Genomic DNA, 111,986 nt, shown 5'->3' on the forward strand with positions numbered 1-111,986 from the left:
AAAGATCCCCGGCCTCAGCTCTTACGGGCTGCGGAGCGACGGATAGCTTCGTTGATTTCGGCAATCGACCGTTCGATCGCGTCTTCATCCAGATCGTCAGCCTCGCCATCCGACGGCATGCCGGCCTGGATCGTCGAGGCGAACACGCCTTCGCTGATCGCATCGGTCGACACGCCGCGCTCGTTGCCGGCCACGTCGGGCGTTTCCCATTCGAGCGCGATCAGCGTCACGTTGTCGCTGTGGGTGCCGCCGTTGCGGAGCGCCGCTTCAGCCAACTCGGGCGCCGCATCCGACACCGGCCGGTTGGACAAAGTCCGCACGATCTGCTCGTCATCCAGCACACCCCAGACGCCATCCGAGCACAGCATGATGCGGTCGCCCTGCTGCAGGGTCAGCGGAGCCGAGACATCCAGCGTGGGCGTGGACGGCGATCCGAGGCAGGTCAGCAGCAGGTTGCGATTGACGGGCTCGTTGCCCCCGTCGAGCCGCGGCCGCTCGGCATGCGAATGGTCGCGGGTACGCATCAGCAGCTGCCCGCCGCGCACCACGTACAGACGCGAATCGCCGCAGTGAACCCAAGTCGCCGTCGTGCCTTGCAGCACGGCCGCCACGAGCGTGGTGCGGGGCGTGTCGAGCATCGCCTTGTTGCCCGCATAGCGCATGATCTGCTGATGCGCCGACAACGCCGACGACGTGAGGAAGGCGCGTACGTCCTTCACCACCGGGCGGGCTTCGCGCTGATAGAGCGCGGCAATGGTCTGCAGCGCCATCTGCGCCGCGACCTCACCCTCCGGATGGCCGCCCATGCCGTCGGCCAGCACGAAGAGGCCGGACTCCCGCGTGTAGCAGTAGCCCATGCGGTCTTCGTTCTTGACGCGGCCGCCCTTGCGGCTGACTTGGAATACGGAAAATTTCATGAGTGCCCGCACGGCAGCACGAAGGCCGCACAAACCCATTCAGGGGGAAGCGAACACACGAGATATGGAGCGTGGAGATTCATGCCGGTCTGGTTGTGGGAGCGGCCGCCTTGGGCAACCCCTTCTTGTCGGGCGAGCGCATGTTGTCGATCGACAGGCGCACCTTCTCGCTGACGCTGAGCTTGGTATAGCGACGCTCGCCTTCGCGGCTCAATTCCTTCTGCAGCGCGAACACAGACTGCGGACGCGACAGCGGATCGAGCGACATGCACCACTCGACTACCTCGATCAGGTTGTCCGAATAGATGCCGCGCAGGCGCGACAGCGAGAGGCTCAGCCGGTCCTTCTCGATGCGCTGCGGCGCGTCGTTGGGCGGATAGCCCTGCATGCAGGCATAGATGCAGGCGCCGATGGCATAGATGTCGGTCCAAGGCCCCATCGACGAATCGCGACGGTACATCTCGGGTGCCGCAAAGCCGGGCGTGTACATCGGCCGGATGAAGTTGCCCTCCTTGGACAGCACCTCGCGCGCCGCGCCGAAGTCGATCATCACGGCGCGGTCGTCGTCGGTCACGAAGATGTTGGCCGGCTTGATATCCAGGTGCAGCATCTTGTGCTGGTGCACGATGCGCAGGCCGCGCAGGATCTCGTCGAACAGGGAGCGGATGGTCGACTCCCTGAATACTTTCTGCTTCTTCAGGTCGCGCGCGGTGACGATGAAATCCTGGAGCGTGGCGCCTTCCAGATTGTTCATCACCATGTAGACGGTCTCGTTCTCGCGGAAGAAATTGAGCACGCTCACCACCGATGCGTGCGAGATCTGCGCCAGCGAGCGCCCCTCTTCGAAGAAGCTCTTGAGGCCCAGCCGATACAGCGAAAGCTTCTCCGGCGCGACCTGCGGCGCCAGTTCGCCGACGCCGCGCGTGGCCAATGAAGACGGCAGGTATTCTTTGATGGCGACCTGCTGGCCGGAGGGGTCGACCGCCAGATAGACGACGCCGAATCCACCCGCGGAAATCCGGCGGATCACGCGGTATCCGCCGATCACCGTGTCGGGCAGCAGGGGCGAAGGTTTGACCTTTGACATAATCCGGGAGTTTCACCCGAAGGCGAGTGTGCGGCAAGCGAACGCACTGCCGATGCCTCGGTGCGAACAAACAAATTCACAGTGAGGCGCAATGCCAGTTTACAGCATGACCGGCTACGCGAGTGGCCAGAACACCCCCGGTGGAGGCCACGCTGACGCGGACTCGCGACCTGCGGCCGCAGGCCGACTTGGCGTCGAGATCCGCTCGGTCAACAGCCGATTCCTGGACCTGACTTTCAAGTTGCCGGAAGAGCTTCGGCAGCACGAACCCGCCCTGCGCGAACTGCTCACCCGCAGCCTCAAGCGCGGCAAGGTCGAGTTGCGGGCCAACTTCGAGAACAGTGCCGCATCGGGCGTGGTGGAGCCTTCCACCAAGCTGCTGCAGCGGCTCAACGGCGTACAGGACAGCATCAAGGCGTGGCTCCCAAGCGCACGCGAACTGAGCGTGGCCGACGTGCTGCGGCTGGCCGGCGGCGACGGCAGCCAGCGCGGCGACTGGGGCCCGGACCTGCTGGATGTCAGCGGCAGGGCACTCGCCGCCATGATGGAAGCCCGCGCCCGCGAAGGCGCCCGCCTCGCCACCATGCTCAGCGAGCACCTCGGCGAGTTGCGCAAGCTGGCCACGCAGGCCGGCCCGCTGGTGCCTCAACTGGTCGAGCAGCAACGCAACCGCTTCCTGGAACGCTGGCAGGATGCCATGGGCCTGGTCGGCGGCACCCTGCCCGAAGCGGCGCAAGACCGCGCACTGACCGAAGCAACAGCCTTCGCCATCCGCATCGACGTGGCCGAGGAGCTCACCCGCCTCAGCTCCCACCTGGACGAAATCGAGCGACTGATCGCCAAGGGCGGCGAGATCGGCAAGCGCCTCGACTTCCTCATTCAGGAACTGCACCGCGAAGCCAACACGCTGGGCTCCAAGTCCGCCGCACTCGAACTCACGCGCATCGGCGTCGACATGAAGGTGCTGATCGAGCAGATGCGCGAGCAAGTGCAGAACATCGAATAAGAAGACCCTGCCCGATGGATTACCCCGGAAATATCTTTGTGGTGGCTGCGCCCAGCGGCGCCGGCAAGTCCAGCCTCGTGAAAGCGCTGATGGAGCTGGATTCGGCCGTGCAACCCTCGGTGTCGCACACCACCCGTCCCCCGCGCGGGCAGGAAAAGCATGGCCGCGAATACTTCTTCACCTCCGATGGCGAATTCGACGCGATGGTCGCCGGCGACGGGTTTGTCGAATGGGCGCACGTGCACGGATGCCGCTATGGCACGTCGAAAAGGGCCATCGAGGAGCGCGTGGCGCAAGGCGCGGACGTGGTGCTCGAAATCGACTTCCAGGGCGCGATCCAGATCCGCAAGACCTTCGCCAACGCCGTGCTCATCTTCATCCTGCCGCCGAGTTGGGAAGAACTGCGCTCGCGGCTCGAGCGTCGCGGCGAAGACCGCGCCGACGTCATCGAACTGCGCCTGCGCAATGCGGCCACCGAGATGGCCCGGGCGGGGGAATTCGATTTCGTTATAATCAACGAGTTATTCGAGCGTGCGCTTTTCGACCTGAAAGCCATTGTTCACGCCCAGCGGCTGCGTTATTCCGCCCAGCGCCGCGCGCGGGCCGACACCTTCGCCGCTCTGAACATCCCCTGACACCGTCTACCGAAAGTTCATCATGGCCCGCATCACCGTCGAAGACTGCCTGCTTCAGATCCCGAACCGCTTCCAGCTCGTGCTGGCCGCAACGTACCGCGCCCGCATGCTGAGCCAGGGCCATGCGCCCAAGATCGAAAGCAAGAACAAGCCCGGCGTGACCGCGCTGCGCGAGATCGCCGAAGGCAAGATCGGCCTCGAAATGCTCAAGAAGGTGCCGGGCTGATCATTCGCCCCAGCTTTCCCATAGAGGCACCGCTTGCGGTGCCTTTTTTGTGGGCAATCACCTGCCCTCGAATGGCACGCTAAAGTCGGGGGCTATGAGCGCAGTCGCCAAATCCGAGCCCAACGCCCCGCGGGGTGCTGCTCGGCCCAGCCCTGCCGCCCTCAACGCCGCTGCGGCCAGCTTTGCGGCCCTGACCGCCCGGCTCGACTATCTCAGCGCCGAAGACACCGAACTGGTCCGCCGCGCCTACCGCTTTGCCGACGAGGCCCATCTCGGCCAACTGCGCAACAGCGGCGAGCCCTACATCACCCATCCGATCGCGGTCGCGGCCCAATGCGCCGAGTGGAAGCTGGATGCGCAAGCCCTCATGGCGGCGCTGCTGCATGACGCCATCGAGGACTGCGGCGTCACCAAGCCCGAACTGATCGAGCGCTTCGGTGCACCCGTCGCCGAACTGGTCGATGGCCTCACCAAGCTGGACAAGCTGCAGTTCAACACCCGCGAGGAGAACCAGGCCGAGTCCTTCCGCAAGATGCTGCTGGCGATGGCACGCGATGTGCGGGTGATCCTCGTCAAGCTGGCCGACCGCACCCACAACATGCGCACGCTCGACGACGCGCCGCGCGAGAAGTGGCCGCGCATTGCGGGCGAGACGCTGGAGATCTATGCGCCCATCGCGCATCGACTGGGCCTGAACCAGACCTATCGCGAACTTCAGGAACTTTCCTTCCGGCACCTGAAGCCGTGGCGCTATGCCATCCTGTCGAAGGCCGTGGCCAAGGCCCGCAGCCGCCGGCGCGATCTGATCCAGAAGGTCCAGCGCGAGCTTGAAACAGCCTTCGCAGCCGCCGGTATCAGCGTGCGCATCGCGGGCCGCGAGAAGACGCTCTACTCGATCTACCGCAAGATGGACGAGAAGCACCTGAGCTTTGCGCAGGTCACCGACATCTACGGCTTTCGCCTGATCGTGCCGAACGTCATCGCCTGCTACACGGGGCTGGGCATCCTGCACCAGATGTACAAGCCCCTGCCGGGCAAGTTCAAGGACCACATCGCGATTGCGAAGCTCAACGGCTACCAGTCGCTGCACACCACGCTGGTCGGTCCGTCGGGCGTCAACGTCGAGTTTCAGTTGCGCACGGAGGCCATGCATGTGGTCGCCGAATCGGGCGTGGCGGCGCATTGGCTCTACAAGGCGACCGACAACGCGTCGCCCTCGCGCGAGCGGCTCGGTGCGAAGTGGCTGCAGTCCTTGCTCGACATCCAGGACGAGACGCGCGATGCCGCGGAATTCTGGGACCACGTCAAGGTCGACCTGTTCCCGGATGCGGTGTACGTCTTCACGCCCAAGAGCCAGATCCTCGCCTTGCCGCGCGGCGCCACTGTCATCGACTTCGCCTATGCCATCCACAGCAACATCGGCGACCACACCTCGGCGGCGCGCATCAATGGCGACCAGGTGCCGCTGCGCACCGAGCTCAAGAACGGCGACGTGGTGGAAGTCATCACCGCGCCCGTCTCGACGCCCAATCCGGCCTGGCTGGGATTTGTTCGCACCGGCCGCGCACGATCGAAGATCCGCCACTACCTCAAGACCCTGGCCCATGCCGAATCGGAAGGCCTCGGCGAGAAGCTGCTGGCGCAGGCGCTGCGCGCCGAGGGCCGCAACAAAGTGCCGCCGGACGATGGCGAATACCAGGTCATCTGGGAAAAGCTGCTGCGCTTCACGGCCAACCGCTCGCGTTCCGAGCTGATGACCGACATCGGCCTGGGCCGACGCATTGCGAGCATCGTCGCCAAGCGCCTCATGTTCCTGCTGTCCGAGCGCGGCGAGAAGCCCGATGCCCTGCTGCTCACGCGCGAGCGCTTCACCGCGCACGAGACCGTCTCGCAAGGCGGTGTCACGCTCGACGGCAGCGAGAACTCGTCGGTTCGCTTCGCGCTGTGTTGCCGGCCCATTCCAGGCGATCACATCGTCGGCTACCTGGGCCACGGCGAAGGGCTCGTCGTGCATACCGACGAATGCGGCGTCGGCCAGCGCCTGCGGCACCGCGACAGCGAACGCTTCTTCGCAGTCGAGTGGGCCGAGGAACCGGTCCGCGCCTTCGAGACCGGCGTGGTCGTGACGGTGCGCAACGACAAGGGCGTGCTGGCCCGCGTGGCAGCCACGCTGGCCGAGGCCGAGGCCGACATCACGCATGTCGAGATGGCCGATGAGACGCCGCAGGATTCGACCGACCTGCGCTTCGTGATCGCGGTGCGCGACCGCGCGCATCTCGACCTGGTGCTGCGCGCCGTGAAGCGGACGCCGTCGGTGCTGGTCGCGAACCGCGTGGTGCCCGCGCCCTATTCGGCCGACCCGAGCGCACCGGGCGCCGGGTAGCGCACCGACAGCACTTCGATCTCCTGCGCGCCACGCGGCGTGACGAGCTTCACCACATCGCCCTCGCGCGCCTTCAGCAGCGCCCGGGCAATCGGCGAAATCCAGCTCACCTGCGCTTGCTGGCTCTGGGCTTCATCGATGCCGAGGATGGTGACGCTGCGCTCCTCGCCCGCGGGATCGGCGTATTCCACTGTCGCTCCGAAGAAGACCTGGTCGCTGCCGTGATGCACGGACGGGTCCGTCACCTCGGCCACTTCGAGCCGCTTGGTCAGGAAGCGGATGCGGCGATCGATTTCACGCAGCCGCTTCTTGCCATAGAGGTAGTCGCCGTTCTCGGACCGATCGCCGTTCTTTGCCGCCCAATGCACCGCCTCGACCACCTTCGGCCGCTCCTCGTCCATGAGGCTGAGCAACTCGTCACGCAGCCGTGCATAGCCTTGCGGCGTGATGTAGTTCTTGCCGCCTGGCGGCAGCGGCGGCAACCCGCCGTCCGCGCCATCGTCGTCGTCGGCGTCCGACTCTTTGGTGAATGCTTTGCTCATGGCGCCATGCTAAGTAAAAGCCTTGCCCCTTTGGCCATGGTGAACACCAGCCCCAAGGGCTGAGTTGCCGCGCAAAAAGAAAAAGCCCTCAACTTTCGTTGAGGGCTTTTGAAGAGTGGTGCGGCTGGCAGGAATTGAACCCACGACCCCTTGGTTCGTAGCCAAGTACTCTATCCAACTGAGCTACAGCCGCACAGCTTGCGATTATAGCATGTACTTTTCATGACATTCCCAACAGGGCGAAATGATTTCGTAAATGCCTTCCTGCGCAGTCCCGCAAGACCGGACTGGTAGGCCGTGTTGGACTTGAACCAACGACCAAAGGATTATGAGTCCTCTGCTCTAACCAACTGAGCTAACGGCCCGCGCGGCCGGGATTCTAGTCGGCGCCCCGTGGCCTTCTGGATTACTTGCGTCCGCTTAACGCATTGCTCACCAGTCGCGACGTGATGTCGACGATCTGGATCATGCGTTCATAGGGCATGCGCGTCGGCCCGATCACGCCGAGCGTGCCGACGACCTGCCCATCGACTTCATAGTTGGCGCTGACCACGGAGAGCTCCTCGACGGGCACGAGCTGGCTCTCGCCGCCGATGAAAATGCGCACGCCTTCGGCCCTGCTCGACGAATCCAGCAGCCGCATGAGTTGCGCCTTCTGCTCGAACAGGTCGAACGCGCGGCGCAACTGGCCCATGTCGCTGGAGAAGTCGCTGACCGACAGCAGGTTGCGCTCGCCCGACACCACGACTTCATCCTGCGCCTCGGTCAGCACCTCGCTGCTCACGACCACGGCTGCCTGCATCAGCGATGCGATCTCGCCGCGCAGCTTTTCCACTTCCGATTGAAGCCGATCGCGGACCTGCTCGATCGACAAGCCGGCAAAGTGGGTGTTGATGTAGTTGGACGCCTCGATCAGTTGCGATGGGGTGTAGTCCGTCTCCGGAAAGATCACGCGGTTCTGCACGTCGCCATCGGGCGACACGATGATCACCAGCAGGCGACGGTCCGACAGCCGCATGAACTCCAGGTGCCGGAACACCGACGGCCGCCGTGGCGCCATCACGACGCCCACGAAATGCGAAAGGTTCGACAGCAGCTGCGCCGCATTGGCGATCACCTTCTGCGGCTGGTCCGGCGAAAGTGGCGGTGTCGTGAAAGGTTCACGCCGGCTGGTCAACATGGTGTCGACGAAGAGCCGATAGCCGCGCGCCGTGGGAATCCGTCCGGCGGACGTATGCGGACTGGCGATCAGGCCCAACTCTTCGAGGTCGGACATCACGTTGCGAATGGTCGCTGGCGAAAGCTCCAGCCCCGGCGTTCGCGACAAGGTGCGAGAGCCCACGGGTTGGCCGTCCGCGATATAGCGTTCAACCAGAGTCTTCAGCAGTAGCCTGGCGCGGTCGTCCAACATCTGGCAATTTTAATGTTGTAATTTGGTCATGACCCCTCGCTTCCGGCACGTCGCCCTTATTGGCAAATACCAGGCGTCCGGCGTCCGCGCGCAGGCCGATGCACCCGACAGCGTGACCTGCGAGATCGCCACCTTTCTGGAGAGCCAAGGCTGCGAAGTCGTGGTGGAGCAGTCGGCCGACGAATCGGCCGGTTCTGGCCGCTATCGTGCCCTCACGCTGGACCAGATCGGCGAGCAATGCGACCTGGGCCTCGTGGTGGGCGGCGACGGCACCATGCTGGGCGTCGGACGCCAGCTGGCCCGCCATGGCTTGCCGCTGATCGGCATCAACCGCGGCCGGCTCGGCTTCATCACCGACATTCCGCTCGACAACTACCAGGCCACGCTGATCCCGATGCTGGCCGGCGAATTCGAGGAAGACCATCGCAGCATGATGCATGCGCAGGTGTTCCGCGACGGGCAGGTCGTCTTCACCGCCTACGCGATGAACGACGTGGTGGTGAATCGCGGCGCGACCTCCGGCATGGTTGAACTGAGCGTGTCGGTGGGCCGGCACTTCGTGGCCAACCAGCGCGCGGACGGCCTGATCATCGCGACGGCCACCGGCTCGACGGCCTATGCGCTCTCCGCCGGCGGGCCGCTTCTCCATCCGGCGATACCGGGCTGGGTGCTCGTCCCGATCGCGCCCCACACCTTGTCGAACCGGCCGATCCTGCTGCCCGACGCGGACGAGGTCACCATCGAGCTCGTGGCCGGCCGCGACGCGAGCGCCAATTTCGACATGCAGTCGCTGGCATCACTGCAGCATGGCGACCGCATCGTGGTGCGTCGCTCCGACTACCGCGTGCGCTTCCTTCATCCCAAGGGCTGGAGCTACTTCGACACGCTGCGCAAGAAACTGCATTGGAACGAAGGCGGATCGTGAGCCACCTCACTTCCCCGGGAGACCCGACTTGGCATTAAGACGCATCGCCCTGCGCGATTTCGTGATCGTGCGTGAACTCGAACTCGACCTATCGAGCGGGTTCACCGTGTTGACCGGCGAGACCGGCGCAGGCAAATCCATCCTCATCGACGCATTGCAACTGGCGCTGGGCAACAGGGCCGATGCCGGGTCGGTGCGCGAGGGCGCGGAGCGGCTGGACGTGTCGGCGGAGTTCGATGCCGATGCTGCGCTGGCCGGCTGGCTCGACGAGGGCGGCTTCGAATCCGGCGATTCGCTGTTGCTGCGCCGCACCGTCGACCTCCAGGGCCGCAGCCGTGGCTGGATCAACGGCAGCCCCGCCACGGCGACTCAGTTGCGCGAGCTTGGCGACCACCTGCTCGATATCCACGGCCAGCATGCATGGCAGAGCCTGACGCGGCCCGACGCGGTGCGCGGCCTGCTCGATGCCTATGCCGGCGTGCGCACCGAGGCGCTGGATGCGGGCTGGCACGCATGGCGGCAGTCGCTGTCGGCGCTAGAAACCGCGCGGTCCGCACAGGATTCGCTGCAACGCGACCGCGAGCGGCTGCAATGGCAGATCGGCGAAGTCATGAAGCTCGCCCCCGGCGCGGACGAGTGGAACGAACTGTCGGCCAACCATGCGCGCGCGTCGAATGCGCAGACGCTCATCGAGGCGGCCGAAGGCGCACGCGAGGCGCTGGAAGGCGACGATGGCGGCGCACTCAGCGCCCTCACCCGCGCCGCGACGCTGCTGCAGGGCTGCGAGCACATCGAGCCCGAGTTCAAGGCGCTTGGCGAAGTGCTCGCATCGAGCGTGGCGCAGGCCGCCGACGCCGTGCACACGCTGCATGGCTACCTGCGGCACGCGGACACCGATCCGCAGACCCTGGCCGAACTCGACGAGCGCATGGGCCTCTGGATGTCGCTCGCGAGGCGCTACAAGCGCGGCCCGGCCGACCTGCCCGGTTTGCTCGCCGGCTGGCAGGATGAACTCAAGACCCTCGACGCGGCCAGCGACCTCGAAGCACTGGAGCGCGTGGAGCAAGCAGCACAGCAGGCCTTCATGAAGGAAGCCGGCGCGGTCGGCAAGGTGCGCAAGCAGGCTGCGCCCAGGCTCGCGAAGGCCGTCACGCTGGCGATGCAAGGCCTCGGCATGCAGGGCGGCAGCTTCGAGGTGAAGCTGCAAGCGCTGACGCAACCCGGTCGGGCGGGTCTCGAGGACATCAGCTTCCTCGTCAGCGGCCATCCCGGCAGCACGCCACGGCCGATCGGCAAGGTCGCATCGGGCGGCGAGCTGTCCCGCATCGCACTCGCGATCGCTGTGACCACGAGCGAACTCGGCGCCGCGCAGACCTTGATCTTCGACGAAGTGGACGCGGGTGTCGGCGGTGCGGTCGCTGAAACGGTGGGCCGCCTGATGAAGCAACTGGGCCGGGATCGCCAGGTGCTTGCAGTGACCCACCTGCCGCAGGTTGCCGCATGCGCCGACCATCACCTGGTCGTGGCCAAGCGCCAGATCGCCGGTCGCACCGAAAGCGGCGTCACGCCACTCGAAGGCGCGGCGCGGGTGAAGGAAGTGGCCCGCATGCTGGGCGGCGAGAAACTGTCGCAGACCTCGCTCGCGCATGCGCGCGAGATGCTGGGCAAGACGTCGACGGAAGCGAGAGCATGAGCCTCGAACTGGTGCTCATCACCGGCATGTCGGGCTCCGGCAAGTCGGTCGCGCTGCATGCGCTGGAAGACGCGGGCTATTACTGCGTCGACAACCTGCCACCCGAACTGTTGATGCCCTTCATCGCGTTGCAGCACGAGCAGCAGGCTGAACGCGTGGCCATTGCAATGGACGTGCGAAGCGGCGTCTCACTGCCCTTGGTGCCGCAGCAGCTTGAAACGCTGCGCCGCGATGGGGTGTCACTGCGCTCGCTGTTCCTCGACTCCACCACCGACGCACTCGTGCGCCGCTACTCAGAGACGCGCCGGCGCCATCCACTCTCGCGCCAGGAAAGCCGCAATGACGTGCCGGAGACCCAGCGCGTGCTGATCCAGGCCATCGAACTCGAGCGAGAACTGCTGGCCGAGTTGCGAGACGGCGCCGATGTGATCGACACCAGCATCATCCGCCCCGCGCAACTGCAGAGCTACGTGAAGCTGCTGATCTCGGCGCCGCAAAGCGCGTTGACGCTGGTGTTCGAATCCTTCGCCTTCAAACGCGGCGTGCCGCTCGACGCCGACTACGTGTTCGACGTGCGCATGCTGCCGAACCCGCACTACGTCCCCGCGCTGCGGCCCTTGACCGGCCGGGACGAGCCGGTCATCGACTGGCTTCGCCAGCACGACGACGTGGCGCGCATGTATGACGACATCGAACAGTTCCTCAGCCGCTGGCTCGATGCGCTCGCGCGCGACCATCGCAGCTACGTGACGGTGGCGATCGGCTGCACCGGCGGACAGCATCGCTCGGTGTTCCTGGTGGAGCAACTGGCCCGCGGCTTTGGCGCGCGCTGGGCCGCGCTCAAGCGACATCGGGAGCTGGACGGGACTTGAGTCCCCGGACGCGGTTCCCGATCCGCGTTCAGTGCTCGCCCGAGCCCAGCAGTTTGCGTACCGGCGCAGGCAGGCCCAGGCCTTCCCAGTCGGGCGGAGCGAACCATTGCCCGCCGCCCGGCATCGCGGCCCTTGCGTCGCCTTCGACCCGCACGGGATGCAGGTGCAAGTCCTTGTGAGTCAGCACGTGCACGAACGAGGCGCCGTCGCGCGCAGTGGCCCGCAGGCCCACAGGCAACGCCTCCAGCAAAGCCGCATGGCTGTCGAAGACCGGCAGGCAGTACAGGCCCGCCCACACTCCCCGCGCCGGCCGTTTCTCGAGCCAGCTTCGTCCCGTTTCGTCGTTCGCCTGCAGCAGCCAGAGCGACTGCGAAGTGCGCTTGACTTTTCGCGTCTTGACCGGATAAGCCTCGGGTGTGCCTTGCCGGCGTGCGACGCATAGCTCGTTCACCGGACACAGGAGACAGTTGGGTTTGCGCGACAAGCAGACCGTCGCGCCCAGGTCCATCAGCCCTTGCGTGTAGCTCTCGATCGCTCCGCGCTCGCTTGCTGGCGGCAGGAGTTCGGTCGCCTCGTTCCACAACGCACGCTCACTGGCGCCCACGGAAAGATCGGCGTCGAAACCCAGCACCCGCGTCAGCACGCGCTTGACGTTTCCGTCCAGGATCGCAACGCGCTCGCCAAAGCAGAAAGCAGCGATGGCCGCCGCCGTCGAACGGCCGATGCCGGGCAGCGATTCCAGGTCCTCCGATTGCCGTGGGAACGTGCCGCCAAAGCGCGTCATGACCTCCTGTGCGCAGCGATGCATGTTGCGCGCGCGGCTGTAGTAGCCCAGGCCGCTCCAGAGCCCGAAGACCTCGTCTTCTCCCGCCGCGGCCAATTCGCCAACGGTCGGAAAGCGCGCAAGGAAGCGGTCGAAGTAGCCGAGCACCGTCGACACCTGCGTCTGCTGCAGCATCACCTCCGACAGCCACACACGGTATGGGTCGCGTGTGTTCTGCCAAGGCAGTTTGCTGCGCCCGTGGGCGCGCTGCCAGCGCACCACGCTGGCGGCAAACACGGGGGCGATCAGACTGGATTGCGACGCGGCCGCCGTGGCCGCGCCGGGCTCACGCGGCACGAAGCTCGTTGTTTTGCGCTGCGGAGGTGCTGGGTGGCTCGTTGCTGGTCAGCAGGGACGTCAACTCACGCAGCCGACGGTGCAATTCCACCAGCCCCGCCTCTTGCGCGCTCAACTCCACAAGGCGTTCTTCGAGATTCCCAGCGGCTTGCTGGATGCGGTCGACGGCCTCGATGCGCTTGCCGAAATTGCGACGGCGCTCCTTCAACTGGGCATCGAGCTGGGCCCCCGCGCCCTTGCTCCAGCGCTCGACTTCGCTCATGGCCGCTTCGTTCACCACGCGCAGCCGACTGGACAGCGCACGCACCAGCTTGTCGCAGAACTCGGGTTGCGCCAGCTTGAGGATGTTGCCGACGCCGAGGTACTGCGTGTGGCTCTGTTCGATCTGGCTCATCTGCTCCTCGAACTCCTTGAGGTTCGGCTCGGCAGGCGCCAGCAGCGTGAAGCCGTGCTCCGCATTGAGCTGGCGGAAGGTGGCATGCAGCATCTGCTGGATCTCGGCGCTGGTGGCCTGCACTTCCCGCAGGTTGTTGCGCAGCGCGTCGAAGGTTTCGGCGTAGATCTTGCGCACGTTGAACTTGATGCCGGGCTTCTTGAGCGCTGCGGCCAGCTTGCCCATGTCGGACTTGAGCGCCGTGCTGCCGAGCACCGCATACACCTCGCGCAGCAGCTTGCCCTGGACCGAGCGCAGCGCCAGGATGCGCGCGTTGCTGCCTTCGAATTCGCTTTGTTCCTGCTCGATGCGGGTGCGCATGTGCCGGATGACGGACACGTTCTTGCCGCGCAGTCCTTGCAACTCCAGCGCCTGTTCGGACAGGTCGCGCTGGCGCACGTTGAGGATGCGGGCGGCTTCGGTGCGCAGCGCGGCAATACCGTTGTCCACCGCACCGCGCAACATCATTTCGCGCTTGCCGAGAAGGCCCTCGCCCAGCACCGATTCGAGTGCCGGTAGCCGGCTGGCCTGGAGCAACGGTCCATCTCGGCGGATCTTGGCCTGCAAGCCCTTCTGCGCGGAAACCGGCAGCACCTGGCGCAACGGGACGCCCAGCAACTCGGCCGCGCCCTTGCGCTGGCGGTCGATCTGGGCATCGATCTGGGCCGGCGTGCTCAGGATGTCCCACATGGTGTCGATCTTGTTGAGCACGACGATGCGCGCCTCGCCCGGGTCGCCTTCGGTGATCAGGTGCTCGCGCCAGATCGAGAGGTCGGATCGCGTCACGCCGGTATCGGCGCCCAGGATGAAGACGACGGCATGCGCCTGCGGGATCAGGCTCACCGTCAATTCGGGCTCGGCGCCGATGGCGTTGAGGCCAGGCGTATCGAGGATGACCAGGCCCTGCTCCAGCAGCGGATGCGGCATGTTCAACACCGCATGCCGCCAGCGCGGGATTTCGACGCGGCCCTCTGCATCGGGTACCGGGTTGTCCTCGGTGTTGTCGTCGCTCCAGAAGCCCAGCGCGCGCGCTTCGTCAAGCGACACCCAGTTGACCTCGGCCACCTTGTGCATCGTTTCCGCGAGCTGATCGGCGTCGTTGACGTCGATGGGCAACTCTGTCCAGCGCGAGGTCTCGTCGCGCCAATGGGTCAGCGAATGCGGCTCCAGCCGCGTCTCGATGGGCAGCAGGCGCAAGCTCGGGGGCACGCCCGTGTCATAGCCGAGCTCGGTCGGGCACATGGTCGTACGGCCCGCGCTGGCCGGCATGATGCGGCGGCCGTAGCCCGCGAAGAAGATCGCGTTGATCAGCTCCGACTTGCCACGCGAGAACTCGGCCACGAAAGCCACCATGACCTTGCTGGTGCGCATCTGGGACTCCAGGTCGCGCAGGCGCTCGGCCACGGATTGGTCGAGCAGCTCGTTTTCATTGAGCCAACCGGACAACCACTTGAGCCGGTGCGCGAAATTGCGTCGCCAGGTTCCGTGCTGGTCGAATTGCTGATTGAAAGAGCGGCTCAAGATTAATATGTAAGTGTTGGTTTACAAATACTATCACCGGCATCCTGCCAGATCGGCGCGCGTTGCGCGCGTCCGTTGGGCATTTGCTAGCACTTTTGACAACTTGGACAGAAAAACGTCGAGCGTTGGCCTTGCTTGATCTGCCGAATCGTCGCCGAACAAACCCTGCACGGTTCGCCGGCCCGCCCATAAACCGTGGCCTCCAACTGGAAATAGCCGCTCTGTCCGTCCGTGTTGGTGAAGTCGCGCAGCGTGCTGCCTCCCCGCTCCACGGCACGCGCCAGCACGTCCCGCACCGCCGCATGCAGGCGCAGCGCACGCGGGCGACTGATGCGCGAGGCGGAGAGCGTCGGCCGGATGCCGGCCAGGAACAGGGCTTCGGATGCATAGATGTTGCCCACGCCCACCACGAGTTCGCCCGCCAGCAGCACCTGCTTGATCGGCGCCTGGCGCTTCTTCAGTCCTGCAAGAAATGCGCCGAAGTCGAAGCCGTCGCCCAACGGCTCCACGCCGAGTCTGCCCAGCAACTTGATCGCCAACGGCGCGGCCTCGTCGTGCGCGTAGACCACCGCACCGAAACGACGCGGATCATTGAGACGCAGCGAACCCTTGTCGGTGACCATGTCGAAATGGTCATGCGGGCCGGGCGGCGGCAACGGCGCATCACTGAACCGCAGGCTTCCCGACATGCCCAGGTGGAGCAGCAGCAATCCTTCGTCCAAGTCGATCAGGAGGTATTTGCCACGCCTGCGCACCGCCCGCACCCTGCGGCCCACCAGCGCCGACGGCTCGACAGCCAGCGACCAGCGCAGCGGCTTGCCCATGCGCACGGCTTCGATGCGAGCGCCCGCGATGCGATCGGCAAAGCCAAGGCGTGTGACTTCTACTTCAGGGAGTTCGGGCATGGTCGACAATTCACGTCAGATTCCGCTGGAACCTCAAGCCCCTTGCGGCGGTCACACAAAAGCCTTGGATTATTATGGTTGCAATGACCCCTCCGCCCCGCCGACTCCGCCTTGCGGCGGCCGCTTCCGCCGTCTTGCTCGCCCTTGCGGCGCACGCCCAGCAGACCGATTCCCCACCTGATTCGCCACGGAATCCTGCCGCGCCGATGAGCCCTGCGCCCATCGTCGAGCCGCCGGGCGCGCCCCCTGCGGCGATCCAACCTCCGCAGGATGAAGACGCGCCGGACGCACGGCCGTCAGCGCTTACCGGTGAACTGTTCTTCGACGTGCTCGTCGGCGAGTTGAGCGCCCGCACAGGCTCGCCGGCTGACGGATCGGCGCTCATGCTCGAAGCGGCGCGCCGCACACGCGATCCGAGGTTGTACCAACGCGCCGTCGAACTGGCCTTGCAAACACGCTCCGGCGACGCCGCTTTGGTAGCAGTCCGCGCCTGGAAACAGGCCCAGCCGGAATCGCGCGACGCGCGCCGACTCGAACTGCAGATACTCATCGCAATGAACCGACTGTCCGCCACGGTCGAGCCGCTGCGCGCCGAACTCGCCGCCACCCCGGAGGTCGAGCATCCTTTCCTGTTGACCTTGATCACGCGGACCTACGCGCGCGCCACCGACAAGAAGGTCGCGGCGCAGGTGGTGGAGAGCGCACTGGTCGACGAAGTCAAGAAGCCAACGACCGCCGGCCTGGCCTGGGCCACGATCGGCCGCATGCGCCTGCTGGCCGGGGACGCTCCCGGCGCGATGGACGCTGCGTTGAAAGGCCAGGCGGCCGATCCCAAATCCGATGGCCCGGCGATGCTGGCGCTCGATCTCATCGACCCCGGGCAGCCCCTGGCCGAGCCCATCGTCACGCGCTACCTCGCAACGCCGGATGCGCAGCCCGAGATCCGCATGGCCTATGCGCGCGTGCTGGTCGAGGGCCGCCGCTTCGACGAGGCGAGCGCGCAGCTCACCAAGCTGACGACCGAGCGCCCCGAACTCCCCGAGCCCTGGGTCCTGCTCGGCTCGCTGCAAGCCCAGGCCCGGCAAGACACCGCAGCGGAAGCGTCGCTCAAGCGCTACGTCGACCTCGCCAATGGCCAGGCCGACGCCGAGGACCGCAAGCGCGGCCTGACGCAGGCCTACCTGTTGCTGGCGCAATTGTCCGAGCGCCGCAAGAACTACGCAGCTGCCGAAAGCTGGCTCGCCAGGATCGACAGCAGCGAAGACTTGGTCGGCGCGCAGGCGCGCCGGGCGTCCTTGCTGGCACGCCAGGGCAAGATGCAACAGGCCCGCGAACTGGTGCGCTCGCTACCCGAGACCTCGCCCGACGACAAGAAGCAGAAGTTCCTGGCCGAGGTCCAACTATTGCGCGATGCCAAGCAATACCAGCAGGCCTACGACATGCTCGCCAAGGCCAGCGCAGCCGCGCCGGATGACGGCGACCTGATCTATGACCAGGCCATGCTCGCTGAAAAGCTGAATCGCATGGACGACATGGAACGGCTCCTGCGCCGCCTGATCGAACTCAAGCCCGACAACCAGAATGCCTACAACGCGCTCGGCTATTCCTTCGCCGATCGCAAGGTGCGCCTGCCGGAGGCCCGTGAGTTGATAAGGAAAGCTGTCCAACTGGCGCCGGACGACCCATTCATCGCCGACAGCCTCGGCTGGGTGGAATACCGGATGGGCAACATGGATGAAGCCTCGCGCATCCTCGAGGCCGCGTACAAGAAGCGCCCGGATGCCGAAATCGGCGCCCACCTGGGTGAAGTGCTGTGGGCCATCGGCAATCGCGATCGCGCCGTGGCGATCTGGCGGGAATCCTCCCTGGCCGATGCCGACAACGAGACCTTGCAGGAAACCCTCAAGCGCCTGCGCGTCAAGTTGTGAGACGCCGCGCGGTATTGCTGGCAGGCGCAGCGGCCGCGCTCTTGATGGCGGGGTGCACCACGCCGCAGGTCCGGAACGCCGGACCCAGCGGCGCCTGGAACGGCCGGCTGGCGCTGCGTGTCGAGGGGGACGAGAAGCAGAGTTTCTCGGCCTTGTTCGACCTGCGGGGTTCGCCGAGCGCCGGCGAACTCGCGTTGACCACGCCCATCGGCAACACCTTGGCGGTATTGCAGTGGTCGCCAGGCGAAGCCCTGCTGAAAAACGGCAACCAGACGCGGCGCTATGACTCCGTGGATGCCTTGATCGAAGCCGCCACCGGCGCGGCGATCCCGGTTGACGCGCTGTTCGGCTGGCTGGCCGGCCGGGACGAACCGGTTTCAGGCTGGAAGGCCGACCTGTCTCAATATGGCAATGGCCGCCTTCAGGCGATGCGCTTTTCACCACAGCCCGCCGCCGACCTGCGCATCGTGTTCGAGCGCCAATGAAGGCCCTGTACGACCTCCCGGCGCCGGCCAAGCTCAATCTTTTCCTGCACATCACCGGGCAGCGGGACGACGGCTACCACCTGCTGCAATCGGTCTTCATGCTGATCGACTGGTGCGACACGCTCCATATCGAGCGGCGCGACGATGGCCGACTGTCGCGCGAAGACCTCACGACGCCGCTGCCGGCGGACGACCTGGTCCTGCGCGCGGCCCGCGCGCTGCAGGCCTTTGCGACGCCAGGCCAGGGCGCGCACATCGCCATTGCCAAGCAGGTGCCGGCGCAGGCCGGAATGGGCGGAGGCTCCTCGGACGCAGCCACCTGCCTGCTGGCGTTGAATCGCCTGTGGGGGCTGAACCTGCCACTCGCCCGGCTCGAACAGATCGGTCTTGCACTGGGCGCGGATGTGCCCTTCTTCTTGCGCGGACGCAACGCCTGGGTCGAAGGCATCGGCGAGAAAATCACGCCGATCGAACTGGCGCCGGGGCGCTTCTGCGTGGTCAAGCCATCTGACGGAATCGATACGCGTCGTATTTTTTCAGCACCGGACCTTGAGCGCCAAACTCATAGTGCTATAATCGCAGGCTTCGCTGCAAAGCATGGGTCAAATGAGATCGACAAGTTCGAATTTGGCCGCAACGACTTGCAGCCGGTTGCCCAGAGGCTTTGCCCCGCGGTCACCCAGGCCATCGAATGGCTCGGGTCGCAGGGTTTGAAAGGCAGGATGACCGGCTCAGGAAGTGCCGTGTTCGCAGCGATGCCGCAGGAAGCGGACCTGGCAGTAGCCCCCGAGGGCTGGTCGGTACGACAATGCGGCAACATGGCTGTTCATCCCCTGGCCGGGTGGGCAACCAGCGACATTTCATAGGTAGGCGGCCTGTCTCCACAAGAGACGAGCCTTCGACCCGTGTAGGGGAGTCGCCAAGCTGGTTAAGGCACTGGATTTTGATTCCAGCATGCGAAGGTTCGAATCCTTCTTCCCCTGCCAAACAACAACTCCCTGCAGCCGGCGGGCTGCGGGGACTTCAAGTCTCCACGTAGCCCTCTCCGGAGGGCTTTTTTCGAATTGCCGGAACGTTCTCATGCAGGCTCACCATCCTGATTTCATGGTTTTCACCGGCAATGCCAATCCGGGCCTTGCAGCAGAAATCGCGCACAACCTCGGCACGACCGTCGGCGCTGCCCGTGTGGGCCGCTTCTCCGATGGCGAAGTCACGGTAGAGATCAACCAGAACGTCCGGGCACGCGATGTGTTCGTGGTGCAGTCGACCTGCGCTCCGACCAACGAGAACCTGATGGAACTGCTGATCATGGTCGATGCGCTCAAGCGCGCCTCGGCCGAGCGGATCAGCGCCGTCATCCCGTACTTCGGCTATGCCCGCCAGGACCGCCGCCCGCGCTCGAGCCGGGTGCCGATCTCGGCCAAGGTGGTGGCCAACCTGCTGGAAACCGTCGGCGTGGCCCGCGTGCTGACCATGGACTTGCATGCCGACCAGATCCAGGGCTTCTTCGACATCCCGGTCGACAACATCTATGCGTCGCCGGTTCTGCTGGGCGACCTGCGGCTGAAGAACTACGAGGACCTCATCGTGGTCTCGCCGGACGTCGGCGGCGTGGTTCGTGCCCGTGCGCTGGCCAAGCAACTGAATTGCGACCTCGCCATCATCGACAAGCGCCGTCCGCGCGCCAACGTGAGCGAGGTCATGCACGTGATCGGCGAGATCGACGGCCGCAACTGCGTGATCATGGACGACATGATCGACACGGCCGGCACGCTGGTGAAGGCAGCTGAAGTGCTCAAGGAGCGCGGCGCCAAGAAGGTCTACGCGTATTGCACGCACCCGATTTTCTCGGGCCCCGCCATCGAGCGGATCACGCAGGGCTCTGCGCTGGACGAAGTGGTCGTGACCAACACGATCCCACTGAGCGATGGCGCGTTGACCAGCGGAAAAATTCGCCAACTGTCCGTGGCACCGCTGATCGCAGAGACGATCCAGCGCATTGCCAAGGGCGAGTCGGTCATGAGTTTGTTCTCGGACCAGGACAACCTGTTCTGAGCAAAAAGCGGGCTCCCTTCGGGGGAGCCCTTTTCAACCGGAGTCGCACTGGTCGCGGTCGGCTCTCACAGGAGTTAACTATGAAATTCGTCGCTTTTGAGCGCGCAAAGCAGGGCACGGGTGCGAGCCGCCGTCTCCGCATCTCGGGCAAGACGCCTGGCATCGTCTACGGTGGTGGCACCGAGCCCCAACTGATCGAGGTCGACCACAACGCACTGTGGCACGCCCTGAAGAAGGAAGCGTTCCACGCCTCCATCCTCGAAATGGAACTGGGCGGCGCCACCAGCAAGGTCCTGCTGCGCGACGTGCAATACCACCCGTTCCGCCAGCTGGTCCAGCACATCGACTTCCAGCGCGTCGATGCCAAGACCCGCATGACCATGAAGGTGCCGCTCCACTTCAAGGGTGAAGAAGAGTCCGACGCCGTCAAGCTCGAGCACAACCTGGTCAACCACGTGATGACCGAACTCGAAGTGAACTGCCTGCCCGCAGAACTGCCTGAGTTCATCGAAGTCGACCTGTCGGGCCTGAAGAACAACGGCACCGTCACGCTGAAGGACATCAAGCTGCCGCGCGGCGTGAAGTGGGTCAGCCACGGCAAGGTGAACGCAGTGCTGGCTTCGGCCACCGCACCGGCTGCCGAGGAAGAAGAAGTCAAGGCCGAAGGCGCCGAGGCCGCTGCAGCCGCACCGGCTGGCAAGGGTGGCAAGCCCGCCGCCAAGACCCCGGCTGCGAAGACGCCGGCTGCCAAGACTGCCAAGAAGTAATCCACTTCCTGCTGTCTGCAGATCGACGGCCCGCCCAGTGCGGGCCGTTTCCATTTTGGCGACCGGATAATCGAAACCATGATCAAGTTGTTCGTCGGCCTGGGCAATCCGGGCCCGGAATACGAGGCCACGCGGCACAACGCGGGCTTCTGGTGGGTGGATGCGCTGGCGCGGGACTGGAAGCTGTCGCTGGTCCCGGAGCGCAGCTACCACGGGCTGGTGGCTCGGGCCAACGTCAACGGACAGAGTGTCTGGCTGCTGGAGCCGCAGACCTTCATGAACCTGTCAGGCAAGTCCGTCGGTGCGCTGGCGCGTTTCTTCAAGATCCAGCCGGACGAGATCCTCGTGGTGCACGACGAGCTTGACGTGACACCCGGACAGGCCAAGCTCAAGTTCGGCGGCAGCCATGCGGGTCACAACGGACTGCGCGACATCCACGCGCAACTGGGCACGGGTGACTATTGGCGGCTGCGGCTGGGCATCGGGCATCCGGGCGTCAAGAGCGAGGTCATCCACTGGGTGCTGAAAAAGCCGCTGAAGGAGCAGCGCGAGGCGATAGAGGACGCCATCGCGCGCACGCTGCACGCGGTGCCCGCGCTCGTGGCGGGCGAGATGGAGAAGGCCACGATGCAGATCCACACCAGCAAGCCGCCTCGGCCCAAGCCGCCGCGGCGCGAGCCCGAAGAGGGTGGGGGAAACGCTGGCGGTGCATCGCCGGCCCCGGGTTAGCATCGGCCCCACAAGACAACGGACAGGGAGACACGACAAGATGGCACAGCCACTACTTCGATCCATCGCGATCGTTTCGCTTGCGCTCAGCGCGCATCTCGCGGGCATCGCCGCCACGTCGCCGCACGGCGTCTGGCGTTGCGGCTCGACCTACACCGACCAGCCGTGCAAGGAAGGCAAGTCGTTGAATGTGGACGACAGCCGCAGCGAGGCCGACCGGCGCGCCGCCGACAACGCCACGCGCCGCAACCAGGTCGAAGCCGACCAGATGGAGCGCACCCGCCTTCGCCGCGACAAGGACGCGATCGACCGTGACCGCAAGGCGGCTGCGGAGGCCCGTCGATTTGCGTTGGCAGAACGGCGTGCCGCTTCGGCCGAACGCGTGCACCAGGCACGCATCCGCAAGCTCGAGCGCGAGCCGCGGAAATCGACGATGAAATTCAAGGGGCCGGAGACTCGGACGCTGTAGCGGCCGTCTTCGCAGCGGCGAGTCGCTGGAACTTCTCGAACAAGGTCTCTCGCGTCTCGACATGCGAGGGATTCACGGGGATGCAGGCCACCGGACAGACCTGCACGCATTGCGGCTCGTCGAAATGGCCCACGCATTCGGTGCACTTATGCGGATCGATCTCGTAGATCTCGACGCCCATGTAGATGGCGTCGTTCGGGCACTCGGGTTCGCACACGTCGCAGTTGATGCATTCGTCGGTGATCATCAGGGCCATGTTGCGATTATCCGTCGCGGGTCAAAGCCCCTGGAACGATCATTGCATCCTCGGGTTATGCTGCGCCCCGCCCCATGAGCCTGTTTCTTTTCAAGCGCATCCTGACCCTGATCGCGACATTGATCGGGGCTTCGATCATCGTCTTCGGAGTTCTGGAAATCCTGCCGGGCAACGCCGCCCAGTTGCTCATGGGCGCCGACGCCGCCCCGGAAGCCGTGGCCGCGCTGGCGCACAAGCTGGGCATCGACCAACCCGCATGGCTGCGCTACTGGCACTGGATCGCCGGCATGCTGCGCGGCGACCTGGGCGACAGCTATGCCTACAGCACGCCGGTCGTCGAGCTGATCCTGGAGCGGCTCGCCCTCACCGTGCCGCTCGCGTTGATGGCGATGGCTTTCACCACCGTCCTGGCCCTGCTGGTGGGCGTGACGGCGGCCGCGCGGCACAACAAGCTGGGCGACGTGGGGCTCATGGGGCTCACTCAGGTGGGCATTGCCATTCCGAATTTCTGGTTCGCGATCCTGCTGATCCTGGTGTTCGCGAAGACGCTGCAATGGTTCTCGGCGGGTGGCTTCGACGGGTGGGATGACGGCATCCTGACCGGCCTCAAGGCGCTGCTCCTGCCCGCGCTCTCGCTGGGCGTGGTGCAGGCCGCGATCCTCGCGCGCATCACGCGCTCGGCCGTGCTCGAGGTGATGCGCGAGGACTTCGTGCGCACGGCGCGAGCCAAGGGCATCTCGCAGCGCGCTGTGCTGTGGCGGCACGTGCTGCGCAACGCGATGATTCCGGTCGTGACGGTGATGGGCCTCCAGTTCTCGGAGTTGCTCGCGGGCACCATCGTGATCGAGAGCGTGTTCTACCTGCCCGGCCTGGGTCGCCTGATATTCCAGGCCATCAGCAACCGCGACCTGATCGTGGTGCGCAACTGCGTGATGCTGCTCGCGGCCATGGTGGTGATCGTGAACTTCGTGGTCGACGTGTTGTATGCGGTGATCGACCCGCGCATCAAGGCTTCGGACATATGAGCGCGGTGCAGGGCCGCCCCACGCAAGTTCGCGCTCCCTCAGGGGGCAGCGAGGACACGACGTGCCGAGCGTGGGGGCTCCGATGAACACGGTCGTCGTACCGAGCGCGGCGGCACTCACCGTGCCGGGCTTCTGGCGCCGCGCATTCCACCATCGCAGCTTTGCCATCGGCGCGGTGCTGAGCCTGCTGCTGCTGCTCGCCGCGGGCATCTCGTTCGTGTGGACGCCGTGGTCACCCTACGAGATGGACATCGCGAGCAAGCTGCAGCCGCCCTCCGCTGCGCACTGGCTGGGCACCGATGCCTACGGGCGCGACGTGGCCTCGCTGCTGCTGGTGGGCGCGCGCGCGTCGATCCTGGTGGGCGTGATCGCGGTCGGCATCGGCCTGGTCGTCGGGACGGCGCTCGGCCTGCTCGCTGCGGCCCGGCGCGGCTGGCTGGAGGAAGCCATCATGCGGCTGACCGACTTCTCCCTGGCCTTCCCGGCGATCCTGTCGGCCATCATGCTGACCGCCGTGTTCGGCGCCGGCATCGTGAACGCGATCATCGCGATCGGGATCTACAACATCCCGACCTTCGCGCGCATCACGCGGGCCTCGGCCAATGCGATCTGGTCGCGCGAGTACGTCGCCGCGGCGCGCGCCTGCGGCAAGGGCACCTTCGCGATCACCATGCAGCACGTGCTGCCCAACATCTCGGCGGTGCTGATCGTGCAGATCACCATCCGCTTTGCCATCGCGATCCTGGCCGAAGCCGCCCTCTCCTACCTCGGCCTGGGCACGCAGCCGCCGCAACCTTCGTGGGGCCGCATGCTGACCGAGGCGCAGACGCTGATGTACCAGGCGCCCTTGCTCGCAGTCTGGCCCGGCATGGCGATCGTGCTGGCGGTGCTAGGCCTGAACCTGCTGGGCGACGGCCTGCGCGATCTGCTCGACCCGCGGTTGGCGAGGGCACGCTGATGAATGCGGACTTGACCGTACGCGAAGGGCGCGAAGAAGCGCAAAGGACGCGAAAGATGCAAAAGGCGAACCTCATCCTTTCTGTCTTCCTTCTGCGACTTCTGCGAAACCTTTGCGACTTCTGCGTTCGGCCGTCCGCTCCCGTTTCCGCCCCCTGACATGCCCCTGCTAGAAGTCGACAACCTCCACATCGGCCTGCAGACACAGCGCGGCCCGGCCGAGGCCGTGCGCGGCATCGGCTTCACGCTGGAACGCGGCGAGACGATGGGCATCGTGGGCGAGTCGGGTTGCGGCAAGTCGATCACGGTGCAGTCCCTGATGGGCCTGCTGCCGTCGAGCGCCAAGGTCACCGGCAGCATCCGCTTCGAAGGGCAGGAACTGGTGGGCCTGGGCGAGCGCGCGATGTGCGGCATCCGGGGCGACCGCATCGGCATGATCTTCCAGGAGCCGATGACGGCGCTGAACCCGGTGCACACGATCGTGCGCCAGGTCGGCGAACCGCTGCGCCTGCATCGCGGGCTGTCGGCCGCCGATGCGCGCAAGGAGGTGCTGGCGTTGCTGGACCGCGTGGGCATTCCCGATGCGGCGTCGCGGCTCGATGCCTATCCGCACCAGTTCTCGGGCGGGCAGCGGCAACGCATCGGCATCGCGATGGCGCTGGCGTGCGGGCCGGACCTGCTGATCGCCGATGAACCGACGACTGCCCTGGACGTGACCATCCAGAAGCAGATCCTCGACCTCATCAAGAGCCTGGTGGCGGAACGCGGCATGGCCATGATCCTGATCTCGCACGACCTCGGCGTGATCGCGCAAAGCGTGTCGAAGATGCTCGTCATGTACGGCGGCAGCATCGTCGAAAGCGGCCCGACCGCGACCGTGTTCGCCGAGCGCGCGCATCCCTACACGCAAGGCCTGTTCGCGGCGCGACCGGCGTTGGGCGCAGCGCGGGGCGCTCGGCTGGCGACCATCCCGGGCAGCGTGCCCGAACTGGTCGATCTGCCGGCCGGATGTCCCTTCGCGGGACGTTGCAGCTTCACGGTGGAGGCCTGCCACACGACGCGACCGCCGGCGATGCGGATGCGGCACGACCATGAGGCGCGCTGTATCCGCCTGGACGAGGTCATCGCGGCCACGGCGGTGCAGGCATGACGACCACGCCGCTGCTGGAGGTCACCGACCTGGTGCGCCACTACGATCTCCCGCGCGAAAAACTGTTCGGCCCGCCACCCACCGTCAAGGCGCTCAACGGCGTGAGCTTCAGCGTGCAGCCGGGACGCAGCATGGGCATCGTCGGGGAATCGGGCTCGGGCAAGTCGACCATCGCGCGGCTGGTGATGGCGCTGGACCGGCCCACGTCCGGCAGCGTCCGGCTGGAAGGGCGCGACCTGCATGCGCTGCCGCGCCAGGAACTGCGCGCAGCGCGGCGCGATGTGCAGATGGTGTTCCAGGACCCGTATGGCTCGCTCGACCCGCGCCAGACCGTGGCGCGCATCGTGGCCGAACCGCTCGAAGCGCTGGCCGAGACCACCCGCGCGGAACAGCGCCAGCGCGCCAGCGAGTCGCTCGCCGCCGTCGGGCTGCGCACGAGCGACCTCGACAAGTACCCGCACGAATTTTCCGGCGGCCAGCGCCAGCGCATCGCCATCGCCCGCGCGCTGATCACGCGTCCCAAGCTCATCGTGGCCGACGAGCCGGTGAGCGCGCTCGACGTGTCGGTGCAGGCCCAGGTGCTGAACCTCATGCAGGATCTGCAGCAGCAGTTCGGCATCAGCTACCTGCTCATCAGCCATGACCTCGCGGTGGTCAACCACCTGTGCGACGAGGTCTGCGTGCTGCACCGCGGCCTGGTGGTGGAGCGCGGTGCGCCGCAGCAACTGTTCGCCCATGCCCAGCATCCGTACACCCAGGCGCTGCTCGCCGCGGTGCCGCGGGCCGAGCCGCCGGTCGTGAGTTGATGTAACGTATTCTTTCCTGCAATCTCTCTTCTTCTCCTGGAGTTGTCGACCATGCTCAACCGCCGCACCGTTCTCACGTCCACCGCCATGGCCGCGCTGGCCACCACAGTGCCGCAGATCGCGCTGGCGCAGGGGCGGAAGGACGCCATCGTGATCGGCATCACGCTGGAACCGCCGGGCCTGGACCCGACGGCGAACGCGGCGTCGGCCATTGCCGAGGTGGTGCTCTACAACGTCTTCGAGACCCTGACCAAGGTGAATGCCGACGGCAAGGTCACGCCGTTGCTGGCCGAGAGCTGGGAGGTTTCGCCCGACCTCAAGACCTACACCTTCAAGCTGCGCCGTGGCGTCAAGTTCCAGAACGGCGAGCCCTTCAACGCACAGGCCGTGAAGTTTTCCTTCGACCGCGCGGGCGGGGAGAAGAGCACCAACAAGGACAAGCGCACCTTCGCGGCCCTGAGCACGCAGGTGGTCGATGAAAACACCGTGGTGCTGATCAACAAGGAGATCGACCCGGACCTGCCCTTCCTGCTGGGCCAGGCGACGGCCGTCATCGTCGAGCCCAAGAGCGTCGACACCAACGCGACCAAGCCCGTGGGCACCGGTCCCTACAAGCTCGACAGCTGGGCCAAGGGTTCCTCGCTCGTGATGAGCAAGTGGGACGGCTATCGCAACCCCGGCGAGGCCAAGCTGAAGAAGGTCACCTTCCGCTTCATCTCCGACACCGCCGCGCAGGCCGCGGCGCTGCTGGCGGGCGACGTGGATGTGTTCAAGCCCATCGGCACCCGCGCCGTGGCGCAGTTCAAGAGCAACCCGCAGTTCCAGGTGATCCAGGGCGGCTCGCGCGCCAAGACCATTCTGGCCATCAACAGCAAGAAGAAGCCGCTCGACGACGTGCGCGTGCGTCGCGCCATCCTGGCCGCGATCGACCGCAAGGCGGTGGTCGAGGGCGCTGCCGACGGCTTCGGCACGCCGATCGGCAGCCACTACGTGCCCGGTGCGGAAGGGTATGTCGACACGACCGGCATCAACCCCTTCGACATCGAGAAGGCCAAGAAGCTGCTGGCCGAGGCCGGCGTCAAGACGCCGCTAGAACTCACGATGACGCTGCCGCCGCCGGCCTATGCGCGCCAGGGTGGCGAGGTGATCGCGGCCCAGCTGGCCAAGATCGGCATCAACGTGAAGATCCAGAACGTCGAATGGGCGCAGTGGCTCAGCAACACCTATGGCGGGCCGCACGACTACGACCTCACCATCGTGTCGCATGTGGAGCCCTTCGACCTCGGCAACTATGCCAAGCCCGACTACTACTGGGGCTACGACTCGAAGGCCTTCACCACGCTCTACGACAAGATCAAGCAGACCGGCAATGCCGCCGACCGCGCCAGGCTGCTCGGCGACGCGCAGAAGCTGCTGGCCACCGACGCGGCCAACGGCTTCCTGTACCAGCCGCTGTTCCCGAGCGTGGCCAAGAAGGGCGTGAAGGGCCTGTGGAAGGAAAGCCCGATCTTCGTCAACGATGTGGCGGCCATGAGCTGGTGAATCGGCTCGCGCTCCAGGCTCCACGCCCTTCGGCTACTCCCGCGCCCCCTCGTCGGGGGCAACTCCCGCGGACCGGCAAGGCCGGTCTCGCAGTGCTCCACCCCATTGCCTCGATCGCTGCTGAATGAACAACGCATTGCATTCCGCTTCGGCGGTCGAACTGTTGAGTGCCTACCGCGAGGGCAAGCTGTCGCCCGTCGAGGTGACGCAGGACGTGCTGGCACACGTCGCGCGGTGGGAGCACCGGCTGCAGGCCACGTACCTGCTGCGCCCCGAGGCTGCGCTTGAGCAGGCACGCGCCTCGGAGGCACGCTGGCGCAGCGGCGCGCCGCTCGGTCCGCTAGACGGCGTGCCGGTCACCATCAAGGAAAACATCGCGACGCGTGGCGACCCGCTGCCCGCAGGCACCGCCGCCGTGGACCTGAAGCCGGCCGCGCTCGATGCGCCTCCGGCCGCTCGCCTGCGCGAAAGCGGCGCGGTGTTCTTCAGCAAGACCACCATGCCGGACTACGGCATGTTGTCCTCGGGCTTGTCGAGCTTCCATACGCTGGCGCGCAATCCGTGGGACCTGAGCCGCACGCCGGGCGGCTCCAGCGCGGGCGCGGGCGCTGCGGCCGCCGCCGGCTACGGACCGCTGCACGTCGGCACCGACATCGGCGGATCGTTGCGGCTGCCGGCCGGCTGGTGCGGCATCTTCACGCTCAAGCCCAGCCTGGGTCGCATCCCGATCGACCCTCCCTACATGGGCCGGGCGGCCGGACCGATGACGCGCACCGTGTCCGACAGCGCGCTGATGATGCAGGTGCTGTCCCGGCCGGACGCGCGCGACAGCATGAACCTGCCGCCGAACGACATCGATTGGGCGAGCCACGAAGTCGGCGCAGATCACCTGAAGGGCCTGCGCATCGGCTTGCTGCTCGACGCGGGCTGCGGGCTACCGGTCGATCCCGAAATCCACGCGGCAGTGGAGCATGCTGCCCGGCTGTTCGAAGCGGCCGGCGCCATCGTCGAGCCGATGCAGCCCTTCATGACGCAGGCGATGCTCGACGGCATGGACCACCTGTGGCGCATGCGCTCGCACGTCGACATGCAGTCGCTGCGGCCGGACCAGCGCGCGAAGGTGCTGCCCTACATTCGCGCCTGGGCCGGGAGCGCCGACGGCTTCAGCGGAGAGCATGTGTTCCGCGCCTTCAGCCAGTTCCACGCGACGCGGGTGGCCGCGGTCGCGGCCTGTTCGAAGTTCGACTACGTGATCTCGCCCGTGGCGCCGAACATGCCTGCCCCGGCCGAAGACCCCTCGCCGACGAACGACCCGTTGCGTCCGCTGGAACATATCGGCTTCACCGTGCCCTTCAACATGTCGGAGCAGCCGGCTGCCTCGATCAACTGCGGCTACAGCGCGGCCGGTCTGCCGATCGGCCTGCAGATCGCCGGGCAGCGCTTCGACGACCTGGGCGTGCTGCGCGTCGCGCGCGCTTTCGAGCAGATTCGCGAAGCGCAGCGCCCCTGGCCGGAGCCGCCCGGTGCCTGAACACGGGTCCGGGCTGCGCATCGCGCAGGCCACGGATGAGGAGGTCCACTCGGGCTACGTCGGGCGCCAGTTGCGCGAGTTCAACTACGGCTTCGTCGGTGAGTACCCCGAGACGCAGCCGGTTCGACTGAACGCCAGGGATGCCGATGGCCAGGTCATGGGCGGCGTCCGGGCCTATGTGTTCCTGTACTGGCTGCACATCGACGTGTTGTGGGTGGAAGAAAGTGCGCGCGGCCAGGGCCTCGGCTCGCAACTGCTCTCGCAGGCGGAAGCGCGGGCGGTGGAACTGGGTGCGCGCAATGCCAAGCTGGAGACCTTCGAATGGCAGGCACGCGGCTTCTACCTGAAGCACGGGTACGAGGAGTTCGCGCGCATCGACAGGTACGCGGGAGACTTCTACCTGGCCTTCATGAAGAAGCGCCTGGGTTGACTGTCCGCGGCGGGCGCCGCGCGTCTGCCGTGGCGCGAGCCCGCCGTTGTGCTCCTCGATCGACGGCATCGGCCATCTCTCGACTTGTGCGCGATTCCGCAAGGAGGCCTTGTCGCCCCCGGCACGCCGGCGGAAGATCCAGCGGCTAAGATTCGCCCTCCACCATGCCCGCAGCCCACTCCCGCCTCACGCGCCCGCCGCGCCACCTCGCGTGGTTGCTCTGGCTCGTGCTGTTGCTGCCGGTGGCGCAGGTGGCGGCAACCTCGCACCTGCTGTCGCACGCCGGCGAAGCGCTGGCTGCGGCGGCGGATCAGAAGGCCGCGACCCACGTGCTGCAGTGCGACCTCTGCGCCACGGCCGGCGCCATTGCCGGCGGCGTTTTGGCAGCCAGCCCGCCCTCCCTTGCGCTGCCCCCGGCAGCGCCCGTCGAAACGCCGCGACCGGCCTTCGACAACCTGCGCGAGAACCTCCTCGCCCTGGCCTACCAAGGCCGCGCTCCTCCCGACGCCTGACCGCTGACTGTTTCCAGTTGCGCCCGACCCGCCTGAACCGCGGTCGGGTGCGGTTCGACGTATTTGCCGGGAGCCTTTTTCTCATGCCCAAGTTCTTGCCGGCGAGCCTCGCGCTCGCCCTGTCCATTCCGATCGGCGCGATGGCCGACACCACCTCCGATGTGCGCGCACTGCAAAAGGAAATGAAGGCGATGCGCGCCGACTACGAAGCCCGACTGAAGGCGCTGGAGCAGCGCGTCAAGTCGGCCGAAGCCGCCGCGGCTGCGCCGGGCACGGCGACTGCGAAGACGCCTGCGTCACCCACGGCCACAGCCGGAACCGCGGCTGCGGGTACCGCTACGGCCCCCGCGGACACATGGTCACCCCCCACCACGGTGGCCCAACCCTCGCCCCAGGCCACCCCAGCCGCGCCGGCCACTTCCGCGGCCCCTGCCGCGGTTGCCTCGGCGGGCGGCGGCGGCGGCGCCAACGCCTTCAATCCCGCACTCTCGCTGATCCTGTCAGGCGGCTACACCCACACAACGCGCGACCCTGCGGACTACCGGATCACGGGCTTTCCATTGCCGCCCGGCGCGGAGATCGGCCCCGGCACGCGCAACTTCAGCCTCGGCGAGACCGAGCTCGGCTTCTCCGCCAGCGTCGATCCGTGGTTCCGCGGCGCCGCGAACATTTCGGTCGCCGCCGACAACTCGGTGTCGATCGAGGAGGCCTTCGTCGAGACCACGGCGCTGGGCAAGGGCTTCACGCTCAAGGGTGGCCGCTTCTTCTCGGGCGTGGGCTACCTGAACCCGCAGCATTCCCACACCTGGGACTTCGTCGACGCACCGCTGGCCTACCAAGCCATGCTCGGCACGCAGTACGGCGACGACGGCGTGCAGTTGAAATGGCTCGCGCCCATCGACCAGTACCTGGAGCTCGGGGCCGAACTGGGCCGCGGCCGCACCTTCCCCGGCAGCGACAAGGACGGCAACGGCGCCGGCATGTACGCGCTCTACGCCCACACCGGCGGCGATATCGGCGCGAGCAACTCCTGGCGCGCCGGCATCTCGATGCTCAACGCAAAGGCGAGCGACCAGACCTTGACGGGCGTGGACGCCGCCGGCCTGCCTTTTGCCAGCCAGTTCACCGGCAACTCGCGCGTGTGGGTGCTGGATGGCGTCTGGAAGTGGGCGCCGAACGGCAACGCGACACGCACCAACTTCAAGCTGCAGGGCGAATACCTGCGCAGCCAGCGCGATGGCAGCATGGTCGTGGCAGCCGACGGCTCCGCGTTGCCGAGCCCCTACGGCGTGACGCAGTCCGGCTGGTACCTGCAAGGTGTCTACCAGTTCATGCCCGCCTGGCGCATCGGCCTGCGCACGGAACAGCTGGACCCGGGCACGCCATCGTTCGGCCTCGATACCGGGCTGGCGGGCACCGGCTACCGGGCGAAGAAGAATTCCATCATGCTGGACTACAACCCGAGCGAGTTCTCCCGCATCCGCCTGCAGTTCGCGCAGGACCGCGCGCGCGAGGGCAAGCCCGACAACCAGATCTCGCTGCAATACCAGATGAGCCTGGGCGCGCACGGTGCGCACAGCTACTGACCGACCACCGGAGAACCCCATGAAACTGAATCACTCGATCGTCCTGGCGACGCTGGCCGCGCCGCTGCTCCTGCTCGCGGCGCCCGCCGGCGCGGCATTGCGCGTGTTTGCCTGCGAGCCCGAATGGGGCGCGCTGGCGCAGGAACTCGGCGGCAGCAACGTCGATGTGTCGGTGGCGACCAATGCGTTGCAGGACCCGCACCAGATCCAGGCCAAGCCGAGCCTGATCGCACGCGCACGCGGCGCCGACCTGGTCGTTTGCACCGGCGCGGAACTGGAGATCGGCTGGCTGCCGATCCTGCTGCAACAGTCCGGCAACCCCAAGATCCAGGCGGGGCAACCCGGCAACTTTGCCGCCGCCGATTTCGTGCGCAAGCTCGAAGTCCCGACCACGGTCGACCGCTCGCAAGGCGATGTGCATGCTGCCGGCAACCCGCACATCCAGACCGACCCGCGCAACATCGCGGCCGTGGCGACGGCGCTCGGTGCGCGGCTCCAGCAGGTGGACCCGGCGCATGCCGCCGACTATGCCAAGGCGACCATCGACTTCTCGCAGCGCTGGCAGAAGTCGATGGCGGGCTGGTCGGCGAAGGCCGCGCCGCTCAAGGGCGCGCCGGTGGTGTCGCAGCACAACGCCTTCGTCTACCTCTATGACTGGCTCGGCCTGAAGGAAGTCGCGGTGCTGGAGCCGAAGCCCGGCGTGGAGCCGACCGCATCGCACTTGCAGGAAGTGCAAGCCGCGATCAAGGGCCAGCCGGTGCGCATGGTGGTCTATGCCGCCTACCAGGATTCGCGACCTTCCGACTGGCTCAGCAAGAACGCGGGCATTCCGGCCGTGAAGCTGCCATTCACGGTGGGCGGCACGGACGGCGCCAAGGACCTGTTCGGACTCTTCGACGACACGGTGGCGCGGCTCACCGACGCCGGAGCAAAGCCTTGAACTGGAGCGCGCTCGACTGGGGCATCCTCGGGCCCGCGCTGGTCGCGGGGCTGCTCGTGTTGGCGACGCATGTCCCGCTCGGCACGCAGGTGCTGGACCGCGGCATCGTCTTCATCGACCTGGCCATTGCGCAGATCGCCGGCCTCGGCGTGATCGCGGCCGATGCGCTGGGGCTGCCCGAAGGCGGCATGGCGGTGCAGGCCGCAGCCGTGAGCGCCGCCCTGCTCGGCGCGTGGCTGCTGACCTGGACCGAACGGCGCGCGCCCCAGCAGCAGGAGGCCTTGATCGGTGTCATGTTCATCCTCGCGGCCTGCGCCGGCATCCTGATGCTGGCGAGCAATCCGCATGGCGGCGAGCATCTGAAGGACTTGCTCGTGGGACAGATCCTGTGGGTCAACACCACGCAGCTGATATGGCTCGGCGGCGTGTCGGCGGTGCTGCTGGCGGCGCTGCGCATGGGCTGGGTCGCGCGGCTCGGGCGCTTCGGCTTCTATGGGGTGTTCGCGCTGGCGGTGACGGCTTCGGTGCAACTGGTGGGGGTGTACCTCGTGTTCTCCAGCCTGATCATCCCGGCACTGGGTACGCTGGGCCATTCGGGGGCGAAGCGCTTGAGGCTGGCCTACGGCATCGGCGCGGTGGGCTACGGGTTGGGGCTGGCGCTGTCGGCGCTGCTCGACCTGCCGTCCGGCGCGGTGATTGTCTGGACGCTGGCCGCTTGCGCGCTGGTGGGGTCATTTGTGTTCAGCCCCGGCGACACACCCCTCCGCGCTTGAGCCGCGGGCTTGCGGCCGGGCGCAGCGGCACAATGGATCGATGCACACCGACAGCCTCGGCAATCCCCTCAGCGTGAGCGACGCCGCCAGCGTGCGCGCGGTCGACGATTTCGTCATGGGCTTCATCTCGTGCGAGGCGCGGGCGGTGAATGTGTTGTCGGTGGCGCGGGACACCAGCCCGATCGTGCAGGCGTATTGCGCCGCGCTGCACATGTTCGCGGAGTCGCGCGACGCCGTGGCCAATGCGCGGCCTTTCATCGCACGCGCGCAGTCCGGCGTCGGGCGGGCCACGCCGCGCGAGCGGCGCTTCATCGCGGCGGTGGCGGCGTGGGTGTCCGGCGACATCGCCCAGGCGATCCGGCTGCACGAGGAGCAGGCGCGCGAGTTTCCGCGCGACCTGGCCTCGCTCAAGCTGGGCCAGTACCACTGCTTCAACGTCGGCGACTGCCCGGGCATGCTGCGCATCGCACTGGCCACGCGGGCGGCATCGGCCGATGTGCCCTACGTGCATGGCATGACGGCCTTCGGCTACGAGCAATGCCACCTGATGCGCGAAGCCGAATCCAGCGCGCGCCGCGCCATCGCCCTGTGCCGCAAGGAACCCTGGGCCCATCACGCGCTGGGCCATGTGATGCTGACCGAGGGCCGCCTTGCCGAAGGGCTCGGCTTCATGCGCGAAGTCAGCGATACCTGGACCGGCCTGAACTCCTTCATGGTCACGCACAACTGGTGGCATGTCGCGCTCTTCCTCATCGACCTGGGCCGCGATGCCGAGGCGCTGGCCCTGTACGACGAACAGGTCTGGGGCGTGGTCAAGGCCTATTCGCAGGACCAGATCGGCGCGGCGTCCCTGCTGGCACGCTTCGAGCTGGCCGGCATCGACGTCGGCGATCGCTGGCAGGACCTGGCCGATCACCTGGCACAGCGCACCGAAGATCACGTCCTGCCCTTCCTCGACCTGCAATACCTCTACGGCCTCGCCCGGGCGGGAAGGCCCGACGCCGACACCTTGCTGCACAACATCGCGGCCTATGCACCGCGTGCGCCCGCCTCGACGCGCGCCGCCTGGGAGCGCGTATGCGTGCCCGCCGCGTACGGGCTGCGCGCCCATGCGCGTGGCGACCATGCGGCCGCCATCGAAGGCCTGGGCCTCGCCCTGCCCCGGCTGATCGAGATCGGCGGCAGCCATGCCCAGCGCGACCTGTTCGAGCAGGTCTATCTCGATGCGCTCGTGCGCAGCGGCACCGCAGCCGCTCTCGCCGGCGCGCAGGGGGTGCTGCAACGGCAATTGAACGGGCAGCCGGAATCGCTGCGCTTGCGCCAGCAGGCAGACCGGGTCTATCTAGCCTTGGGATTGCCCGACGTCGGCGCAGGCTGACGGCGCATGAAGCGTTCCGCCGAGGCGCCGCCCTCGGGAACGCACCCAGTCTGGCGGTCTACTATCAGGAGACAGCCATGAGCCCCAGCGAATCGTCACGCACCAAGCCCGGCGACAACGAAGAGCCGGAAATCACCCAGGAAGAATCGGTGCCCTCCGACGGCAAGGACGTGGAAGGCGAAGCGATGATCCGGCAGGTGCGCAACAAGAAGCTGGAGAAGCCGGAAGACCCGACCGCCGACGAGGCGGGCTGACCCCCATCGGCCAGCGCCTCACCCGTCAATTAGCGGCCAGAAGGTGTGAAGATTTCGTAGCGAGGGCGCCGAGGTCGGGTTGAGGAGCGGAACCGGCGTCAAGTACGGTGACAACGAAGTTGCGGCAGAGGCTGACAACTGCGCGAAGCGCTTGTCATGCCGGAGCCAACACCGCAGACCCGAGATCGGTGGCCGCAGTAGAGAGCTTCACACCTTCTTCAGCTGAAGATCACCTGGCCGTCGGTGTATTCCTTCATGCCGTCTTCGGTGAACTCGGAGCCCACGCCCGACAGCTTGACGCCACCGAATGGCGCGTTGGGCTGGATGGCGCCGTGCTTGTTGATCCACACCGAGCCGGTTTCCATGCGCAGGGCGATGCGCTTGGCATGGTCGATGTCGCTCGACCACACCGAACCGCCCAGGCCGTTGTGACTGTCATTGGCGGCGCGGACGGCTTCGTTGACGTCGGAATAGCGAATGACTGGCAGCGCGGGGCCGAACTGCTCGGTATCGACCAAAGAATCGCCGTTCTTGAGCCCGGCAATGATCGTCGCCGGGAAGAACAGCCCGTCGCCCGGCTCGCCGCCGATCAGCACCTCGCCCTTCTTCTTCGCATCGGCCACCAGGCGCGAGACGATGTCGAACTGCGGGCGGTTCTGCACCGGGCCCAGCATGCTCGTCTCGTCCATGCCGTCGCCCATCTTCACGTTGCGCGCGTAGGCCACCAGATGCTCGCAGACATCGTCATGGATGCTGTCGTGCACGTACAGGCGCTTCATGGCGGCACAGGTCTGGCCGTTGTTGATGAAGCCGCCCCAGAACAGGCCTTCTGCAATGGCCTTGGGGTCGGCGTCGGGCAGCACGATGCCGGCATCGTTGCCACCCAGCTCCAGGGTGAGGCGCTTGAGCGTTTCCGCGGCGGACGCCATGACGCGCTTGCCGGTGCCGGTGGAGCCGGTGAAGACGATCTTGCGGATGACCGGGTGCGCCGACATCTGGGCGCCCAGGTTGGAGGTCTTGTCGTCGCAGCTCACGCTGTTGATCACGCCGGGCGGCAGCACCTCGTTGAGCAACTCGATCATGCGCAGGGTGGCCAGCGGCGTGAAGGGCGATGGCTTGATGACCACCGTGTTGCCGGTGCGCAGCGCGGGCAACACATGCCACACGGCGATCAGCACCGGATAGTTCCACGGCGTGATGGAACCGACCACGCCCAGGGGCTTGCGATGCAGTTCGATGCGGCCTTGCTCGTTGTCCTGCAGGACGCGCATCGGCAGCGACAGCCCCGCCGTGTAGCCGGACCACGCGCCGGCGCCGCCGACCTCGAAGCGCGAGCCCATGCCGTTCAGCGGCTTGCCCTGTTCCTGCGTGAGCAGCACGGCCAGTTCCTCGGCATGCGCGTTGATCTTGTTCGTGACCGCGACGCAGGCCTCGGCCAGCTCGGCGTCGGACTTCTGCGACCAGCTCTGGAAGGCGGCATGCCCGGCGGCGACGGCCGCTTCCAGGTCGGCGCTGGAGCCGTTGGGCGCGGTGCCGATCACTTGCCCGGTCGATGGATTGCGGACCTCGAAGGTGCCGGCGCCGGCGACGGCGCGGCCGCCGATGGTCATGGTGGCTTGATGCATTGTCTTGTCCCTATATTCAGGTTTTGTTGATGAAGTGCTCAGGTCGGGTGAACTGCTGTTCAACCCAGCAGCGGACTGCGCCGCGAGGTGTAGCCGCTCGCTTGATCATAGGCATGCCCGACCTGCAGCACGGCCAGGTCCGCTTGCGCGCGTCCCATGACTTGCAGGCCCATGGGCAATCCGTTCGAACCGAAGCCGGCGGGTACGTTGAGGACCGGCAGGCCGGCGAGCGTGCCGCCCACCACCACTTCCATCCAGCGGTGGTAGGTGTCCATGGGCTTGCCGTTGATGCTCTTGGGCCAGTCGAGCTTGGCGTCGAAAGGGAACATCTGCGCCGACGGCAGCACGAGGTAGTCGTAGGTCTTGAACAGGTTGTTCAGCGCCTGGTACCAGCTCGACCGATCGACCCCCGCCTTGAACACGTCCGCGCCAGAAAGCTTCAGGCCGTTCTCGACTTCCCAGATGGCCTCGGGCTTCATCATGGCGCGCAGCTTGGGGTCGGCATACAGGCCGCCGGCCACGCCCGCGATGACGAAGCCGCGCATCGCAAGCCAGGTGCTCCAGAGCTTTTCCATCGGGAAGTCGGGTTGCACCGCCTCGACCTTGCAGCCGATGGCCTCGAAGTTCTTGAGGGCCTGGGTGCAGGTGTCCATGACGCCGGCTTCCATCGGCAGGTAGCCGTTGAAGTCGCCGAGCCAGCCGACGCGCACGCCCTTGAAGTCCTTCTGCAACGGCTTGGCGAACATCGCCGGGTCCTGGTCGATGGACTGCGGCGTGCGCGCATCGTAGCCCGCCTGCACCGACAGCAGCATGGCCAGGTCGGCCACGTTGCGCCCCATGGGCCCTTCGTAGCCGAGTTGCTGCAGGAAGACCTCGCTGGTCGGACCGAAGGGCACGCGGCCCAGGGAAGGCCGGAAGCCGTAGACGTTGTTCCATGCCGCCGGGTTGCGCAGCGAACCCATCATGTCGCTGCCGTCGGCCACGGGCAGCATGTTCAGCGCCAGCGACACGGCCGCGCCGCCACTGCTGCCGCCCGCGCTCTTGCTGGTGTCGTACGCATTGAGCGTGGTGCCGAACACCGTGTTGTAGGTGTGCGAACCCAGGCCGAACTCCGGCGTGTTGGTCTTGCCGACCAGCACCGCGCCAGCCTTGCGGACTCGCTCGACGATGATCGAGTCGGTCTTGGGCACGTTGTTCTTCAGGATCGGCGAGCCTTGCGTCGTGACGATGCCGGCCGTGTTCGTCAGGTCCTTCGGCGCCTGCGGAAAGCCATGCATCCAGCGCACGCGCTGGCCGGCCTTGGTGGCGCTGGCCAGTTGCGCGTCACGCTCGGTGGCCTGCGCCAGCAAGCCATCGCGCGCCTGCAGCGAGACGATCGCATTGACCTTCGGATTGAAGCGGTCGATCTGCGCGAGGTAGGCCGTCATGACCTCCACGCACGAGACGCTGCGCGACTGGATCGCCTGCGAGAGCTGGATCGCCGTCCAGCCCGTGATCTCGCCGGCGCCCTTGGCGGCGGCGTGCGCGGATTGCGCCATCACGCCCAGGGGCGCAGCCAGTGCTGCCGCACCCAGCTTGAGAAAGTCGCGGCGCTGGGTTCCACGTGATGAATCGCTGCCGCTCGTTGCTTGCGTTTGATCGTCTTGCATCCTGGGGTCCTGGTGGGTTTACTTGGCCTTGGCTGCAGGCGCGTTCAGCCCCAGCGTCGGCGTTTCGTCGAAGAAGTTCCACGGCTTGAGCAGCACGTTGACCCACTCCGTCGGCATGATCGGCCACTCCTCGGCACGCGCCACGTGGGTGGTGCCGGTGGTGAGCCACACCACGTCGTCGGCGTTCTCGATGGACTGGTCGTCGGCGACGAATTCGCCGAGACCGGTGTCCTTGTTGGAGCGGTTGGGGTACTTGCCCTCGGGGAACAGCTCGTCGGGGTTGTAGCGGGTGACCCAGAGCTGGCGGTCCATGAAGCTCAGGCGATGGTTGATCCATTCGTCCTTGGCGAAGTTGGCGCCCTTGGCGATCGGGTGCGTGCCGCCCGCATAGGGAATCAGCTGGTAGGACACGGGGTTGCCGACCTTGTTGTTGCGCGAAGGATTGCTCAGCAGCCGGATGGTGGCCGCGTCGAACTTCTGCGCGGCCTTCTGCTCGGTCGCCACCGTGCGCGTCACCGTCTCCATGGCGCTGGTGCGCGGTCCGCCGCGGGTGTTGGGCACGACCACCGGGTCGACTTCGGTCAGCGAGTTCTTCTCGCCGTCGACGTCGAGGTCGAGGCGGAAGTTGTAGATGTGCTGGTGCGTGGTGCCGACGATGTTGTGGTCGAGCAAGGTGCCGTAGCGCGTGTCCTCGGCCGCCGTCGGATCCTGCATGGTGCGCGACTTCACGCCCTTGACCGCCTCGATGCCGGTGGCGCCGGCATTGATGCCGATGGTGCCGTTCTCGGCAAAGACCCAGTCGAAGATGTAGTCGTAGTTGCCGACCGTGCTGATCCAGCGCACCACCAGTTCGCGCCGCTCGGTGGACACGGTGTACTTGCCCATCTCGTTGTGCTTGAACTCGGGGCCGGCATAGCGCTCGAACACGGCCATCGCGTTCGGGATCTTGTAGGCCTTGCCGGTGAAGTCGGCCAGCGTGGCGTCGAGCAGCACGGCGTTCATCGGCGCATCCTTGCCGGCCACGATCGGCGAGGTCAGCGTGCCCATGCCGTACTCGCCCGAGTCGAGGTAGGCCTTGAAGTACCAGCCGGTGTCGGGGTCGCCGTAGGGCACGATCATCCCGCCGAGCGAGCCTTCATACATGATCTTGCGCTTCGTGCCCTTGTCGTTGTAGGTGACGGTCGAGAGCATCAGGCCCACGCGCGAGTCGAGCCGCATGTGGAAGTCCCAGTTGCGCCAGTGCAGCGTGTTGCCGGTGATCGTGTAGTTCTTGCCCTCGGGCTCGGTGATCTCCAGCGGCTTGGGCGGGACCGTCAACGCGCGGTCGCGGCCGTCATAGGGCGTGGCCTTCATCGGCACGGGGATGACGCCCGAGTCCTCGATCTTGATGATCTTCTTCTGCTCCAGGTCGACCACGGCCACCAGGTTCTCGATGGGATGCGCCCAGGTGTTGCCGTCGCCGACGTCGGCATAGCTGACCACCTTCAAGAGCCGGTCTTCCTGCTTCAGGCCATCCTTGCCGTCGAAGTAACCCACCGTGAGCGGCGTGGCGTAGACCTTCTTCACGTCGTTGATGCCGCGCTTGTCCAGCGCCTGCGCGTATTCGGGGCTGGCCTCGATGACCTTCTGCACCGTCTCGAAGTCGTCCAGCAGCACCATGCCGTGCGCGCCTTCGATGGGCTTCCAGTTCGTCAGGCTGCGCGCGGCCAGGTCCACCGTGCCTTCGATGACCTTCTTGCCGTCCAGGATCACGAAGTTGGCCTGCCGCGGCGCCTGCACCGGCTGCCCGCCGAGGGCATAGGACCACACCTGGTCCTTGGGCGGCGTCTTCAGGCTGATCTCGGTGAAGCGGTAGCCCGGCTGGTACTTGCCCGAGGCCTTGAGCACGTCCACCGTGGCCGTGATCTCGGCCTCCGTCAGCGGGTTGAGCGGGCTGGCCTTGCGCTCGATGACGAAGGTCTTGTCCAGGTTCGACTGGAACACCTGGTTGATGAAATCGCGCGACACGTACGGCGCGCCCTTGCGCATCACCACCGGCACGTCGAGTTGCAGGGGCTGCCCGTTGACCAGCGCCTCCCTGGAGCCGGGCTTGACGCGCACCAGCGTGCCGTTGCGGTTGATGGTGTAGACGTTGGAGAAGCGGTCGAAGCGCACGCTGGCGCCGAAGTCTTCCAGCGTCTTCGTCATCGGCACCATGTGGGCTGCGCCGCCGTGGGCCATCGCGGGCATCGACCCCATCGTGGCCGCGCCGATGGCGCAGGCGCCAAGGACCAGGGCGATGGCCCGGCCGATCGGCCGCAGCCGCGGGCCGGTTGTGCGCAGTGCGAGTGAAGTGGATACGTCTTGCATGGTGGATTCCTGGTCGTCAGTCGGTCGGAGGTGACAGCGCGACGAAGGTTAGGGCCGCGGGGGGCCACGGCGTTATCCACTTTTGGCAAGGCCTCGGGGAGGGATAACCCGCACGCTCGGCCGCGGGCATGGGCTCTTGAGTCGATGTGGCTTTGCCATCTCGAGGTGATTCCCCGCGGGGGCGGGCGTGGCCCGGCCCTGGGGGCTCGATCGCCCCTTCTCAGTGCCGCCGCATCGGCTCCGGCGGCATGGACGCGAATCGCATGCGCGTGACCGAGGGAAGTTCGCCGAACAGCTCGCGGTATTCCGCCGCAAAGCGCGACGGGTGCCAGAAGCCCCAGCGCGCCGCCACGTCACCGACCGTGTCGCCGTGCCGCGCCTGGAGTTCGCTGCGCACGCGGTTGAGCCGCATGACGCGCAGGTAGGTCACCGGGCTCAGCTGAACCACGTTCTCGAACGCGTACTGCAATGCGCGGCGTGACGCGCCGGTGGCCACGCACAGGTCCGGCACCGAGATGGGCTCGTCCGCATGGCTGCGCATGTACTCCCGCGCGGTCGCCACGATCTGCCGGCGCGCGGCGGCGCCCGGAAGCAGGCCCGACTCGATGCAGTCCGGTGCGATGCTCTCGAGCACCGCGTCGGTGAGCGATTCCGCCAGCCGGTTGCGCAGCGCCCCATCGGCAAGGGTCGCGGGCCGGTCACGCACCAGCGACATGGCGCTGTCGACCAGCAGGGCCAGCGCGTCCCGGTGCATCGTCGACCGGCTGATGAGCGACGGGCCGGGCAGGTTCAGCGGCAACTCCCGGCCGTGCAGGATGGCCGCGCGCCTGGCGAGCTCCGCCGTGTCGACGCAGACCCCGACCAGCGCCATGCCGGCGCCGGCAACCAGATCGAACTCGCGATCCGAGCTGAGGGCAAATACGCGGCCCTCGCCAATCTCATGCCCGCAGTACCAGCCCGCCACTTGGGTGGCCAACGTCAGCGCCACGGAGATGGTGTTCGCGCGCGGACGCCCGCCCTGCAGCACGGCCTGGTTGGATTGTTCGCGGAAGATCTGCACCGGTCCGATATGGAACTCTTCCAGGCAGCCCTCGTAGCGCCCAGCCGAGAGCTGTTCATAGTGCTGATCCCACGCGCTCAGGCTGGCGGCATGCTCCCCGGCGTCGCGCGTCAGGGTCCTGGCGTAGCGGATTGCGGCGGCCTTGGCCGGTGCATCGGGAGGCAATTGCTGCGCGGGCATTGTTCTGGAGGGCCTGTTCACACTGCTAACAGAGATCGCGGGTGAACAAGCCTTGTGGCCTGCTCACTGCATGGCGAATGCTAGGTCACCGAAAGTACTCACACAACCCGCTCTTGTGCATCACTTTCGCCGGCATGGCAATCAGTGCGGATGGAATCCGGATTGACCCTGAACTCCTGGCCTCGCGCGAATTTCCTTGACTGAAATCAAGATTCTTGAAGTTGGCGCCGCCGGGCAACTCAAACGAAAACATTCATCCTTAGGATCACGCCCGGTCACCGCAAATCTGGATGATCGTTCATTAAACCAATATCAAGGAGTACAAGAATGACTGTGATGTTCACCCGTATCGGCACCCCGCACGCTGGCCACCAGCAGGACGCAATGGTCTACGCCAAGAAGCGCTGCGAAGCCGTCAACCAGGTCTATGCCCTGCATGCCCAGGTCTACGCGCGCTTTGGCGGTCCTGCCGGCCAGGTGGTGATGCTGGAAACCTTCGAGAACATGGCTGCCCTGGAAAAGCTGAAAATGGCCACGATGGACCCCGCCAACAACGCCAAGATTCCCGTCGCTCCGGAAGGCGTGTTCCAGTCGGTGGAAGAGCACATCTGGATCAAGCTGTAATCCGGCTCGTTTTTCCGGGAAGAAGAACAAACCCTTCCTAAAGGGTGTTTCCAATCGGCAGTTCGATGATTCGACTGCCGATTATTTTTTGTCCGCCGCGTGCTGGCTCAACCTGTGCACATCCAGGATGGTCACGCTGTTGCCTTGCAGTTCGATCAGCCCCAGCTTGCAGAACTCCCGGAAGTAGCGCGACAGGGTTTCCGGCGTCAGGTTCAACTGTGCGGCCATCAGGTGCTTGTGCAGAGAGAGTTGAACGCGGCTCACGCCTGTGCCATTGGGCGGCACCAGCCGCAACAGGTAGCTGGCCAGCCTCGCACCCGGCGGGTGCATGAAGAACTCGTCGATATCGGAGGCCGCCTGATGCAGTCGACCTGCCAGGCTGCAAAGCAGGCGCAAGGTCAGCTGCGGGTCGGCGTGCAGCAACGCCAGCACGGTGGCCTTGGGCACATAGACCAGCGCGGAATCCTCGAGCGCGATGGCCGTCGTGTTGTGCGCGAGGTCGCGCAGCAGCGTGGCGTCGCCAAAGCCGCCGCCGGCCTCGACCACCCGCAGCGGCTTTTCAACGCCCTGGCCGGTGAACAGCGACTGGCGGACACGGCCGTAGGCAATGATGTAGCTGCCGCAACAGGGGTCTCCCTTGCGGAAGATGACTTCTCGTTTCTGCACGCGCAGCACGCGCGCCTCATGGGCCAGCTTGGCGAGCACGTCTTCGTCCAGCCCCTGGAAGAAGGGCATGTTCTGGATCAGGCGCGCGATTTGCGCAATCTGCATTTTGGGAATTGAAGTGGGGGCGTTTGCGAATCGCATCGGCATCGGACCGTCCGCCGCTGCCGCGTGCAACATGAATCGTTGCGCGGCCCTGGACGCCGAGTGGCAACGCGCGCATCAACGGGCGGGTCAGGCCGGGAATGCGGCGCGAACCTTCAAGCTGCGACGGGGAATGCGCGACTGCCGTTTCCCCGGCTTCAACCGACATGCGGACGGGTCCGCGGCAATGGTTACCCAGTTCATTCTTGTGCCTCCTTGTTTGTTCGCCGCCTCGAAGGCGGTCTCTTGCGACGCCGTGCCCTGGCCACCGGCCGCCTCGCGTCCACACAGCGACGAGAACGGGATGATCGGCCGCGCCATTCTCCAATCTTCGCACGCACGGTTCCTGCAACTTGCGCTGCGCCCGCAGGCCGCCGAGGCCGGACACGGGCGCGCGGGCGCCGTTGCAGCAATCAGGCGCGCGGACGGTTGTCGATCACGCGGCGCGCCTTGCCGGTCTGGGTGCGCTCGATCGAATCCGGCGCCTGCACCGTCACGCGGGTGCTGATGCCGACCATCGTCTTGATGCGCTGCTGCAGCCAGCGGGCGGTCTCGGCCACTTCGCCGGACGGCATGTCGGCCGCGCCCGGCTGCAGTTCCGCCAGCACCTCGACCTCGTCGAGCAGGCCCTGGCGCGTGACGATCATCTGGTAGAGCGACGACAGCTTGCCGTGCTTGAGCACCAGCTCCTCGATCTGCGTCGGGAACACGTTGACGCCGCGGATGATGAGCATGTCGTCCGAACGGCCGACGATCTTGCCGATGCGCCGGAAGGCGCGCGACGTCGGCGGCATCAGCCGTGTGAGGTCGCGCGTGCGGTAGCGGATCACCGGGAAGGCCTCCTTGGTCAGCGAGGTGAAGACCAGTTCGCCCTCCTCGCCATCGGGCAGCACTTCGCCAGTCTCGGGATCGATCACCTCCGGGTAGAAATGGTCCTCCCAGATCACCGGCCCGTCCTTCGACTCGACGCACTCGCTGGCCACGCCCGGCCCCATGACTTCGGAGAGCCCGTAGATGTCCACCGCGTCGATGCCGGCCTGAACCTCGATGTCGCGGCGCATGCCTTCGGTCCATGGCTCGGCGCCGAAGATGCCGATCTTCAGGGAGCTCTCGCGCGGGTCGATGCCCTGGCGCGCGAACTCCTCCAGGATCACCTGCATGTACGACGGCGTGACCATGATGAGGCGCGGCTTGAAGTCCTGGATCAGTTGCACCTGCTTCTCGGTCTGTCCGCCGCTCATGGGGATCACCGTGCAGCCCAGTCGCTCGGCGCCGTAGTGCGCACCCAGCCCGCCCGTGAACAGGCCGTAGCCATAGGCGATGTGCATCGCGTCGCCGGCACGTCCGCCCGCGGCGCGAATGGATCGCGCCACCAGGTCGGCCCAATTGCTGATGTCATTCATCGTGTAGCCCACCACCGTCGGCTTGCCCGTGGTGCCCGACGACGCATGGATGCGCGAGACCTGGCTTTGCGGCACCGCGAACAACCCGAAGGGATAGTTGTCGCGCAGGTCCTTCTTGGTCGTGAAGGGAAACTTGCCCAGGTCTGCCAGCGTCTTCAGGTCGTCGGGGTGGACGCCCTTGGCATCGAAGGCCTGGCGGTAGTGCGGCACGTTGTCGTAGACGTTCTGCAGCGTGGCCTTGAGGCGCTTCAATTGCAGGGCGGCGATCTCGTCGCGGCTGGCGCGCTCGATCGGGTCGAGCAGATCGGTGGGAGTGGTGTGCACGGTCATGGTTCTTGTATCTCGTCGAATGGGTGGGGTCGCTTGTCTGGCGCGGATGCGTTGCCGGGCCCACGCGCGCACGCGGACGGGCCCCGGCAACAGGCTTCAGTTGTGGGCGTGTTCCTGGTCGAAGTCGATGACCAGCTTGTCGGTGACCGGATAGCTCTGGCAGCACAGGACGAAGCCGCGCGCCACCTCGTAGTCCTCGAGTGCGAAGTTGATGTCCATGTCGACTTCGCCCTGCACCACCTTCGCGCGGCAGGTGGAGCACACGCCGCCCTTGCACGAGTACGGCATCTCCAGCCCGGCCTTGATGCCGGCGTCGACCAGGTTGTCGGTGTTCTTGCGCATGAAGAAGCTGCGCCGCGTGCCGTCGACCACGACCTCCACTTCGCACTGGTCGCTGCCTTCGACCGGGGCACGCGTCATGCGCAGCTTGCCGTCCTTCGGGGCGCTGCCGAACAGCTCGACCTTGATGCGCGACTTGTCGACACCATGGTCCTGCAGGGCCTGCGAGGTGGCCAGCATCATGTCTTCCGGGCCGCATATGAAGGCAGCGTCGATGCCGGCCGGGTCGATCCAGTGCGTGAGCAGCTGGCTGCACTTCTCATGGTCGATGCGGCCGTTGAACAGCGGAATGTCCTGCGACTCGCGGCTCATGATCCAGACCAGGTTGAAACGGCCGAGGTAGCTGTCCTTCAGGTCCTCGAGTTCTTCCTTGAACATCACGCCGCTCGACGAGCGGTTGCCGTAGACGAGCGTCACGCTGGTCTCCGGTTCGGCCAGCAAGGTGGTCTTGATGATGGAGAGCACCGGCGTGATGCCGCTGCCGGATGCGAAGGCCACGACATGCCGCTGAGCATCGGGCTGCAGCGCCATGTGGAAGTGGCCCTGCGGCGGCATGACTTCAATGGCGCTGCCCGGCCGCAGGTTCTCCGCCGCCCAGTTGGAGAACGCACCGCCCGACACGCGCTTGATGGCCACCCGCAGGCGCCGGTCCTGCACGGCCGAGCAGATCGAATACGAGCGGCGCAGCTCTTCACCGTCGAGCCGCGTGCGCAGCGTGAGGTACTGGCCCTGCACGTACGAGAAAGTGTCGTCCAGGTGCTCCGGCACGGCGAAGGTCACGGCCACTGCGTCGCGGGTCGCCTGCTCGACGTGGCTGACCTGGAGGGAATGGAATTGAGGGGTCATCAGTGCGCCTTGAAATAGTCGAAGGGTTCCAGGCAGTCGTTGCACTGGTAGAGCGCCTTGCAGGCGGTCGAGCCGAATTGCGACAACAGGCGCGTCTTGCGCGAGTTGCATTGCGGGCACGGCACGACGACGCGCCGGGCCAGCAACGCGCTGATGTCGATGGCCTGCGTGCCATCGGCCGCAGCGGCGTGCGCCACCGGCGGCGCGATGCCATAGGCGTGCAGTGCGTCGCGGCCCTTGGCGCTCATCCAGTCCGTGGTCCATGCGGGTGCGAGCTGCGTACGCACCTGCACGCGCTCCACGCCGCGCGCCTGCACGGCATCGCGGATCGACTGGGCGATGACCTCGGTGGCCGGGCAGCCCGAGTAGGTCGGCGTCACGGTGACGACCAGCGAACCATCCTTCCATTCGACATCGCGTATCAGCCCAAGATCGACCACCGAGACCACAGGCACTTCCGGGTCCATCACCTCGCCGAGCCAGGCCAGCACCGAGTCGCGCGAGACCTGTTCCTGCGGCGCCGCCATCACGGCGCTCACCACTGGGCTCCCGGATAGGTGCGCTGCACGAACTGCAGATCGGTCAGCAGATGACCCAGATGCTCCGTGTGCACGCCACGCTTGCCGCCGCGCTGATGGCCGATGTAGCCGGGCATCGCAAGAGTCGCACGGCTCAGCACGGCCTCGACACTCGCGCGCCAAGGTGCGGCGAGCGAAGGCGCCGCCGGCGCCACGCCCGCTGCGGCGCAGGCCTCGTCCACCGCATCGGACTCGAACCATTCGTTGGCATACGGCCAGAGCAGTTCCACCGCCGCCTGCATGCGGGCATGGCTTTCCGGCGTGCCGCGACCCAGCGCGATCATCAAGCCGGCGCTGCGTTCGAAGTGATAGCGCACCTCCTTCACCGACTTCTGCGCGATCTCCGCGATGCGCGCGTCGCTCGACCCGGCCAGTCCGGCCAGCGCATGCATGTGCCAGGCATCGAACAGGAACTGCCGCGCCACCGTGTTGCCATAGTGGCCGTTGGGTTGCTCCACCAGCAGCAGGTTGCGGAATTCATTGCCGTCGCGGAAATAGGCGAGCGCGTCCTCGTCGCGGCCCAGCCCCTCTTCCTCGCCCGCCAGCGTCAGCCACATGCGCGCCTGCCCCAGCAGGTCGAGCGCCACGTTGGTCAGCGCGAGGTCTTCCTCCAACGCCGGCCCATGGCCGCACCAGGCCGCCAGTTGCTGCGACAGCACGAGGCAGTTGTCGCCCATGCGCAGCAGGTATTCGAGTTTGGTGTTCATGCGCCGGCCGTCAGATGTGTTCCACACCGTCGGGCATGGGGAAGAAGGTCGGATGCCGGTACACCTTGCTTTGCGCCGCATCGAACAGCGCTTCCTTGTCGCCGGGGCTGCTGGCCAGCACGTCGGCCGCATGCACGACCCAGATGCTCACGCCTTCGTTGCGCCGCGTGTAGACGTCGCGGGCATGCTGAACGGCGCTGGCGCCATCGACCGCATGCAGGCTGCCCACATGCTTGTGCGCGAGGCCGTGCTGGCTGCGAATGAAGATTTCCCAGAGGGGCCATTCGCGTCGGGTTTTCTGTTCGGAGCTCATGTCATGCCACCTTCAGTTCATCGGGTTGTTCCTGCTGGTCCGCGTAGGCCTGCATCGCCTCGCGGAACCATGCGCCTTCGTTCCATGCCTTGTTGCGAGCGGCCAGGCGCTCCTGGTTGCACGGACCCTTGCCGCGCACCACGTTGAAGAAGTCTTCCCAGTCGATCGGGCCGTAGTCGTAGTGGCCGCGTTCCTCGTTCCACTTCAGGTCGGCATCGGGAATGGTCAGGCCGAGGAACTCGGCCTGCGGCACGGTCTGGTCGATGAACTTCTGGCGCAGCGCGTCGTTGGTCTGCGACTTGATCTTCCAGGCCATCGACTGCGCGCTGTTCACGGACTGGTCGTCCGCCGGGCCGTGCATCGCGATGGAAGGCCACCACCAGCGGTTCAGCGCATCCTGTGCCATCGCCTTCTGCGCCGCCGTGCCGCGGCACAGCGTGTGCATGATCTCGAAGCCCTGGCGCTGGTGGAAGGACTCCTCCTTGCACACCCGCACCATCGCGCGGGCATACGGTCCGTAGGAGCAGCGGCAGATCGGCACCTGGTTGACGATGGCCGAGCCATCGACCAGCCAGCCAATGGCGCCGATGTCGGCCCAGGTCAGCGTGGGGTAGTTGAAGATGCTCGAGTACTTGGCCTTGCCCGACAGCAGGTCGAGGTAGGTCTGGTCGCGTGTCACGCCCAGCGTCTCGACCGCGCTGTAGAGGTAGAGGCCGTGACCAGCTTCGTCCTGCACCTTGGCCATGAGGATGGCCTTGCGCTGGAGCGTCGGGGCCCGCGAGATCCAGTTGGCCTCGGGCAGCATGCCGACGTATTCGGAATGCGCGTGCTGCGATATCTGGCGGATGAGCGTCTTGCGGTAGCCCTCGGGCATCCAGTCCTTGGGCTCGACCTTGATGCTGGCGTCGATCCGCTCCTGAAATGCGCGCTCCTGCGGCGACATTTCCTCCAGCGTCCTGACTGCCTGTGCACCCGTCTCGACGAGTTGTGCGTACATGCCTGTCTCCATTCATCGTGTCGTTGATATGCCCACCCCCGAATGCGCCTGCGGCGCCTCCCCCCTCAAGGGGGCGCACCCGGCGGCCCGGCAAAGCCGGTTCCGCGGGTGCCCACGAACGGGCTTCGCGGTGCTCGCCGGTTTCATGCGTCGCGGGTGCGCGCAGCGAAATGGCCAACTGAAATGAATGGTAGTGATACAAATGGACTCATACAATCGAAGGCTGTGTATCACTTCAGGAGCACGCCATGCCTCCCGCAAAGCTCGAAGCACAGATTTCCCCCCGCGTCGCGAAGCTGCGCCGAGGGCTGGTCATGCGCTCCAACTCCGTGTTGATCACCATCTACGGCGATGCGATCGCGCCCCGTCGGCAATCGGTCTGGCTGGGCAACCTGATCGCGCTGTCCGAGCCTTTCGGCATCTCGTCGCGGCTGGTGCGAACCAGTGCATTCCGGCTCACCGCGGACGACTGGTTCACCGCCACGCGCATCGGGCGCCGCAGCTACTACGGCCTGTCGGACATCGGCCTGCAGCGCGTGCGGCATGCCGATCGGCGCATCTACGAATTCAACCTGCCGACATGGGACGGCCGCTGGACGCTGGTGCTGCTGGAAACTGGCATGCGCGCCAGCATGCGCCAGCACCTGAAGCGCGAACTGCTGTGGGAGAGCTTTGGCCAGCTCTCGCCCGGCATCTTTGCGCACCCGCATGTGGACCATCAATCACTGCAGGAAATACTGCGCGCCGCCAAGGCGGAAGACCGGGTCGCCGTACTCAGTGCGCAAAGCCTCGACGACTACGGCCGCAAGCCGCTGCAAGCCCTCATGCACGACACCTTCAAGCTTTCGAAGGTCGACCAGGCATGGCAACAGTTCATTGCCCGTTTCGAGCCGGCCGTGGCGTTGCTGGACGCATTGACCCAGGCTGAAGCCTTCTTCCTGCGCACCCTGCTGATCCACGAATACCGCCGCGTGTTGCTGCGCGACCCCAACCTGCCGGCCGCCCTGCTACCGGCCGATTGGCCCGGCCTGCGCGCACGCGAGCTGTGCGAGTTGCTCTACCGCGGCTTGCTGGCGGGCAGCGAGCAGTTCCTGTGCGCCCACCTGGAAACCACCGACGGCCCCCTCATCAAGACGCCGAAAGAAATCAGCCGGCGTCTGTCGCGGGCTTGACCATGGGCGTGGGCGCGAGATGGCGCCGCTGGTCGTAGGTCGGCTGCGGCGGCAGGTCCTTCAGGTGCGCCGCATCGGCCCACTCGAGGATCTCGATGCGCGTCGGTTGCGAGGCATCGGCCAGCCGGATGCGGTTGACCCCGGCGTTCGGAATCTCGCTCTGCCGGGGCCCGCTCAGGCTCATGCCCTTGGCCGTGCGCCACACCATGTCGAGCACGCCGCCATGCGTCACGACCAGCACGTTCTGACTGCCGTAGGTCGTCGCGATACGGCCCAGCGCCTCCATGATGCGCGCATGGAAGGCAAGGGCCGATTCGCCCTCGGGCATCGCATTCTCCTCGCGGAATTCGAGCCACTGCTCCCAGGCACGCGGATGCAGCGCGCGGATCTCGTCGGCGCGCAGCCCCTCGGCCACGCCGAAGTGCTGCTCGCGCAAGCCGACAGTGGTCACGATCGGCAGCTTGAGCTGCTGCGCCGCCGGCGTCGCCGTCTGCTGCGCGCGCATCAGGTCGCTGCTGATCACCTTCTGGATCGGCTCCCCGGCCAGCCGCAGCCCGAGCCGGCGGGCCTGCTCATGGCCCATGTCGTTGAGTGGCACATCGACGTGGCCCTGGAAGCGCAGCTCGCGGTTCCAGTCGGTCTCGCCGTGACGGATCAGGATCAGGTTGGTAGAAATTTGCATAGTGCGTACTCGCATTGTCCCATTCGCACGCTTCAAACCTGTGTCGATGCCAGAATCGTTGGCAACCTCGCATTGCCATTCCTGCCAACCCCCTCGACATGCCTCAACTCGTCCTGCTTCCCGGCCTCGCCTGCGACGACCGCCTGTGGCAAGACCAGTGGCCCGCGCTCCCCAGCCACATGGCGCCGGCGGTGAGCGACGCCCACATGCGCTTCGCGACGATCGAGGAAATGGCGCGCGACGTACTGGAAGCGCACGAAGGCCCGTTGGTGCTTTGCGGCGCCTCGATGGGCGGCATGATCGCGATGGAAGCCGCGCGCCAGGCGCCAGAACGCATCCAGGGCTTGGCGCTCCTCGGCACCAATCCACGCCCTGAAACACCCGACATGCGCGCACTGCGCGAGGCCGCGATCGAGCTGTTCCAGCGCGGCGACGTGCGCAGCGTGATCGAGCCCAACGTGATGTTCGCGTTCCACCCCACGCAAGCCGCCGACAAGGAGATGGTGGCTCGCTACCTGCACATGATGCTGGACGCCGGCGCGCAGCAGTTGATCAACCAGAACCGCGCCCTGATGAAGCGCCCCGACGCGCGCGAGCAATTGCCCCGGCTGCGTTGCCCGGTGCTGGTGATGTGCGGCGACGCCGACCGCCTGACACCACCCGACTGCTCGCGCGAGATAGCGGCACTGGCGCCCGGTGCCGAGCTTGTGTGGTTGCCGGACTGCGGCCACATGCTGACCATGGAAAAGCCGGCGCTCGTCAACGCATCGCTGGGCGCCTGGCTGGACCGGCTCGTCGACTGATACGGCCCGCAATCAAACACATCACTGCGTCGGATCGGCCCGCCTGGCTACAGCACTGTCTGCGGCACTTAACTTGGCCAGACGCAAAAAAGGCTCCCAAGGGAGCCTTTTTTATTCAAAGCAGCGAGTGCTTAGTAGCCGCCGCGGCTGTTGCCGCCGCCGTAGCCACCACCGCCGCTGCCGCCACCACCGTAGCCGCCGCCACCACCGCTGCGGCCACCGCCGCCGCCGCCGTAACCGCCGCCGCCACCGCCGTAACCGCCGCCGCCGCCACCACTACGGCCGCCGCCGCCACCGAAACCACCCGAGGGGCGCGGTTCCATCGGGCGAGCTTCGTTCACCGTCAGGCTACGGCCTTCGAGTGCGTGGCCGTTCATGCCTTCGATGGCTGCGAGCGCTTCCGCATCGCTGCCCATCTCGACAAAGCCGAAACCCTTGGAGCGACCGGTGTCGCGTTCCATCATGACCTTGGCGCTGGCGACAGCACCGTACTGGCCGAAGGCCTGTTCCAGGTCGTTGTCACGGATCGAATAGGCAAGATTGCCCACGTACAGTTTTTTGCCCATTTTTTGGACTCCTCAAATAACAAGAAACAAAAGCGATGGAGTCCCAGAATCACAACAAACAAAACCCGCTGTGGCGCGAAACCAACCTATCACCGTTTGCCAACCCGCAGCAAGGTGCGGGAAAGCTGCGGCATTATGTGCCAAAGCGCGTCCTTGTGCGGGAAAAAGAAAAATAGTTCACATTGTTTCAACATGCGGCACGAATTGCGATGCCCTCTCCGGCCAGCTTTTCGCGGATGCTTCTTGCGAATTTCAGGGCGTGGGGCCCGTCGCCGTGCAGGCAGACGGTCTGGGCATTCACTGCCACCAGGCTGCCATCGATGGCCCGCACGCTGTGGTCTCGTACCAACGAAATGGCCTGGGCCATTGCCAGGGCATCGTCCTCGATCAGCGCGCCGGGCAGCTTCCGGCTGACCAGGCTGCCGTCGGCGTTGTAGCCGCGGTCGGCAAATACCTCTTCCACCGGCTGCAGGCCGGCCCGACGGGCCGCAGCGATCATTCCGCTGCCGGCGAGGCCGAAGAACCGCAGTGACGGATCGAAGCGCCTGACCGCCTCGCACAGCGCATCCGCCAATGCCGGATCCTTCGCCGCCTGGTTGTAGAGCGCGCCATGCGGCTTGACGTGCGCCAACGTGGCACCCTCCGCCCTCGCGATCGCCGCCAGCGCGCCGATCTGGTAAAGCGTGCCGGCGATGATGTCGTCGGCGGGCAGGTTCATCTCGCTGCGCCCGAAGTTCTCGCGATCCGGATAGCTCGGATGCGCGCCGATGGCCACGCCATTCTTCAGCGCCCAGCGCACGCATTGACGCATGGTCGTGGCGTCGCCCGCGTGCCAGCCGCAAGCGATGTTGGCCGAACTTACCAGCGCCATCAGCGCTTCGTCGTTGTCGCAGCCTTCGCCCAGGTCGGCATTCAGATCGATGGACATTTCGCTCACCCCGAGATTCGTTGCACATGCGTGCGCCGCAGAAGGATTCGCACCTTTTCAGTCTACGTCTGCAAGGGCCAATCGGCCGCCAGGAGGCCTTGCGCGACTTGCCGCAGATAGAGCTGCTGAGCGTCCCAGGCGGCCCGCGCGCCCGCGGCATCTGTCTCGACCAGCCGCAAGCGCGCATTGAGCGGCGCCTGCGCAAGCTTCCAGAGGTCGGCGCGGATGACCACGCCGATGCGTGGATAGCCGCCGGTGGTCTGCGCATCGCCCATGAGGATGATCGGCTGGCCGGCCGGCGGTACCTGGATCGTGCCAGGGATGACGGCCGATGAAAGCATGTCGGCCTGGCGCCGGCGCTTCAGCTCGGTGCCCGCCAGTCGACTGCCCATGCGGTTGCTCTGGGTCGTGATGCGCCACTCCCCGCTCCACAACGCCGCCCGCGCCGCCACCAGGAACTGCTCGTACTCCGGGCCCTGCATGACACGCAGGGTGATGGGTTCCGTGCCGCCCTCGCCGGCCGCCCACGCGGGCGGGCGCAGGCCGAACGGCCGACGGGTCCGCCGGGCATCATCCAGCGCGGAAGCGCCCACGGCGAGTTCGTCGTTCTTGCGCAACGCCCGCCCTTCGAAGCCGCCGAAGCCGGCCTTCAGGTCGGTGCTGCGCGATCCCAGCACCAAGGGCACGTCGATGCCACCCGCCACCGCCAGCCAGGTGCGCAGGCCAGCCTTGCCGCCCGACGCATTCGCGCCGCCCAGCCGGAGCGTCTGCCCGGCCTCGACCGGCACGCTCCAGCAGGGCCACAGCGGCCGGCCATCCAGGCGTGCGGAAAAATCGTCGCCGGCCAAGGCGATGCGCGTGGGGGATTCGAAGCGAAATTCGCAGTTGCCCAGGGTGATTTCAACGCCGGCCGCGCCGTCGGGGTTGCCGACCAGCCGATTCGCCAGGGTCAGCGCCAGCGTGTCCAGGGCGCCGCCCGGACAAATGCCGAGTTGGCGATGGCCGCGCCGCCCCAGGTCCTGCACCGATGCGAGGATGCCAGGGCGCAGGACGGTGATCACGTCCGCACGCTTTCCGCGACGAAGCGCACGCGGTCGCCGTGGCGCAGCAGCGTCGGCTCCTTGGCAGTCGGATCGAACAATTCCAGCGGAGTGCGTCCGATGAGGTTCCAGCCACCCGGCGAGGCCACCGGGTAGATGCCCGTCTGCTCGCCGCCGATGCCGACCGATCGAGCCGGCACCGAGGTACGCGGTTCGGCGCGGCGCGGCGTTGCGAGCTCGGGCGGCAAGCCGCCCATGAAGGCAAAGCCCGGGAGAAACCCGAGCAGGTAGACGACATACTCGCCGGCGCAATGGCGTCGCACCACTTCGTCGGGCGCGAGCCCGCAATGGGCTGCGACATCGCCCAGGTCCGGCCCCTCGTCACCGCCATAGGCGACCGGAACCTCCACTTCGCGCGAAGCGATGGCGCCGGCCTTGAGCTTGGGCCAAGTCGTCAGCACGCGCTCGCCCAGGGCCTCCGCATCGGCGAGCGCCGGGTCAAACATCAAGGTGAGGTTGTTCATGCCCGGCAGCACTTCGTCGACACCGGGCCACTGCGCCGCTTCCGCCGCCAGCGCCCAGATCCTCTGCTGCACCGCCAGCTGCGCAGGGGCCGGCAGTTCGCACAGCAAGGCGGCATCGCCGAGCGAGTGGAGCCGGGGCGGTGCGAGTTCGCTCATGCCAGGGGTGGCGGGCGCATCATTCGCGCCCCAGGGACCGGACCTTGGCCAACAGCTTCTTGCGCACGGCCGGCGACACGAACTTGTCGATCTCGCCGCCCAGCGTCGCGATCTCGCGCACGAAGGTGCTGGAGATGAACTGGTACTTGTCGCTGGGCGTCAGGAACACCGTTTCCACATTCGGCATGAGCGTGCGGTTCATTCCGGCCAGCTGGAACTCATAGTCGAAGTCGGTCACCGCGCGCAGGCCGCGCACCATGGCCTTGCCGTTGCGCGCGACCACGAAGTCGCGCAGCAGGCCCGAGAAGCTCTCGACCGTCACCAGTTCCTTGAAGGGCTCGACCACTTCGCGCACCATCGACATGCGCTCCTCCAGCGAGAACAGGGCCTTCTTGTGATGGCCCGCCGCCACCGCCACGATGACGTGCGAGAACAGTTGCGTGGCGCGACGCACCACGTCTTCGTGGCCGAGGGTCATGGGATCGAAAGTCCCGGGGTATACGGCAATCACACTGGACATTTTCTTTGTTCTCCTCCGCCGCCGGACTGTTCGATTTCTGGTCGGGCGGATTATGCCGCCGCAGGGGCCGATCGGCGCAGCAGATGCGCATGCACCGCACCGGCCTTCAGGTAGCGGAAGCCGACCAGGCCCAGCGGCGCGAGTTCGTCGTCGGTCCAGCGCCGTGGCGCCTCGAGGTACACCGCGCCGTCGACATGGACCGCCCGGGCCGCGGCACGCAACGCGGGCTCGTACAGCGCGGCCTGCTCGAAAGGCGGATCGAGGAACACCGCGTGCAGGCTCCCCGCCGGCGCGCGTTCGACCGCGGTCACGCCATTGCCGCGCTCGACGCGCAAGGCCGGGGCGTCGAGCTTGCCCTTGATGGCCTGCAGTTGCGCCACCAGGTCGGCGTCCTGCTCGCAGAGGATGACGCTGCCGGCGCCGCGCGATGCCGCTTCGAGCCCCAGGGCGCCGGTGCCCGCGAAGGCGTCGATGCAATGCCAGCCCGGCAAGTCGCCGCCGCCCGCGCCGGCCAGGCTGGCGAGCCAGTTGAACAGCGTCTCGCGCACGCGGTCGGGCGTGGGACGCAGGCCGGGCTTGTCCGCCACGGCGAGGCGCGTGCGCTTCCATTGGCCGCCGATGATGCGGATCTGGCGCGGCAGGGGCGCCTTGTGGCGCGGCGTCTTCGCTGCGGGCTTGGCAGGCTTGGCGGAGGGCTTGGCGCTGGCCTTGGGTGCGGTTTCTTTCCTCATCGGGCCGAGCTTAACCGCGGCCACGCGTGGCGACGTTTCGTCATTCCTTGGCGCCAAGAACGACCGTCACCATCCGGTCCGGGTGCAGCTTGCGCTGGAAGGCGGCCTTGACGTCGGCAGCGGTGATGGCATTCATGCGCGCCGTCCAGGTGTCGAGGTAGTCCAGCGGCAAGCCGTACCAGGCGATGTTGGCGACGTTGCCGAGCAGTTTGCGGTTGCTGTCCAGCAGCAGCGGAAAGCCGCCGATCAGGTTGTCCTTCGCGGCCTTGAGTTCGGCCTCGGTCGGGCCGTCGGCAACGAACCTGGCGAGCACTTCGCGCGACAGCTTCGTCGCCTCGGCGGCCTGGTCGGGCCGGGTCTGGAAGCCGATGCGGAACGCACCCGCATGCAGGCCCGGCGCAAAGCCGCTGTAGATGCTGTAGGCCAGGCCGCGCTTCTCGCGCACCTGCTCGGTAAGGCGCGACACGAAGCCGCCGCCGCCCAGGATGTAGTTGCCGAGGTTCAGTGCGAAGTGGTCCGGGTCGCTGCGTGGGTAGCCCGGCTCGCCGATGTAGACATGCGCCTGCGCGGCGTCGAAGGGAATGCGCTCCTCCTTCGCCGCCGTGAGCGGCATCACCTCCGGCACCGTCGGCAGCGCCGCGCATCCCGCTGGCTGCGCGGGCAGGCGCGACAGCAGCGTCATCGCGATGGATTCCGCCTGCGGCCGCGTGACCGCGCCAACGATGCTCAGCTTGGCGCGGCAAGGCACGATGAGTTCCGCGTAACGCGTGCGCATCGCCGCCGTGTCGATGCGCGCCAAGGTCTCCTCGGTCACCTCCGCGCCGAAAGGATGGCTGCCGTAGACCGCCTGCGAGAAGGCGCGCGAAGCGATCGTGTCGGGCTTGGTGTTGGCCTCCTTGATCGCCGCGCCGATGCGTTCGCGCTCACGCTTCCAGATGTCTTCCGGGAACGAGGGCTCGCCGATCTCGCGCGCGGCCAGGGCCACGGCCTTGTCGAGCAGTGGCGGATCGGACAGCGTGCGCAGGCTGAAGCTGGTGCGTTCGGAGCCAGCGCCCGCATCGAAGCTGGCGCCCAGGTCGGCCCAGGCCTCGCCGAGCGCGTTCTGGTCCATCGCCTGCGGATACGGGCCGGAGCCCGGCGCCGCGCGCACACCCTTCTCGATCATGCCGGCCGACACGCTCGCCAGCCCGGCCTGCGCCGCCGGGTCACGCCGGCTGCCGGCATCGAAGTCGAGCTGCAGGTCGACGATCGGGAGCGATTCGACGCTCGCGAGCCAGACCTGCGCGCCATTGGGCAAGGTCCAGTGCTCGATCGGCACCGCCGCCTGCGCGTGGGTTGCGATCAGTGCCGCAGCGCCGGCCAGCAAGGCGCCTGCGGTGAGTCTTTGAAAAGCGAACATGGTGCGTGGCTTCTTTCAGCGCAGCTCGCCCGCGGGCGCGGGACGCGGGCGGCGATTCTTGTCGAGGGGCAGCGGCCGCAGGATGGCCACCGTGAGCTGGTCGTCGCCGAAGTACTTGCCGGCGACCGCCTGCACCTGATCGGCCGTGACCGCCTGCAGCCTGGCAATCATCCTGCTGCTCGAATCCAGCGGCAGTCGCTGGACCCAGTTGCTGCCCAGTTCGCGCGCCTGCGCCATGACCGAGTCGAGCTTGTAGGTCTCGCTCGCCACCCACTGCGTCTTGACGCGCGCGAGCTCGGCCGCGCCGACGCCCTCCTTGGCAACGCGGGCCACTTCCGCGCGCAAGGCGGCCTCGACCTGCTCCGGCGTCTTGCCGGGTGCCGGCACGCCTTCGAGCCCGAACAGTTGCGGACCCCGGCCGATGAAGCCCGAATACGAACCGGCGGAATCGGCCACGCGGTTCGGCCCTTGCGTCAGCGCACGGTCCAGCCGGGCGCCCGCGTAGCCGTCGAGCAGGGCCGAGAGCACCACCAGCGCCCAGGCATCGCTCTCGCCATCGAGGCTTTCGAGCTTGGGCGTACGGAACGCCAGCGACACGTACGACTGCTCGGCCGGCGCCTTGAACTCGACGCGCCGGATGCCGCGCTGTTCCGGCTCGACGCGAGGCTTCCGCTCCGGCACCGCGCGGGCCGGGATGCTGCCGTAGTATTTCTCGGCCAACTTGCGCACCTGCTCCACGTCGACATCGCCGGCCACCACGAGGGCCGCATTGGCCGGCACGTACCAGCGCTCGTGGAAGTTGCGCACGTCCTGGGGCGTCATCGCATCCAGGTCGCTCATCCAGCCGACCACCGGCCGGTGATAGGGTGACGCGATGAACACGGCCGCGTTCTGCTGCTCGCCGAGCAAGGAACGCGGCTGGTCTTCGGTGCGCATGCGGCGCTCCTCCTTGACCACCTCGATCTCACGCTTGAACTCGTCGTCGGGCCACTGGTTATGGGCGAAGCGGTCGGACTCCAGCCTCATCACATCTTCCAGCTTGCCCATGGGAATCTGTTGGTAGTAGCCGGTGTAGTCGCGCGTGGTGAAGGCGTTCTCGCGACCACCCAGCGCGGCGACGCGGCGCGAGAACTCGCCAGGCTTCAGGTCCTTCGTCCCCTTGAACATCATGTGTTCCAGCGCGTGGGCCACGCCCGAGGTGCCGTCGACCTCGTCCATGGCGCCGACGCGCACCCACACCATCTGCACGGCGGTGGGCGCTCGGCGGTCGGGCTGGACGATCAGCGCCATGCCGTTGGCCAGCGTGAACTGCTGCGCCTGCGTGGACCGCGCGGCAGGTGTGGATGGGTTGGCGGGGGGTGGGTTTTGCGCAGCGGCGGGCGCGGACCAGAGCGCAACAAGCGCCGAGGCCAGCACCGCACCGAACGCAGCGCGGCGTGGCGAGGGGCGTTTCATAGAATGGGTCGATTGTAAAAACGCTGCGATGTTCAGTTTCTTCAAGAAAAAAAAGCCCGAGGATGAACTGCCCCCGGCATCCGAACCTTCTCCATCCCCCGCGCCGATGATGGCGCCGGGCACGGCGGAGCAGGAGGTGCCGGCGTTCCTGCGCGACTTGCCCGCTCCGGGCGACGTGGCATTCGATGCCCTCCGAGGGAGAGGTCCCGGCGCCGGCGGCACAGTATCGACGCCCGCATCGAAACCGCTAGCCGATGCGGCCATTGCGCCGGCACCAGCGGCTCCCACGCCCGCCGCAGCACCGTTCCTGCCGCCGCGCTGGACCAAGCCGCCGCCGGCCGCACCGCTCGCGTTCAAGCCGCCACCGCCTGTGCCCCCATCGGCCGCGGTGCCACCGGCTGCAGCCACCGACGTCCCCGCGTTCCTGCGCGACCTGCCGCCCGCGCCGACGCCCTCCACACCACCTGCGGATCAACGCAAGCCCTCGCCCTACCGCGCCGCACCGCCGCCGGAGGCACCCGGCGAACCGGAGCGCGCAGGCTGGCTCGCCAAGCTCAAGACCGGCCTCAAGAAGACCGGCACCGGCATCCAGGCTGTGTTCGTCAACGCGCAGATCGACGAAGACCTCTACGAGGAACTGGAGACCGCGCTGTTGATGGCGGACGCCGGCGTGAAGGCGACCGAGCAGATGCTCGAGGAATTGCGCCGTCGCGTCAAAAGCACCATCGCCACCGATGCCGCGCAGGTACGCGTGCTGCTGGCCGACGTGCTGACCGACCTGCTCAAGCCGTTGGAAAAGCAACTCGTCATCGGCGAACACACGCCCACCGTGATCATGGTGGCCGGCGTCAATGGCGCCGGCAAGACCACGTCCATCGGCAAGCTCACCAAGCACCTCGCGGACGAGGGCTGCGCGGTGCTGCTGGCCGCTGCCGACACCTTCCGCGCCGCGGCACGCGAGCAGTTGCTGGTCTGGGCCGACCGCAACACGGTCGAGATCGTGAGCAACGAAGGCGGCGATCCGTCCTCGGTGAGCTTCGACGCGGTGAAGGCTGGCAAGGCACGCGGCAAGGACGTGGTGCTGGTCGACACGGCCGGGCGACTGCCCACGCAGATCCACCTGATGGACGAATTGAAGAAGATCAAGCGCGTGGTCACCAAGGCCGACGCATCGGCGCCGCACGAGGTGCTGCTGGTCATCGACGGCAACACCGGCCAGAACGCGGTCGCGCAGGTCAAGGCCTTCGACGACGCGCTCGGCCTCACGGGGCTGATCGTGACCAAGCTCGACGGCACCGCCAAGGGCGGTGTGCTCGCCGCGATCGCGCGCGAGCGGCCGATCCCTGTGTACTTCGTCGGTGTCGGGGAGAAGCTGGAGGACCTGGAGACCTTCAGCGCGCGCGAGTTTGCGCAGGCGCTGCTCGGCTGAGTTCCGCTGCGCGACGCAAGCGGCTCGGGTACCAGCCCGTGAACCAGGCCGCGCCCGCCAGCGCGCCGACGGTGATGGCAACGCCCACCGCCAGCGGCACCTGTGGCAGCAGCGCCATGATGAGGTCCGCGCCCGTCATCAGCGCAAAGGCCAGTCCCCATACCGCCGTGAGGATCTGGTTCACCGCGAGGAACTTCGGTGAATCGTGGAATTCCTTCGGCGCCTGCTCCCGCGCATACTGCAGCGTGAAGGGCTGGCGAATCAGCATCGTGAACAACACGATCAGCAGCAGTCCGCCGTCGACCGCCAGCCGGACCTCCGGAATGCTCCAGGCCCCGCCGTTCAGCAGCACATGGACGCCGAGCCCGCCGAACAACAGCACCGTGCCGATCTCCAGCAGCTTCATCGCACGATGGCGAACGAAGTGGTCGCGCAGCAGCAGCGCCAGGGCCAAGGCAGCGGCGGAGAACAGCGAAACGGTGAGGGGCGCCGAACGTGACATCAGCGCGTAGAGGACGAAGGGTGCAAAGCTCAGAAGAATGCCCATGACGGTCTCCGAAGAATCTAGCGATGCGCCTGGCGCACGAACTGGCCCGGCACCCAGCTGCCATGGAACCCTGACGGCACCCGGTGCGGAAGCTGCACCGTCGCGACCGGCCCGTCGCCGATCGCCAAAGCGTTGAAGACGGCCAGTTCGCTGCGGTTCTGCGCGGCCCGCCATGCGACTGCGAGCAGCCAGCCATCGCCTTGCGCCGCATCCGCCGCGCGCGGCACGAACACCGGTTCTGAGAATCGGTCGCCCGCGGACAGCCAATGGAGGTTGCGCTTGCCGTTCGCCAGGTCGAAGTGCACCAGGCCCTCGTAGCCGGCGCCGCGCACGGCCTCGCGCTGGCAGGCGGCCCAGCCATGACGGTATGGCAGGCCCGAAAAGCGCTCGTCGAAGCGCGGGAATTCGGTCGCCAGGTCGTCCATCGGCGTCTGCGTGAAGCGATTGCTGTCGCCGGCCAGGTCGAAGGTCCAGCGGCACATGCGCGCGACGCTGCGGGCCGGATCGGTCGGGCGGCCGTCCGGATGGGGGAACAGCGGTGGCTCGTCGTAGCGCATCACGTCCGCCACGATGCGCTCGCCCTCCTCCCCTTCTTCCCAGGCATTCATGACGTGGAAGACATAGCCACTGTCGCCCTCGAACCAGCGCATCTGCCCGACCGGGGCGCCGCGCTTCAACACACCGACGCGGGCGCCAAGTTCAGGCTCCCAGGCGTAGGGTGGCCGGCCTTGCTGCATGCGTGCCATGCTGCCCGTGAGGGGCAGGATCGGGAACAGCAGGTGATGCTCGGTGACGGCGAAGTCGTGGACCATGCTGGCATACGGGGCCTCGAAACGCTCGAAGCGGGTGACGCGGCCGGCCGCGTCGATGCTGCCGTGACTCATGCCGGTGGTGAGCGGGCCGGTGGCGTTGTAGCCGAAGAAGAGGAGTTCTCCGGTGGCCGGGTCGGTCTTGGGATGGGCGGTGAAAGGACCGGCCAGGCCACCGCCCAGGTTCGTCTGGCCGCGCGACATCAGCGTGGCGGGGTCGATTTCCACCGGCAGGTGCGCCTCTTCCAGTGCGAAGAGGCGCCCGGCGTACCAGATCACATGGGTGTTGGCAGCGCCTTCGTCGGCGATGGTTTCGTTGCGGCTGCCGTCGAGGTTGCGGCCATAGGCATCGAAGAGCCGTCGGCCGGCAGCGCGCTCGGCTTGCCAATGCGCGGTGCGTACCCAGCGGTTCCTGTAGCTTGCCCTGCCGCCGTCCAGCGTGAAGGCGTGCAGCATGCCGTCGCCACCGAACAGATGGGCATTGGCGTCGGGAAATTGCGGGTTCGGCCCGTTGCGGTAGAGCGTGCCATCCAGGCCCTTGGGCAGTTCTCCCTGGACGGGCAGGAACGCAGCATCGCACTCGATCGCGAGGGGGCTGCCGTAGAGAGAGGGCGCGGTGGTGGGAGGCGTGTTCATCGAGGCTCCTCGAAGTCAATGTTTACGCTGTAAATATCTGAATTGAATCAGGCGGCGCAGGCCTCGTCAAGTAAAATTTACATCGTCAACATCAACGAGGAATGCATGCCGCCTCGCGCCGCCGCCACGCCCTACCACCACGGAGACCTCCGCGCCGCCATGCTCGAGGCAGCGCAACGAATCCTCGAGAGCGAGGGCATCGAGGGCCTGACGCTGCGGGCCGCCGCACGCGCCGCCGGTGTGTCGCACGCCGCACCCAAGAACCACTTCGGCGACTTGAGTGGATTGCTCAGCGAATTGGCGGCCATTGGCTTCCGCCGGTTCACGAGCGAGTTGAAGGCCGCGATGGAAAAGATGCCCGCAGGCTCCGCGGAAGAGCGGCTGGATGCGATGGGCGCCGCCTATGTCGGCTTTGCCAAGGCGCATCCCGGCATGTTCGTATTGATGTTCCGCGGCGAGCGACTCGACCTCCAGCGCCCCGCCCTGCGCCAGGCCGTCGACGAGGCGCAGGCCGCGCTGGCATCGTCGATGGCGGCCCGACTCGGCATCGACGATGCCGCAGCGGGCCATGGGTCCGTGACGCCCGGGCAAGGCGCCGCCATGGTGCGCGCCTGGTCGCTGGTGCACGGCTTCTCCATGTTGCTGATCGACGGGCGGCTGGACCGCGTGCTGGCGCAGATGCCGCCGGGGAGCGATTGGCGGACCCTGCTGGCGCGGACGTTTTCCGTGGGTTCCCATCCTCGCTGAAGCCGGGCTGCAATGGCATCATCGCCGGCGTACCGCACAGCGCGCCCATTGGAGACACGATGAACACAGCCCACGCGCCCTTGGCGGGCACCGAGCGCAAGCTCGACCGACTGCTCGCCCACTATGGCGAAAGCCATCGCAACCCCAGCAACGAGTTGATCCATTTCATTGCGATTCCGGCCATCCTGTTGAGCATCGTCGGGCTCTTGCATGCGCTGCACCCGTGGGTGGCTTATGCGTTCGTCGCAGCCAGCCTAGTCTACTACGCGATGCTGCGCTCGCCAGTGCTATGGGTCACGATGGCGGTGGCCACCGTGGCGGTGCTGGCGGCGGTGCGTGCGCTCGGGGAGCAGGTCGTGCCGGTCTGCGCGGCGGTGTTCGTAGTCGCCTGGATCTTCCAGTTCATCGGCCACAAGATCGAGGGCAGGAAGCCGTCGTTCTTCGAGGACATCCAGTACCTGTGGGTCGGACCGCTGTTCGTGGCGACGCGGCTCTACGCCAGTCTGGGGGTGCGCTGGTAGCGGACGGTGGCGGGCGGGCCGGGGCTCTTGGGCCGATGTGACTTTGCCGACTCGACTTGACCCCTCCGGGAGGCCAGTCGGCGGGGAAGCGGCCTTTGCGGCTGATGCCGCGGATCACTCGGCCAGGGTCAGTTCCTTGGGAAACGCGTAGCCGTTCTGGCGATTGAGGTAGCGCAGTTCAATGTCCCCGATGCGCATCACGTCGCCGTGACGCAGCGCGCGGTGCTGGACCTTGTGGCCGTTGACGAAAGTGCCGTTGCTGCTGGCGAGGTCAATCACCCAGGTGGTTCCGCCTTCGGTGCGCAGTTCGGCATGATGGCGGCTGACGCGCGGACGATCGATCTGGAGATCGTTGGCCGCGTCGCGGCCGATCAGGATGCGCTCATCGGTCAGTTCGATTTGTTTGGGCGAACTGGTTTTCGTCATCAACAGCAGGCGGGCCATGGCAGGGGTCTCGTGTAAATACCGGAGGCTTGGGGCAGACCGGGGAAATGTGCCCAAAGCGTTTAGTTAACTATAAGTAACATTTTAGCATTTAGTCCTTTTTGATACATCTGCACAACACTACTGTGTGCTTATGTATTTCTGCAGGAAGTCTCGGTCTTCCAACAAACTATCGGATCGATAGCGATAAGGGGGAACCCTATGCTTAGCACTCCCTCTAACCGAGTGCTAATATGTCCCGAATGAAAGGAGCTTCCTCAATGACAGCACTGTCTGGAGTCTCTGCCAAGTCGCTCGCGGTCGCGAACCCGTGGTCCGTCGTTCCGCCGCTCGGCAATCTCGACGCCTATATCTCGGTCGCCAATCGGCTGCCGCTGCTCACGCTCGACGAAGAGCAGGGCTACGCTCGCAAGCTGCGCGACAACAATGATCTGGAGGCCGCGGGCGCGCTGGTGCTGTCGCACTTGCGCCTTGTCGTCTCCATCTCCCGTCAATACCTCGGCTACGGCCTGCCGCATGGCGACCTGATCCAGGAAGGCAACGTCGGCCTGATGAAGGCCGTGAAGCGTTTCGACCCCGACCAGGGCGTGCGCCTAGTGAGCTACGCCATGCACTGGATCAAGGCCGAGATCCATGAGTACATCCTGAAGAACTGGCGCATGGTCAAGGTCGCGACGACCAAGGCCCAGCGCAAGCTGTTCTTCAATCTGCGGTCGATGAAGCAAGGCTTCAAGGCCGACGCCGCCGCCATCGATGCCGATACGCACCGCGAGACGCTGAGCTTCGACGAGGTCGGACAGGTCGCGGCCAAGCTGAACGTCAAGCGCGAGGAAGTGCTCGAGATGGAAACCCGCCTGTCGGGCGGCGACATCCTGCTCGACCCGAGCCCGTCCGACGACGGCGACGACGCCTTCGGCCCGATCGCCTATCTGGCGGACGCCACGCAGGAGCCGACCGCGCAGCTCGAGATGCGCGCACGCGACCGCCTGTCGAGCGACGGCATCTCCACCGCGCTCGAAGCGCTGGACGACCGCAGCCGCCGCATCGTGGAAGAGCGCTGGCTCAAGGTCAACGACGACGGCTCGGGCGGCATGACGCTGCACGAACTGGCCGCCGACTATGGCGTGAGCGCCGAGCGCATCCGCCAGATCGAAGTGGCTGCGATGAAGAAGATGAAGAAATCGCTGGCGAGCTTTGCCTGAAGACAAACCGAGCCCGTGGGCGCCTGCGGCGCCCCATCTCGACGAGCCCGGCCAAGCGCCGGGCTTTTTCTTGCGCGGCCCACCCTGAGCCCGCCTTCGCTCAGGATTTCAGCAAGGCCTGGATGTCCGACACCATCGGCGCCACACCCGCGCCATAGCGCGCATACAGGCGCAGGCGCCCCTGGGTGTCGTAGATATAGCTGGCAGCCGAATGATCCATTGAATAGCTCGTCGGCGTCTTGCCTTCGACCTTCTTGTAGTAGACCTTGAAGTCCTTCGCGATGGCCGCGAGTTGCTCGGGTGTCGGGATCAGTGCGACGAAGCCGGGGTCGAAGGCGCCCATGTAGGCCTTCATCACGGCGGGCGTGTCGCGCGCCGGGTCGACCGTGACGAACACGACCTGCAGCTTGTCGCCGTCCTTGCCGAGTTCCTGCTTGACCTGCGCCATTTCGGTCATGGTCGTCGGGCACACGTCGGGGCACTGCGCATAGCCGAAAAACAGGACGACGACCTTGCCCTTGAAGTCGGCCAGTGTCCGCTCCTTGCCGTCGGCGTCCGTGAGCTTGAAGTCCCTGGCATAGTCGGCGCCCGTGAGGTCAACCGCATTGAAATTGGGCTTGTTCTCGCTGCAGCCCGCGAGTCCGAGGCCCAGCGCGCCGGCGGCTGCCGTCCAGCCGGCGCCTGCGGCAATCCACTTGATGGCGTTTCTCTTGTTCATGTGCTCGAACTCGTTTCAGTTTTCATGGCGCCGCAACCGCGCCGAAACGCGCAAATCGAAGCCCGATCGAACCGGCTTTGCCGGGCCGTGGGGTACGCCCCGTGGGGAGCGCCACAGGCGCATTCGGGGCGGGTCATCCGATGTAATGGTCGACCAGCAGCGCCGCGAACAGCACGCTCAGGTGGATCAGCGAAAAACGGAAGGTCTTGCGCGCCAGCTGGTCCGAATAGTTGCGCCAGAGCGCGAACGCATAGCCGGTGAAGCCGATGCTCACGCCCACCGCCACGGCCAGGTACAACCAGCCGCTCATGCCGTAGATGAAGGGCATCAGGCAGGCGGCAAACAGGATGAAGGTATAGAGCAGGACCTGCAGCCGGGTGAACTCGTTGCCATGCGTGACCGGCAGCATCGGGAGCCCCGCCTTGCGATAGTCCTCGACGCGGTAGAGCGCCAGCGCCCAGAAATGCGGTGGCGTCCACAGGAAGATGATGAGGAACAGGATCAGCGCTTCCGGCCCGACGTCGCCGCGGATCGCGGCCCAGCCCAGCACCGGCGGCATCGCGCCGGAGGCGCCACCGATGACGATGTTCTGCGGCGTGAGCGGCTTCAGGATCACGGTGTAGATCACCGCGTAGCCCACGAAGGTGGCAAAGGTGAGCCACATGGTCAGCGGGTTCACCGTGAACCACAGCAGCGCCGAACCCGCGGCGCACAGGAAGGCCGAAAAGATGAGCGCCTGCCGGTCGCTCAACTGCCCGCGTGCGGTCGGTCGCCACGCGGTGCGTTTCATCTTCGCGTCGATGCCCTTCTCGACGAGGCAGTTGAACGCCGCTGCGGCGCCGGCCACAAGCCAGATGCCCGCACAGGCGAGCACGGCACGCTGCACCTCGACCCACCCTGGCACCCCCGGCACCGCCAGCACCATGCCGATGAAGGCGCAGAAGACGATGAGTTGCACCACGCGCGGCTTGGTCAGCGCGTAGAACTGGCGCAGCACGCTGGCGGTGCTGGTGGATCGTTGGACGGGTACGGGGGTGCTCATTCGATAACCTCAGCGCCGCGCGCTGCGGTGCGAGCGCCTTCGGGCGGCCGGGCGGCGCTCATTGGATAACCTTCGCGCTGCGCGCTGCGGTGCGAGCGCCTTCGGAGCGGCCGGGCGGCGCTCATTGGACAACCTCCGCGCCGCGCGCCGAGGTGCGAGCGACATCGGGCGGTCGGGCGCCATTCACAGGACCTCGCTGCTGCGCGCCGCGGTGGGAGCCTGCCTCAGGCGACCTGCTCCCGTATTGCGCGGGGTGCACCATGGCCGTGGCGCCCTGCGGCACGGCCACGGGAGCGCGTCGGCTTTCGCACAAGGACCAGACCAGTACCACGGCCAGCGCTGCCGCGCCGCCGGTGTGAAGCAGGGCCGCCAGCAGCGGCCAGCCGAGCAGGACGTTGCCGAGGCCGGTGGCGAGTTGAAGCAACGCCAGCCCGGCCAGCCAGTTCGACTGCGCGCGCAGCGTCGGCACGGCGCGCAGGCGCCACGCGAGCGCACCGATCGCGGTGAAGACGGCGTAGGCCATCAGCCGATGCACGTAGTGGATCGCGGTCAGCGCCGAAAAATCGACCGGGTTGCCCTCGGAGGTGAGACCCAGCGAACGCCAGATCTCGAAGCCCTGTGCGAAGTTCATCGGCGGCCACCAACTGTCCTGGCACGTCGGGAACTGGGTGCAGGCAAGCACCGCATAGTTGGTGCTGACCCAGCCCCCCAGCGCGATCTGGAAACCAAGCAGCAAGCTGGTCGCGACCAGCAGGTTGCGCAAGGCGCCGGGCAAGGCGGTCGGCAATCGCTCGCTGGCGGCCTGCTGGTAGCGCACGGCCTGCATGCAGAGCAGCGAGAGCAGCACGATGGCGCCGAGCAGATGCAGTGTGACGATCGCGGGATAAAGCTTCATGGTCACGGTGAGCGCGCCAAAGGCGCCTTGCAGGCAGACCCACAGCAGCGTCACCAAGGGCCAGGCCGGCCGCAGCGCCGCATGCCGCGCGGCGCCAAGGGACGCGCGGCGTTGCTGGCGCCACGCAATGAACGTCGCCACGGCCAGCACCACGATCAGCACACCGACGCCGGTGGCCAGGTAGCGGTGCACCATCTCGATCCAGGCCTTGCCGTGCGTCACGGGGCCGGTCGGCTGGAGGGATTGCGCCATCGCGATTTCATGGCGTGCCCCCATCGGGCTGGCATTGCCGTAGCAGCCCGGCCAATCGGGGCAGCCGAGGCCGGAATCCGTCAGCCGCGTGAAAGCGCCGAACAGCGTGAGGTCAAAGGTGAGGAACAGCGCCAGGACCGTCAGCGCATGCAGGCGCCGCGCAATGCTGTGACCCGCGCTGCGCCGCCAGACCCACAGCAGCGGGCCGAGCGCGATGAGCACGCCCGCGCCCATGAGCCAGGCGATCGGCGAGAGGTCATAGGGCGCGACGACGGGGGTCATCGGCCGGGCTCGTCCCAGGATGCGGAGGCGCGCAACAGACGCTCCAGATCGCGCTTGGCGCGCGAAGCCCCGGCGGCATCCATGCGGGCCGGGAAACGCATCATCCAGTTGCCCATCGGGTCGACCACATACAGGTGTTCGTTCAAGGCGTGCCCCGAGGCGGGCGCCAGCCACTGCGACAACTGCGCAGCGGGCATCCGCAGCACCGTGGCGCCGCGCAGGCCGTTGTCCAGGCGCGCGGGCGGCGATCCGGCGTCGCTGATCATCCAGACGCGGTCCACGCGCTCCTTCTCGCGCCCAAGGCTCTCGCGCAACTGGCGTTGCAGGTAGAGCTGCTGCTCGCACAAGGCATCGCAGGCAGCATCGGCCACGGCCACGATCAGCCATTGGCCCTTGAGCGACGACAACGGCACCGACACGCCGTCGCGGTCGAGCGCCTTGATCGCCGGCAGCGTGCGTTGCGGCTCGACCAGTTCGCCGTAGACGCTGCGCCCCTCCGGCCGGACCACGTAGTAGGTGAAGTAGGACGCAATGACGGGCGCCGCGCACATCAGCATCACCGCGATCATCTTCCAGCGGCCCGAGACCGTGCGGCGGCCGGCCTCGGCGCCCAGCGCCTGCGGCGATGGCATCGAGTGCACGGTCAGCCCGAGCGGCTCGTCAGCCACGGCGGGCACGGCGGAACGGGGCAACAATTTGGAACCAGACATAGAGGATGGTGACGAGGGCTGCGAGGCCGAACCACTGGAATGCGTAGCCGTAATGCTTTTCGATGCCGAACGCCGGCGCCGGCCAGTCGCGATGCAATCCTTCGGAAGCGGCGCCGGTCTGCTGCAGCGACACATCGGTGCGCAGGGGCAGCCTGGATTCGGCCTTGAACACCTCGAGGTCGAGATTTTGCCGGATGGGCGATGCACCCGGCGATTCCACGGTCGCAGCAGCCGGCGCGGGCGTCTTGCCCAACTCCAGCAAGTGCGATGGCGGTGCTTCGATGCGGGCGTCGATCTCAACCAGGCCGGCGGGCGTCTGCACGGGTTGCAGCTTCGTGCGGTCCTCGAAATTGCGCTGGATCCAGCCGCGCTGGACCATCACGGTCTGCTGGCTGCCTTCGATGGCGAAGGGGGTGACAACGTAGAAGCCAGGCACGCCGCCCATCTGGCGGTTGTCGAGGTAGACCGTTTGCGGGGCCAGCCACAAGCCGCGCAGGTGCACCAGCCGATGCATGGCTTCGCCCGGTTGCCCCATGGCAAGGAAGTCCTGCTGACCGAGCGGCGGCAGCGTCTTCTGCGACTCGATGGCGGCCTGGAGCGCCTCCTTTTGCGCCGCGCGCGAAAGCTGCCAGCGGCCCAGAGACAAGGTGGCCACAAGCATGAGCAACGCGGCGACCGTGACCAGCCAGAAGCGGCCGCGTCGCGCGGCAGGTGCGGCCTGCAGGGAGATGGTGTTCAAGGGACGGGGCGGCGTGGTCGGCCGATAATGAGAGTCATGAAATATGTCGTCGCCCTTGCCTTTGTCGGCATCCTGGCGAGTCTCGGATTTGCGCTCTACTACATGCTGAAGGACGGGCGCGACGGGCGCGCCAAGTCGGGTGGGATGGCGCGCGCGCTGACCGTTCGGATTGCCTTGTCGGTGATTTTGTTCCTGTGCATCCTGCTGGCCTGGAAACTGGGATACATCCAGCCAGGGGGCCTTCCGGTCAGCCGATAGGTCGGGGCGGGCCGCATCGCCGCCCAGCCATGAAAAAAGCGCCTCGCGGCGCTTCTTGAGGGTGCCGGCCAATGCCATCAAAGCCAGTACACCAGCGTGTAGAGGCCCAGCCAGACCACGTCCACGAAGTGCCAGTACCAGGCCGCGCCTTCGAAGCCGAAATGCCGATCGGGGGTGAAGTTGCCGTTCATGAGGCGAATGGTGATGAACAGCAGCATCAGCATGCCGATGAACACATGGAAGCCGTGGAAACCGGTGAGCATGAAGAAGGTCGAGCCATAGGCGCCCGAACTCAGCTTGAGGTTCAACTCGGTGTAGAGGTGATGGTACTCATAGCCCTGCACGCCCAGGAACAGCAGGCCCAGGATCACGGTCACGATCATGAAGCGGATGCATTGGGCGCGATGGTTGGCGCGCAGCGCGTGGTGGGCGATTGTCAACGTGACGCCCGAGCTCAACAGCAGCGCCGTGTTGATGGTCGGCAGCCAGAACGGGCCGACGGTCTGGAACGGCTCCACGATGCCGGCGGGCGAGCCCGTCACCCCTGCCGCGACACTCGGCCACACCGCCTTGAAGCCAGGCCAGAGCAACGCGTTGTCGAGGCTGCCGAGCGCCGGCAGCGAGTGCGTGCGCGTCCACCACAGCGCCGTGAAGAAGGCGCCGAAGAACATCACCTCCGAGAAGATGAACCAGCTCATGCTCCAGCGGAAGGAGAGGTCGACCTTGTGGCCGTACTGCCCGCCTTCGCTTTCGTGGATGGAGGTACGGAACCACACGAACAGCGTGCCGAGCCAGACCAGCATGCCTGCCAGCAGCGAATACATGCCCCATTCATGGCCGTTGATCCACTGGGCCGCGCCCAGGATCACGAAGAGCAGCCCCGTCGCGGCCATGACCGGATAGGCCGATGGGCCGGGCACGAAGTAGTAGGGCGTGGCGCCGTGGGTGGGTGAACTCATATCAGGTCCTGGCTTTCTTCTCTCGATTCAAATCTTTTGCGGGGATCAGGGCGCGACCACGAACTTGACCAGCACGATCAGGGCGCCGACGAACAAGGCAACCGCCCCGAAGCCGACCGCGATGATGTGCAGCGGCGTGAGGCGGGCGACGTCTTCCTGGTGCGCGCTGTTCTTGCGCACGCCGAAAAAGCCCCAGGCCACGGCCTTGATGGCCCGCAGCAGCGAGCCCTTGCGTTCCACGCCGGGGTTCATGACTTCGGCTCCACCTGCAACTGGGGTGCGGCCGCGGTCGGGGCAGGCGGTGTCTTGCCGCCCACCTCGAAGAAGGCGTATGACAAGGTGATGGTCTTGACGTCCTTCGACAGCTTCGGGTCGATGATGAACGCGACTGGCCATTCCTTCTTCTCACCCGGGTCCAGCGTGTATTGGTTGAAGCAGAAGCACTCGAGCTTGTTGAAGTACGGCGCGGCCTGCTGCGGCGCATAGCTCGGAATGGCCTGCGCCGCCATGCGGCGGTTCTGCACGTTCTGGAACTGGTACATCACGGTGTGCAACTCGCCCGGATGCACCTGGATCGAATTCTGCGCCGGCTTGAAGTCCCAGAGCGCGCCGTGCACGTTGGCGTCGAACTCGACCGTGATGGTGCGGCTCATGTCGACCTGCGTGTTCGCCGGCACCTTGACGTCCTTGCCGCCCGAGGCGCCGCCGGGCACCTCCAGTTCGGACAGCGCCAGGATGTTGATGCCGGTCACTTCGCAGATCTCGCGGTACAGCGGCACCAGCGCATAGCCGAACGCGAACATGCCGGCGGCCACGACGGCCAGCTTGGTGACCATCTGGAAGTTGGCGCGGCGAATGCGTTGGGCGATGCTCATGGAATGGGTGCGCGGGCCTTAGTGACCGACATAGACCATGCGGACAATGAATCCGACGAAGAACAGCACGGCGATGGAGGCCAGCGTCAGCCCCATGCGGCGGTTGCTCTTCTTTTGTTCCGGCGTCATCGCGTTTGCGGCGTTCAACCGATCACCTTGGTGGCGGTCGGGTCGAGGCGCGGAGGTGTTTCGAAGGTGTGGAACGGCGCCGGCGACGGCACTTCCCACTCCAGGCCTTCGGCGGCTTCCCACGGCTTCTGCGAAGCCTTTTCACCCTTGCCGAGCATGGTCGGCAGCGCGATGAAGAAGAAGAAATACACCTGCGCCAGTCCGAAGAACAGCGCGCCGATCGACGCCACCGCATTGAAGTCGGCGAACTGCATCGGGTAGTCGGCATAGCGACGCGGCATGCCGGCAAGGCCCAGGAAGTGCATCGGGAAGAAGGTGACGTTGAACGAGATCAGCGACCACCAGAAGTGGACCTTGCCGCGCGTCTCGTTGTACATCACGCCGGTCCACTTGGGCGACCAGTAGTAGAAGCCCGCGAACATCGCGTAGAGCGAGCCGGCCACCAGCACATAGTGGAAGTGGGCCACGACGTAATACGTGTCTTGCAGCTGCGTGTCGATCGGCGCCACGGCCAGGATCAGGCCGGTGAAGCCGCCCATCGTGAACACGAAGATGAAACCCACCGCGAACAGCATCGGCGTCTCGAAGGTCATCGAGCCCTGCCACATGGTGGCGATCCAGTTGAAGACCTTCACCGCCGTCGGCACCGCGATCAGCATGGTCGCGTACATGAAGAACAACTGGCCGGTGAGCGGCATGCCGGTCGTGAACATGTGGTGCGCCCACACGATGAAGGACAGGATGGCGATCGACGAGGTGGCGTACACCATCGAGGCGTAGCCGAAGAGCTTCTTGCGGGCGAAGGCCGGCACGATCTGGCTGATGATGCCGAAGGCCGGCAAGATCATGATGTAGACCTCGGGGTGGCCGAAGAACCAGAAGATGTGCTGGTACATCACCGGGTCGCCGCCGCCGGCGGGGTTGAAGAAGCTGGTGCCGAAGTGGCGATCGGTCAGCGTCATGGTGATGGCGCCGGCGAGCACCGGCATCACGGCGATCAGCAGGTAGGCGGTGATCAGCCAGGTCCAGCAGAACATCGGCATCTTCATCAGCGTCATGCCCGGGGCGCGCATGTTGAGGATGGTCACGATGATGTTGATCGAGCCCATGATGGACGAGGCGCCCATGATGTGCATCGCGAAGATGCCGGCGTCCATCGACGGACCCATTTGCAGCGTCAGCGGCGCGTAGAGCGTCCAGCCGGCCGCGGGTGCGCCGCCCGGCATGAAGAACGAGCTGACCAGCATGATGGCGGCCGGGATCAGCAGCCAGAAGCTGAAGTTGTTCATGCGCGCGAAGGCCATGTCGGACGCGCCCACCTGCAGCGGGATCATCCAGTTCGCGAAGCCCACGAAAGCCGGCATGATCGCGCCGAACACCATGATCAGGCCGTGCATGGTGGTGAACTGATTGAACAGCTCGGGGTTGACCAGCTGCAGGCCGGGCTGGAACAGCTCGGCGCGGATCATCAGGGCCAGCACGCCGCCCACCATGAGCATGGTGAACGAGAACAACAGGTACAGCGTGCCGATGTCCTTGTGGTTGGTCGCGAACACCCAGCGGCGCCAACCAGTGGGCGCGTGATGTTCGTGGCCATGGTCGTCATGACCGTGTGCGTGGCCGTGGGGGTCGAGGACTGCGCTCATGAATCTTCCTTGGAAATCGTGGGTCTCGGCGCGCTTACTTGGCGCGCTCGGCCTTCACCTGGGAAGGCTGGACCAATTGGCCCGTCTTGTTCGACCAGCTGTTCTTGGTGTACGACACCACCGCTGCAATGTCGGTGTCGCTCAATTGCTTCCAGGCGGGCATGGCCCCGTTGTTCTGACCATTCAGCACGACATGAAGTTGCACGGAGGCGTCTGCGTTGAGCACCTTCTCGCTGGCATCGAGGGGCTTGATCGGGCCGGCGCCCTTGCCATTGGCCTGGTGGCAGGCCGCGCAGTTGCCAGCATAGACCTTCTCGCCGCGCGCCATCAAGTCGGGCAGCGCCCAGACCTTGTTCGGGTCGTCGAGCTTGGCCGCAGCTTCCTTCTTCTTGCCGTCGACCCAGGCGGTGTAGTCGGCGGCTGCCATCACCTTCACGTGGATCGGCATGTAGGCGTGCTCCTTGCCGCACAGTTCCTGGCATTGGCCGTAGTAGTCGCCGACCTTCTCGGCGCGGAACCAGGTGTCGCGCACGAAGCCGGGGATCGCGTCCTGCTTGAGGCCGAACTGCGGCACGGCGAAGGCATGGATCACGTCGTTGGCGGTGGTGATGATGCGGATCTTCTTGTCCACGGGAACGACCAGCGGGTAGTCGACCTTGAACAGGTAGTCCTTGGGCATTTCGCCGTGGGCGCCCGCATCGGACATGGCGCGCTGGCTACTGTCGAGTGTGGAGATGAAGGCCAAGCCTTCGCCTTCGCCCTTGACGTAGTCGTAGCCCCACTTCCACTGGTAGCCGGTGACCTTGATGGTGAGGTCGGCGTTGGTGGTGTCCTTCTGCGCGACCAGGACCTTGGTGGCGGGCAGCGCCATGAGGATCACGATGACGAAGGGGACGATGGTCCAGATCACTTCGACGACCACCGACTCATGGAAGTTGGCCGCCTTGTGGCCGACCGACTTGCGGTGCTTCCAGATCGAATAGAACATGACCGAGAACACGGCAACGAAGATCACCGTGCACAGGACCATCATCGCGTTGTGCAGGAAGTGCTGTTCCTGCGCGATCTTGGTGACGCCAACGGGGAGATTCAACTGGCGTACCAAGGGGCCGCCCGGCAGGCTTTCGACTGCGTTCGCAGCACCACTGATCACCGCGCCGGCCGCCAGCAGCAGGGTTGCCGGCCAGGTCTTGTTGCGCCAATTGCTCTTCATCGTGTGTACTTCTTCAATTACCAGTTAACCCATTGGCCCGGTGCCCGCCTGCGCGCGCCACTCAGGCCGCGCGCAGTGCCATGCGAATCTCACGCGCCAGCGCGGCACGCAACTCGGGTCGCACATAGCGCCCCACCCTGACCGAACGACCCTGCCCCGAGACCTCGATCAGCGAACGGTCGCTGGCCTCGGGCTCGACCCGCACCTGGTGCGGCAAAAATTCCGTGCGCTCGTAGTGGCCGCCATTTTCCAGTTCAACCACCAGGCGACCTTCCTGCAGCGCGATCTTTTCGCCATCGGTCGCATGCCGCGCATACAGCACGAAGGCGACGCCGACGGCGGTGAGTTCCAGCCAGGCAAACGGCAACACGAGCCGCGCCCCATGCCACCAGAACACCGTGCCGATGCCCAGCGAGACGATGCACAGCGACGCGTAGAGCCAGCCCAGCTGGCTCGGCGTGACCGAGCAATTGCGCTTCAGGAACCAGTGGATGCTCTGGCCTGAGACAGTGGCAAAACGAAACACGGAATTCGACACGGGCGAGTTCGGCAAATCGGTGCGTCGACAGCCGCCAAACGGGTGTTTGACGAGCCGCGTTCGCGGGACCATACCCACGAGTTCACGCAACGGCGGATTGTAGCGGGTGGTTTCGGGCCAACTTCATGCGCCGGGGCGTCCTCGCTGCAGCATGGAGCGCATCTCGCGCAGCGAAACGGCGCTTTCTGGCGCGAGCGCGACACGTGGCGCCGGTTTGAACGCGTGGCCATAGATGATTTCGAAGCCCAGTGCAATGCGACCCTGGTCGGGGCCGCCGTTGCTGGCGGTGGCGGCGAGCGCGGCGCCGAGTTGCCCGCGCCACTTGCGGCCACGCAGCGCGCCGAAGCGAGCCGGATGCAGGTTTCGACCGAGGGTGCGCAACTCCGCCAGCGCCGCCTCGAGGGTAGCCCAGGTGAGGGTCACGCGTTCCATGTCCATCACCGGCTCCGCGAACCCGGCGTGCACCAGCATGTCGCCCCAATCGTGCATGTCGGTGAATTCATGACCGGCCGGCGGCCAGCCCAGGCGCGCGTAGAGGGCACGCAGTTCGCGCACCGTGTCGGGGCCGAGGCAGGAGAACATCAGGAAGCCGTCGGTCGCGACGGTGCGGTGCCAGCGCTTGATGAGCGCCTCCGGGTCGGCGGCCATGTGCAGCGCCATGTTGGCCCACAGCAGGTCGACACCGTCCTCTGGCGGGGCTTCGAAGCGCGGCTGCGCGCCTTGCCAGCGCCTGGCGCTCCACCAGGGTGCGCTGAGGAGCCCAGCGGTACGCGTGGCCAACGCGTCATCGGGCTCGATCACGTAGGGCGCGGCGGCGGCGTAGCGGCGCGCGACCAGCGCGTGCGCCTCCAGGCCGCCACGCAGCGGCGACCAGTCGGCCCAGGTCTTGGGCTTGGCGGTGATCCACTGGAGGCGATCTTCCATGCGGCGGCCGATTTCCTCGTGCAGCCAGGGGGAGCCTTGCGCGGGCGCGAGGCGGGACCAGCGGCTGGCCGCCGCGGCATCGATGGTGGGCGGGCGCTGGGCGGGGTCGGTAGCCATGGGCGGCCAGTATATTGAGGCATGCGCTTCCGCCCGGCCCTGCGCCCGTTCACCGCCCTGCTCGACGCCTTGCCAAGCCAATGCGCGGTGTGCCGTACCTGGCCGACCAGGCCGATCTGCGATGCCTGCGTGGCCCGGCTGGCGGCTCCTGTCGAACGCTGCCCCACTTGCGCGATACCGACGCCGCAGGGGATCACGCGTTGCGCCGAGTGCGTGGCAAATCCGCCACCGCTGGACGCCTGCATCGCGGCCTGCGCCTACGAATGGCCGTGGCCCGAATACATCGCGCAGTTCAAGTTCCACGGCGACGCGGGCTGGGCCGCGCCGCTGGCCACGCTGATGCGCAGTGCGCCCTGGGGCGAGCCGGCGCTGGAGGAATGCGATCTCGTGTTGCCGATGCCCCTGGCGCTGGAACGGCTGCGCGAGCGCGGCTTCAACCAGGCGCTGGAGTTGGCGCGTCGGCTCGCTCCGGGCAAGGTCGATGCCACGCTGCTGCTGCGCACGCGCGCGACCACGGCGCAGAGCGGGCTGCTGCGGGCCGAGCGATTGCGCAACCTGCAAGGCGCCTTCGCCATCGAGCCCTTGCGCGCGGACGAGGTGCGGGGGCAGCGCATCGTCCTGGTCGATGATGTGATGACCAGTGGTGCTTCGTTGTTCGCGGCGGCGCAGGTACTGCGCGCCGGCGGGGCGTCGCACGTGGGCGCCATCGTGCTCGCGCGCACCGGCGCTCCACAATAGCCGCCCTTCCTGTCATTCGCCGCGCAATGTTCCATATCGTCCTGGTCGAACCCGAGATCCCGCCCAACACCGGAAACGTCATCCGCCTTGCAGCCAATACCGGATGCACGCTGCACCTGGTCGAACCGCTGGGTTTCTCGATGGACGACAAGCTGTTGAAGCGCGCCGGGCTCGACTATCACGAGTACGCCGAGGTGCGGCGCCATGCGAACTGGCAGGCGCTGCTTGACGATATGCAGCCGCCGGCCGACCGCATGTTCGCGCTGACCACGCGCGGCACGCGCTTCGTGCACGAGACCGCGTTCAAGCCGGGCGACTGGCTGGTGTTCGGCGCGGAGACGCGCGGCCTCGCGCCTGAGTTGCGCGAGCGCTTTGCGCCGGCGCAGCGCCTGCGACTTCCGATGCGCGAAGGTCAGCGCAGCCTGAACCTGTCGAACGCCGTGGCGGTGACGGTGTTCGAGGCGTGGCGGCAGAACGCCTTCGCCTGAGGCAACTGCATGGCCTTCTGACGGCGATCCAAGGCCCGCGCTGTCGAATCGCGGGCGAGGGGGCTGAATGCGCTGTCGAGGAGCCTCACGGTCTCTCCGGCGGCGCGGATGGCATCAGCGGAAGCGGCGCACCACCGATTCGGCCACGCAGGCCGGCTTGCTTGCGCCTTCGAGCTCGATGGTGACTTCCCAGACCATCTGCACACTGCCCTTGTCGTCGATCGACTCGCTCGACAGCAGCTTCATGCGGCCACGCACGCGGCCACCGACCGGCACCGGCGACATGAAGCGGACGCGATTGAGGCCGTAGTTGACGCCCATGCGGGACTCGACCACGTCGACGCCCTCCGCGAAGATCTTGGGGATCAAAGCCAGCGTCAGGAAACCGTGCGCGATCGGTCCGCCGAAGGGGCCCGCCTTGGCGCGCTCGACATCGACGTGGATCCACTGGTGGTCGCCGGTGGCTTCGGCGAACTGGTTCACCTGCTCCTGGGTAATGGTGATCCAGTCGGTGGTTGCGACTTCCTGGCCGACGCACGCGGCCAGATCTTGAAGGGTCTGGAAAGTTTTCATGCCCCGGACTCTAGCCGTCGGCAGCGTGAATCGTCTGTAGCGGCGGCGACAAATTCCCCCGGGGAACTACTGATCCAGCCAATGCACGAGGGGCTGCCACTGTTCCAGGTCGCGCTGCACGCGGCCGGGTGCGATGTCGAACAGGGTGAGCCCGCGCGCGGCGAGCTGGACGTAATTCTGCGTGTCGCGCAGCTCGGTCACCATCGGCACGCCGAGCCGGGCCACGAACTCGCGCAGCCGGTCGCCCGACAGGGTATGGGCGCCCACGCGCATGCCGACCAGCCCGATGCGCGACTTGCCGGCCTTGCGCTGGCCCTCCAGCCGCAGCAGGAAATCGCGGGTGGCGTAGATGTCGAAGATGCTCGGCTGCAATGGCACCAGGATCTGGTCGGCCAGCGCCACCACCTCCTTGAAGCGCCAGCCGTGCAGGCCGGCCGGCGAGTCCAGCACCGCATGCGTGGTGCCGCGCGGCGGGCGGGCGACGGTGCCCTCGCCGGCCGCTTCCCAGGTGGCAATGGGCGCCGCCTTGGCCGGCCGCAGGTTGAGCCACAGGCCGGACGACTGCTGGCGATCGACGTCGCCCAGCATCACCGCATGGCCACGGCTGGCGAAATAGCCCGCGATGTTGGTCGCGAGCGTCGACTTGCCGACACCGCCCTTGGGGTTGGCTATCAGAACCACCGGCATGGAGTCTCCTCGGATACAGCGGAAGAAGTCCGCATCCTAGTGTGTCGTCCCGCGAATTGCTGCGCAAAGTGAAATTGAAGCATTTCAAGTGCGCCGCTTGCGGACGGCACATCGGCCTTGCGCCACGGCGTTCGACGATTGCGCTATGTTCGCGGCATGCCGGCCTCCACGACACCTCCAACCAGCCCACCCCGCGTCTACGTGATCGCGGCCCACCCGCAGTGGCGCGACTCGCGCGTGAACCGCCTGCTGATGCAGGCGGCGCGCAGCCTGCCGCACGTCGATGTGAACGATCTCTACGGCAGCTATCCGGACTACGACATCGACATCGAGGCGGAACAGGAGCGCCTGGCGCGCGCCGACCTGCTGGTGCTGCTCCACCCGATCCAGTGGTACTCGATGCCGCCACTGCAGAAGCTGTGGTTCGACGAGGTGCTGGGCTGGGGCTGGGCCTACGGGCCGGGGGGCTCGGCGCTGCGGGGCAAGGACTGCTGGCTGGTGGCGACCACGGGCGGCACGGAGTCGAGCTACCACCCGCAGGGCTACAACCGCTATTTCTTCGACGCCTTCCTGCCGCCCTATGAACAGACCGCGGCCTTGTGCGGCATGCGCTTCCTGCCGCCGCTGGTGTTCCACGGGGCACGCAGCGCGACGCAGGAGGAACTGGTGGCGCACGTCAACGTGTTCAAGGACCGGCTCGCGAGCTATCCGGACTGGCCGGAGATGGACGAGATCGACGCCTGCCCGACCTGCGTGGTGCCCGAGACCGACCGGCCGGCCGAGCAGGAAGACGCCGGCAAGCTGGGCGCCCAGGCCCTGAAGGACGCGCTGGCCCGCATCGCCCCCGCCCAGGCGGGAGCGGCCTGATGGAGCATCACGCACCGGCCTGGCTGGTCAACTCCCTCATCTACCTGGGCGCCGCGGTCATCGTGGTGCCGATTTCGAAATGGGCCGGCCTGGGCTCGATCATCGGCTACCTGGTGGCCGGCATCGCGATCGGGCCGACGGTGTTCGGGCTCGTCACGAATGTGCAGGACATCCTGCATTTCGCCGAATTCGGCGTGGTGCTGATGTTGTTCCTGGTCGGGCTGGAGCTGGAGCCCAAGCGGCTGTGGAACCTGCGGCAGCCGATCTTCGGCTGGGGCAGCGCGCAGGTGCTGTGCTGCGCGGCCGCCCTGTTCGCGCTGGGGTGGGCCGCGGGCGCCATGTGGCGCGTGGCGCTGGTGGGCGCGCTGGGGCTGGCCTTGTCATCGACCGCGATCGCGCTGCAGGTGTTCGGCGAGCGTAACCTGCTGAAGACATCGAGCGGCCAGGCCGGCTTCTCGATCCTGCTGTTCCAGGACGTGGCAGCCATTCCGATCCTGGCGCTGCTGCCCTTGCTGGCCGGCGATGCGGCGGGCGAAGCAGCGACCGGCACGGGGCGCCTGCTGCAGGGGCTCAAGATCATCGGCGTGATCGGCGGCATCGTGCTCGGTGGCCGGCTCGCGTTGCGGCCGGTGCTGCGGTGGATCGCGCGCAGCAACACGCCGGAGATCTTCACCGCCGCCTCGCTGCTGCTGGTGGTGGCGATCGCAGCGCTGATGCAGTTCATCGGCCTGTCGATGGCGCTGGGCGCCTTTCTCGCCGGCGTGCTGCTGGCGGAGAGCGAATACCGGCGCGAACTCGAGACCGACATCGAACCCTTCAAGGGCTTGCTGCTGGGCCTGTTCTTCATCGCCGTGGGCATGAGCATCGACTTCGGCGTGCTGATGCGGCAACCCGGCACGATGGCCCTGCTGGTGGTGGCCTTCATGGCGATCAAGCTGGCGGTGATCTACGCACTGGCCAAGGCGATGGACATTCCGTACCAGCAGCGACCGGTGTTCACGCTGCTGCTGGCGCAGGGCGGCGAATTCGCCTTCGTGGTGTTCCAGGCGGCCGGACCGAACGTGCTGCCGCCGGAGACCGCATCGCTGCTGATCGCGGCAGTGGCGCTGTCGATGCTGGTGTCGCCGCTGCTGCTGGTGGCCATCGACAAGCTGATCCTGCCGCGCTACGACCTGATGGGCGGCAAGGCGATGGAGGAGATCTCCGAGCAGCAGGAGGGCAAGGTGCTGATCTGCGGCTTCGGGCGCTACGGCCAGATCATCGGGCGCCTGATGCTGGCCAACGGCATGCCGCCGACGGTGCTGGACCATGACGCGGACACGGTGGAAGGGCTGCGCCAGTTCGGCTTCCGGGTGTTCTATGGGGATGCGACGCGGCTGGACCTGCTGCGCATCGCAGGCGGCGGGAGCGCCAAAGCGATCGTGGTGGCGGTGGATGACATGGAGCAGTCACTGGAGATCGTGGACCTGGTGCGCGAGCACTTTCCGCAGGCCGAGATCATTGCGCGCGCGCGCAACGTGGCGCACTACTACCATTTGCGCGACCGCAATGTCGCCCACATCGAGCGCGAGGTGTTCGAGTCCTCGCTGCGCAGCGGGCGCTCGGTGCTCGAAGCGCTGGGCTGGCCGGCGCACGAGGCGCGGCACGCGGCGATGCGCTTCCGGCAGCGCAACATCGGCATCACCGAAGCGGGCTACCCGCACTACAAGGACCGCGCCAAGCTCATCGCCGTCGCCAAGGAAGGGCGGCAGCAGTTCGAGGAGCAGATGGCGCGCGAGCGGGCGCAGCGGCGGGAGCGCTCGGGGGTGGGCTGGGAGCAAGAGTAGGCCCACCCCCGAATGCGCCTGCAAAAGGTTCGCGTGTAGATCAATTGCATGGTGGCTCTCAACTGCCCTGCCCCGTGGCAGCCGCCTGCTATCAACGACGCGCGAAGTACGCGCCGAAGTACGAATAGCCCGGCTGCACCGGCGCCCCGCCGAAGTCGCTGACGCCGCTCAGTTGCAGGCCACCGCCCTGCAACGGCGAGGCCAGCCGCATGCCGCCGATCAGCGGCGCGGCCAGGTTGTCGAACAGGGGTGTCTCGACCAGGTTGCCTACCGTGCGGGTCGCGGCATCGATGGTGGCGGGCGTGTTGACCCGGATGTCGTCGCCCCAGCGCATCACGGTGCCGCCTTCAGTGTTGACCAGCAGGTTCGGCCCGATGGTGTTGGGCTGGGTGAAGGTCTTTCCGTCGACGTAGACCGCCGGCACGCCCGCGCGCGTGGACATGGCGATGTTGTTGATCACCACGTTGCCGCGCGTGCGGCTGTTGCCCCTGGACGCACCAACGATGATTTCGGCCACCGCCCCGTGCGTGCCGTTCGGGTCGATCGAGTTGCCGCGCGTGGTGTTCCCGAAGATGCGGTTGTTCTGCGCCTCGTAGATGTTGATGCCGTGCCCGTCGTTGCTCAGCAGGATGTTGAAGGCCACGGTGTTGTCGTCGCACCAGCGGTCCACCTCGATGCCGTTGCCGTCATGCAGGCCGGTGTCGACGTTGTGATGGCTGATGTTGTAGACGATGTCGTTGTGGTCGCCGCTGTCCTCGGCCTCCGAACCGCTGAAGAGATGGATGCCGGAAGTGCCCGGCACCGCCAGCCCGCTCAGGCTCACGTCGTTGCGCTCGATGCGCCAGTACGAGCCGCGGATCTCCATGCCGTGGTGCCCGCTGCGGCGCACCGTGTTGTGACTGATGACGCTTTGCGCGCCGGCCGCGCCGTTGACTTCCACGCCGATGCCATGCGTCACGGCCTGGTCGACCACGTTGCTGACGATGTAGATGTTGGCGCCGGCGCCCTGCGACACGTTGATGCCCATGTGCCCGCCCATCACCACGTTGTTGCTGACGGTGATGTGGTGACTGGCCTGCCGGATCACGAATCCGCTGTACTGCGGTGGCTGGACGTAGAGGCCGCTGATGCGCAGGTGGCTGGCGTTCTGCACGTCCATGGTGGTCAGGATGACCGGCCGCTGGTTGCGGTCCGCCGCCACGATGCGAATGGGCGATTGCGCCGTTCCGTTGGCCGTGATGGCCAGCGGGCCGGCATAGGTGCCGGGCGCGATGCGCACCAGGCTGCCGGGCGGAAGCTGGCGCCAGGGCACATCCTGGAGCTGCGCGACCTGGAGTGCGCCGGCCGGGACGGCGATGCCCGACCCCACCACGACCAGCTGGCCGCTGGCCCAGGGCCAGGGATCTTCGTCGGGGGCCGGGGCAAAGCCGGGAATGAACTCGGGCGCCGGCAATGCATCCGCGGTGGTCGTGTCGCCGGCCTTGGAGAGGGCCATCGCTTCCGATGGCGACTTGCCCGCGCGCGGGGGGGTCTGCGCGGCTCTGTCGACATTCGCCGCCGCATCGACATTGCTGCTGGCAAGGCTTCCTGCAATCCCTGCGCTGCCGTCCCCGCTTCCACCACCCCCACAGGCCATGACGCATAGCGCGCCCGCGACCACCGCCGCGCTGGTGCGCGTCACTGTCTTCATGTTCATTCGACGTGTCCTCCCTTTTCAGCCCACGAGTATGGGCCGATGCGAACTATCGGATCAATTGGTCCGAATGTCCCACTCGACGATTTCAGGCTGCCCAGGGGCTCGGCATGCGTGCACCCCGGCCCCTGGAGGACAGCGAAAGGGAAGCCGCTTCACAGGGGACTGAAGAAATAGGCCCCGAAGTAGACGAGCGGGGGCTGCGCCGGGGCACCGCCGAAATCGGCCGCTCCGCTCAAGGAAGCGCCGGTGCCTGCCGGCGCTTGCGCCAAGCGAAGTCCGCCGGTCAGCGGATAGCTCGCATCGACGAACGCAGGTCGCTCGACCGCATTGCCGCTGGTCGACGTCGCGACATCGACGGCGGCGGAATTGTCGGCGCGGATATCGTCGCCCCAGCGCATCACCGTGCCACCCGCCGCGTTGAACAGCAGGTTGGGCCCGACCACGTTGTCGTGCAGGAAGGCGCGGCCGTCCACATAGATCGCCGCGCCGTCCGCGCGCGTTGCGACCGCGATGTTGTCCATCACCAGGTTCCCGCTGGTCCGGTTGTTTTCCGGCGTGGCGCCCACCATGATCTCGGCCAGCGCGCCATGGGTATGCATCGGGTCGAGCGCGTTGGCCAGGGCCGTGTTCGCATAAACGCGGTTGCCCTGCGACTCGTACACGTTGATGCCCGCGCCGTCATTGGCCCAGACGAGGTTGAACGCCACCGTGTTGTCGTCGCACCAGCGATCGGTCTGGATGCCGTTGCCGTCGTGCGCACCGGTGTCGGCGTTGGCATGGCTCGCGTTGTAGACGACGACGTTGTGGTCGCCGCGGTCCTCTTCCGCTGTCTTGCTGAAGATGTGGATGCCGGAGGTCCCGGCGATCGCCAGCCCGCTGTAGCTGACGTCGTTGTGTTCGATGCGCCACCAGGAGCCGCGAATCTCCATGCCGTGGTGGCCGCTGCGGCGCACGGTGTTGCGGGTGATCAGGTTCGTCGCGTCGGCGGTGCCGTTGCCATCCACGCCGATACCGCTGAACACGGTGTCCTCGATGAGGTTGTTGCCGATGACGAGGTGGGTGCCCGGTTCCCCGGTCACGTTGATGCCGATCGGCGCGCGGCGGATGACGTTGTCGGTCACCGTGATGTGATGGCTGCCCTGGCGGATCACCACGCCGCCGTTGGCCTCGGTCCGTACATCGAAGCCGCTGATGCGCAGATGGCTGGCGCCACGCACGTCAAGGCTGGTGGTGACGACCGGCATCTGGGTGCGGCTGGCGGCCTGGATGCGGATGGGCGCTTCTGCCGTTCCGTTGGCGGTGATGGCGATCGTGCCGACATAGGTTCCGGGCGCGACGCGCACCACGCTGCCGGGTGGCAAGGTGTCCCAGCGCACGTCCTTGATCTGGGCGACCTGGGTGGCCCCGGCCGGCACCTCGATGCCCGAGCCCACGATCACGAGGACGCCCGCACCCGACGGCGTGGCATCCAGTTCGCCGATGGGCGGCACATAGCCGGGGGGCGCCTCGGAGGGTTTGGCGGCGTCGGGTCTCACTGGCGTGGCGCCCCCGCCTCCAGACGTGCCGATCACTTTGCCAAGTTCGGTCAATTCCACCGTGCCGAGGGCCGGCGCAGCGTCCAGCGCCTCCGAGCCTGCGGGCTTCGACACGCCGGTCGATGGCTCCCCGGACGTCGTCGCCACGGTGCCCAGGCCGGCCATTCCGGCAGAACCGCCGCCTCCGCCTCCGCCGCAACCGACGAGAAACAGGGCGCCAGAAAGTATTGCCATGGCAAAACCGGACGCATTCTTGTAAACCTTAATACACATAAAACGATACTCCAATCTTGCATCAGTGGATGAAGTATCGCAATACGATCCCGAAATGTATCGGTCAGGCAACCAAAAGTGACTTTGTCCTACAAGATGCATGTCGGCCCCGAATGGCGCCGCAGAGGAGGGAGCGGATGCAGTTCGAGGTGCTTCCGGGGGCAGCGTCGCGCTGCATGGACGCGCTGATGGTCTTGCCAACGCCGTTCGTCGCCATGGACAGGCTGTTGGTCTTCCTCCCTCTCCCTCCGGGAGAGGGCCGGGGTGAGGGCAGCCGACTCAAAAGGAGGCAAGGCTGCCGATCCACCCCCGAGCCCGGTACGTACGGGCGCACCCAACCCAGGGAAAACGAACTCAGGAAGCCTTGTCCAACCCCAGCAACCTCACCGCGTTCCCCTTCAGGATCGCCGGCATCACTTCCGGCTTGAAGCCCGCATCCTCGAAGTCCTTCAGCCACCGGTCCGGCGTGATCAGCGGATAGTCGCTCGCGAACAGCACGCGATCCTTCAGCAGCGTGTTGGCGTACTGGACGAGTTGCTTGGGAAAGTACTTCGGGCTCCAGCCGGACAGGTCGATCCACACGTTGGGCTTGTGCGTGGCCACGCTCAGCGCTTCGTCCTGCCATGGGAAGCTGGGGTGCGCCATGACGATCTGCATGTCGGGGAAGTCGATGGCCACGTCGTCGAGGTGCATCGGGTTGCTGTATTCGAGGCGCAGGCCGCCGCCGCAACGCATGCCCGAACCGATGCCGCTGTGGCCGGTGTGGAACACCGCCGGCAGGCCGTATTCGGCGACCACCTCGTAGATCGGCCAAGCCATCCTGTCGTAGGGATGGAAGCCCTGAACGGTCGGATGGAACTTGAAGCCCTTCACGCCGTATTCCTCGATCAGCCGGCGCGCCTCGCGCGCACCCATCTTGCCCTTGTGCGGATCGATGCTGGCGAAGGCGATCATCATGTCGCTGTTCTTCTGCGCGTGCTCGGCGATCTCCTCGTTGGGGATGCGCCGACGGCCCATGTTCGACTCCGCATCGACCATGAACATCACCAAGCCGATCTTGCGCTCGCGGTAGTAGTCGATGCTTTCCTGGATGGTCGGGCGGCGGCCGGCCTTGAAGTACTTGTCGGCGGCGCGGTCGTATTCCTCGCCGTAGTTGTCGAACGGGTTCCAGCAACTCACTTCGGCGTGGGTGTGGGTATCGATCGCGATCAGGTTCTGGTAGTCCACAGGCTTTGTCTCCAGGTTCGGGTAAGTACCGAGTTCAGCCGCCTCATGCGGCCTTGAATTGGTTATTAACCATAACCATAATCGAAGCCACACCGGAACGCAATCATGAACCACCCCGATCTTCACATCGAGCTTCGCGACACCATCGCCATCATCCGCCTGACCCGCGGCGCCAAGCGCAATGCGCTGTCGGACGGCTTGGTCCTCGCGCTGCGCGACGCCTTCGACAACCTGCCCGACACGGTGCGCGCCGCCGTGGTCGACGGCGAGGGCCCGCACTTCTGCGCGGGCCTGGACCTGAGCGAACTGCAGGAACGCGACGCGGGCCAGGGCATGCGCCATTCACGCATGTGGCACGCGGCGCTGGAGCGGGTGCAGTACGGGCCGGTGCCGGTGATCGCGGCGCTGCACGGCGCGGTGGTCGGCGGCGGGCTGGAACTGGCGAGCGCATGTCACATCCGTGTGGCGGACAGCAGCACCTTCTACGCGCTGCCGGAAGGCTCGCGCGGCATCTTCGTGGGCGGCGGCGGCTCGGTGCGCATCCCCAAGCTGATCGGCGCGGCGCGCATGACCGACATGATGCTGACCGGCCGCGTCTACAACGCCGAGGACGGCGAGCGCGCCGGCTTCGCGCAGTACCTGGTGCCGGAGGGCACGGCCTTCGACAAGGCGCTGGAACTCGCGCAACGCGTGGCCCAGAACGCGCCGCTCACCAACTACGCGCTGATGCACGCGCTGCCGCGCATCGCCGAGCAATCGGCCGACCATGGCTTCTTCACCGAATCGCTGATCGCGGGCATTGCGCAGGCCTCCCCGGAAGCGAAGACGCGGCTGGCGGACTTCCTCGAAGGACGCGCCGCCAAAGTCAGCAAAGACTAGAAGGTGTGAATCTTTCTACTGCTGCCACCGATCTCGGGCCTGCGGTGCTCACCGCACGAGAGTGCGGTTCCGCTCCGCGAACCGGGCTCCCGGCTGGCGCCCTCGCTACGAAATCTTCACACCTTCTGACTCCCTCCAACTGGTAGCGCATGACAACCACAATGACCGAGACAAAACCCACTCCCGTCGTGCCGCGCTACCGCCCCCTGGCCTTTGGCATCACCCGCGGCGTGCTGACCGAAGGCGCGCCCGGCGTGTGCTACCTGAAGGCGGAGACACCACTCGCGCCTTACGTCGATCGCATGACGGACAGGCTCAAGCACTGGGCCACGGTGGCGCCGGACCGCACCTTCATCGCGCGCCGCGAACGCCTGCCCGACGGCAGCACCGGCGACTGGATTCGACTGAGCTATGCCGAGGCGCTGCACAAGGCGCGCAGCATCGCGCAGGCCGTGCTCGACCGTGGCCTGAGCGCCGAACGGCCCGTCGCGATCCTCAGCGAGAACAGCATCGAGCACGCGCTGATTGCGCTCGGCTGCCTGTACGCGGGCGTGCCCTACTGCCCGGTGTCGCCGCCCTACTCCATCGTCAGCCAGGACTTCGACAAGCTGCGCCATGTGCTGGACACGCTGACGCCCGGACTGGTGTTCGCCGCCGACGCGAAGCGCTTCGGCCGCGCCATCGATGCGGTCGTGCCGGCGGACGTGGAAGTCGTGCTGGCCGAAGGCACGCTGGACCGCCCCACCACTTCCTTCGACGAACTCGCCGCCACGCCCGCAACGTCCGCCGTCGATGCCGCGCTGGCGGCGACCGGCCCCGACACCATCACCAAATTCCTGTTCACCTCGGGCTCGACCAAGCTGCCCAAGGCCGTCATCAACACGCAACGCATGTGGTGCGCCAACCAGCAGCAGATGCGCCAGTCGATGCCGGTGCTGGGCGAGGAGCCGCCGGTGCTGGTCGACTGGCTGCCGTGGAACCACACCTTCGGCGGCAACCACAACGTCGGCATCGTGCTGGACAACGGCGGCACGCTCTACATCGACGACGGCAAGCCCACGCCGGGCGGGATGGCGGAGACGCTGCGCAACCTGCGCGAGATCGCGCCAACGGTGTACTTCAACGTGCCCACCGGATTCGAGGCGATTGCCAACGCGATGGAATCCGACCCGGTGCTGCGCAAGAACCTGCTGTCGCGCGTGAAGATGTTCTTCTATGCCGGCGCCGCCCTGTCGCAGCCGGTGTGGGACAGCCTGCACCGCTCGCAGGAGGCCGAAGTCGGCGAGCGCATCGTGATGGGCACGGGGCTGGGCATGACCGAGTCGGGCCCGTTCGCGCTCTACATCACCGGGCCGACGGTGCAATCGGGCGACCTCGGGCTGCCGGCGGCCGGCATCGAGATCAAGCTGGTCGACATCGACGGCAAGACCGAAGTGCGCTATCGCGGACCAAACATCACGCCGGGCTACTGGCGCGCCCCGGAAGCCACGGCCGAGGCCTTCGATGAAGAGGGCTACTTCTCCACCGGCGACGCCGTCAAATGGATCGACGAAGCGGACATCCACAAGGGCCTGCGCTTCGACGGCCGCATCGCGGAAGACTTCAAGCTCGCCACCGGCACCTTCGTCAGCGTGGGGCCGATGCGCGCGAGGATCATCGCGGCCGGCGCGCCGTACATCCAGGACGCGGTGCTGACCGGCATCAACCTGAAGGAAGTCGGCGCGCTGGTGTTTCCGACGCAGGCGGTGCGCAAGCTGGCCGGCCTGCCGCCGGATGCGCCGCTGCGCGAGGTGCTCGACAGCGCACCGGTGCGCGCGCGGATGCAGCAGGTGCTCGACACGCTGGCCGCGGGCAGCACCGGCAGCGCCAACCGCATCGCACGCGCCTGGCTCGTCGACGAGCCGCCTTCCATCGACAAGGGCGAGGTCACCGACAAGGGATCGATCAACCAGCGTTCCGTGCTCAAGCACCGGGCCGCGCTGGTCGATGCACTGCATGCGGACACGCTGGCCTCCATCCTCCAACCCCGATAGACATTCCCAAGGAGACAGACAGATGAAGATCGAAGGACAAGCCGCACTCGTCACGGGTGGCGCGTCGGGGCTCGGCGAAGCGACGGCGCGCGAGCTTGCGCGCCTGGGCGCCAAGGTGGCGGTGCTCGACCGCAATGCGGAACTGGCGGAGAAGGTCGCGAAGGCCATCGGCGAAGAATTCGGCGACGGCCGCGCCGTGGCCTGCGCCTGCGACATCACCGATGCCGAAAGCGTGAGCGCAGCCATCGAACGCGCCGCCGCCGCGCACGGCCCGGCGCGCATCCTCATGAACGTCGCCGGCATCGGCAGCGCCAAGCGCATCGTCGGCAAGGACGGCAACCCCGCGCCGCTGGAAGACTTCGTGCGCGTGGTCAACGTCAACCTGATCGGCGGCTACAACATGGCGCGCCTGTTTGCCGCGGCCTGCGCGAAGCTGCCTGCGCTGGAGGGTGGCGAGAAAGGCGTGATGCTGTTCACCGCATCGGTCGCGGCCTTCGACGGGCAGGTCGGCCAGCAGGCCTACAGCGCCTCGAAGGGCGGCCTGGTCGGCATGACCCTGCCGATGGCGCGCGACCTGGCGCAACACGGCATCCGCGTCTGCACCATCGCGCCCGGACTCTTCGCCACGCCGCTGCTCATGGAGTTGCCGGAGCCGGTGCAGCAGTCGCTGGCCGCGTCGATCCCGTTCCCGCCACGACTGGGCAAGCCCTCCGAGTTCGCGGAGCTGGCCTGCCATGTCGTGACCAACGGCCACCTCAACGGCGAGGTGATCCGTCTCGATGGCGCGCTCCGCATGGCGCCGCGCTGACCTTTCCACAACCCCGGAGACATGACATGAGCACTCGTCGCACCATCCTCTCTGCTGCCGGCGCCGTCACCGCGCTCGCAGCCCTCCGCCCGTTGACCGCCCTCGCGCAGGCGCTGGACCAGGTCAAGATCTACTACGGCTTCCCTGCCGGGAGCGCGGGCGACAGCGTGGCGCGCCGCGTGGCCGAGAAGCTGGGCGGCACGCCCTACAGCAAGGGCGCAGGCTACGTCGAGAACAAGCCTGGTGCAGGCGGCCGCATCGCGGTCGAGTCGCTCAAGGCCTCGCCGCCGGACGGCTCCGTGCTGACGCTGGCGCCGGTGTCCGCGCTCTCGGTCTACCCCTACATCTATCCGAAGCTCAGCTACAAGCAGGACGATGTCGCGCCGGTGTCGATCGGCGCCATCATGTTCCACGGCCTGGCCATCGGACCCGCCGTGCCGGAAGACGTGAAGACGCTGAAGGACTTCCTGGCCTGGGCCAAGGCCAACCCCGCGCAGGCCAGCTACGGCTCGCCGGGCGCCGGCTCCATGCCGCACCTGCTGGGCGCCCTGCTCGGCCTGCGCTCCGGCGTGGAACTGAAGCACGTGCCCTACCGCGGCACCGTGCCCAGCATCACCGACCTGGTCGGCGGGCAGATCGCCGCCGCCATGAACCCCAGCGGCGACTACCTGCAATACATGAAGGCCGGCCGCGTGCGCGTGCTGGCCACCTCAGGCAAGAAGCGCTCGCCGTACCTGCCGGACGTGCCCACCTTCACCGAGCTCGGCTACCCGGATTGCACGGTGGAGGAATGGTTCGGCTTCTACGCACCGGCCAGGACGCCCGCGGCCACCATCGCCAGCGCCAGCGCCGCCATCAACGTCGCCCTTGTCGACAAGTCGGTGATCGACGCGCTGGCATTGGTCGGGCTGGTGGCGCATGGCAGCACGCCGCAGGAAATGGCGGCCGACCAGAAGGCCGAATACGAGCGCTGGGGTCCGCTGGTCAAGCAGATCGGCTTCACGGCGGAATCATGAGCAAGGGCCCCGTTCGCGCACGGCGCCTCGCTGCGCCGCCCCGTTTGCGAGGGACGGCCCGCCGGGGCAGCTTGCAAGGTGGCGCCGGCATTGCGCTGGCCGTGGCAACGCTGGCGGGCTGCGCGGGCATCGCACCGGGCACGCCGCCGCCGCAACTCGGCGCCGCGCGCCCGGGTGAACTCACGGCGTGCGGCGACCTGGCGAACCTCACCGGGCCCATCGGCACCGTCATCACCCAGGCCACGGCCGTGGCGGCTGGACCGGTGCCGGTCGGCAACGGCAGCCAGCCCGCACCGGCGCACTGCCTGGTGCGCGGCAAGGTCAACGAACGGGTCAGTTCGGTCGACAACAACACCTATGCGATCGGCTTCGAACTGCGCATGCCGGTCGAATGGAACGGACGCTTCTTCTACCAGGCCAATGGCGGCCTCGACGGGGTGGTGGTGCCCGCGCTCGGCGGCATCGGCGGCGGCGCGCCGACCACCAATGCGTTGCAGATGGGCTTTGCGGTGATCAGCTCGGATGCGGGGCATCCCGGATCGATGGGCCCGCGCTTCGGCGTCGACCCGCAGGCACGGCTCGACTACGGCTACAACGCGGTCGCGCAACTCACGCCCATGGCCAAGGGCCTGATCGCGCGCGCCTACGGCCGCGGTCCGGATCGCTCGTACTTCGGCGGTTGTTCCAATGGCGGCCGGCACGCGATGGTCGCGGCCGTGCGTTCCGCGGACCAGTACGACGGCATCCTCGTGGGCGACCCGGGTTTCAACCTGCCGAAGGCGGCCGTGGCCCAGCTCTACGGGGCGCAGCAATATGCCAAGGTGGCGAGCAGGAAGACCGAGGACGACGAGCCCGACCTGCAGAGCGCCTTCACGCCCGCCGAACTCAAGCTCGTGAGCGACAAGGTGCTCGCGCAATGCGACGCGCTCGACGGCCTGGCCGATGGCATCGTGTCCGATGTCAAGGCTTGCCAGGCGACGTTCAAGCTCGACACGGCAGTGCCGACATGCGCGGAAGGCGTGCGGGACGGCAGTTGCCTCAGCGTGCCGCAGAAGACGGCTCTGTCGAGTGTCTTCGCAGGCGCACGCAACAGTGCCGGCAAGCCGATCTATGCCAGCTTTCCATTCGACAGCGGCATTGGCGGCAGCAACTGGCGCGAATGGAAGTTCGCCAGCCCGAGCACGCGCGACTCTGGCGCGGTGCAGTTCATCTTCGCGACCCCGCCGATGGTCGAGCGCCCCGGCGGCATGGCCTTCACGCTGGGTTTCGACATGGACCGCGACCTGCCGCGCATCGAAGCCACCGACCCGGTCTACCGCACGTCGTCGATGGCCTTCATGACGCCGCCCGATGCGGCCAACCTGTCGGCGCTGCGCAATCGCGGCGGCAAGATGATGGTCTACCACGGCACCAGCGACCCCGTGTTCTCCTCGGACGACACGGCCGCCTGGTACGAGCGCGTGCAGGCCGCGAACGGCGGCGACGCGGCCAGCTTCGCGCGCTACTTCCCCGTGCCCGGAATGAACCACTGCGCAGGCGGCCCGGCCACCGACCAGTTCGACATGCTGACGGCGCTGGTGGCCTGGGTCGAGCAAGGCCAGGCGCCGGCCTCGGTCACGGCTGCCGCGCGTGGCCCCGGCGCCAGCGTGGTCAACGCCGAAGTGCCGGCCAATTGGTCCGCCAGGCGCACACGGCCGCTGTGCCCCTACCCGCAAGTCGCGCGCTACCAGGGCGGCGACGTTGAAAGTGCGGGCAGCTTCGCCTGCACTGCACCCTGAAGCTTTCACATGGACTATCAGCCTCGCCCCGAAGACCAGCGCTTCATCCTTGATGCCGTGCTCGGCGCCAGCGGCCGGCTTGTCAGGCTCGCGCCCTTCGCCGAGTACGACGCATCGCTGCAGTCGCAGTTGCTCGAGGAGGCCGGCCGCTTCATAGGCGAAGTGATCGCGCCGCTGAACCGCGTGGGCGACGAGACCGGCTGCCGCTTCGATCAAGGCAACGTCACCACGCCGCCGGGCTTCCGCGAGGCCTATCGCGCGCTATGGCAGGCCGGCTGGCCGGCGTTGACAGCCTCGCCGGAAGACGGCGGGCAGGGCCTGCCCACGCTGCTGTCGGCCATCGTGTCGGAATGGCTCAGTGCGGCGAACCAGGGCTTCAACATGGCGCCCGGCCTGCTGCACGGCGCCTACGAATGCCTGAAGCACCACGGCGACGGCGACCTGAAGCAGCGCTACCTCCCGAAGCTCGCCAGCGGCGAGTGGCTCGCCACGATGTGCCTCACGGAAGCGCATGCCGGCAGCGACCTGGGCCAGGTGCGCACGCGCGCCACGCCCCAGCCCGATGGCACCTACCGCGTGAGCGGCAACAAGATCTTCATCTCCGGCGGCGAGCACGACCTGAGCGACAACATCGTGCACCTGGTGCTCTGCCGCCTGCCGGATGCGCCGGCAGGACCCAAGGGCCTGTCGCTGGTGCTCGCGCCCAAGCTGCTGCCGGACGGCGCGCGCAACGCGGTCCACTGCGAACGCATCGAGGAGAAGATGGGCCTGCACGGCAGCCCCACCTGCCAGATGCGTTTCGAGGACACCACGGGATGGCTCATCGGCGAGCCGAACCGCGGGCTGCAGGCCATGTTCGTGATGATGAATTCGGCGCGCCTGCTGGTCGCGCTGCAGGGCATCGGCCTGCTCGATGCGGCATGGCAGAAGGCCGATGCCTATGCGCGCGAACGCCGCCAGATGCGTGCGCCGCAAGTGCCGGCAAGCCGCGGCCCGGGCGATGCCGCCGACCTGATCGTCGAGCATCCCGCCATGCGCCGCATCCTCGATACGCAGCGCGGCTGGATCGATGGCGCGCGCGTGCTGGCCTACCGCACCGCCCTGATGCTCGACGTGGCAAGGCACGATGCGGACAAGGCCTCGCGCGAGCGTGCGCAGCGCTGGTGTTCGCTCATCACGCCGGTGCTCAAGGCGGCCTGCACGCAGCAGGGCTTCCAGGGCGCGAGCGAATGCCTGCAGGTCTTCGGCGGCCACGGCTACGTGCGCGAATGGGGCATGGAGCAGATCGTCCGCGATGCACGCGTGTCGATGATCTACGAAGGCACCAACGAGATCCAGGCGATCGACCTGCTGGTGCGCAAGGTGCTGCCCGATGGCGGCGCCGGCATGGGCAAGCTGCTGGTCGAACTGCGCGACGAACTGGAAGCTTCACGCGACACCGACGCGGACGCGCAGCGCCGACTGGCGCAGCTGCGCTACCTCACGACCACGGTGGCGATGGCCTCGCACGCCGACCCCGCGTTGCCGTATGAAGTCGCCGACGACTACCTGCGCGTGGTGATGCTCACGCTGATGGCATGGGCCTGGGCGCGCATCGACGTGGCCGCGTCGGGCGAGCCAGACGCTTCGCGCTGGTCGGCGCCGGCCGCGGCGTTCCGCCGCCACGCATTGCCGGAGTTCGACATGCGGCTCGGCATGGTCAAGCGGGCCTGTGAAGCGGTGACGATGCAGCCCGCGACGTGACGCCACGACAGTGCCGGGGTTTCCTTAAGTTACGCTCGCGCCATCATGCCGACTGCCCGCACGCCCTCTTCTTCCTCCTCCGAATCCGCCTCGCTCGACACGCGCGTCCTTGAATCGCTGGTGGGCTACAACACCCGCCGCGCGTGGAGCGTCATCAGTTCCGTGTTCGCCGAGCGCATGGCCGTGTACGGGCTCAAGCAGGTCGATTTCTCGGTGCTGTCATTGCTCGCGCACAACCCCGGCGCCACCTCGCGCCAGCTCTGCGCCACGCTCGACATCCTGCCGCCCAACCTGGTGAGCCTGGTGGCCGCGATGGACAGCCGCGGCCTCATCGAGCGCCGCCCCCATCCCACCGACGGCCGCGCCGTGGGCCTGCACCTGACCGCCGCCGGCAAGAAGCTGGTGCGCGAGGCCGAACAGACCGTGACGCAGCTGGAGCTGGATGCGAGCGCCAAGCTCACGGCGCGGGAGCGGGAGACGCTCATCAAACTGCTGCAGAAGGTTTACCTGTGATGCGCGATCAGGCGTCCCGCACATCGGCCACCGGCTTGCTCCCGAAGTCGGGCCGATCCAGGTAGCCCAGCACTTTCGCCGCAGCGACTTCGGGCGAATCCAGCAGGCCCTGCGCCTTCAGTTGCACGAAGCGCTCGCGGTCCGGGAACTCGTCGGCGCCGGTGCTGCGCAGCGTCACCTGCATGTCGGTGTCGATCACGCCCGGCGCCAGCGACACGATGCGCGCGCCGTTCGGCCGGGCCGCCTCCTCCAGCGCCACCGCGCGCGAGAAGTGGTCCATGCCTGCCTTGGCCGCGCAGTAAGGCGCCTGGCTGGCCATCGCATTGCGGCCCAGGCCCGAGGAGATGTTGAGCACTTCACGCCGGCCCGGCCAGTCGCGCGTCGCACTCAGGAAGGCGCTCGTCAGCATCACCGGCGCACCCAGGCCGACGCGCAATGCCTGCGCCAGTTCGGCAATCACGCTTTCGGCCAGCGGGCGTGGGTGACCGACGGTGCCGGCGTTGTTGATGAGCGTCGCGCGCTCGAAGCGCGACGGCTCGATGGCCTGCAGCCACGCGGCGAGCCGTTCCGCGGCGACGACCGAATTGCACAGGTCCTGCTGCCATTGCTCCAGCACGACGCCGGCGGCCTGCGCCGCTGCCGCGAGCGCGGCATCGGTGTGGCGCGAGATGCAGACCAGCGTCGCGCCCGGTTGCAGCAGTTGTTGCGCCATGGCACGGCCAAGGCCGCGCGACGCGCCGGTGAGGATGGTGAGGCGGCTGGTGGAAATAGTCATGTCTTGGCCCTGTCTGTTCGTGATTGTTCAGGCAATGAATCCGTCCCACACCAGCTTGAGCCCGGTCAACAACATGCCCAGGTACAGCATGCGATAGAACCAGGTCCCGCTGATGCGACGCGCGATGCGCACGCCTGCCCACACGCCAAAGGGCGCAAGCGGCAGAAGCACCAGCGAGGTCGCGAGATTGCGCCAGTCGAGCAGCCCGAGCCAGGCGTAGGGCACCCACTTGCTCAGGTTCACGACGAAGAAGAAATAGGCCATCGTCGCCGCGAACTCCACCGGCTTGAGCCGCAGCGGGATCACATACGCATTGACCGGCGGCCCGCCCGCATGCGCGATGAAACTGGTGAAGCCCGAGATCGTCGTCAACACGCTGCCAGCCAGGCGGGACGGTGGCGCCGAGTCGGCCGTGGGCGGGAACAACAGCCGCTGCGCCAGGAACAGCAACGTGAACAGCCCGACGATGCCCGCGACCGTGTGCGGCGTCAGCGTGCGAAACAGCATGGCGCCGATCACGGTGCCGACCAGCCCGAACGGGATCAGGAAGCCGAGCAGTTGCCGGTCGAAGTCGCGCCGAAACGCGGCGATGCCCAGCAGGTCCATCAGCAGCAGCACCGGCATCAGGATCGCAGCGGCTTCAGGGACCGTGACGGCCAGCGCCATCATCGGCACGGCCAGCGAGCCGAAGCCGGCGCCGAAGCCGCTCTTGCTGATGCCGAGCAACAACACGGCCGGCACGGCGGCGGCATAGAAATGGGGGTCGGAGATCGGAGCGAATTGCAAGCGGCGGATTTTCACACGCACGTTGCAGCCCCGCCTGACCGCGGCGCCTCTCTTGAGTCGACGTGGCTCCGCCAATCGAGCCCGGTCGCATCTTCACCCCTTCACGCACACCACCTGCTTGAGCGTGTAGACCACCTCCACCAGGTCCTTCTGGGCTTCCATCACCGCATCGATGTCCTTGTAGGCCATCGGAATCTCGTCGATCACGTCGGCGTCCTTGCGGCATTCGACGCCCTCGGTTGCGGCGATCTGGTCGGCGATGGTGAACATCTTCTTCGCCTTGGTGCGGCTCATGGCCCGGCCTGCGCCGTGGCTGCAGCTCATGAAGCTTTCCGGGTTGCCCTTGCCGCGCACGATGAAGCTCCTGGCGCCCATGCTGCCGGGGATGATCCCCAGCTCGCCCGCCTTCGCGCTCACCGCACCCTTGCGGGTCACGAGCACGTCTTCGCCGAAGTGCGTTTCGCGGCTCACGTAGTTATGGTGGCAATTCACCGCTTCCACATGTGCGTCGAAAGGCTTCGCGATGACCTTGCGGGCGGCGCCGATCACGCGCTCCATCATCACCTCGCGGTTGGCCCGCGCGAACTTCTGCGCCCAGCCGACGGCGCGCACGTAGTCGCCGAAGTACTGCGAGCCTTCCTCGAAGTACGACAGGTCCTGGTCGGGCAGGTTGCGCTGGTGCCGCTCTGCATCTTTCCTGGCCAGCTCGATGAAGTGCGTGCCGATGGCATTGCCCACGCCGCGCGAACCCGAGTGCAGCATGAACCACACGGCGCCAGCTTCGTCCAGGCAGACCTCGATGAAGTGATTGCCAGTGCCCAGCGTTCCCAGGTGCTTGTGGTTGTTGGTGTTCTTCAGGCGCGGGTAGCCCTCGCAGATCAGGTTGAACTCGGCGACGAGCGTGGCCCACGCCGCATCGGCTTCATCGGGTGGCGTTTCCCACGAGCCCCTGTCGCGGCCCATGCGCCTGGGGTTGGAGCCATGCGGCACGGCGCGCTCGATGGCCGAACGCAGCGGGCCCAGGTTGTCGGGCAGGTCTCGCGCATCGAGCGTGGTCTTGCACGCCATCATTCCGCAACCGATGTCCACGCCGACCGCGGCGGGGATGATGGCCTTGAAAGTCGGAATCACCGAACCGACGGTCGCGCCGATGCCGTAGTGCACGTCCGGCATGGCAGCGATGTGCCTGAAGACGATGGGCAGGCGAGCCGCGTTCTCGAGTTGCTTCTGCGCCTCGGCCTCCACGGGTACGCCGCGCGTCCACATCTTCACGGGGACGCCGTGCTCGACTTCATGCAGCTTGTAGTTCTTGATGATTTCCATCTTGTGACCTCCTCGGGTCTTCGACGAGAGCGCCGCCGCGTGCGCCCTCCCCCGACTCGCGCCACACGGCGCTTGCCTTTGTATCGCGGAGAGTGTGAGCTGCGCCCTGCCTACCTACCCGGCCCCGCTCACCTGCGCCACCATCCGGCTCAAGCGCTCCACGTCACGCAGCACCATGGCCTTGCCGTCTTTCTCGACCAGGCCATCGCGCGCGAGCCGGGCCAGTTCGCGCGTGACCTGCTCGCGCTGGGTGCTGATGCGGTTGGCCAGCGCCTCGTGCAGCGGAGCCGGGTCAAGCCTCGCGACGTTGTCGACGATGCCTTCCGTGCGCGCCATGCGCAGCAGCTCCGCATGCAGCCGGTTCTGCACGCCCAGCGTGCTGAGTTCGATGACGCGTTGCGACAGTTGCCGCACCAGCCCGGCCAGGTGGCGCATCTCGCGCTCGGCCACCAGGGGTTCTTCGCGCAGCAGCGCCATGAACGCCGCGCTGTCCAGGCTCGCGACGGTGCTGGGCTCGAGCGTGACGACGTCGGCCGAGCGCGGCCCGCCGTCGATGGCGGCCATGTCGCCGAACCAGTCGCCCTTGACCGAATCCCGAAAACTCACCTGGCGGCCGCCCGCAGAGTAGCTCGTCACGCGCAGCCGGCCGGAGAGCAGGAAGTAGACATCGCGCTGCGGGTCCGCGCGCAGCAGCAGGGGTTGGTGCGCCGCCAGCTGGTGCCACTGGCACTGCCGCGCCAGTTGTTCGAGCCGCGCGTCGGGCAAGCTCGCGAACAGGGGCAGCGAGCGCAAGGCCAGGCTGGAGCGAATCGGCGGATCCATGGGCGTCGGCGGGCTTGCCATTCTGCGCCGCGGGCCCCGAGCAGCGCAAACGTGTGCGCCAGCGCACATCGCCGTCGGGCAACCTGGACCGACACTGCCGCGTCGCGGATGCGATCCCCGCAGCCCGCGCGCCGCAGTTGAAGGAGCGCAACCCAATGAACGCCACGCAATTCGCACTCTCGGCCACGCTCGTCGCCGGCGGAACGGTGTCATCGGCCCAGACCGTGCCGGCAGAGCAATGGACGGGACCGGCAGTTTCGACCGTCGGCGGCGCGGTGGTCCGGGCCGAGGTCGTCGCCTTGCTCAACAGCTTCCTGGCGCAGCGGCAGGCCGCGCCGGAAGCCTGGGTCGGCGCCGCGGAATTGGCGACCGTCCACGTGGGCGATGCGCAGCGCGCGGAGGTCAAGGCGGACACCGCCATGGCGACGCGTGCCCGCCTCACCGGCTACATGACGCGCAATGAGTACAACCCCCAGAGCGCCGAGGCGCAACGCCGCAACGCGCGCTACATCCGGCTGCGCTTCGGCCCCGAATACACGGACGAGCTTTCACGGCTGCAGGGCCAAACACGCCCGGCCGCCGCGGCGTCAATGGCCAGCGAACCGGACGCGGGCGGCGAGTGAAGCCAGCCGCCGTACGGGCGGCCATGAGGTGGCATTGGGCGGCATTGATGCATATCCAGCATGCGGCCATGCGCCGGATGCACATAAATTAGGCATTCAAACGACGCATTGTCGACTGAACGTTTCCTGAAGGCGCGTGAGTACTCGTCAATCGCGAGGGCGTGTGCTAACTTCCGCGCGGGCGCCGCCGGGGACCTCCGCGGCGCCTCATCTACAAAATCAGGGAGACAAGAATGGCAAACAGCCAGTACACGGCGCGCAAGAGCGTGGCCGACATCGTCGCGAGCGGGGAAGGCAGTCACACGCTGCCCAAATCGCTCGGCGCTTTCAGCATCACAGCCATCGGGGTCGGGGCCATCATCGGCGCCGGCATCTTCGTACTGACCGGCACCGCGGCCGCGCAATACGCAGGGCCCGGCATCATGATGTCCTTCATCCTGGCCGGGTTCGCCTGCGCCTTCGTGGGACTTTGCTACGCCGAACTGGCGGCGCTGATTCCGGTCAGCGGAAGTTCCTACACCTACACCTACGCCACCCTGGGCGAGCTGGCGGCCTGGATCATCGGCTGGGACCTCGTGCTCGAGTACGCCATGGGCGCGGCCACTGTCGCCGTGGGCTGGTCGGGTTATCTCGGCAGCCTGCTGGGGCAGTTCGGCATCCACCTGCCGCCGGCGCTCATGCATTCGCCGGGCGCCGTCACCCTGAAGGACGGCTCGACGATCACGGCGCTGTTCAACCTGCCGGCCGCGCTCATCATCATGGCGCTGACCTTCCTGCTCATCCGCGGCACCAAGGAATCGGCCAGCCTGAACAACGTGATGGTCGCGATCAAGCTGATCGTCGTGGTGGCCTTCATCGGCTTCGGTATCGGCTACGTCAACCAGGACAACTGGACGCCGTTCATTCCCGCGAACACGGGTGAGTTCGGCCACTTCGGCTGGAGCGGCGTGCTGCGCGGTTCCTCGGTGGTGTTCTTCGCTTTCATCGGCTTCGACGCCGTCTCGACCGCGGCGCAGGAAGCCAGGAACCCGCAACGCGACATGCCTATCGGCATCCTGGGTTCGCTGATCGTCTGCACCGCGCTGTACGTGGCCGTGGCCGCGGTGCTGACCGGCCTGGTTCCGTACGCGAAGCTCAACGTGCCGGACCCGATCGCGCTGGGCGTGGACGTCATCGGAAAGCCGTGGCTGTCGCTGCTCATCAAGTTCGGCGCCCTCGCCGGCCTGACCACCGTGATCCTGGTGCTGCTGTACGGCCAGAGCCGGATCTTCTACACGATCGCCAGCGACGGCCTGCTGCCCAGGTTCTTCTCCAACCTGCATCCCAAGTTCGGCACGCCGCACATGAGCCAGATCTTCATCGGCCTCATCTGCGCCATCGTGGCGGGCCTGGTGCCGATCCATATCCTGGGCGAAATGGTGAGCATCGGAACGCTGTTCGCATTCATCCTGGTGTGCGGCGCGGTGATCTACCTGCGCAAGAGCGAGCGGGACACCTTCCGTCCGTTCCGCGTTCCCGGCGTGCCGTTCATCCCCTTCCTCGGTATCGGCTTCTGCCTGATGCTGATGAGCGCGCTGCCCGGCGACACCTGGCTGCGGCTGGTGGTCTGGCTCGTCATCGGGCTGGCGATCTACTTCAGCTATGGCCGTCACCACTCGGTGCAACACCTGAAGCAACTGCGCAAGGCCGGCAAGCGCTGAGCGCGCCTTTGGCCCAGCCTGCACAAAGCGCCTTCGGGCGCTTTTTGCTTTTTGCCGCGGCGCTTCTGGCGCGCCCATGCGGGCGCTTATAGTGGTCGCGGGAGGCCCACATCAGCAATGAGGATGACGATGCCATCGACAAGTCCGGACGCGACGTTCGCACCGATCGACAACGAATTGCCCCTGCGCTGGATGCGCCGGCTGGGCCTCGTTCCGCCCGACGGGCTGGGCACCATCCGTCGCGCCGTGTTCCTGGCAATGCTGTGCTGGCTGCCCATCGTCATCTGGGCGACCACCATGCGCCGCCTCGGCAACGTCGACCCCGGCGAATCGCTGCTGCAGCACTACGGCGTCCACGTACGCTGCCTGCTGGCGATTCCATTGCTGGTCATTGCCGAAGGTCCGTTGCAGACCATGATCCAGAAGCTGGTGCAGCAGTTCCACCTGAGCGGCATCGCATCCAGCGCGCCGGGCTCGCCCTTCGACCGCCTCATCGCAGAGATGCGCCGGGCGCGTGACGCATCGGTGCCGTGGATCCTCGTCCTCGGCTTCTCGATTGCATGGTCGGCCACGGTGCATCCCTCGTTCAGGGACGACGCGCTGAACTGGGCGATCGACGCCGATGGTTCACTCGGTTTCGGCGGCTGGTGGTTCGTGTGGGTGGCGCGGCCGATCTTCGTTGCACTCGTGACGGCGTGGGTGTGGCGAATCCTGCTGATCACCTGGTGTTTCTGGCGCATTGGCCGATTGGACCTGTCGCTGGTGCCCTCGCACCCCGACCGATGCGCCGGCATCGGCTTCGTGGCGAAGCTGCCGCGCGGCTTCGCCATCGTGACCTTCGTGCTCTCGGCCACGATGGCGTCGCACTGGGCGCATGAAATCGTCGTGCATGGCGCCAAGCTCGATACGTTCCAGATGCCCGCGCTGCTGTTCGTCGTGCTGTGGACGCTTTGCCTGCTGTTGCCGTTGATGGCCCTGGCGCCCGCCTTGCACACCGCGCGCTCGCACGCGTTGCCGGCCTATGCGGCGCTGGTGGGTGAGCAGGGCCGCCTGCTGTACCGGCGCTGGATCCTGCACGAGACGGTGGAAGACGCGCCCATCGTGGAGGCGCCCGGTATCGGCGTCGTGGCCGATGCAGCGGCGTTGTACGAGGCGGTCTCGAAGATGCGGATGGCCCCGATCACCCTCAAGTCTGTGTGGTACGTCCTCGCCCCGCTGGGGCTGCCCTTCGTCGTGGTGGCGAGCCTGCAGATTCCGCTGCTCGACTTGCTGCTCAAGCTGGCGAAGGCCCTGGGGTGATCCCCCCGGGCCGCCGGATCACACGCGTTCGAGGATGACCGCGATGCCTTGGCCGACACCGATGCACATGGTGCACAGCGCGTAGCGGCCGCCCTGCTTGTGGAGCTGGTTGACCGCGGTGGTCGCCAGGCGCGCGCCACTGGCGCCCAGCGGGTGGCCCAGGGCGATCGCGCCGCCGTTGATGTTGACGCGGGCATCGTCGTCCTTCAGGCCCAGCATGCGCAGCACCGCGAGGCCCTGCGCGGCGAAGGCTTCGTTGAGTTCGATGACGTCGATCTGGTCGAGCGTGAGGCCGGTCAGGGCCAGCACCTTCTGCGAAGCCGGTGCCGGGCCGATGCCCATGATGCGCGGCGCGACGCCGGCGGTGGCCATGCCGACCACGCGGGCGCGCGGCGTGAGGCCGTACTTGCCGGCGGTGGCTTCATCGGCCAGCAGGATCGCGCAGGCGCCGTCGTTCACGCCGCTGGCGTTGCCGGCGGTGACGGTGCCATCAGGCCGCACCACGCCCTTGAGCTTGGCCAGCGCTTCCATCGTGGTGTCGCGCGGATGCTCGTCCTTGCTGACGATGATCGGGTCGCCCTTTTTCTGCGGCACGCTCACCGGCGTGATCTCGGCATCGAAGAATCCGGACTTCTGCGAAGCCACGGCGCGTTGCTGCGATGCCAGCGCCATGCGGTCCTGCGCCTCGCGCTCGATCTTGTAGTCGGTGGCGACGTTCTCGGCCGTCTCGGGCATCGAGTCGACGCCGTAGGCTTCCTTCATCTTCTTGTTGACGAAGCGCCAGCCGATGGTCGTGTCGTACACCGCATTGGCGCGGCCAAAAGCCGACTCGGCCTTGGGCATGACGAAGGGCGCGCGGCTCATGCTCTCGACGCCGCCGGCGATCATCAGGCCCGCCTCGCCGGACTTGATGGCGCGGGCCGCGGTGCCAAGGGTGTCGAGGCTGGAGCCGCACAGGCGGTTGATGGTCGAGCCGCCCACCTCGAGCGGCAGGCCGGCGAGCAGCGCCGACATGCGTGCCACGTTGCGGTTGTCTTCGCCGGCCTGGTTGGCGCAGCCGTAGAGCACGTCGCTGACGGCTTGCCAGTCGACCTTCGGGTTGCGGGCGATCAAGGCCTTGAGCGGCACGGCGCCGAGGTCGTCGGCGCGCACGCTCGAGAGCGCGCCACCGTAGCGGCCGAAGGGGGTGCGGATGGCGTCGCAGATGAAGGCTTGGGTGGTCATATGTTGTCTCTTCAGAAGGTGAAATAAATACGGGTACCGGACGCAGAGGACGCGAAGATTTCGCGAAGGACGCGAAAGAACTCCATGAATTCTTTCTCGGTTTTCCTTTCGCGTCCTTCGCGAAACCTTTGCGTCCTTCGCGGCCGGATGTCCGTATTGGCTGTTCGGCTGCTTATTGTGCGATCGGCAAGCCCACGAGCTTTTCGAGTTCGGCGTGCTCCAGGCCGTCGACCTTGTCGACGAGCTTGAGGCCATCCGGCGTGCATTCGAGCGTCGCCAGGTCGGAATAGACGCGCTTGACGCAGCCGATACCGGTCAGCGGATAGGTGCATTGCTTGACCAGCTTGCTCGCGCCCTGCTTGGTCAGCAGGTCCATCATGACCCACGTTTGCTTCGCACCGATGGCCAGGTCCATCGCGCCGCCGACCGCGGGGATCGCGTCCTTCTCGCCGGTGTGCCAGTTGGCCAGGTCGCCCGTGGCCGACACCTGGAAGGCGCCGAGCACGCAGATGTCGAGGTGGCCGCCGCGCATCATCGCGAAGCTGTCGGCATGGTGGAAGAAGGAGCCGCCCGGCAGCAGCGTGACGGGTTGCTTGCCGGCGTTGATGAGGTCGTAGTCTTCCTCGCCGGCCTTGGGTGCGGGGCCCATGCCGAGGATGCCGTTCTCGCTTTGCAGGATGACCTCGCGGCCTTCCGGCAGGTGATTTGCGACGAGCGTGGGCTGGCCGATGCCGAGGTTGACGACGGCGCCGTCGAAGATGTCCTGGGCGACGCGGGCGGCGAGTTGGTCCTTGGTGCGACGGGTGTAAGTAGCGCTCATGGTCATGCTGCCTTCTTGAAACCGCCGGCTTGCGTGGCGATGCGTTCGATCTGTACGACCTGGTGGACGAAGATGCCCGGCGTCACGATGGTCTCGGGGTCGAGTGTTCCCAACTCGGCGATTTCGTGCACGGTGGCGATGGTCTTCTTCGCGGCCATGGCCATCACCGGGCCGAAATTGCGCGCGGCCTTGCGATAGACCAGGTTGCCCCAGCGATCGCCGCGTTCGGCCTTGATGAGCGCCACGTCGCCGTGGATCGGATACTCCAGCACGTAGTGGACGCCGCCGATGACACGCGTCTCGCGGTCGCCGGAGAGCTGCGTGCCGTAGCCGGTCGGGCAGAAGAAACCGCCGATGCCGGCGCCGGCCGCACGGATGCGTTCGGCCAGGTTGCCTTGCGGCACGAGTTCCAGCTCCAGCTTGCCGGCGCGATACAGGCCGTCGAACACCTGGCTGTCGGCCTGGCGCGGAAAGCTGCAGATGATCTTGCGCACCCGGCCGGCCTTGAGCAACGCGGCCAGGCCCACCTCGGCATTGCCGGCGTTGTTGTTGACGACGGTCAGGTCTTTTGCGCCCTGCTCGATGAGGCCATCGATCAGCTCGTTGGGGATGCCGGCTGTGCCGAAGCCGCCGATGAGGACGGTCGAGCCGTCCTTGATGTCGGCCATCGCGTCGGCAACCGAGCGCGCGATCTTGTTGATCATGTGAGCTTGTCTCCAGTTGGGGGATTCGGGGAAATCACTGAACGGATCGTTGCGAATGGTTGCTCGGCGGATTCTTGCAACTTGTTCGCATACCGAACATTTGTTCTTATAATGAATTCTAGGAGGATTGACCCATCATGGCAACCACCCCGATACAAAACCATACATCTGACGACTACGCACCACCCAGGCCGGGCGACACCTATGTGCAGTCCTTCGCGCGCGGGCTGGAAGTGATCCGGTCCTTCAGCGCCCGTGCGCCGCGGCAGACGCTCAGCGAGGTCGCGGCCGCGAGCGGCCTCACGCGCGCCGGCGCCCGGCGCATCCTGCTCACGCTGCAGACACTGGGCTATGTCGAGTCGGACGGCAAGCACTTCGCGCTGACGCCGCGCATCCTCGACCTCGGCTTCGCCTATCTCTCGTCGATGCCGATCTGGAACCGCGCCGAGCCGGTGATGGAGGCGCTGGTGCAGGAGGTGCAGGAGTCGTGCTCGGCGGCCGTGCTGGACGCGACGGACATCGTCTACGTGATGCGCGTGCCCACGCACAAGATCATGAGCATCAGCCTGGGCGTCGGCTCCCGGCTGCCGGCGTACTGCACGTCGATGGGCCGCCTCCTGCTGGCCGAGTTGAACGACGATGAGTTGCGCGCGCGGCTCGAGGCGTCGTCGCCGCAGCCGCTCACCAAGCACACGGTGACGGACATGGACGTCCTGCTGGCCAAGGTCGCGCAGGCGCGCCGCCAGCGCTGGTGCCTGGTGAACCAGGAACTGGAGGAAGGGCTGGTCTCGATTGCCGCGCCCATCGTCAACCGCGCGGGACGCGCCGTGGCCGCCCTCAACATCAGCGGGCAGGCCAACCGCACCAGCGCCAAGGTGATGCAGGAGACGATGCTGCCGCCGCTGCTGGAGGCGGCTCGGAAGATTTCACGGATGCTGTAGGGCCGCGGGCAAAGGCCGCTTGTCGCTGTCAGACAGAAGAGAGACGCTCGCGTGCCGGGGCGCTCGTCGTGGCGCCACGAATTGTTATTGCCCTGCGTCGCTCAAATACCGCTGGCCGACAAGTCTGGAGTCGCAGGCATTTCAATGGAACTCGATATAGCTGCAGGCAATCGCGTCTTCAACTCCGCGGCCCTCAATACCATTGAACGATCACCCGGTTGGATGCGTCGAGCGGGAATTCGTGAACCAGACCATTTCCTAACGCGGCCAAGCTGCCCAATACTGTTCGGATTCGTTCGCCGTCTCAATCATTTTTACCTGAATTCGGCCATTCTTGTCATGCTGTTTAGCCAAACCCAAGGATCGTGTTTCCCCGAGCAATTGGGTGACGAACCGATACTGACCTTGCTGGGGGGTCCCGAAGCATCGCCAGGTCTGCGCCGCACCTTGCGGTCCAATTCGATTGGCGGGGATGGTGCTGAGTGGATTCTTGGAGGCAATATCCTTGTCAGCAGCAAGCGCCGCCCCGCTGCCATCCAGTATTTGCCAGTAACCCATTCCAATGCGTCGGAAACGCCACGTCGGGCCTGTTGCATGGCCAACCACAAAATTCGTACTGGCCGGGTCCCGAATCAAGGCGGTGAGGCTGTAGCGTGCGGTGTACAGGTAGTAACTGGTATTCTCCTCTATTGCGCAAGCATCGTAAAAATAGTCTCCGGATACGAGATGGTCAAATTCTTGTTGTGCAATATCCTGATCGTGAATCGATCGCGCTGAGGATATGGTTCGGGCAAGCTGCGGCATTGCGGAGGCTATATCAGCCAGCACTTTTTCTGAATCAGGATCGGGCCGTTGCGGCAAGGTGCTGGATAAATGAGCAACATCCACAATGATCGCTCTCCAGCGCCCCCAGATCTCCTCGATCTGCCCGGCCGTTTGTACCGGATCGGGACTGACAGGCAGGACGGCCGATTCGGGAAAGCGGGCGGCCGAATAGGATCGCGCCGCATTTGTTGCGCTCAGGGCAAAGGTCTCCATCGCATTGCGGAACGAGCCCGAGGGCACATTTCCTTGCAAGTCCACCACCGTGGTTGCCAAATTGCGGCGGACCCCATCCATCTTCTGTGTCCATAGCGCGAAGTCGAGCGGTTTGCCGCCCATACCAGCATCGTCGAGTTGCTGACACAGATTGGCGAGGGAGAGGAGGTCGGCATCCAAAGCTACCAGCTTTGCGGCGAGTGCCCTGGACCGTGCCCTTGTATCTCGCCACGCAGCGCCGCTGGCGTGCAAATTGGCGAAGCTACCGAATGTCCGCAACCGCGACGCCAATTGCATGTTGCCTTGGACTGCGTCAGAGTCGTTGCCGACCATGAACGCAAACTTCGCGATATCCTGCCAGGAGGCGCGTGGAACAGGTGCCATCTTCGGCTCGGGCGGAACTGTGCAAACCCCGGCCACGGCTTGCCAGGCGGCCAGCATGCCGAAAAGCGCGCCAACAATGCGCCCTGTCTTCATAGAAAAGCTTGACCGATAAGCCGCACGCGCAGCCCCACGATTTTCGGAGGCGACAGTGGTTGCGAGATGCCGATGGTCCAGTCGGAGAACGGCGGAAGCAGGACGTGCTTCAATTCCCGGGAGAGTTCTACTTTATCGCCTCGGTACTCGAATGGAAATGGTTGAAACCAACCAAAAAATCTTGCGTTGCGCGTGCTGTCGATACGGTCCTGACAGCTCTCACCGCTATAGAGAATCAGGGCTACATGCCCGGTCAGGGCCGGGGTAGTTTCCAGCCGTGCCTGAACCGACGTCAATCGTACGTGCGACAGGGTTGCCAATAACGGATGATTTGGCGAGAGCGGGAAAGTCACGGTGCCGCGCTCCAGCCTGGCCATCAATTCCGGATCGTCGATGAATATTTCGCGGTCAAAATCAACTTGTTTTATTCCGATCAATCGTGTGGCATCCGCGTGGTCAGTTTCCATCGCCGCGCAACGGGCCTCCATCAGGGCGGGATCGGAGAGCACTTCGGGTACGACGAAGGTCGTGGGCGTGTACGTTTCAAAGAAAGTTGCGCGCTGGAAACCATAGCAGGCTTCAAAGAATTCGCGTGCCGCGGCTTGCTGGCGCAACGTTATCTCTGCCTTGATCGTTTCTGCCAGCACGGTGCGCTCGGTGAGCGTGGCCTGCAGTTTTTCGAGTTCCGCCTGCTTGCCGATCTGCGCCAGGCGCTGCAAGACAAGTGTGCCCTGCGCTCGATCCACGGCATCGCCCGCAGCTTGATATTCCGAGAGCACACGACCCTGAATACAGACCTTCTCCATCAGCGTCTTGTATTTGATCGCCGCCTGCTTCACTGCGTCGGAGAACTCGCCGTCAATGATGAGTTGCAGGCCGTTGACGACGTCAACCTCAATGGCATCCCATGCTGCCTTGGCTTCGATCGGGTGGGGCTTGCCGGCGATGGCGCGGATCGCCTCGCCGACCAGACTGCTCATTTCCGCGGCCAGATCAGGAGATGTGAGGTTGTTCAATATCGCTGTGCCGGCCTTCTGGATCGCGCTCGTGGCGTCCAACAACTTCTTGATGCTGTTGGCGTGGTCTGCGCCGTTCTCCCACGCGAAAGTCACTGGCAAGGCAAAGAGATTGATGACGGTCATCAGATGGTCAAGCCCGCCGCCGGCAAACATTCCACCGTACTTCGTGTTCTTGACCGCATCGATGAGGCCGGTGACGCCTTTGATATCGCCGTGGGACCCGCCACCCGGAAGGGGCGGAACCCCCATCGCGATCGCACCGAGACTGGTCGCCAGATTGATCAAGGCGCCGACGACTTCGAAGGATGCTTTGACAATCTTGTCGATTTTGTCGAGTTCCAGGGCCAGGCCAAGCCGGATGCTCTGTAAATTGGCCTCGAATTTCTGATCGGCGATGTCGCGAGCGACCCGTTCCATTGCTGCTGCAATGGTCTTGCGTCGCAAGGCCAGTTCTATCACCTGGCCTTCAATCAGTTTGGCTTCCTGGCGATCACGGCCGATACCTGCCGAGACAAACTGATGCGCGATGTCTCCAATGGTGCCCGTCAAATCGAGGAACTTGATATCCAGGCCGGTCGCCCTTGCCAGCTCCTTGCGTGACCAGGCCAGTTGTCTGTAGCTGTCGGCGGTCCTGGGTGGTATCGGATGCACGAGATCGTCGCCTTGGGCCACAGGCAGGAGCGCTCGTACCGCCTCGGAAATGCGGCCGATCGGCGCGAGGTCGGCATGCAGGCCAGCGAACCGCGCAACCCACCCAAGCATCGCTTGAACCATTGCCACGCGTTCGTTGGACGGGGCGCCGAGTGCTCCGGCGCACAGATCGAACGATGTCGCGAGGGAACGATACAACGGTCGTCCCAGCCGCAGCAATCCTGCCGGCACTTCAGACCGGGAAATGGCGGAGGCATCATCCCGCCAATGGAACACGGTGTAGCAGGGACGCTCGGAATTCTCCTTCAATCGCTCAAGATCGTAGGGTTCGTGTTTCTTGTTCCGAACGGACACGACACGGAAGTCCCCCACTACGCTGCCCGTCAGGATGCGCACCGCACCAATCGGTCCTGCGCCGTCGTGGGCGAGCAAGATATGGCCGGTACCCGAACCCTCCACGACGATGCGCCTGGCAATAATGGAGAGCCTTTGCGGCGTATTGCCTATTTGCACGCGCATGCCATCGGACACAACCAGCGTATCGGTATAGATGTCTACCGATCGCGCATTGCCTGATTCCGCAATCACTTGGGCGAGATTGACGACCAGGCTCTGATGGATTCGATCTGTTCCCAGGTCAGACCCGTCAAGCGGGGTTGGCGCGGGCAACAGGAGGCCTGCCGCATCGAGTTTATTTGCAAGCGCAACGATATCACTCGAATTCACGGGCGGCTCCTTGGTTTTCGCAATTCTTCATGCGGCCAATTTCTTCATTGCTTCATCGAGATCGTTGGCGGCTACTGGCATCGCTACCGTGCGCAGATGTTCAGCCTTGGTCGCCACGGATGCCCAGCTCTTTTGAGCGGTTTTCAAGGTCGTCACGAAGTTGAACCAATCCTCGTCATTGCTCTGACTGCGGCCGGGGCCACTCAGCAGGTCGACGATGAAGCGTATGTCTTTGGCGATTGCACGCCAGCCCAGCCCGAGTGTTTCGATTTTTGGCAGAATATTTTCGATGCCCTTCGACGTCTTGGTGACCATTGATTTGCCGTTGTTGTAATAAGTCATGAAGCGTTCGGCGCGCCCGAGCTCCGTCGAGATCAATCCCGCCTCATTCAGTTTTGCATCGATCTTGGCGCGTGTCACAGCCAGATCGACCCCAACGCCGATGTTTACGCCCAGCAGAATGAACGGCCCGAAAAATGGAATTATTAGATAAAGTGGAGAGGTTCCAAGCGCGATCACTTCATCGCGCTCCTTCTTGCGCAGACCACTGATCTCGATTTGGAGATTTTCCACGTCTATCTTGAATTTCACGACGCGTGGGCTTTCCTTGCCGAACTCGCTTTCAAAGACTTCCTTTTTCGAGTCGAAGCCCGTCTTGCTGGCTTGCAGTTTCATCTTCAAGCCCAGAGGGCCGAGAATATCTTCACGCAGCTTTTCCGCCCGTGTCGCGCGCTTCTCTGCTTCCAGGATCAAATCTTCCAGGGCCAGCTTGAATCGCTTCTGGATCTGATCTGAATTGCCAGAGACTTGGCCGCCCTTCCATAACTTGATCAGGGCGTTGAACTTTTCCTGGAGCGCTTCGGGCGTATCGCCGACACCCGGCATGTCGAAGCGTCCCACCAGATCAGCCAGACGGGTATAGACAACGTCCGCTTTGGCCTGGTAATGAACGATATCGTCAGCGAGATTCAGTACCTCATCGGCGATCCGGAAGGTGAAATCATTGCTGAGAGCAACCAGGTCTTTGTAAAGTGCGACGGTATCGGCGAATGCAGGTGCGAACGCGTCCCCTGGCAACATCTGCAGGCCGCTGCGCATTTTCGCTTCGCTGTCGGGTGAATTCGTGATGGAACTTTTGAAAAAGCACGACAACACCACCCAATCCGTTGTCGAGATCAGCGAAATTCCGTCGTCTATTTCCGATTTCGAAGAAAACTTTTCATCAATCTTGGACATTTTTTATTCCGGGTTTTGATTCGTGGAGCAGCTCGCCACGAAAATTGCAGAGAAAAGCCTTGCCCGAACGGGCCAGTAGACGCAATCGCCGTTTCCGACGTCGAAGGAACGTGGAACAGGAGGCCCCGCGAATCATCCAGTTTCGCGGACCTCGGAGAGCAGGACCCGTCGCTTCATCCAACAAGATGGTTGGTGCGCCGAGATCCGCAAATTCGTCGTGGAGCGATGAAGGTGCCCCGACCTTTTCGGAAAGTTACCGGGCTCGCAGTTTCCGCACTCGCCAATTCTTGACTTTGGTGGTGACCCGGCTTTTCACGGTGAACGTTCTGTCGGTCATGAAGGGCCCAGGAAGTTCTGGTTGGTCTGGCGGCGTGCAGTATCCGCTCGGACCCTGTGCGACAGCTACCCACAAACTAGGTAGTTTCCCGAAATCGAGGTCGACCCAACACCAGGCTGTCCGGTCGGACGGCTTGATCTC

110 protein-coding genes and 3 tRNA genes are annotated in these 111,986 nt (G+C 66.2%); 52 read left to right on the forward strand and 61 right to left on the reverse strand.

Annotated features, from left to right (window positions below):
- Positions 1-14: 14 nt before the first annotated feature.
- Complete coding sequence (locus HB681_RS12210) at positions 15-917, reverse strand: PP2C family serine/threonine-protein phosphatase (RefSeq protein WP_213955082.1); 903 nt, start codon at positions 915-917, stop codon at positions 15-17.
- A gap of 79 nt (positions 918-996) precedes the next feature.
- Entirely contained in the window at positions 997-2,004 is a 1,008-nt protein-coding gene (locus tag HB681_RS12215; RefSeq protein ID WP_213955083.1) for a serine/threonine-protein kinase, read from the reverse strand.
- A gap of 91 nt (positions 2,005-2,095) precedes the next feature.
- Between HB681_RS12215 and HB681_RS12220 the strand changes: the two genes are divergently transcribed.
- The 4 genes from HB681_RS12220 (at position 2,096) to HB681_RS12235 (ending at position 6,254) form a co-directional block, all read left to right on the forward strand.
- The gene (locus HB681_RS12220; RefSeq protein WP_213955084.1) at positions 2,096-3,010 is read left to right on the forward strand and encodes a YicC/YloC family endoribonuclease; all 915 of its coding nucleotides are present in this window, start codon (positions 2,096-2,098) and stop codon (positions 3,008-3,010) included.
- A gap of 14 nt (positions 3,011-3,024) precedes the next feature.
- Positions 3,025-3,645: a guanylate kinase gene (gene gmk, locus HB681_RS12225; RefSeq protein WP_213955085.1), complete on the forward strand. Its 621-nt coding sequence runs from the start codon at positions 3,025-3,027 to the stop codon at positions 3,643-3,645.
- Positions 3,646-3,667: 22 nt separating this feature from the next.
- Positions 3,668-3,871 carry a DNA-directed RNA polymerase subunit omega gene (gene rpoZ, locus HB681_RS12230; RefSeq protein WP_213955086.1) on the forward strand — a complete coding sequence of 68 codons (204 nt, stop codon included), beginning with the start codon at positions 3,668-3,670 and terminating at the stop codon, positions 3,869-3,871.
- 94 nt (positions 3,872-3,965) lie between these two features.
- On the forward strand, positions 3,966-6,254 hold the full coding sequence (locus HB681_RS12235) for a bifunctional (p)ppGpp synthetase/guanosine-3',5'-bis(diphosphate) 3'-pyrophosphohydrolase (protein ID WP_213955087.1): 2,289 nt from the start codon (positions 3,966-3,968) through the stop codon (positions 6,252-6,254).
- Here the strand turns inward: HB681_RS12235 and greB are convergent.
- The 4 genes from greB to hrcA form a co-directional block, all read right to left on the reverse strand.
- Positions 6,218-6,796: a transcription elongation factor GreB gene (gene greB / locus HB681_RS12240; protein WP_213955088.1), complete on the reverse strand. Its 579-nt coding sequence runs from the start codon at positions 6,794-6,796 to the stop codon at positions 6,218-6,220. The two genes, HB681_RS12235 and greB, sit on opposite strands and share 37 nt — an antisense overlap.
- Before the next feature lie 116 nt (positions 6,797-6,912).
- Positions 6,913-6,989, reverse strand: a tRNA-Arg gene (locus tag HB681_RS12245).
- Between the two features lie 95 nt (positions 6,990-7,084).
- Positions 7,085-7,161, reverse strand: a tRNA-Ile gene (locus HB681_RS12250).
- A 41-nt stretch (positions 7,162-7,202) separates the two neighbouring features.
- The gene (gene hrcA / locus HB681_RS12255) at positions 7,203-8,207 is read right to left on the reverse strand and encodes a heat-inducible transcriptional repressor HrcA (protein WP_213955089.1); all 1,005 of its coding nucleotides are present in this window, start codon (positions 8,205-8,207) and stop codon (positions 7,203-7,205) included.
- Positions 8,208-8,235: 28 nt separating this feature from the next.
- Here hrcA and HB681_RS12260 point away from each other — a divergent pair, with 28 nt between their 5' ends.
- The 3 genes from HB681_RS12260 to rapZ are packed head-to-tail and all read left to right on the forward strand — an operon-like array spanning position 8,236 to position 11,697.
- Positions 8,236-9,132, forward strand: coding sequence for an NAD kinase (locus HB681_RS12260; RefSeq protein WP_213955090.1), 897 nt, complete (start codon positions 8,236-8,238; stop codon positions 9,130-9,132).
- Positions 9,133-9,160: 28 nt separating this feature from the next.
- Complete coding sequence (recN, locus tag HB681_RS12265; protein ID WP_213955091.1) at positions 9,161-10,825, forward strand: DNA repair protein RecN; 1,665 nt, start codon at positions 9,161-9,163, stop codon at positions 10,823-10,825.
- The gene (gene rapZ, locus HB681_RS12270) at positions 10,822-11,697 is read left to right on the forward strand and encodes an RNase adapter RapZ (RefSeq protein ID WP_213955092.1); all 876 of its coding nucleotides are present in this window, start codon (positions 10,822-10,824) and stop codon (positions 11,695-11,697) included. The genes recN and rapZ overlap by 4 nt, the downstream gene beginning before the upstream one ends.
- 28 nt (positions 11,698-11,725) lie before the next feature.
- On the opposite strand, the gene mutY is transcribed toward rapZ, so the two are convergent.
- The 3 genes from mutY to mutM form a co-directional block, all read right to left on the reverse strand.
- Entirely contained in the window at positions 11,726-12,766 is a 1,041-nt protein-coding gene (mutY, locus tag HB681_RS12275; protein ID WP_213955223.1) for an A/G-specific adenine glycosylase, read from the reverse strand.
- Positions 12,767-12,806: 40 nt separating this feature from the next.
- A complete protein-coding gene (locus HB681_RS12280) occupies positions 12,807-14,771 on the reverse strand; it encodes a dynamin family protein (RefSeq protein ID WP_213955093.1) in 1,965 nt (654 codons plus the stop codon).
- A gap of 86 nt (positions 14,772-14,857) precedes the next feature.
- Positions 14,858-15,676 carry a bifunctional DNA-formamidopyrimidine glycosylase/DNA-(apurinic or apyrimidinic site) lyase gene (mutM, locus tag HB681_RS12285; protein ID WP_213955094.1) on the reverse strand — a complete coding sequence of 273 codons (819 nt, stop codon included), beginning with the start codon at positions 15,674-15,676 and terminating at the stop codon, positions 14,858-14,860.
- 206 nt (positions 15,677-15,882) lie between these two features.
- Between mutM and HB681_RS12290 the strand changes: the two genes are divergently transcribed.
- The 8 genes from HB681_RS12290 to HB681_RS12325 all read left to right on the forward strand — a co-directional run bounded on the left by HB681_RS12290 (position 15,883) and on the right by HB681_RS12325 (position 22,109).
- Complete coding sequence (locus HB681_RS12290; RefSeq protein ID WP_345944666.1) at positions 15,883-17,604, forward strand: tetratricopeptide repeat protein; 1,722 nt, start codon at positions 15,883-15,885, stop codon at positions 17,602-17,604.
- A complete protein-coding gene (locus HB681_RS12295) occupies positions 17,601-18,089 on the forward strand; it encodes a lipoprotein insertase outer membrane protein LolB (protein ID WP_345944667.1) in 489 nt (162 codons plus the stop codon). The genes HB681_RS12290 and HB681_RS12295 overlap by 4 nt, the downstream gene beginning before the upstream one ends.
- On the forward strand, positions 18,086-18,955 hold the full coding sequence (ispE, locus tag HB681_RS12300) for a 4-(cytidine 5'-diphospho)-2-C-methyl-D-erythritol kinase (protein WP_213955096.1): 870 nt from the start codon (positions 18,086-18,088) through the stop codon (positions 18,953-18,955). Before HB681_RS12295 ends, ispE begins: the two co-directional genes overlap by 4 nt.
- Positions 18,956-18,998: 43 nt before the next feature.
- A tRNA-Gln gene (locus HB681_RS12305) sits at positions 18,999-19,075 on the forward strand.
- A gap of 94 nt (positions 19,076-19,169) precedes the next feature.
- Positions 19,170-20,144, forward strand: coding sequence for a ribose-phosphate pyrophosphokinase (locus HB681_RS12310; RefSeq protein ID WP_213955097.1), 975 nt, complete (start codon positions 19,170-19,172; stop codon positions 20,142-20,144).
- A gap of 80 nt (positions 20,145-20,224) precedes the next feature.
- Positions 20,225-20,911: a 50S ribosomal protein L25/general stress protein Ctc gene (locus tag HB681_RS12315; protein WP_213955098.1), complete on the forward strand. Its 687-nt coding sequence runs from the start codon at positions 20,225-20,227 to the stop codon at positions 20,909-20,911.
- Positions 20,912-20,989: 78 nt separating this feature from the next.
- The gene (pth, locus tag HB681_RS12320) at positions 20,990-21,640 is read left to right on the forward strand and encodes an aminoacyl-tRNA hydrolase (RefSeq protein WP_213955099.1); all 651 of its coding nucleotides are present in this window, start codon (positions 20,990-20,992) and stop codon (positions 21,638-21,640) included.
- A gap of 40 nt (positions 21,641-21,680) precedes the next feature.
- On the forward strand, positions 21,681-22,109 hold the full coding sequence (locus HB681_RS12325) for a hypothetical protein (RefSeq protein ID WP_213955100.1): 429 nt from the start codon (positions 21,681-21,683) through the stop codon (positions 22,107-22,109).
- Here HB681_RS12325 and HB681_RS12330 read toward each other — a convergent pair.
- A complete protein-coding gene (locus tag HB681_RS12330) occupies positions 22,081-22,365 on the reverse strand; it encodes a YfhL family 4Fe-4S dicluster ferredoxin (protein ID WP_213955101.1) in 285 nt (94 codons plus the stop codon). The two genes, HB681_RS12325 and HB681_RS12330, sit on opposite strands and share 29 nt — an antisense overlap.
- A 74-nt stretch (positions 22,366-22,439) precedes the next feature.
- Between HB681_RS12330 and HB681_RS12335 the strand changes: the two genes are divergently transcribed.
- The 13 genes from HB681_RS12335 to HB681_RS12395 all read left to right on the forward strand — a co-directional run bounded on the left by HB681_RS12335 (position 22,440) and on the right by HB681_RS12395 (position 35,249).
- Entirely contained in the window at positions 22,440-23,390 is a 951-nt protein-coding gene (locus tag HB681_RS12335; protein WP_213955102.1) for an ABC transporter permease, read from the forward strand.
- An 82-nt stretch (positions 23,391-23,472) separates the two neighbouring features.
- Positions 23,473-24,348: an ABC transporter permease gene (locus HB681_RS12340; RefSeq protein WP_213955103.1), complete on the forward strand. Its 876-nt coding sequence runs from the start codon at positions 23,473-23,475 to the stop codon at positions 24,346-24,348.
- A gap of 159 nt (positions 24,349-24,507) precedes the next feature.
- The gene (locus HB681_RS12345) at positions 24,508-25,497 is read left to right on the forward strand and encodes an ABC transporter ATP-binding protein (RefSeq protein ID WP_213955104.1); all 990 of its coding nucleotides are present in this window, start codon (positions 24,508-24,510) and stop codon (positions 25,495-25,497) included.
- Positions 25,494-26,303: an ATP-binding cassette domain-containing protein gene (locus HB681_RS12350; RefSeq protein ID WP_213955105.1), complete on the forward strand. Its 810-nt coding sequence runs from the start codon at positions 25,494-25,496 to the stop codon at positions 26,301-26,303. The genes HB681_RS12345 and HB681_RS12350 overlap by 4 nt, the downstream gene beginning before the upstream one ends.
- Positions 26,304-26,354: 51 nt before the next feature.
- On the forward strand, positions 26,355-27,845 hold the full coding sequence (locus HB681_RS12355; protein WP_213955106.1) for an ABC transporter substrate-binding protein: 1,491 nt from the start codon (positions 26,355-26,357) through the stop codon (positions 27,843-27,845).
- A gap of 124 nt (positions 27,846-27,969) precedes the next feature.
- The gene (locus HB681_RS12360; RefSeq protein WP_213955107.1) at positions 27,970-29,376 is read left to right on the forward strand and encodes an amidase; all 1,407 of its coding nucleotides are present in this window, start codon (positions 27,970-27,972) and stop codon (positions 29,374-29,376) included.
- Positions 29,369-29,806, forward strand: a complete 438-nt coding sequence (locus tag HB681_RS12365) for a GNAT family N-acetyltransferase (protein ID WP_345944668.1) — start codon at positions 29,369-29,371, stop codon at positions 29,804-29,806. The genes HB681_RS12360 and HB681_RS12365 overlap by 8 nt, the downstream gene beginning before the upstream one ends.
- Before the next feature lie 164 nt (positions 29,807-29,970).
- Positions 29,971-30,318, forward strand: a complete 348-nt coding sequence (locus HB681_RS12370; RefSeq protein WP_213955108.1) for a hypothetical protein — start codon at positions 29,971-29,973, stop codon at positions 30,316-30,318.
- An 83-nt stretch (positions 30,319-30,401) separates the two neighbouring features.
- Positions 30,402-31,904 (forward strand): hypothetical protein, encoded by a 1,503-nt coding sequence (locus HB681_RS12375; protein WP_213955109.1) that lies wholly within the window; start codon positions 30,402-30,404, stop codon positions 31,902-31,904.
- Positions 31,905-31,923: 19 nt separating this feature from the next.
- Positions 31,924-32,844 (forward strand): zinc ABC transporter substrate-binding protein, encoded by a 921-nt coding sequence (locus tag HB681_RS12380; protein WP_213955110.1) that lies wholly within the window; start codon positions 31,924-31,926, stop codon positions 32,842-32,844.
- Positions 32,841-33,617, forward strand: coding sequence for a metal ABC transporter permease (locus HB681_RS12385; protein ID WP_213955111.1), 777 nt, complete (start codon positions 32,841-32,843; stop codon positions 33,615-33,617). Before HB681_RS12380 ends, HB681_RS12385 begins: the two co-directional genes overlap by 4 nt.
- A 40-nt stretch (positions 33,618-33,657) precedes the next feature.
- A complete protein-coding gene (locus tag HB681_RS12390; RefSeq protein WP_213955112.1) occupies positions 33,658-34,995 on the forward strand; it encodes a tetratricopeptide repeat protein in 1,338 nt (445 codons plus the stop codon).
- A 77-nt stretch (positions 34,996-35,072) separates the two neighbouring features.
- Positions 35,073-35,249, forward strand: a complete 177-nt coding sequence (locus HB681_RS12395) for a hypothetical protein (RefSeq protein WP_213955113.1) — start codon at positions 35,073-35,075, stop codon at positions 35,247-35,249.
- A 218-nt stretch (positions 35,250-35,467) separates the two neighbouring features.
- Here the strand turns inward: HB681_RS12395 and HB681_RS12400 are convergent, their stop codons facing one another.
- The 4 genes from HB681_RS12400 to HB681_RS12415 all read right to left on the reverse strand — a co-directional run bounded on the left by HB681_RS12400 (position 35,468) and on the right by HB681_RS12415 (position 42,112).
- Positions 35,468-36,874 (reverse strand): aldehyde dehydrogenase family protein, encoded by a 1,407-nt coding sequence (locus HB681_RS12400; RefSeq protein WP_213955114.1) that lies wholly within the window; start codon positions 36,872-36,874, stop codon positions 35,468-35,470.
- A 59-nt stretch (positions 36,875-36,933) separates the two neighbouring features.
- Positions 36,934-38,412, reverse strand: coding sequence for an amidase (locus HB681_RS12405; RefSeq protein WP_213955226.1), 1,479 nt, complete (start codon positions 38,410-38,412; stop codon positions 36,934-36,936).
- A gap of 129 nt (positions 38,413-38,541) precedes the next feature.
- Positions 38,542-40,872 (reverse strand): primary-amine oxidase, encoded by a 2,331-nt coding sequence (gene tynA, locus HB681_RS12410; RefSeq protein ID WP_213955115.1) that lies wholly within the window; start codon positions 40,870-40,872, stop codon positions 38,542-38,544.
- A gap of 220 nt (positions 40,873-41,092) precedes the next feature.
- A complete protein-coding gene (locus tag HB681_RS12415) occupies positions 41,093-42,112 on the reverse strand; it encodes a helix-turn-helix domain-containing protein (protein ID WP_213955116.1) in 1,020 nt (339 codons plus the stop codon).
- 327 nt (positions 42,113-42,439) lie between these two features.
- On the opposite strand from HB681_RS12415, the gene HB681_RS12420 reads away from it, so the two are divergent.
- The gene (locus tag HB681_RS12420; RefSeq protein ID WP_213955117.1) at positions 42,440-42,736 is read left to right on the forward strand and encodes a hypothetical protein; all 297 of its coding nucleotides are present in this window, start codon (positions 42,440-42,442) and stop codon (positions 42,734-42,736) included.
- 81 nt (positions 42,737-42,817) lie between these two features.
- On the opposite strand, the gene HB681_RS12425 is transcribed toward HB681_RS12420, so the two are convergent.
- From HB681_RS12425 to paaA, 7 genes are all read right to left on the reverse strand, one after another.
- Positions 42,818-43,507 carry a Crp/Fnr family transcriptional regulator gene (locus HB681_RS12425; RefSeq protein ID WP_213955118.1) on the reverse strand — a complete coding sequence of 230 codons (690 nt, stop codon included), beginning with the start codon at positions 43,505-43,507 and terminating at the stop codon, positions 42,818-42,820.
- A 449-nt stretch (positions 43,508-43,956) separates the two neighbouring features.
- On the reverse strand, positions 43,957-45,276 hold the full coding sequence (gene paaK, locus HB681_RS12430; protein WP_213955119.1) for a phenylacetate--CoA ligase PaaK: 1,320 nt from the start codon (positions 45,274-45,276) through the stop codon (positions 43,957-43,959).
- 96 nt (positions 45,277-45,372) lie between these two features.
- Positions 45,373-46,461: a 1,2-phenylacetyl-CoA epoxidase subunit PaaE gene (paaE, locus tag HB681_RS12435; RefSeq protein ID WP_213955120.1), complete on the reverse strand. Its 1,089-nt coding sequence runs from the start codon at positions 46,459-46,461 to the stop codon at positions 45,373-45,375.
- The gene (gene paaD / locus HB681_RS12440) at positions 46,461-46,988 is read right to left on the reverse strand and encodes a 1,2-phenylacetyl-CoA epoxidase subunit PaaD (protein WP_213955227.1); all 528 of its coding nucleotides are present in this window, start codon (positions 46,986-46,988) and stop codon (positions 46,461-46,463) included. The genes paaE and paaD overlap by 1 nt, the downstream gene beginning before the upstream one ends.
- A gap of 8 nt (positions 46,989-46,996) precedes the next feature.
- On the reverse strand, positions 46,997-47,746 hold the full coding sequence (paaC, locus tag HB681_RS12445) for a 1,2-phenylacetyl-CoA epoxidase subunit PaaC (RefSeq protein WP_213955121.1): 750 nt from the start codon (positions 47,744-47,746) through the stop codon (positions 46,997-46,999).
- 10 nt (positions 47,747-47,756) lie between these two features.
- Positions 47,757-48,059, reverse strand: coding sequence for a 1,2-phenylacetyl-CoA epoxidase subunit PaaB (paaB, locus tag HB681_RS12450; RefSeq protein WP_213955122.1), 303 nt, complete (start codon positions 48,057-48,059; stop codon positions 47,757-47,759).
- A gap of 1 nt (position 48,060) precedes the next feature.
- A complete protein-coding gene (gene paaA, locus HB681_RS12455; protein ID WP_213955123.1) occupies positions 48,061-49,056 on the reverse strand; it encodes a 1,2-phenylacetyl-CoA epoxidase subunit PaaA in 996 nt (331 codons plus the stop codon).
- A gap of 248 nt (positions 49,057-49,304) precedes the next feature.
- Here paaA and paaX point away from each other — a divergent pair, with 248 nt between their 5' ends.
- Positions 49,305-50,228: a phenylacetic acid degradation operon negative regulatory protein PaaX gene (gene paaX, locus HB681_RS12460; RefSeq protein ID WP_213955124.1), complete on the forward strand. Its 924-nt coding sequence runs from the start codon at positions 49,305-49,307 to the stop codon at positions 50,226-50,228.
- Here the strand turns inward: paaX and HB681_RS12465 are convergent.
- The gene (locus HB681_RS12465) at positions 50,203-50,910 is read right to left on the reverse strand and encodes a histidine phosphatase family protein (protein WP_213955125.1); all 708 of its coding nucleotides are present in this window, start codon (positions 50,908-50,910) and stop codon (positions 50,203-50,205) included. The two genes, paaX and HB681_RS12465, sit on opposite strands and share 26 nt — an antisense overlap.
- A gap of 98 nt (positions 50,911-51,008) precedes the next feature.
- Between HB681_RS12465 and HB681_RS12470 the strand changes: the two genes are divergently transcribed.
- Positions 51,009-51,713: an alpha/beta fold hydrolase gene (locus HB681_RS12470; protein WP_213955126.1), complete on the forward strand. Its 705-nt coding sequence runs from the start codon at positions 51,009-51,011 to the stop codon at positions 51,711-51,713.
- A gap of 131 nt (positions 51,714-51,844) precedes the next feature.
- Here HB681_RS12470 and HB681_RS12475 read toward each other — a convergent pair whose 3' ends face one another.
- A complete protein-coding gene (locus tag HB681_RS12475; RefSeq protein ID WP_213955127.1) occupies positions 51,845-52,279 on the reverse strand; it encodes an RNA-binding protein in 435 nt (144 codons plus the stop codon).
- Positions 52,280-52,314: 35 nt separating this feature from the next.
- Between HB681_RS12475 and HB681_RS12480 the strand changes: the two genes are divergently transcribed.
- Positions 52,315-52,455: a hypothetical protein gene (locus tag HB681_RS12480; RefSeq protein WP_213955128.1), complete on the forward strand. Its 141-nt coding sequence runs from the start codon at positions 52,315-52,317 to the stop codon at positions 52,453-52,455.
- Between the two features lie 11 nt (positions 52,456-52,466).
- Here the strand turns inward: HB681_RS12480 and pxpA are convergent, their stop codons facing one another.
- From pxpA to HB681_RS12515, 7 genes are all read right to left on the reverse strand, one after another.
- Positions 52,467-53,207, reverse strand: a complete 741-nt coding sequence (pxpA, locus tag HB681_RS12485) for a 5-oxoprolinase subunit PxpA (protein ID WP_213955129.1) — start codon at positions 53,205-53,207, stop codon at positions 52,467-52,469.
- 62 nt (positions 53,208-53,269) lie between these two features.
- Positions 53,270-54,268: a biotin-dependent carboxyltransferase family protein gene (locus HB681_RS12490; protein ID WP_213955130.1), complete on the reverse strand. Its 999-nt coding sequence runs from the start codon at positions 54,266-54,268 to the stop codon at positions 53,270-53,272.
- Positions 54,265-54,927 (reverse strand): 5-oxoprolinase subunit PxpB, encoded by a 663-nt coding sequence (gene pxpB, locus HB681_RS12495; RefSeq protein ID WP_213955131.1) that lies wholly within the window; start codon positions 54,925-54,927, stop codon positions 54,265-54,267. The genes HB681_RS12490 and pxpB overlap by 4 nt, the downstream gene beginning before the upstream one ends.
- 19 nt (positions 54,928-54,946) lie before the next feature.
- Positions 54,947-55,447: a pantetheine-phosphate adenylyltransferase gene (gene coaD / locus HB681_RS12500; protein ID WP_213955132.1), complete on the reverse strand. Its 501-nt coding sequence runs from the start codon at positions 55,445-55,447 to the stop codon at positions 54,947-54,949.
- Positions 55,448-55,497: 50 nt separating this feature from the next.
- On the reverse strand, positions 55,498-56,178 hold the full coding sequence (locus HB681_RS12505) for an RsmD family RNA methyltransferase (RefSeq protein WP_213955133.1): 681 nt from the start codon (positions 56,176-56,178) through the stop codon (positions 55,498-55,500).
- Between the two features lie 40 nt (positions 56,179-56,218).
- A complete protein-coding gene (locus tag HB681_RS12510) occupies positions 56,219-57,577 on the reverse strand; it encodes a pitrilysin family protein (protein WP_213955134.1) in 1,359 nt (452 codons plus the stop codon).
- 15 nt (positions 57,578-57,592) lie between these two features.
- A complete protein-coding gene (locus tag HB681_RS12515) occupies positions 57,593-59,032 on the reverse strand; it encodes a pitrilysin family protein (protein ID WP_213955135.1) in 1,440 nt (479 codons plus the stop codon).
- A 28-nt stretch (positions 59,033-59,060) separates the two neighbouring features.
- Between HB681_RS12515 and ftsY the strand changes: the two genes are divergently transcribed.
- A complete protein-coding gene (ftsY, locus tag HB681_RS12520; RefSeq protein ID WP_256734923.1) occupies positions 59,061-60,461 on the forward strand; it encodes a signal recognition particle-docking protein FtsY in 1,401 nt (466 codons plus the stop codon).
- Here ftsY and HB681_RS12525 read toward each other — a convergent pair.
- Positions 60,424-61,008: a hypothetical protein gene (locus HB681_RS12525; protein ID WP_213955136.1), complete on the reverse strand. Its 585-nt coding sequence runs from the start codon at positions 61,006-61,008 to the stop codon at positions 60,424-60,426. The two genes, ftsY and HB681_RS12525, sit on opposite strands and share 38 nt — an antisense overlap.
- A 17-nt stretch (positions 61,009-61,025) precedes the next feature.
- Positions 61,026-62,453, reverse strand: a complete 1,428-nt coding sequence (locus HB681_RS12530) for a carotenoid oxygenase family protein (protein ID WP_213955137.1) — start codon at positions 62,451-62,453, stop codon at positions 61,026-61,028.
- 105 nt (positions 62,454-62,558) lie between these two features.
- Here HB681_RS12530 and HB681_RS12535 point away from each other — a divergent pair, with 105 nt between their 5' ends.
- Positions 62,559-63,200 carry a TetR-like C-terminal domain-containing protein gene (locus HB681_RS12535; protein ID WP_213955138.1) on the forward strand — a complete coding sequence of 214 codons (642 nt, stop codon included), beginning with the start codon at positions 62,559-62,561 and terminating at the stop codon, positions 63,198-63,200.
- A 59-nt stretch (positions 63,201-63,259) separates the two neighbouring features.
- The gene (locus HB681_RS12540) at positions 63,260-63,721 is read left to right on the forward strand and encodes an Mpo1-like protein (protein ID WP_213955139.1); all 462 of its coding nucleotides are present in this window, start codon (positions 63,260-63,262) and stop codon (positions 63,719-63,721) included.
- A gap of 114 nt (positions 63,722-63,835) precedes the next feature.
- On the opposite strand, the gene HB681_RS12545 is transcribed toward HB681_RS12540, so the two are convergent.
- The gene (locus HB681_RS12545) at positions 63,836-64,165 is read right to left on the reverse strand and encodes an FHA domain-containing protein (RefSeq protein WP_213955140.1); all 330 of its coding nucleotides are present in this window, start codon (positions 64,163-64,165) and stop codon (positions 63,836-63,838) included.
- Between the two features lie 260 nt (positions 64,166-64,425).
- Here HB681_RS12545 and rpoH point away from each other — a divergent pair, with 260 nt between their 5' ends.
- Positions 64,426-65,367: an RNA polymerase sigma factor RpoH gene (rpoH, locus tag HB681_RS12550; RefSeq protein WP_213955141.1), complete on the forward strand. Its 942-nt coding sequence runs from the start codon at positions 64,426-64,428 to the stop codon at positions 65,365-65,367.
- A gap of 100 nt (positions 65,368-65,467) precedes the next feature.
- On the opposite strand, the gene HB681_RS12555 is transcribed toward rpoH, so the two are convergent.
- From HB681_RS12555 to HB681_RS12575, 5 genes are all read right to left on the reverse strand, one after another.
- Positions 65,468-66,085, reverse strand: a complete 618-nt coding sequence (locus HB681_RS12555) for an SCO family protein (RefSeq protein ID WP_213955142.1) — start codon at positions 66,083-66,085, stop codon at positions 65,468-65,470.
- 133 nt (positions 66,086-66,218) lie between these two features.
- Entirely contained in the window at positions 66,219-67,127 is a 909-nt protein-coding gene (cyoE, locus tag HB681_RS12560) for a heme o synthase (RefSeq protein WP_213955143.1), read from the reverse strand.
- 121 nt (positions 67,128-67,248) lie between these two features.
- Positions 67,249-68,556, reverse strand: a complete 1,308-nt coding sequence (locus HB681_RS12565) for a COX15/CtaA family protein (protein ID WP_213955144.1) — start codon at positions 68,554-68,556, stop codon at positions 67,249-67,251.
- Positions 68,553-69,266 (reverse strand): hypothetical protein, encoded by a 714-nt coding sequence (locus tag HB681_RS12570; RefSeq protein WP_213955145.1) that lies wholly within the window; start codon positions 69,264-69,266, stop codon positions 68,553-68,555. Before HB681_RS12570 ends, HB681_RS12565 begins: the two co-directional genes overlap by 4 nt.
- Positions 69,217-69,927, reverse strand: a complete 711-nt coding sequence (locus HB681_RS12575) for an SURF1 family protein (RefSeq protein WP_213955229.1) — start codon at positions 69,925-69,927, stop codon at positions 69,217-69,219. Before HB681_RS12575 ends, HB681_RS12570 begins: the two co-directional genes overlap by 50 nt.
- Positions 69,928-70,032: 105 nt before the next feature.
- On the opposite strand from HB681_RS12575, the gene HB681_RS12580 reads away from it, so the two are divergent.
- Complete coding sequence (locus HB681_RS12580) at positions 70,033-70,263, forward strand: twin transmembrane helix small protein (protein WP_213955146.1); 231 nt, start codon at positions 70,033-70,035, stop codon at positions 70,261-70,263.
- A 77-nt stretch (positions 70,264-70,340) separates the two neighbouring features.
- On the opposite strand, the gene HB681_RS12585 is transcribed toward HB681_RS12580, so the two are convergent.
- From HB681_RS12585 to HB681_RS12620, 8 genes are all read right to left on the reverse strand, one after another.
- Complete coding sequence (locus HB681_RS12585; protein ID WP_213955147.1) at positions 70,341-71,222, reverse strand: cytochrome c oxidase subunit 3; 882 nt, start codon at positions 71,220-71,222, stop codon at positions 70,341-70,343.
- A gap of 45 nt (positions 71,223-71,267) precedes the next feature.
- Complete coding sequence (locus HB681_RS12590; RefSeq protein WP_213955148.1) at positions 71,268-71,474, reverse strand: DUF2970 domain-containing protein; 207 nt, start codon at positions 71,472-71,474, stop codon at positions 71,268-71,270.
- Entirely contained in the window at positions 71,471-72,097 is a 627-nt protein-coding gene (locus tag HB681_RS12595; RefSeq protein ID WP_213955149.1) for a cytochrome c oxidase assembly protein, read from the reverse strand. Before HB681_RS12595 ends, HB681_RS12590 begins: the two co-directional genes overlap by 4 nt.
- 18 nt (positions 72,098-72,115) lie before the next feature.
- Positions 72,116-72,226, reverse strand: coding sequence for a cytochrome oxidase small assembly protein (locus HB681_RS12600; protein ID WP_213955230.1), 111 nt, complete (start codon positions 72,224-72,226; stop codon positions 72,116-72,118).
- 14 nt (positions 72,227-72,240) lie between these two features.
- Positions 72,241-73,872 (reverse strand): cytochrome c oxidase subunit I, encoded by a 1,632-nt coding sequence (ctaD, locus tag HB681_RS12605; protein WP_213955150.1) that lies wholly within the window; start codon positions 73,870-73,872, stop codon positions 72,241-72,243.
- Positions 73,873-73,906: 34 nt separating this feature from the next.
- Entirely contained in the window at positions 73,907-75,085 is a 1,179-nt protein-coding gene (coxB, locus tag HB681_RS12610) for a cytochrome c oxidase subunit II (protein ID WP_213955151.1), read from the reverse strand.
- Positions 75,086-75,146: 61 nt separating this feature from the next.
- Positions 75,147-75,623: a DUF2244 domain-containing protein gene (locus HB681_RS12615; RefSeq protein ID WP_213955152.1), complete on the reverse strand. Its 477-nt coding sequence runs from the start codon at positions 75,621-75,623 to the stop codon at positions 75,147-75,149.
- A gap of 123 nt (positions 75,624-75,746) precedes the next feature.
- Positions 75,747-76,664 (reverse strand): biotin synthase, encoded by a 918-nt coding sequence (locus tag HB681_RS12620; RefSeq protein WP_213955153.1) that lies wholly within the window; start codon positions 76,662-76,664, stop codon positions 75,747-75,749.
- Between the two features lie 21 nt (positions 76,665-76,685).
- Here HB681_RS12620 and HB681_RS12625 point away from each other — a divergent pair, with 21 nt between their 5' ends.
- Together HB681_RS12625 and HB681_RS12630 are read left to right on the forward strand one after the other, a co-directional pair.
- Positions 76,686-77,402 (forward strand): ComF family protein, encoded by a 717-nt coding sequence (locus HB681_RS12625; RefSeq protein WP_213955154.1) that lies wholly within the window; start codon positions 76,686-76,688, stop codon positions 77,400-77,402.
- Positions 77,403-77,428: 26 nt separating this feature from the next.
- On the forward strand, positions 77,429-77,890 hold the full coding sequence (locus HB681_RS12630; RefSeq protein ID WP_213955155.1) for a tRNA (cytidine(34)-2'-O)-methyltransferase: 462 nt from the start codon (positions 77,429-77,431) through the stop codon (positions 77,888-77,890).
- Positions 77,891-78,004: 114 nt separating this feature from the next.
- On the opposite strand, the gene HB681_RS12635 is transcribed toward HB681_RS12630, so the two are convergent.
- Both HB681_RS12635 and HB681_RS12640 read right to left on the reverse strand, forming a co-directional pair.
- Positions 78,005-78,463, reverse strand: coding sequence for a MaoC family dehydratase (locus tag HB681_RS12635; RefSeq protein ID WP_213955156.1), 459 nt, complete (start codon positions 78,461-78,463; stop codon positions 78,005-78,007).
- A gap of 66 nt (positions 78,464-78,529) precedes the next feature.
- Positions 78,530-79,150 carry a ParA family protein gene (locus HB681_RS12640; RefSeq protein WP_213955157.1) on the reverse strand — a complete coding sequence of 207 codons (621 nt, stop codon included), beginning with the start codon at positions 79,148-79,150 and terminating at the stop codon, positions 78,530-78,532.
- 156 nt (positions 79,151-79,306) lie between these two features.
- Between HB681_RS12640 and HB681_RS12645 the strand changes: the two genes are divergently transcribed.
- Entirely contained in the window at positions 79,307-80,017 is a 711-nt protein-coding gene (locus tag HB681_RS12645) for an NAD(P)H-dependent oxidoreductase (RefSeq protein ID WP_213955158.1), read from the forward strand.
- Complete coding sequence (gene kefC / locus HB681_RS12650; protein WP_213955159.1) at positions 80,017-81,843, forward strand: glutathione-regulated potassium-efflux system protein KefC; 1,827 nt, start codon at positions 80,017-80,019, stop codon at positions 81,841-81,843. Before HB681_RS12645 ends, kefC begins: the two co-directional genes overlap by 1 nt.
- 91 nt (positions 81,844-81,934) lie before the next feature.
- Here the strand turns inward: kefC and HB681_RS12655 are convergent, their stop codons facing one another.
- The 3 genes from HB681_RS12655 to HB681_RS12665 all read right to left on the reverse strand — a co-directional run bounded on the left by HB681_RS12655 (position 81,935) and on the right by HB681_RS12665 (position 86,574).
- Positions 81,935-83,539, reverse strand: coding sequence for a right-handed parallel beta-helix repeat-containing protein (locus HB681_RS12655; protein WP_213955160.1), 1,605 nt, complete (start codon positions 83,537-83,539; stop codon positions 81,935-81,937).
- Between the two features lie 152 nt (positions 83,540-83,691).
- On the reverse strand, positions 83,692-85,308 hold the full coding sequence (locus tag HB681_RS12660; RefSeq protein ID WP_213955161.1) for a right-handed parallel beta-helix repeat-containing protein: 1,617 nt from the start codon (positions 85,306-85,308) through the stop codon (positions 83,692-83,694).
- A 393-nt stretch (positions 85,309-85,701) separates the two neighbouring features.
- Positions 85,702-86,574 (reverse strand): amidohydrolase family protein, encoded by an 873-nt coding sequence (locus HB681_RS12665; protein WP_213955162.1) that lies wholly within the window; start codon positions 86,572-86,574, stop codon positions 85,702-85,704.
- Between the two features lie 105 nt (positions 86,575-86,679).
- On the opposite strand from HB681_RS12665, the gene HB681_RS12670 reads away from it, so the two are divergent.
- The 7 genes from HB681_RS12670 to HB681_RS12700 all read left to right on the forward strand — a co-directional run bounded on the left by HB681_RS12670 (position 86,680) and on the right by HB681_RS12700 (position 95,344).
- Positions 86,680-87,453, forward strand: a complete 774-nt coding sequence (locus HB681_RS12670; RefSeq protein ID WP_213955163.1) for a crotonase/enoyl-CoA hydratase family protein — start codon at positions 86,680-86,682, stop codon at positions 87,451-87,453.
- Between the two features lie 161 nt (positions 87,454-87,614).
- Positions 87,615-89,486, forward strand: coding sequence for a feruloyl-CoA synthase (locus HB681_RS12675; RefSeq protein ID WP_213955164.1), 1,872 nt, complete (start codon positions 87,615-87,617; stop codon positions 89,484-89,486).
- 22 nt (positions 89,487-89,508) lie between these two features.
- Positions 89,509-90,294 (forward strand): SDR family NAD(P)-dependent oxidoreductase, encoded by a 786-nt coding sequence (locus HB681_RS12680; RefSeq protein ID WP_213955165.1) that lies wholly within the window; start codon positions 89,509-89,511, stop codon positions 90,292-90,294.
- Positions 90,295-90,320: 26 nt separating this feature from the next.
- The gene (locus tag HB681_RS12685) at positions 90,321-91,310 is read left to right on the forward strand and encodes a Bug family tripartite tricarboxylate transporter substrate binding protein (RefSeq protein WP_213955166.1); all 990 of its coding nucleotides are present in this window, start codon (positions 90,321-90,323) and stop codon (positions 91,308-91,310) included.
- Positions 91,307-93,088, forward strand: coding sequence for a tannase/feruloyl esterase family alpha/beta hydrolase (locus tag HB681_RS12690; protein WP_213955167.1), 1,782 nt, complete (start codon positions 91,307-91,309; stop codon positions 93,086-93,088). Before HB681_RS12685 ends, HB681_RS12690 begins: the two co-directional genes overlap by 4 nt.
- Before the next feature lie 9 nt (positions 93,089-93,097).
- Positions 93,098-94,831 (forward strand): acyl-CoA dehydrogenase family protein, encoded by a 1,734-nt coding sequence (locus HB681_RS12695; RefSeq protein WP_213955168.1) that lies wholly within the window; start codon positions 93,098-93,100, stop codon positions 94,829-94,831.
- Between the two features lie 45 nt (positions 94,832-94,876).
- Positions 94,877-95,344: a MarR family transcriptional regulator gene (locus tag HB681_RS12700; RefSeq protein ID WP_213955169.1), complete on the forward strand. Its 468-nt coding sequence runs from the start codon at positions 94,877-94,879 to the stop codon at positions 95,342-95,344.
- Between the two features lie 7 nt (positions 95,345-95,351).
- Here the strand turns inward: HB681_RS12700 and HB681_RS12705 are convergent, their stop codons facing one another.
- From HB681_RS12705 to HB681_RS12720, 4 genes are all read right to left on the reverse strand, one after another.
- Positions 95,352-96,119 carry an SDR family NAD(P)-dependent oxidoreductase gene (locus HB681_RS12705; protein WP_213955170.1) on the reverse strand — a complete coding sequence of 256 codons (768 nt, stop codon included), beginning with the start codon at positions 96,117-96,119 and terminating at the stop codon, positions 95,352-95,354.
- Positions 96,120-96,146: 27 nt separating this feature from the next.
- Positions 96,147-96,905, reverse strand: coding sequence for a sulfite exporter TauE/SafE family protein (locus HB681_RS12710; protein ID WP_213955171.1), 759 nt, complete (start codon positions 96,903-96,905; stop codon positions 96,147-96,149).
- A 93-nt stretch (positions 96,906-96,998) separates the two neighbouring features.
- Positions 96,999-98,228 (reverse strand): RtcB family protein, encoded by a 1,230-nt coding sequence (locus tag HB681_RS12715; protein WP_213955172.1) that lies wholly within the window; start codon positions 98,226-98,228, stop codon positions 96,999-97,001.
- Between the two features lie 114 nt (positions 98,229-98,342).
- Complete coding sequence (locus HB681_RS12720) at positions 98,343-99,050, reverse strand: Crp/Fnr family transcriptional regulator (RefSeq protein WP_256734924.1); 708 nt, start codon at positions 99,048-99,050, stop codon at positions 98,343-98,345.
- A 155-nt stretch (positions 99,051-99,205) separates the two neighbouring features.
- Here HB681_RS12720 and HB681_RS12725 point away from each other — a divergent pair, with 155 nt between their 5' ends.
- The 3 genes from HB681_RS12725 to HB681_RS12735 all read left to right on the forward strand — a co-directional run bounded on the left by HB681_RS12725 (position 99,206) and on the right by HB681_RS12735 (position 102,672).
- Entirely contained in the window at positions 99,206-99,673 is a 468-nt protein-coding gene (locus HB681_RS12725; RefSeq protein WP_213955174.1) for a hypothetical protein, read from the forward strand.
- A gap of 233 nt (positions 99,674-99,906) precedes the next feature.
- The gene (locus tag HB681_RS12730) at positions 99,907-101,373 is read left to right on the forward strand and encodes an amino acid permease (protein WP_213955175.1); all 1,467 of its coding nucleotides are present in this window, start codon (positions 99,907-99,909) and stop codon (positions 101,371-101,373) included.
- Between the two features lie 129 nt (positions 101,374-101,502).
- Complete coding sequence (locus HB681_RS12735) at positions 101,503-102,672, forward strand: hypothetical protein (RefSeq protein ID WP_213955176.1); 1,170 nt, start codon at positions 101,503-101,505, stop codon at positions 102,670-102,672.
- An 18-nt stretch (positions 102,673-102,690) separates the two neighbouring features.
- Here the strand turns inward: HB681_RS12735 and pcaF are convergent, their stop codons facing one another.
- The 3 genes from pcaF to HB681_RS12750 form a co-directional block, all read right to left on the reverse strand.
- The gene (gene pcaF, locus HB681_RS12740; protein ID WP_213955177.1) at positions 102,691-103,896 is read right to left on the reverse strand and encodes a 3-oxoadipyl-CoA thiolase; all 1,206 of its coding nucleotides are present in this window, start codon (positions 103,894-103,896) and stop codon (positions 102,691-102,693) included.
- A 172-nt stretch (positions 103,897-104,068) separates the two neighbouring features.
- Positions 104,069-104,722 (reverse strand): 3-oxoacid CoA-transferase subunit B, encoded by a 654-nt coding sequence (locus HB681_RS12745; RefSeq protein WP_213955178.1) that lies wholly within the window; start codon positions 104,720-104,722, stop codon positions 104,069-104,071.
- On the reverse strand, positions 104,719-105,420 hold the full coding sequence (locus HB681_RS12750) for a 3-oxoacid CoA-transferase subunit A (RefSeq protein WP_213955179.1): 702 nt from the start codon (positions 105,418-105,420) through the stop codon (positions 104,719-104,721). Before HB681_RS12750 ends, HB681_RS12745 begins: the two co-directional genes overlap by 4 nt.
- Positions 105,421-105,557: 137 nt before the next feature.
- Here HB681_RS12750 and HB681_RS12755 point away from each other — a divergent pair, with 137 nt between their 5' ends.
- Positions 105,558-106,361 carry an IclR family transcriptional regulator gene (locus tag HB681_RS12755; protein WP_213955180.1) on the forward strand — a complete coding sequence of 268 codons (804 nt, stop codon included), beginning with the start codon at positions 105,558-105,560 and terminating at the stop codon, positions 106,359-106,361.
- Positions 106,362-106,619: 258 nt separating this feature from the next.
- On the opposite strand, the gene HB681_RS12760 is transcribed toward HB681_RS12755, so the two are convergent.
- Genes HB681_RS12760 through HB681_RS12770 form a run of 3 tightly spaced genes read right to left on the reverse strand, consistent with a single transcriptional unit; the run spans position 106,620 to position 111,508 of the window.
- Positions 106,620-107,876: a hypothetical protein gene (locus tag HB681_RS12760; RefSeq protein WP_213955181.1), complete on the reverse strand. Its 1,257-nt coding sequence runs from the start codon at positions 107,874-107,876 to the stop codon at positions 106,620-106,622.
- A complete protein-coding gene (locus tag HB681_RS12765; protein WP_213955182.1) occupies positions 107,873-110,272 on the reverse strand; it encodes a hypothetical protein in 2,400 nt (799 codons plus the stop codon). The genes HB681_RS12760 and HB681_RS12765 overlap by 4 nt, the downstream gene beginning before the upstream one ends.
- A 27-nt stretch (positions 110,273-110,299) precedes the next feature.
- Positions 110,300-111,508: a hypothetical protein gene (locus HB681_RS12770; protein ID WP_213955183.1), complete on the reverse strand. Its 1,209-nt coding sequence runs from the start codon at positions 111,506-111,508 to the stop codon at positions 110,300-110,302.
- Positions 111,509-111,986 lie beyond the last annotated feature (478 nt).

Source organism: Variovorax sp. dw_954, from assembly GCF_018449755.1.
GTDB lineage: Bacteria > Pseudomonadota > Gammaproteobacteria > Burkholderiales > Burkholderiaceae_C > Variovorax.

Coding starts and splice junctions, on each gene's coding strand:
- ispE (WP_213955096.1), top strand. CDS start 18,086: ATGAAGGCCCTGTACGACCTCCCGGCGCCGGCCAAGCTCAATCTTTTC.
- HB681_RS12325 (WP_213955100.1), top strand. CDS start 21,681: ATGGCACAGCCACTACTTCGATCCATCGCGATCGTTTCGCTTGCGCTC.
- HB681_RS12505 (WP_213955133.1), bottom strand. CDS start 56,178: ATGAGGAAAGAAACCGCACCCAAGGCCAGCGCCAAGCCCTCCGCCAAG.
- HB681_RS12770 (WP_213955183.1), bottom strand. CDS start 111,508: ATGTCCAAGATTGATGAAAAGTTTTCTTCGAAATCGGAAATAGACGAC.
- HB681_RS12700 (WP_213955169.1), top strand. CDS start 94,877: ATGCCGACTGCCCGCACGCCCTCTTCTTCCTCCTCCGAATCCGCCTCG.
- HB681_RS12465 (WP_213955125.1), bottom strand. CDS start 50,910: ATGCAAATTTCTACCAACCTGATCCTGATCCGTCACGGCGAGACCGAC.
- gmk (WP_213955085.1), top strand. CDS start 3,025: ATGGATTACCCCGGAAATATCTTTGTGGTGGCTGCGCCCAGCGGCGCC.
- rapZ (WP_213955092.1), top strand. CDS start 10,822: ATGAGCCTCGAACTGGTGCTCATCACCGGCATGTCGGGCTCCGGCAAG.
- paaX (WP_213955124.1), top strand. CDS start 49,305: ATGCCTCCCGCAAAGCTCGAAGCACAGATTTCCCCCCGCGTCGCGAAG.
- HB681_RS12565 (WP_213955144.1), bottom strand. CDS start 68,556: ATGACCCCCGTCGTCGCGCCCTATGACCTCTCGCCGATCGCCTGGCTC.
- coaD (WP_213955132.1), bottom strand. CDS start 55,447: ATGTCCAGTGTGATTGCCGTATACCCCGGGACTTTCGATCCCATGACC.
- HB681_RS12575 (WP_213955229.1), bottom strand. CDS start 69,927: ATGCTTGTGGCCACCTTGTCTCTGGGCCGCTGGCAGCTTTCGCGCGCG.
- HB681_RS12555 (WP_213955142.1), bottom strand. CDS start 66,085: ATGAACAAGAGAAACGCCATCAAGTGGATTGCCGCAGGCGCCGGCTGG.
- paaE (WP_213955120.1), bottom strand. CDS start 46,461: ATGACCCCTCAATTCCATTCCCTCCAGGTCAGCCACGTCGAGCAGGCG.
- HB681_RS12600 (WP_213955230.1), bottom strand. CDS start 72,226: ATGACGCCGGAACAAAAGAAGAGCAACCGCCGCATGGGGCTGACGCTG.
- paaB (WP_213955122.1), bottom strand. CDS start 48,059: ATGAGCTCCGAACAGAAAACCCGACGCGAATGGCCCCTCTGGGAAATC.
- HB681_RS12260 (WP_213955090.1), top strand. CDS start 8,236: ATGACCCCTCGCTTCCGGCACGTCGCCCTTATTGGCAAATACCAGGCG.
- HB681_RS12730 (WP_213955175.1), top strand. CDS start 99,907: ATGGCAAACAGCCAGTACACGGCGCGCAAGAGCGTGGCCGACATCGTC.
- greB (WP_213955088.1), bottom strand. CDS start 6,796: ATGAGCAAAGCATTCACCAAAGAGTCGGACGCCGACGACGACGATGGC.
- HB681_RS12400 (WP_213955114.1), bottom strand. CDS start 36,874: ATGCATCAAGCCACCATGACCATCGGCGGCCGCGCCGTCGCCGGCGCC.
- HB681_RS12725 (WP_213955174.1), top strand. CDS start 99,206: ATGAACGCCACGCAATTCGCACTCTCGGCCACGCTCGTCGCCGGCGGA.
- HB681_RS12525 (WP_213955136.1), bottom strand. CDS start 61,008: ATGGGCATTCTTCTGAGCTTTGCACCCTTCGTCCTCTACGCGCTGATG.
- HB681_RS12545 (WP_213955140.1), bottom strand. CDS start 64,165: ATGGCCCGCCTGCTGTTGATGACGAAAACCAGTTCGCCCAAACAAATC.
- HB681_RS12475 (WP_213955127.1), bottom strand. CDS start 52,279: ATGGGCAAAAAACTGTACGTGGGCAATCTTGCCTATTCGATCCGTGAC.
- HB681_RS12210 (WP_213955082.1), bottom strand. CDS start 917: ATGAAATTTTCCGTATTCCAAGTCAGCCGCAAGGGCGGCCGCGTCAAG.
- paaA (WP_213955123.1), bottom strand. CDS start 49,056: ATGTACGCACAACTCGTCGAGACGGGTGCACAGGCAGTCAGGACGCTG.
- pxpB (WP_213955131.1), bottom strand. CDS start 54,927: ATGAGCGAACTCGCACCGCCCCGGCTCCACTCGCTCGGCGATGCCGCC.
- HB681_RS12405 (WP_213955226.1), bottom strand. CDS start 38,412: ATGGCGCAATCCGCGCACGCCGCCGCCAAGGGCGCCGGCGAGATCACG.
- HB681_RS12390 (WP_213955112.1), top strand. CDS start 33,658: ATGCACACCGACAGCCTCGGCAATCCCCTCAGCGTGAGCGACGCCGCC.
- tynA (WP_213955115.1), bottom strand. CDS start 40,872: ATGCAAGACGTATCCACTTCACTCGCACTGCGCACAACCGGCCCGCGG.
- HB681_RS12370 (WP_213955108.1), top strand. CDS start 29,971: ATGCCCGCAGCCCACTCCCGCCTCACGCGCCCGCCGCGCCACCTCGCG.
- HB681_RS12350 (WP_213955105.1), top strand. CDS start 25,494: ATGACGACCACGCCGCTGCTGGAGGTCACCGACCTGGTGCGCCACTAC.
- HB681_RS12685 (WP_213955166.1), top strand. CDS start 90,321: ATGAGCACTCGTCGCACCATCCTCTCTGCTGCCGGCGCCGTCACCGCG.
- HB681_RS12645 (WP_213955158.1), top strand. CDS start 79,307: ATGCCGGCCTCCACGACACCTCCAACCAGCCCACCCCGCGTCTACGTG.
- rpoZ (WP_213955086.1), top strand. CDS start 3,668: ATGGCCCGCATCACCGTCGAAGACTGCCTGCTTCAGATCCCGAACCGC.
- HB681_RS12535 (WP_213955138.1), top strand. CDS start 62,559: ATGCCGCCTCGCGCCGCCGCCACGCCCTACCACCACGGAGACCTCCGC.
- HB681_RS12470 (WP_213955126.1), top strand. CDS start 51,009: ATGCCTCAACTCGTCCTGCTTCCCGGCCTCGCCTGCGACGACCGCCTG.
- HB681_RS12355 (WP_213955106.1), top strand. CDS start 26,355: ATGCTCAACCGCCGCACCGTTCTCACGTCCACCGCCATGGCCGCGCTG.
- HB681_RS12570 (WP_213955145.1), bottom strand. CDS start 69,266: ATGTCTGGTTCCAAATTGTTGCCCCGTTCCGCCGTGCCCGCCGTGGCT.
- HB681_RS12745 (WP_213955178.1), bottom strand. CDS start 104,722: ATGACCATGAGCGCTACTTACACCCGTCGCACCAAGGACCAACTCGCC.
- HB681_RS12310 (WP_213955097.1), top strand. CDS start 19,170: ATGCAGGCTCACCATCCTGATTTCATGGTTTTCACCGGCAATGCCAAT.
- HB681_RS12625 (WP_213955154.1), top strand. CDS start 76,686: ATGCGCTTCCGCCCGGCCCTGCGCCCGTTCACCGCCCTGCTCGACGCC.
- HB681_RS12655 (WP_213955160.1), bottom strand. CDS start 83,539: ATGAACATGAAGACAGTGACGCGCACCAGCGCGGCGGTGGTCGCGGGC.
- pxpA (WP_213955129.1), bottom strand. CDS start 53,207: ATGTCCATCGATCTGAATGCCGACCTGGGCGAAGGCTGCGACAACGAC.
- HB681_RS12360 (WP_213955107.1), top strand. CDS start 27,970: ATGAACAACGCATTGCATTCCGCTTCGGCGGTCGAACTGTTGAGTGCC.
- HB681_RS12690 (WP_213955167.1), top strand. CDS start 91,307: ATGAGCAAGGGCCCCGTTCGCGCACGGCGCCTCGCTGCGCCGCCCCGT.
- HB681_RS12630 (WP_213955155.1), top strand. CDS start 77,429: ATGTTCCATATCGTCCTGGTCGAACCCGAGATCCCGCCCAACACCGGA.
- HB681_RS12595 (WP_213955149.1), bottom strand. CDS start 72,097: ATGAGCATCGCCCAACGCATTCGCCGCGCCAACTTCCAGATGGTCACC.
- HB681_RS12235 (WP_213955087.1), top strand. CDS start 3,966: ATGAGCGCAGTCGCCAAATCCGAGCCCAACGCCCCGCGGGGTGCTGCT.
- cyoE (WP_213955143.1), bottom strand. CDS start 67,127: ATGAGCACCCCCGTACCCGTCCAACGATCCACCAGCACCGCCAGCGTG.
- paaC (WP_213955121.1), bottom strand. CDS start 47,746: ATGAACACCAAACTCGAATACCTGCTGCGCATGGGCGACAACTGCCTC.
- pth (WP_213955099.1), top strand. CDS start 20,990: ATGATCAAGTTGTTCGTCGGCCTGGGCAATCCGGGCCCGGAATACGAG.
- rpoH (WP_213955141.1), top strand. CDS start 64,426: ATGACAGCACTGTCTGGAGTCTCTGCCAAGTCGCTCGCGGTCGCGAAC.
- HB681_RS12375 (WP_213955109.1), top strand. CDS start 30,402: ATGCCCAAGTTCTTGCCGGCGAGCCTCGCGCTCGCCCTGTCCATTCCG.
- HB681_RS12380 (WP_213955110.1), top strand. CDS start 31,924: ATGAAACTGAATCACTCGATCGTCCTGGCGACGCTGGCCGCGCCGCTG.
- HB681_RS12695 (WP_213955168.1), top strand. CDS start 93,098: ATGGACTATCAGCCTCGCCCCGAAGACCAGCGCTTCATCCTTGATGCC.
- HB681_RS12640 (WP_213955157.1), bottom strand. CDS start 79,150: ATGCCGGTGGTTCTGATAGCCAACCCCAAGGGCGGTGTCGGCAAGTCG.
- HB681_RS12720 (WP_256734924.1), bottom strand. CDS start 99,050: ATGGATCCGCCGATTCGCTCCAGCCTGGCCTTGCGCTCGCTGCCCCTG.
- HB681_RS12220 (WP_213955084.1), top strand. CDS start 2,096: ATGCCAGTTTACAGCATGACCGGCTACGCGAGTGGCCAGAACACCCCC.
- HB681_RS12585 (WP_213955147.1), bottom strand. CDS start 71,222: ATGAGTTCACCCACCCACGGCGCCACGCCCTACTACTTCGTGCCCGGC.
- HB681_RS12675 (WP_213955164.1), top strand. CDS start 87,615: ATGACCGAGACAAAACCCACTCCCGTCGTGCCGCGCTACCGCCCCCTG.
- HB681_RS12530 (WP_213955137.1), bottom strand. CDS start 62,453: ATGAACACGCCTCCCACCACCGCGCCCTCTCTCTACGGCAGCCCCCTC.
- HB681_RS12340 (WP_213955103.1), top strand. CDS start 23,473: ATGAACACGGTCGTCGTACCGAGCGCGGCGGCACTCACCGTGCCGGGC.
- HB681_RS12660 (WP_213955161.1), bottom strand. CDS start 85,308: ATGGCAATACTTTCTGGCGCCCTGTTTCTCGTCGGTTGCGGCGGAGGC.
- HB681_RS12750 (WP_213955179.1), bottom strand. CDS start 105,420: ATGATCAACAAGATCGCGCGCTCGGTTGCCGACGCGATGGCCGACATC.
- paaD (WP_213955227.1), bottom strand. CDS start 46,988: ATGGCGGCGCCGCAGGAACAGGTCTCGCGCGACTCGGTGCTGGCCTGG.
- HB681_RS12515 (WP_213955135.1), bottom strand. CDS start 59,032: ATGAAACGCCCCTCGCCACGCCGCGCTGCGTTCGGTGCGGTGCTGGCC.
- HB681_RS12425 (WP_213955118.1), bottom strand. CDS start 43,507: ATGCAGATTGCGCAAATCGCGCGCCTGATCCAGAACATGCCCTTCTTC.
- pcaF (WP_213955177.1), bottom strand. CDS start 103,896: ATGACCACCCAAGCCTTCATCTGCGACGCCATCCGCACCCCCTTCGGC.
- paaK (WP_213955119.1), bottom strand. CDS start 45,276: ATGACCGTGCACACCACTCCCACCGATCTGCTCGACCCGATCGAGCGC.
- HB681_RS12215 (WP_213955083.1), bottom strand. CDS start 2,004: ATGTCAAAGGTCAAACCTTCGCCCCTGCTGCCCGACACGGTGATCGGC.
- mutM (WP_213955094.1), bottom strand. CDS start 15,676: ATGCCCGAACTCCCTGAAGTAGAAGTCACACGCCTTGGCTTTGCCGAT.
- HB681_RS12755 (WP_213955180.1), top strand. CDS start 105,558: ATGGCAACCACCCCGATACAAAACCATACATCTGACGACTACGCACCA.
- HB681_RS12420 (WP_213955117.1), top strand. CDS start 42,440: ATGACTGTGATGTTCACCCGTATCGGCACCCCGCACGCTGGCCACCAG.
- HB681_RS12670 (WP_213955163.1), top strand. CDS start 86,680: ATGAACCACCCCGATCTTCACATCGAGCTTCGCGACACCATCGCCATC.
- coxB (WP_213955151.1), bottom strand. CDS start 75,085: ATGAAGAGCAATTGGCGCAACAAGACCTGGCCGGCAACCCTGCTGCTG.
- HB681_RS12635 (WP_213955156.1), bottom strand. CDS start 78,463: ATGAAAACTTTCCAGACCCTTCAAGATCTGGCCGCGTGCGTCGGCCAG.
- HB681_RS12480 (WP_213955128.1), top strand. CDS start 52,315: ATGGAGTCCCAGAATCACAACAAACAAAACCCGCTGTGGCGCGAAACC.
- ctaD (WP_213955150.1), bottom strand. CDS start 73,872: ATGAGCGCAGTCCTCGACCCCCACGGCCACGCACACGGTCATGACGAC.
- HB681_RS12315 (WP_213955098.1), top strand. CDS start 20,225: ATGAAATTCGTCGCTTTTGAGCGCGCAAAGCAGGGCACGGGTGCGAGC.
- HB681_RS12735 (WP_213955176.1), top strand. CDS start 101,503: ATGCCATCGACAAGTCCGGACGCGACGTTCGCACCGATCGACAACGAA.
- ftsY (WP_256734923.1), top strand. CDS start 59,061: ATGTTCAGTTTCTTCAAGAAAAAAAAGCCCGAGGATGAACTGCCCCCG.
- HB681_RS12330 (WP_213955101.1), bottom strand. CDS start 22,365: ATGGCCCTGATGATCACCGACGAATGCATCAACTGCGACGTGTGCGAA.
- HB681_RS12415 (WP_213955116.1), bottom strand. CDS start 42,112: ATGCCCGCGCAGCAATTGCCTCCCGATGCACCGGCCAAGGCCGCCGCA.
- hrcA (WP_213955089.1), bottom strand. CDS start 8,207: ATGTTGGACGACCGCGCCAGGCTACTGCTGAAGACTCTGGTTGAACGC.
- HB681_RS12540 (WP_213955139.1), top strand. CDS start 63,260: ATGAACACAGCCCACGCGCCCTTGGCGGGCACCGAGCGCAAGCTCGAC.
- HB681_RS12395 (WP_213955113.1), top strand. CDS start 35,073: ATGAGCCCCAGCGAATCGTCACGCACCAAGCCCGGCGACAACGAAGAG.
- HB681_RS12510 (WP_213955134.1), bottom strand. CDS start 57,577: ATGTTCGCTTTTCAAAGACTCACCGCAGGCGCCTTGCTGGCCGGCGCT.
- HB681_RS12345 (WP_213955104.1), top strand. CDS start 24,508: ATGCCCCTGCTAGAAGTCGACAACCTCCACATCGGCCTGCAGACACAG.
- HB681_RS12580 (WP_213955146.1), top strand. CDS start 70,033: ATGAGAGTCATGAAATATGTCGTCGCCCTTGCCTTTGTCGGCATCCTG.
- HB681_RS12290 (WP_345944666.1), top strand. CDS start 15,883: ATGAGCCCTGCGCCCATCGTCGAGCCGCCGGGCGCGCCCCCTGCGGCG.
- HB681_RS12715 (WP_213955172.1), bottom strand. CDS start 98,228: ATGGAAATCATCAAGAACTACAAGCTGCATGAAGTCGAGCACGGCGTC.
- HB681_RS12760 (WP_213955181.1), bottom strand. CDS start 107,876: ATGAAGACAGGGCGCATTGTTGGCGCGCTTTTCGGCATGCTGGCCGCC.
- HB681_RS12590 (WP_213955148.1), bottom strand. CDS start 71,474: ATGAACCCCGGCGTGGAACGCAAGGGCTCGCTGCTGCGGGCCATCAAG.
- kefC (WP_213955159.1), top strand. CDS start 80,017: ATGGAGCATCACGCACCGGCCTGGCTGGTCAACTCCCTCATCTACCTG.
- HB681_RS12680 (WP_213955165.1), top strand. CDS start 89,509: ATGAAGATCGAAGGACAAGCCGCACTCGTCACGGGTGGCGCGTCGGGG.
- HB681_RS12705 (WP_213955170.1), bottom strand. CDS start 96,119: ATGACTATTTCCACCAGCCGCCTCACCATCCTCACCGGCGCGTCGCGC.
- HB681_RS12620 (WP_213955153.1), bottom strand. CDS start 76,664: ATGGCTACCGACCCCGCCCAGCGCCCGCCCACCATCGATGCCGCGGCG.
- HB681_RS12335 (WP_213955102.1), top strand. CDS start 22,440: ATGAGCCTGTTTCTTTTCAAGCGCATCCTGACCCTGATCGCGACATTG.